The following is a 93,016-nucleotide window of genomic DNA, read 5'->3' on the forward strand; positions in this document are numbered from 1 at the left end:
GGAGCCGTGTGAGGTGAAAGTCTCACGCACGGTTCTGAAGGAGAGGTAGGGGTGGCAACGCCCCTATCGACTCTAACTTCTGGCTGTTGGTTTTCACTCACAATGCTTCTAACTCTCGATCGCTAACCCGAACTAGCAAATCACCAACTTCGCAATTTAGAACCTCACACAGCCGATCTAAAGTGTCCAAGGGAATAGATTTTGCCTTGTTTCTCTCGATTTTTTGAATGTTAGCCAGCGACATCTCCAGTATTCTAGCTAACTCGTTTTGGGAAATCGATCTTGATGTCCTGACATCTTTAAGCCTGATTTTCACAACCATTAATTAATAACTACTCAATTAAATACTTTAGCTTACTCACAGTAGTCTAACCATTAGTATCTATTATGTAAAGAGTATCAATGAATATGTAATTATCATGAGCCTAATCAGTGATAGTGTTACTAATGGTTGGCATACTAGCTGTAGTGCCAAGCTGGAAACGGGACTGCCTTGCACTGCCTGCTGCTAAAGATTACCGAAAATCCTTGCTATCAAGGACTTTGAATATTTTGGGGCACATCCAGACCCCACGTAGAGCGCAGATACAGCCACAGTGCAGCAACCATACTCCCGCAGCAGGTGAGAGAGGAAGTGAGAATTAGTGGCGATCGCTTCTCTACAATTGTTTTTAGGACAGGCGCGATCGCCCATAAAGATAAAATAGTGAATTCTGAATCTCCATATTTGATAATTATTGCCTGTTCTCGGCGCAAACTTTGTGACACAAACTTGCTGCCTGCCATAGAAAGATACGACGGCCCCACATTTCGTCTGTTACGGCGTTTTCTGCGGGATCAACCGTCAGCGCCCTTGGATATTTATATTTTGTCAGCGAAGTTTGGACTGATACCCAGTGACTATCCGATTCCAGATTATGACCAAAAAATGACAAGAGATCGATCACGCCAACTGCAACCAGAGGTGATTGCTAAACTCAAAAATATCCTCAACGCCAAGCCCTATCAACAACTTTGCATTTGTCTAGGTCGAGATTATTTCCTTGCACTGGATAAGTACGATATGCTAATTAAATCAGGATTAGTTGTGCGAATTGCCACAGGCTCATTAGGCAAAAAGCTGTCAAGTTTACATGATTGGTTATACGGGAAGCCCCCGGAACTATCCCCCAGTTGGCAGGCTGCTGCTCCGGCAGGGAAAGCCAGTATTAAAGGGATTGAGGTTGTGTTGACACCAGCACAAGTGCTTGATGTAGCAAGTCAGGCGTTAGCAGAAGGCAAGGGCAAGCCTGGTTGTTACCAGGCTTGGTATGTGTTAGTTGGCGATCGACGAGTATCGCCGAAGTGGGTGGTGAGTCTGTTGACAGGATTGCCTGTTAGTGCTTTCCATTCAATTGCGGCCAGGCGAATGCTCCAACAACTGGGGATAACAATCTATGCAGAATAGTTGCGTCATAGAATTAAATCTATAATTTGGAGTTGAACAATGAGTAGAAAACCTTCATCAATTGGCACAGTTATTTCTGATAATGAAACTCCAAGCTTTGAAACTGTACGCATTAAATTAAAAGCTAAACAAGATGTAAAACCAGGAACACTTGTGCGGATTCCAGTGTCTAGGACTGAAAAAACTATTCTTATTGGTCGAATTCACAGTGGTTACGAAAGCAATCCATATCAAAGTGCAGTTAATATTAATATTAGCGATCATGTAGGTGGGCGGCAAGTTCACCCACAAGAAGAATATAGCACAGATATCTTTCGGGTTGTTGAAGCGGAATTAATAGAGGAAATTAGTGATACAGAAATCCGAGCGCCACAAAATCTGCCTAACGCAGGCGCGGATGTATTTATCGCTGATAGTAATGAAACCGTCCGTGTTTTGGGTATGGAGGCAGATCGATCTAAAGGTTTGTATATTGGTGAAACAGTAAGTGGCACAAAAACAGAAATTATTCTCAAACGTGAGGCGATTCAACGGCATTTTTTTATAGGTGGAACTACAGGCAGTGGTAAGAGTTATGCAATGGGTGTAATTGCAGAAGAAATCATCAAGATGAATTTACCCATTGTTTTTATAGATACGCAGGATGAATATTCGTCGTTAGCTGAAAAAATGGGTGGCAAAGTTGTTGAGCCAGGAAAAGATTTTAGTATTCGCATCTCATCACTTACTGAATCAGAATTGATAAATTTACTTCCTGAAGCGATGAAACAGAGTTCACTTCAGTGTGACGTAGTGACAAAGGCTTTTGGTGAATTACAAACTCGTCTAGTCAATGAAGATATTGCAAAATTTACGTTGGATGATGTTTTAGCAAGAATACCAGATTCAGCAGCAGCACTATCAGCTAAACCTACTGATGTGCCACGATTGGTGGATACCGTCACACGCAGGTTAGAAACTCTCAATAATTACAGAATATTTGGCAAGGGGGTAGCTGACTGGCGAAAACTTATGTATCCTTGTCTGGCAATAAATTGTAAAAAATTAACATCTATACAGCTTCAATCTATAGCAACAGCAGTCTTGAGGGAACTTCAGAACTTACGCATCCGAGGTAATATTCCACCTTATGTGGCGGTTGTGGATGAAGCTCATTTGTTTGTACCACAAGGTGAGGGTAGCCCTTGCAAACAAATAATACGGGAAGGTGTACGAATTGGAAGACATCACGGCATTTGTATGGTATTAATGACACAAAGCCCTATTGATATTGATAGAAGTATTATCCGTCAGTGTAATACAAGACTTGTGTTTGCGTTAGAACCAGATCAACTTGATGCCATTCGGGGCGTAAAGTCAGATGCCTCTGAAGAAATGTTACGCGCCCTACCTAAGATGCCACGCGGTACTTGTTTGCTTTCAGGTACTTATGAAAGTGTTAAGCATACGATTCCAGTAAGGATTAGGGAGCGCGAAACGAAAGATTCAGAAGGAGGAAAAACACCTAATGTTTTTAAAGAGATGAAAGAAAAATGGATGCCAGTAATTGAAAAATTAAAATCATAAGGAATAGAATAAATGCCTAGAAAACGTCAATCCAAATCCAATAATACCGAAGCTAGCCAATATCAACAGTTGGAACTAAATCTTGAGTGGGATTCAATCCTTAATTCTGATTCACATAAAATTCTAACTCGTGAGCAGGTTATCAATAAGAGCTATGATCCTGTAGAAATAACGGCTGAATATGTTAGAAAAATAGTTTCTTCGCAGAAAGCATGGAAAAGTACACTTAAAAAAGCACGGGAAAAACTACTGACAACAAACGCTAAGCAACTCTACTTAGATTTCTTACTGGATATTAAACGTCAAATAGAGGAAAACTCATCCAAATCACCTAGATTAGCTCGTTTATTAAAACAGGTAGCTATTCGGGGATTGGGAATGACAAAGGAACAAGTAAAAATATATGATCCACCTAAAGGAAGTGGTCAATGGAGAGTTGATATCAATACTGAATTAGTAGAGCAACATTTAGAAAGCCATATAGTAGGAGAAAATTTTCTCAATCTGATTACTGCTGACAATACAGACTGGAAACGTAACCTAATTATCGCCTCTTCTGATGTCAGTCAACATCGTAGTTCAGTTCCTACTCGTGCCCGTTTTTTCACGCGAACTGTTCCTTTTGTGCTGAATAATGCTGTTGGTGCTATTTTGAGGGTAAAAAATGGAAAAGCAGAATTTGATCTGCCAAGATTTAATCCTCAACCCGACCAAGAATTAATTAGGTGGATGCTAATTGATCCATCTTATGAAGATGAATTAGAACCGGAAGACTATCAACGATGTACTGCTTCTGCGATGGATGTTGGTCAATATAAATTTGATCATCAATACTTGTTAAATGCGGATAAAGATCGCCCTGACATAATTCTTAGAGATGGTAGTTTGTTTCCACAAGATGCCTACTTAGATAACTTCTTAATAGACAACAGACGAGGTGAGTTTACTCGTGAAGCTATCCGAGAACTTCTCAACTGTCTTCTCTGTGCTAGAGCTTACAAAACCATTTACTGTGGTGTGTCAAAAAATGTCCAATTAAAAGTATATAGTGCTATTTTAGACTGGTATATTACCAAGGAAATAGATCCAGATTGGGAAACAGGTAATTATACTCTTAATGATGGTCAGATGATGACATTATTATTGGGGGGTTATAGGTTTAAAAATAATTTAACAGAAACCATTGCTACTTGTTTAATTCGTCGTTCTTTTACGACAAGAGCAGCTTTGAATGAAAAAGCTAATCTTCAGGCTCTGGATTCCTATTTTAATCGCTATGAAAAAACACATGATTTTAACATTAGTCCCTATCGTGAGTTGTGTAATATTTTTCATGTGTATATGTTTTTTATGGGGCATTCCAAAAGTCCCAGTCAACTTTTACCTCGCTATGAATTTTTCCACGATGCTTCTCTAGGTTCACCAACAAGCGTAGCACAAAAAATTCTTACTGCTATACAGTATTCAGGTGTATTTGCTGACAATGAACATTCATTTTCTATGTCTCCAGACGAAGAAGCCATTATTTATCTGATCCCAAGAGTTACTATGCAAGCTCACCGCGAATCAAAAAATATTGGTGAATATTTAACTCAACACACTAAACAATTACTTATGTCTCGATATAAAACTTTCCTGTCAGAAATTGTATAAGGAATATCAACTGTGAAAATCGTCGCTGGTATCAGTTTAAAAGGAATCAAACCGCGTGTATGGGATAGAACCTCAGAGTATTACCTTCCCCAACTACACGCGGTAATGATTTCCTACGCGGATTTTCACAAAATGCCTAAACGCAGGCGTGAGGCAATGGAAAAGGGACTGCACGAATCTCTGGGTATTCCTACTCAAGTTCAAATTTATCTTGATAACGGTGCTTTTTACTTTATAAAACGTGATGGTGAAACGCCAAGAAAAGAGTATGAAGAGTTTGTAGAAAAAGCTAAACCAGACTGGTATCCAATTCCTCAAGACTTTATTCCTACTCCCAAAATGACATTTAAGGAGCAGAAACAATGTTTTAAGCGCACAATGGAAATGAATCTGGCTTATAAAGACCATCCATCATACATTCCTGTTATTCACATTAGCGAATTGCTTGAAGACTATGTAAATGCAATCAAAGCACATAAGGAATTCTTAGCAAAACCATATATTGCTTTGGGTGGCATTGTACCAAATTTACTACGCGCTCCTAAAGCAATACCTTATCATAAAATTCTATCTAGCATTCAACATATACGCGAAGAATTTAAAAATACAAAACTTCATGTTTTTGGCATTGGTGGCACAGCAACTATACATTTAGCCGCTTTATTGAGCATTAACTCAGTAGACTCAAGCGGTTGGCGCAGTCGGGCGGCGCGGGGGATGATACAATTGCCTGGAACCGGAGAGCGAATTGTGGCTCCTTTAGGTAACTGGAGAGGCCGTCAAGTCAGTCAAGAAGAAGAAAAAAAACTAGAGGAATGTCTCTGTCCAGCTTGTCGTCAGTATAAATTAAATGGACTGAAAATAAGTGGTATGGAAGGTTTTTGTAATCGAGCTACTCATAACTTGTGGATACTACTGGAAGAGGCTCGACTAATTGAAGAGCATCTATATAATAGTGGGAATTATAAGGAGTGGTACAAGGAACACTTAGATAACACCATTTATCGTCCACTGATTGCTCAAATAGTGGAAAATTTGGAATCATCAAAAGAAGTTGGTAAAGGCTAAAGCTATGAAAGTAAGGGTTTGGCGACAATAGCGATCGCACCCTACCCCCTCAAAAAAGCGTGTAAAGCGCAGCTATCGGGCTCTTAATCGATCGCTCAAGAGTCAAAAACGCCACCTCTAAAGCTGAGTTTGCTCTCATTTACTTTGCATATTGTAATTATCACCAAAAGCTATAATTTTTTCTCACTAGCTTTCCGCTGCTCCCTTCGGGTTTTACAGCAAAAGTTAAATACGCCTGAGCTTATCTGCACTGAGCGAAAAGTTTTGTTACAATAGGTAAGCTGTTACAAATCGTAACTTATGCTGGTTTCTATTTTAATAATTGACGTTGCCCTCGTTGCCTGGTCTTTGCACTTAATGCAGGAGGCGATCACGCAACGGGAATTTTCACTAATGCTAGCCGGCACCCTAGTTGCGGTCTCAGCCGCCGCCCTGCTAGTCGTGTACTTCCTCATGGGGTCTTGTTTGAGCCATTTGACCGAAATATCGCAACACACTTACTAAATCATAGTAGGGGATTGACCATTGTCCAGAAGCGAGGAGACTTTTTTGAAAAAAAAGCCGAAAGCCTTGCCAATCCAGGGCTCAAAACTAATTTCCCCAAAAAGCTTGACAAATATTGGTCAGTTAAGGCATGATTGAGAGCGCGAAAAGAAAGGGGAATTAGCTCAGTTGGTAGAGCACTACAATGGCATTGTAGGGGTCAGCGGTTCGAGCCCGCTATTCTCCATAAACATTAGAGTAGGCAAACGGCACTGCCGTATCCTAATTGCTACCGAAACAGTACCACTGCGTGCTTAAATTTGATCGCGACTTGTACCTAAACAGCTTTGCCGTGTCGTTAAATTCGATCGCCCTACACACCGCGAAAACCAATTTTCCCGTAAAATCAAAACAGTCTACCCGCAACCAAAGCGCTACCTGTGGCAAAGTCAACTGAACCCAACAATCCAGAGAGTCCGAGCCAACTTGCCCGATCGCCTCTGTACGACCTATCATTACAACTCAAAGCCCGAATGGTGCCCTTTTCCGGGTGGGAGATGGCAGTACAGTACGCAGGCATCAGCAGCGAACACCAAGCAGTACGCCAGCAAGCAGGAATGTTCGACATTTCCCACATGGGAAAATTTGGTTTGAGAGGGAAACAAGTAATAGAAAAATTTCAACCCTTAGTACCCTCAGACTTGAGCCGCTTGCAACCCGGTCAAGCTCAATATACAGTCTTGCTAAATGCCAAAGGCTGCATATTAGACGACATTATTTTCTACTGCCAAGAACCAGACCCTATCACTAGCGAAGAACGTGCAGTAATCATTGTCAACGCCGCCACTCGCATCGCAGACAAAGCATGGATCACCACTCACTTAGAATTGAACGGACTCTGTTTTACAGACATCTCCGAAGATAAAGTTTTAATTGCCATTCAAGGGCCGGAAGCCGTTAACTATCTCCAGCCTTTTGTGGAAGACAACCTCGCACCAATTAAGGCATTCGGCCACTTAGAAACAAATCTGTTGGGACAGCCGAGTTTTATCGCCAGAACTGGTTACACCGGCGAAGATGGGTTTGAAATCATGGTGGAGGCCGAAGTAGGAAAAGAACTGTGGAAAAAATTGTTAACTGCTGGCGTTGTTCCCTGCGGTTTGGGTGCGAGAGATACCTTGCGTTTAGAAGCAGCAATGGCTCTTTACGGTCAAGATATCGACGACAATATCACGCCTTTAGAGGCTGGATTGGGTTGGGTTGTTCACCTCGACACCAAAGGCGATTTTATTGGGCGGGAGGTTTTGGAACAGCAGAAAGCGAGTGGAGTATCGAAACGGTTGGTAGGGCTAGAAATGCAGGGGCGGCACATTGCACGCCACGGCTATCCGGTAATATTTGAAGGTGAAAAAGTAGGGGAAGTTACTAGCGGTACATTATCGCCTACTTTGAATCGGGCAGTTGCCCTTGCGGTTGTTCCGGCAAAATTAGCTAAAATCGGTCAGCAATTAGAAATCGAGATTCGCGGGAAAAACTATCCGGCTGGTGTGGTGAAAAAACCATTTTATCGATCGCAAAACCGCCCGAGTTAAATTAACTAGGTAAGCCTTAATTCAGGGGCGTTGCTCATAGCAACGGTTCACAATAAAGTGTAAGTGTATATGTTGTTGTGGAACGGGCTTCTAGCCCGTTGCTCATATTGGTCGAGAAGATTCATCTACTAGCTTAGCAAATTGCCGCAAAGTTGCAGCATAGCGATCGCCCGCCACATCCATCAAATCATTATGACCGGCCCCATCAACCCAAAAATTTAATTTCGGCTGCTTCGCCGCTGCAAATAACTGCTCTCCATGCCAAAAATGCACCACCTCATCAGCCTTACCATGAATCACCAAAACAGGCGATCGAACTTTGCCAATCTTATCAATATTCACAAACTTGTCAAAGGGTAAAAGCGGAATCCGCGTCAACACCCGAAAAGCCGAAACAAAGGAACTTTCAACCACCAAACCGCCGACTTTTTTCCGCGAAGCCAAATCAATTGCCGGCCCACCGCCCACAGAACGCCCGTAAAGAATAATTTGCTTTGCAGGTATTCCCAACTGTTGGGTTAAATAATTGTAAGCAGCCTCAATATCACGATAAGTATTATATTCAGAAGGCTTTCCCTGGCTCGTGCCGTAACCTTGATAATTATAGGCAAACACAGCAAAACCGCTATCTCGAATCTCTCTCAGTAGCCACAAAATGCCGTCCAAGTCTTCCGCATTCCCGTGACTGTAAAGTATGGTATATTTAGCTTGCGGGTTAGGAAAATGAACAGCAGAAATTTTCACGCCATTAGCTGAGCTAACTTTGATAACTTCCATGCTATCACTCTGACTAGATGGGGGATGTTGGAAAATTAGCCGTTCTGAAAAAAAGAAACCGTAAAAACACATAAATGCGTAAATAAAAATTAGAGATTTCATAAGTCGTTTGACAGAAAATTCTCCGAAAAGCAAGCGTTTAATATTTTTTCTGTTCCAGTTAGTCATTACTAAAGGCTCATAGTTGAATAAGATTTAACTAATACTTTTTTATTGCGAGAAAAGACATGGCACTAACATACCCCGATGACTTGAAATACCTAGACACCCACGAATACATTCGACTCGAAGGCGAAATTGCCACCATCGGCATTAGTGCCTTTGCAGTTGACCAACTCGGCGATATCGTGTTTCTAGATTTGCCAGAAGTCGGTGCAGGGTTGGAAAAGGGCGAAGCTTTCGGTACAGTCGAGTCCGTGAAAGCCGTTGAAGACTTGAAAGCACCAGTTACCGGTACAGTCGTAGAACGCAATGGTGACATTATAGAGTCTCCCGAAAATTTGGCGGAAGACCCCTATGGCGCTGGGTGGCTGCTGAAAGTGCGCGTTGACAATCCCAGCGAAGCAGAGGACGCTTTCTCGGCCCCGGAGTATCGCAAAATGGTGGAAGGCGAGTAGTTAGGAGTTTTGGGTTTGGAGTGGGAATTTGGGGGTAGGGCTCGTTGATTCTTCCACAATCTGCCAGGGGTTTCAACCCCTGGCTAATAGCACAAGTCGTCTAAAGACGACTGAAATACCAAGCAGTTGGGCGAGGAGTTGCCATAAGTGCGGCTTAATCTACAGTCGTCTTCAGACGACTTTAGCTGTGAGACAGGGGTTTCCACCCCTGTCGGACTTTGATAGACGCAGAAAATCTTCCTTGTTTTCTTAGCAAAATGTTACAAACAAAGAAGAAAAGTCAATTCAGGAGAATCCGCCTTGGTACTCTACAGCCCTCAACTTGAAGCCAACCAGCAGCAAAACCTTTCCTCCATCAATGGTTTTGCGGGGCGCCACATTGGCCCGACACCCAGCGAAATCCAGCAAATGCTCAATGTTTTGGGCATTTCCAGCCTCGATGAGTTGATTGACAAAACGGTTCCAGGGGCGATTCGCATTTCTGCACCCCTACAACTTCCCGCAGCGCAAAGCGAGTACAGCGCTTTGGCAGAATTGAAAGAAATTGCGGCAAAAAATCAGGTATTTCGATCGTACATCGGCACAGGATATCACGACTGCATAACTCCCCCGGTCATCCAGCGGAATATCCTAGAAAATCCCGGCTGGTATACAGCTTACACTCCCTACCAAGCCGAAATTGCTCAAGGGCGATTGGAAGCTTTACTGAACTTCCAAACCATGATAATTGACCTCACGGGTTTGGAAATTGCCAACGCTTCCTTGCTGGATGAAGGGACAGCGGCGGCGGAAGCGATGGCGGTTAGTTACGGCGCCAGCAAAAATAAGGCAAAAGCGTTTTTTGTTTCCCAAGATTGCCACCCTCAAACTGTGGAAGTGGTGCAAACTCGCGCTAAGCCACTGGGAATTGAGGTAATTGTCGGCGACCATCAAAGCTTTGAGTTCGATCGTACAATCTTCGGTGCACTCCTGCAATACCCCGCCACAGACGGCGCAATTTACGACTATACCGATTTTATTCGATCGGCACACGAAGTCGGCGCATTAGTCACAGTAGCCGCCGACATTTTGAGCCTGTGCTTGCTCACACCCCCCGGCGAATTCGGCGCGGATATAGCCGTAGGAAGCACTCAGCGCTTCGGAGTGCCGATGGGATTCGGAGGGCCGCACGCAGCCTATTTCGCCACGCGAGAAGAGTTTAAACGGCAAGTTCCGGGGAGAATAGTTGGCGTTTCTAAAGATGCCAACGGCAAATCTGCTTTACGTTTGGCCTTGCAAACTCGCGAACAGCACATCCGCCGCGAAAAAGCCACCAGCAATATTTGTACTGCTCAAGTTTTGCTGGCAGTGATGGCGAGTATGTATGCTGTTTATCACGGCCCGTCTGGACTGAAAGACATTGCTGAGAAAGTATGGAGTTTAACGGCACTTTTGGCATCCGGTTTAAGAAGTTTCGGATACACAATTGGTTCTCAACATTTCTTCGATACTTTGCGGGTAGAATTGGGAGATAAACCGCTGTCAGAAATTCTAGAAGCTGCTAAAGTTCGCAAAATTAATCTCCGAATTTTCGATAATTCGACAGTGGGAATTACTTTAGATGAAACTGTCACCGTTGAAGATGTGCAAGAGTTGTGGAAAATATTTTCACAGGATAAGGATTATATCAGGCCGGACGGGCAGAAGGCTCTCAACATTCCCCTGGATGCCGACGCATTGAGTGGTTATTTGACATTACCAGATTTTTGCGATCGCACTAGCAGCTATCTCGCTCATCCAGTTTTCAACAGCTACCATTCAGAAACTGAACTTTTGCGCTATTTGCACCGTTTAGAAGCCAAGGATTTATCGCTAAATACATCGATGATTCCCTTGGGTTCTTGCACAATGAAATTGAATGCAACAGCAGAGATGATGCCGGTGACTTGGGCGGAATTTGGTAAGATACATCCCTTTGCACCCCGCGATCAAACTCGCGGCTATCAAATGATGTTCGTGCAACTAGAACAGTGGCTGGCAGAAATCACCGGTTTTGCGGGAATTTCTTTGCAACCAAACGCCGGTTCCCAAGGCGAATACGCGGGTTTGTTAGTTATTCGCCAATACCACGAACACCGAGGCGAATCTCACCGAAATATCTGTTTGATTCCCCAGTCAGCCCACGGTACAAATCCGGCTAGCGCGGTGATGGCGGGGATGAAAGTAGTTGCTGTCGAGTGCGATTATCAGGGCAATATTGATGTTGCTGACTTACATAAAAAAGCCGAAAAACACAAAAATGACCTGGCGGCTTTGATGGTGACATATCCATCTACGCACGGCGTTTTTGAGGAAGAGATTAAAGAGATTTGCGATATTGTCCACAACTGCGGTGGACAAGTTTATATGGACGGCGCAAATATGAATGCTCAAGTTGGTTTGTGCCGCCCTGGTGATTTTGGTGCTGATGTTTGTCACTTGAATTTGCACAAAACTTTTTGTATTCCCCACGGCGGCGGCGGGCCGGGAATGGGGCCAATTGGGGTAATGTCTCATTTGGTGCCTTTCTTACCTTCTACTGATGAAGAATTAAAATCTTACCCCCCCCAACGGAGGCGCGAAATATCTCAATCAGTTGGTGCTGTTTCCGCAGCACCTTGGGGAAGTGCTAGCATTTTGCCTATTTCTTGGATGTATATTCGGATGATGGGAGGAGTGGGTTTAACTGAGGCAACAAAAGTAGCAATTCTTAATGCTAATTACATGGCGCAGCGGTTAGCATCTTATTATCCGGTTTTGTACAAAGGGAAAGCTGGTTTGGTGGCGCACGAGTGTATTCTAGATTTGCGATCGCTCAAAAAATCTGCGGCTATTGAAGTCGAAGATATCGCTAAACGTTTGATGGATTACGGCTATCACGCGCCGACGGTTTCTTGGCCGGTCGCTGGTACGGTAATGGTGGAACCGACGGAAAGCGAATCGAAGCAGGAATTAGACCGTTTTTGCGAGGCGATGATTGCGATTCGAGGCGAAATTGCGGAGATTGAAAACGGTAATGTTGACGCGCAAAATAACGTCTTGAAAAATGCGCCGCACACCGCAGAATCTCTGATGGTTGATGAGTGGAATCGTCCTTATACTCGCGCGCAAGCGGCTTATCCGACCTCTTGGACTCGCGAACATAAGTTTTGGCCGGCGGTGGGCCGGATAGATAATGCGTTTGGCGATCGCAATTTTGTCTGTTCTTGTTTGCCAATGGAGGCTTACAGCCAAGGTTAAATAACTCTCTACGGGTGCGAATTAGGCTTTCCATCCCCTCTAGCCCCCCTTCTTAAGGGGGGACAAGAGTTTTCTGTCAAATCGATATAATCCCCGACCCAAAATCGATATGAGTTCTAAAATTACTTTAATTCCCAATGTAAGATTGGCTGATAGTAGTTTTGCAAAAGGACGGGGTTTGATTCACCGGGATTTGAAGCCTGAGAATATTTTTCTGGCGGATGTGGGAGGGAAACAAGTTGCAAAAATAGGGGATTATGGGTTAGCCAAAGCTTTTGACCAAGCGGGTTTAAGCGCTTAAACTCGGACGGTAATGCTGCCGGTACGCCCTGTTTTATGCCACGATAAAAAGTGCTTGATTATAAGTATGCGAAACCAGAGGTTGATGTTTGGGTGGCGGCGGCTTGTTTGTATGTGATGATAACGGGTGAGTTTGCGCGCAATTTGCAGGGTCAAAACCCGTTTGTGGCGGTTTTGCAAAATGATGCGGTGCCGGTGGGCGATCGCACTTCTGCGATTCCTCAACCGCTAGCCACAGTTATCGATCGCGCTTTAATGGACAATCGTGAAATTTATTATAAAAGTGCGGCGGAATTTAAACAAGCCCTATTCCATAGTATATCGTAAATTATGGTTTGACTACCAATAGGTTTTCAGAAACCCGGTTTGTTCAAGAAACCGGGTTTCTTGGTATTCTCAATCTGCCATCACAGACAACACATACTCTCCTTGATTTACTGACTGATTTGTCGAAACATCAAAAATGAAAACATCCGACTCCGCACAAACATCAACCAAACTCGGAAATTCCCCATTCTTATTAAAGCTGAGAATTTGATAAAGCCGATCGCCCTTTTTGACATAACTCCCCAATTGCACTCGATTTTGAATCATCCCGCCCGCCGGCGCGTAGTATTTTATCACCGAATTTTTGGGGGTAAAAATAACTTGATGATTCGCAGTTTCCGGGAGGGAAAATCCATCTATTTTCAATAAACCCTTACTGGCTAAGTAATTTTTGATGCCCCGGAAGCCATTCGCCACCGACTCGGGATTCATTTCCATCCCCGAACCTAATTCTAAAGTCCAAGCTTCCACGTCAAATTTGAGCGCACTTCCCAACTCTGCCAAAATCTTCTCCAAAGCCAGCCAAGGCTTGAGAAACGCCTCGTCAAAAGCATCGCCATCGTACTCGTCAAACAAGATTGCCCGATCGAGCAAAAAAGCTTTTGCACTCTCCTCGCGGGAATTAAAACAGTAAAGGTAATCTAAACTTTGATTCGTAGAACTGTGCAAGTCCAGCACATAGTCAGCATCCAAACACAAAGATTGTAGCTGATATCGGTAAAGTTCGCTGTAGGGGCGGCAACTAGGAGCGTTAATTTTTGCCAACTCTTTCGCAAAACTCAAAGCCATCGCTTTTCTGTAATTAACTTTGACAGTATCGGCATCGAGATGGATGTGAGACTTCGCAAAACCCAGAATATCTTCCCCTTGTTTTTCAAAATCCCAGAAAATCCGGTTCCAATTTACCCCATCATAAAGATTGTACCGACCAGGGGAAAAATGGTGCGATCGCTGACTGACACCTACAGGATTACAAACAGGAACTAGCCAAATTTCCCCGCTTAACTGACTGCTGTCCAAAGACATTAAAAACTCAATTAATTGGTAAATCACAGCATTACCACTAATCTCAGCGCCGTGCAGGTTAGATTGGAGATAAGCTTTTTTGCCGGGAAGCGCACCTTGAAACTGATAGACTTGCAGTGAAAGCCGATCGCCCGAAGCAAGCTGCACCACAGGAATAGTCGAAATAACAGGAATCATAGACAAGACTCCGAGAGAGGGAACACGTTTAGAAAGGCAGGTGAGACTTGGCAAAACTAATCTTCCCCATTGAAGCATTGATCGGCTTCTAGCTTTTTGGACCGATTAACCAGTAAGTAATCATTTCTCCCCGACCCTTAATAGAAATAGTACCTCTTCGTTCCAGCACATACAGGTCTTTCAAATGAGAATATGTGGTCTCTGTTACCTGAATATAGCCCGGTTTACCGTGAGACTCCATGCGAGAAGCCACATTAACGGCATCTCCCCACAAGTCATAAATAAACTTCTTGATGCCAATCACTCCCGCAATGACGGGACCAGTGTTAATGCCAATCCGTATTTGTAGTGAATTTCCTAAATTGTTAGGTATTGTTTTCATGTAAGCCTGCATTTCTAAAGCCATATCCGCGATCGCCCTGGCATGATCCTCACTGGCGATTGGCAATCCACCCACCACCATATAAGCATCACCAATGGTTTTAATTTTTTCTAGACCGTACTTTTCCGTCAACTCATCAAAAGCCGAAAAAATTTGGTTCAATCCGGCAACTAATTGCATAGGTTCCATTTGGGCTGAGAGACTGGTGAAACCAACAATATCAGCAAAGAGAATCGTCACTTCTTCAAAATGTTCTGTGGGAGATTCTGCCCGTTTCAAGCGCTCGGCAATTGTGGCAGGCAGAATATTAAGTAAAAGCTGTTCCGATCGCTCCTTTTCTTTGCGTAGTTCTGCCGTGCGGATTTCCACTCGATTTTCTAACTCCTCATTAGCTAAGCGTAGGGCTTTTACAGATTCCTTGAGTTTGTCGGTCATGCTGTTGAAAGAATCCGCCACAATAGCAACTTCCTTAATCGAGCCAGCGTCAACTTTTTGGTCGAGATTACCTCTGGCAACTTCTTGAGATGCCTCAGCAAGTTTTAATAATGGGTGAGTAATCCAACGGGCAGTGAGAATACCGATCGCGATCGCGACGAGTAAGGCTATTAAAACTAGCACGATCGTATTTTGGGTGTTTTCATAGATTTGTGCCATAAAATCTGCTTCTGGAATCACCACCGCAATCAGCCAATCAATACCTTTGCCATCCTTGAGGGGGGATACCTGCACGAACTGTCGCTTACCGTTGAGTAGGTAATCGCCTTGTTGCGATCTTTCAATGCGATCGAAGCTGCCAAAATACTGCTGCAAATATTGGGCAGTTTCTCTGACTACGGGTTCTTCGCTTTGAATCGCCATCACCAGCTTGGCATTTTCCCCTTTGCCCACAGTCAGAGGTTCATTGGTGGAGCTAGAAAGCATGGAACCTTTGCGATCCATAATGAAAGCATGACCTGTTTTGCCAATTGCCAGACTAGCTAAAAATTTCCTTAAATCTTCTAAAAGCACCACATCCGTGGCACAAACCCCTAAGATGTTTCCCGTACTATCGTACACTGGCTCGCTAGCTGTAATCGTGGGCAATCCGCCGGAAAAATCCAGGTAAACCTCACTCCAAATCTGTCGTTTTGCTTCTATGGCGGCAATGTACCAAGGACGTTTGCGCGGATCGTAGGGGCGGCGTTTTTCTAGCAACTGCTGCCGATTGCCCCGACTATCCATAGCATAATAGTAAAAATTGTAGTCGCTCTCTTGATTGCTAACAGACATGACGAGCGTTGCAGAACCTTGATAAAACAGGCGAGATGCCCCCAGATATTGCCCTTGGGAGTCACCGCAGTAGGATGAATCAATAAAGGTAGAAATTTGTATCTGGGTCATAAATTGCTTGGCATTGCTGGCATTAACCATGTCAAAACTATTCTCAGAAAAAGCTGCTCCATTCAACTGATTAAAGTCGTGGGATCTACCTAGATATTTTCTTAATTCTCCATCAATCCGGGCAGTGAGTTCATTGCGTAATTGGGCTGCTAGATCGTTAACCGCTTTTTGACCGCTGCGAAAAGACAAATAACTGACTAAGCCCACAGTTCCAGCGATCTGCAATACAAAGGGCAAAACAAGGGCGATGCGGAGCCGGAACCTGCGATTTTTGATTTTCATCTAAAAAAAAACGTGAAGTTTCTGAGATTTACAGGATTTACGCATAAACCCTATTTATAGGGTGTGCACTGCACACCTTACGCCATAAATAGCGTGTCAAAATACTTGGGGCGTAATTCCTGATTTATATTCTTTGTTAATATCATGCTAGATATAACCCTTTGTTTCACGAACGGCACCTTGGAACTGATAGACTTGCAGTGAAAGCCGATCGCCCGAAGCAAGCTGCACCACAGGAATAGTCGAAATAACAGGAATCATAGAGAAGGAAGTTCGGCAACGGATTCTGTAACGGATGTAACGGATGTCAGGAAGAGGGAAAAGGAAGTGGGAAGAGGGAAGAAGTCAAGCGTGAAGAAGGCAAAATTTTTTTCTTTCTTCTGCCAACTGCCAATTGCCAACTGCCAACTGCCAACTGCCAACTGCCAACAGACTTATTCCTTCATAGCCGATTTGCGGGCGTTGGTCTAAAATCAATACAGTCCTCTGCTGACTTGCTTTGAGCAAGATTTAAGCATACTTATCCTGAAACCTTATAATAATCCTTGTGCAAGACACTGCCCAGAACCGCCCAGAGCTGGATCTGAAGACCATATTTCCCTTCGAGCTAGATAACTTTCAGAGAGAGGCGATCGCCGCCCTCGATGCAGGTAAATCCGTTGTCGTGTGCGCTCCCACAGGCTCTGGGAAAACGTTAATCGGGGAATACGCCATCCATCAAGCACTCGACCGGGGGCGGCGCGTCTTCTATACCACTCCCCTCAAAGCACTCTCTAACCAAAAGCTGCGCGACTTCCGCAGTCAATTTGGAGACGACAACGTAGGTTTGCTGACGGGCGACATCTCCGTCAATCGAGATGCGCCGATTTTGGTGATGACTACCGAAATATTTCGGAATATGCTCTACGGTACGCCGATCGGAGAAGTCGGTACTTCCCTCACCGGAGTCGAAACCGTGGTGCTCGACGAGTGTCACTACATGAACGATCGCCAGCGTGGTACTGTCTGGGAAGAATCCATCATCTACTGTTCGAGCGAAATTCAACTTCTCGCCCTCTCAGCAACCGTTGCCAATAGCGAGCAACTCACAGACTGGATTAACAAAGTCCACGGGCCCACAGAGCTCATCTACTCAGACTTTCGGCCAGTGCCGCTGCAATTCCACTTCGCCAACCAAAAAGGGATATTTCCCCTGCTAGACGACACCGGCAAAAGAGCCAATGTCCGGTTAGTCCCCAAAAAGAAGGGGCAAAAAGTAGAAAGAGGCAGCATTCCCACTCCGAGTTTGACCGATGTTTTATCCCGGTTGGACGATCGAGATATGCTACCAGCAATTTACTTCATCTTCAGCCGTCGCGGGTGCGACCAAGCAGTCGCAGAAGTCGGCAATTTCTCCCTGGTTAACGAAGCCGAAACAGCCGAACTCAAACGCATCATTGACGATTTTTTACAGCGAAACCCAGAAGCAGAACGCTTCGGTCAAAAAGAAGCACTTTTAAAAGGCATTGCCGCCCACCACGCAGGCATTTTGCCCGCTTGGAAAGGCTTGGTAGAAGAACTCTTTGGCAGAGGTTTGATTAAAGTCGTATTTGCCACCGAAACCCTAGCAGCCGGGATTAATATGCCCGCCCGCACCACAGTCATTTCCACCCTGTCCAAGCGCACCGACAAGGGACACCGACTGCTAAACGCTTCAGAATTCCTGCAAATGGCCGGCCGGGCGGGTCGGAGGGGCATGGACAAGCTGGGGCACGTGGTCGCAGTTCAGACGCGCTTTGAAGGCGCAAAAGAAGCCTCTTATTTGGCAACAGCCAAAGCCGACCCCCTCGCCAGTCAGTTTACCCCCAGCTATGGCATGGTGCTGAATTTACTGCAAACTCACACTCTCGACGAAGCTCAAGAGTTGGTAGAGCGAAGTTTTGGTCAATACCTGTCTACCTTGTACTTGCAGCCGCAGCAAGAAGAATTAGACCGATTGCAAACAGAATTGGCGGTGCTAGAACAGTCCCTGGCGGCCGGAGGAAATGTCTCCACCCTGGAAAAAGAGCTCGCCCATTACGAAAAATTGCAGGCAAGACTCAAAGAAGACAAACGTTTGCTCAAAATTCTATTGCAGCAAGCTGAAGAAGCCAGATTTAAGGAGATGTCCGTAGCTGTGGCTTTTGCAGTGCTCGGCACGGTTCTGAGTCTCAAAGGCAAGCACGTTCCGACAGCCAAACGATCGCACACAAATCCTGTACCCGCCGTATTGGTTGCCAAAACCCCAGGTTCAGGCCAAGCACCAAATTTGGTGTGCTTGGGCAAAGATAACCGCTGGTATGTCGTCGCCATTAGCGATGTCGCTACCCTGCACGCCGAATTACCTCGCTTGAGCGTAGCAGATACCTTGAACCCGCCCCCGGAAATGCCCCTGAGACTTGGCCAGTGCCGCTTGGGAACTGAAGAAACTGCTTCAATTGCTGCATCGATCCCACAATTGCCGACACCAGAACCGAGCCCAGAGGCGATCGAGCAACAGCAGAAAATCGCAGCCCTAGAAGCTAAGCTAGAAATTCACCCGGTTCTAGAATGGGGCAATCCCGGTACTTTGCTCAAACGCCAGCGCCGCCGGGAAGAATTGAAAAAAGAAATACGCAAAAGCGAACAAGAGTTAGAAAAGCAACGAGCTCGCTACTGGGAGCAATTTCTCAATTTAATTGACATCTTGCTGAATTTCGGCTGCTTGGAAAGAGTAGTTTCGGCAACTGGAAACCGAGATGACTCCTCCGACAGGTTAGTGCCCACAATCTTGGGCCAAGCTTGCGCCGCCATTCGTGGCGATAACGAACTGTGGCTGGGTTTGTCCCTAATGTCTGCGGAGTTTGACGAACTCGACCCCCACCACCTCGCTGCTGCTTGCGCGGCCTTAGTTACAGAAGTTTCCAGGCCCGACAGTTGGACTCACTACTCGCTGTCGCCGGAAGTTTTGGCACCTTTGGACAATCTGCAAAAAGGCTTGCGTCGCCGATTGTTTCAAGTGCAGTACCGTCATGAAGCTGCAATCCCGATTTGGCTGGAACGGGATTTAGTGACTTTGGTCGAACAGTGGGCTCTGGGTGTTGAATGGCTGGAACTGATTAGCCATACGAGTTTGGATGAAGGGGATGTGGTGCGGATTTTGCGCCGGACTTTGGATTTCTTGTCTCAGATTCCTCATGTTCCTCATGTTTCGGATGCTTTGCGGAGGAATGCTTGTCGGGCGATGCAGTTAATCGATCGATTCCCCGTGAATGAAGCTGCAACTTAGAAAATTGTTGACAGTTGACTGTTGGCTGTTGGCTGTTGACAGTTGACTGTTGACTGTTGGCTGTAAGCTGTGCGGCATCTAAATTGTATTTTTGGTTCTTCAACCCAAATGCACCCAGGTTTTAATCTAAAATCGTTTCCGGTGGCATCGCTATTGTTCAAATGTCCAAACAGTCAACTGTCAACAGTCAACTGTCATGAGGAATAGATCCAGATTTAAATCCAAAATCTAAAATCCAAAATCTAAAATCCAAAATCTAAAATCTAAAATCTAAAATCGCTCGATCGCACTTTTTCCTGATTCAGGTTGCAGGGCAGGATAGAAAATTGTATGGTGCGGATCGATCGCTCTTAATTGTTATTGAATTTTTGTCTAGCGGTGCGCTGGGTAATTCTCATACTTATGATGCAACAAATCAAAAAGCCTCATCAAATGCCTGATGCCTGCTCCCAGGCTAAAAAAATTCGCTTTTTCACTTTCTTGCAAAGAGTCTTAATTGGAATTCTAGCGAGTACATTACTCAATCTCTTCATCCTATTTCCCTCTCCGAGTTTCGCAGAAGTAGTTCTGGGCGTTGTTCGCAGTTCCGAGAATTCTCCCGATTGGGTAAAGATTACCACCCGCCTCTGGGAAAGCGGCATTGCTTACAAACCAATCAATCTGGAAGAAATCAAAAGTACGGCAGATTTAACAGGCGTTAACGTGCTGTTTTTGCCCAACATTGAAACTTTGACTCCGGCGCAAATTAAAGTTTTAGAAGCTTGGGCATCCCAGGGCGGCCGCTTGATTGCTTCGGGCCCAGTCGGTCGCAGTTCCCCGGCCTTGGTGCGCCAATCTTTGCGATCGCTCCTTGGGGCCTATTGGGCTTTTCCGTTAACCCAGCCCGCTACCCCGCAACCGCGCAGCCGCTGTCGGGATCTTGCTTGCACTACTTCTAACAATTGGGTGCCGACTGCACAACAAAATGCTTCTGTCCAAGGCGGTGTCTTGATTCCGGCTGATGCGAACAGTCAAACTATTGCTACTTGGAAAGATAGTTCCGGTTCCTCCGCAGCCATTGCCACGGATCGCGCTACCTATCTCGGCTGGCGCTGGGGTAGCGACGGTTCGGGAAATGTAGATAAGGCTTGGCTGCAAGCCTCGATCGCCCGCTGGGGAGGCACAATCGCTGCCCAGCCATCTGCGCCGCCCACTGCTGCCGCGACCCCACTGCCAACTCCCCCCTCAAGAGTGACTAGAAACAGCCCTAGTTCGCCGCGTAATAGCCCGCTGAGCCGACTTTCTCCATCGGGTGCGCTTCCCGATCCAGTACCTGCAACTTTTACAGACCCTTCGGATCAGTCGGCGCCGGTGGGTTTGGACGTGCAGGTAAATTCCAATAAGCCGATCGTCAGCATTGAAGCGTACTTGATGCGCCAAGAACTCACCAACCTCCTCGGCCGGTTTGAAAGCGCCCTGACAGCATCTAATTCAGCCAATACCGCCATCAATCTCAATGCTGCTACCTCCCCTCAACTGGTGGCTGCAGAACAGGGCGGAGGTGGCCCGGCAGCCAGTCGCCCCCCTGTTCTGCAAGCGATCAGGGGGCGGGCGATCGCCCAAGCGCGGCAGGTTTTGCAAACTTTTGACCAACTCCTGCAAGAGCAAAACTACGCGGAGGCTAGAAAGCAGTGGGTGGAAGCGCGGCAGTTGCTGTGGGAAAATTACCCGAAGGAAGGACAGCGGGTTGGGGCGGAAATTCGGGCGGTTTGGCTCGATCGCGGGACGATCGTCGCAGCGCGATCAGAACAGGGTTTGGCGGCAGTGTTCGATCGACTCGCGGCCGCCGGTATCAATACTGTTTTCTTTGAAACATTGAATGCGGGATATACAATTTATCCCAGTCAAGTTGCACCGCAACAAAATCCCCTGACTGTTGGCTGGGACCCGCTGGCATCTGCGGTTAAATTAGCTCACGAGCGAGGCATGGAACTGCACGCTTGGGTTTGGGTTTTTGCCACAGGAAATAAGCGCCACAATACTTTAATTGGCAAGCCTAGTTCTTATCCGGGTCCCGTGCTTTCCGCTCATCCACAGTGGGCAAATATTGACAATAAAGGACGCACACAAAATCCTAACGATGGCAAATTTTATCTCGATCCGGCGAACCCGGAAGCGCGTAATTATTTGCTACAAATTGTCAGCGAAATTGCCAACAACTACAAAGTAGATGGGGTACAATTAGACTATATTCGCTATCCTTTTCAAGATGACAATGCGAATTTTACTTACGGTTACGGTATTGCTGCGAGGCAGCAATTTAGGCAGTTAACTGGTGCAGATCCGGTGAACATTTCGCCGAGTTCCGGCAGTTTGTGGCGGCAGTGGGTTGAGTTTAAAACTAATCAAATTAATAGTTTTGTAACTGACGTTTCTCAGCTTTTGCGGCAGAATTATCCGCGCACAATTCTGTCGGTGGCGGTGTTTCCCCACCCGGAAAGTCAGCGGATTTACAAAATTCAGCAAAATTGGGAAGTTTGGGCTCGTCAGGGCATTGTAGATTTGATTGTGCCGATGACTTATGCTTTGGATACGAACCGACTTCAGCGCATCACCGAACCGCTGGTAAATGAACAAATTCTGGGTTCGGCTTTGATTTCTCCGTCGGTTAAGTTGTTGACTCTCCCGGAAGTTGTGGCGATCGACCAAATTCAAGCTTTGCGCGATTTGCCGACAGGGGGCTATGCTATTTTTGCGGTGGAAAGTATCAGCAGCGGGATGCAGGGGTTTTTTAACCGCACTCAAGGCCCGCCAGTGCGCTCCACTTCTGCTGCGGAGCCGATTCCTTACCGACAGCCGTTTGCGGCGGCGGCTTCGCGGTATACTGCTCTCAAGCAGGAATGGAGTTTTTTGTTGGCTAACAATCAGTTGCGGGTGTCGGAATCTGAACTGAAAGTTTTGCAAAGTCGAGCGGATGAATTGGCGCAAGCTTTGAGCAAATTGGCGGCAAATCCTTCTAGGGAAAGTTTAGCAACTGCTAAAAGATTGTTGGGGAGTTTTCAATCTCAATTTCAATCTTCGATGCGCTTGCATTCTGCCGAAAATAGCTATCAGGTGCAAACTTGGCAAAATCGTTTGGAGAGTTTGGATATGCTGTTACGTTACGGCGAAAGGATGGAGTTGAATCGCAGGTAAATGCAGGTTTTTGGGCGGAGTTATTGTGTAGCTACTCTTGGTTCAAACTGAGATGTTGCACTATTCTTAATATCCCTTCTCTGGGCGGGCTCTCCTGCCCAACCCCTACTCCCCACAAGAAAGAAAATGTAGTTGTTGTGGCACAGGCATCTTGCCTGTTAAGCGAGAATGGTGCAAGATGTGAGTTCAAACTGAAATGTTTTACCATTTCGCTTAACAGGCTATTCGGGCCTGTGAAGCCAAGAGTGAGTTTGATATTGTGGGCCGTTGCTCTTCTGGCCCGCCCCTCCCAGACTTATGGAGAATGGTGCAATAAATCAGATGATTTCGACTTAGGTCGATCGCGCCCAATGATCTGTATCAGTAGTTACGAAAAAACTCTGAGTAGAAATACACTATTTTGATATAAATTGATCGACGGTGCTGTTGTCAGTAAACTACAGCAGAAGGAGAAAAGGAAGGGCAAAGGGAAGATGATTTCCAATCAAAACTCAAAACAATTTCCAATTCCCAATTCCTCTTAAGATGGCTATGTTTTCTAAACCGCTCAATCGCTTTGCTACCAAAATTATCGGCAAAGTTCCATTACAAACTGTGTTCGTGGTTCCTTTTTTAGTGCAAATTGTCGGCACCGTAGGAGTTGTAGGTTGGCTGTCGTTCCAAAACGGTCAACGGGCGGTCAACGATGTTGCCGCTCAGTTGCGGGGAGAAATTAGCGATCGCATCAAAGACCGCATGGAAAATTATATGTCAATTCCCCACATAGTCAATCACCTGAACCTTCAAGGCATAAAATTGGGGCAGTTGAACCTAGAAGACAACCAAAAACTAGAACATCATTTCCTCGAACAAATTCAATATTTTGATTCGATCAGCATCATTTACACAGGCAAAGAAAATGGAGAACATTCGGGAGCAATCCGCACTAAAGAGCTGACTTTGATATCTGCTGCCGACAGCTCTACTGGCAATAAATTAGCTCGATATACTGGTGACTATCGGGGAAATCGCCTTCAATTAGTGGAAATTTCACCAGATATTTACGACCCGCGAACTCGCCCGTGGTACATAGCTGCCGCTGCCGCCAAAAAACCTATTTGGACTCCAATTTATACAGATTTTTTGACGAGGGAACTGGCAATTACTGCTGCTTTGCCTATCTACGACGACGCTGGCAAGTTGTTAGGCGTAGCGGGCAGCGATTTGCTGTTTTCCCGCATCAAAGAATTTCTGGTTAGCCTCAAAATTGGCAAATCGGGACAAACTTTTGTCATGGAGCGATCGGGGATGTTAATTGCCACTTCAACGGCGAGTCAAGAATTCGTCGTGGAAGGTAAAGAAACTAGACGCATTAAAGCTTCAGAAAGCGAGAATCCGGTAATTCGCCAAACTGCACAACATTTAGATAAATCCTACGATAGCTTAGCTAAAATCAATAATTCTCAACAGCTTACTTTTGATGTTGATGGCAAGCGAAATTTTATTCAGGTAGCTCCTTTTGCAGACAATCGAGGCTTGGATTGGCTGATTGTAGTAGTTGTGCCAGAATCGGACTTTATGGAACAAATTAACACCAATACGCGCACGACTTTTTTGCTGTCGGTTGCAGCTTTGATCGGGGCGACAATTCTGGGGATTCTTACTGCTAAATGGGTGGTGCAGCCGATTTTAAAATTGAATGCGGCGGCGAAAGCTTTGGCGCGGAATGAATGGGATACAAAGCTCACTCTAAATCGCCAAGATGAACTCGGAGAACTTGCCACTTCTTTTAACAGCATGGCAGAGCAATTGCAGCATTCCTTTACTTCGCTCTCGGAAAGCGAAAACCGAGTAAAACAATTTCTCAATGCAGTACCGCTAGGGATTTTTATTGCCGATGGAAACGGTCAACCTCACTACATTAATCCTATAGGAGAGCAGCTTTTAGGTCAAGGACTTGTGGCAGCCGATGCCGAAAATTTGCGCCAATCCTACGGAGCTTATTTAGCTGGAACTCAGGAAATTTATCCGGCGGAACGCGACCCAATGTTAAATGCTTTGCAGGGTAAAAATGTCACTGTTGATGACATTGAAATCTGCTCTAAAGACAAAACTGTTCCCATGCAAATTTCGGGGACTCCTATTTACGACGCCCAAGGAAATATTATCTATGGAATGTGTGCTTTTCAAGATATTACAGAACGCAAACTAGCCGAAAAATTATTAAGGGAATACAACGACAATTTAGCAGTGCAAGTTGCAGAACGTACCGCCGATCTTGCCAAGGCAAAAGAAAAGTTTTCTAAAGCTTTTCGTTTAAGTCCTAATGCGATTACCCTGACTAGAATCAGCGATGGTCGCCACATAGAAGTCAATGAAAGCTTTTGTCGAATGATGGGCTACAGTCACGAAGAAATTATTGGAAAAACAGCGGTAGAACTCAATTTTTGGGCGAGTTTGGGAGAGCGGGATCGCATGATTTCAATGTTAAAAAACAAGACTGCCCTTCACAATTATGAGCTGAGGTTTCGCAATAAAAATGGTACAGAAAGAACGGCACTGCTGTCGATTGAAACCATCGATATTGAGGGAGAAGCTTGTTTTTTGTCTATTTCTAGTGATATTACCGATCGCCAAAAAGCAGAAACTGCTCTCCGGGAAGCAGAAGAAAAGTACCGCAACATTTATGAAAATGCTTTGAATGGAATTTTTCAAACTGCTATTGACGGAAAATACATCAGCGCTAACCCCGCTTTAGCTAACATCTACGGTTACGACTCGCCTGCAGATTTAATAGCAGCACAGCCGAATTTCAATAACCAGCTTTACGTGAAACCCAACCGCCGCGACGAATTTGCAGCGCTGATGAACGAGTACGGGATACTATCAAACTTTGAATCGGAAATTTACCGCAAAGATGGCAGCATAATCTGGATTTCGGAAAATTGTCGCGCTGTCTGCGATGAAGCAAGAAATCTACTTTACTATGAAGGTTTTATTAAAGATATTACTGATAACAAACAAGCGGAAATCAAAATGCAGCAGGCGAAAGAAGCCGCCGAAGCAGCCAACAAAGCGAAGAGTACCTTTCTCGCCAATATGAGTCACGAATTGCGATCGCCCCTGAACGCGGTTATCGGCTTTGCTCAAGTCATGATCCGCAGTAAAACGTTGTCTCAGGAAAATCAAGAAGATGTCGGAATTATCCTGCGGAGTGGCGAACATTTACTGGCTTTAATTAACCAAGTTTTAGACTTGTCAAAAATCGAAGCGGGACGCACGACTATTAATGAAAAAAGCTTCGATCTTTACCAACTAATCGACGATTTAGAAGATATGTTTGCTCTCAAAGCTGAGCAAAAAGGTTTGCAATTAATCTTCGACAGAGACGCAGAAGTTCCCCATTATATTTGTACTGATGAAGTTAAATTGCGGCAAGTATTAATTAATTTGCTCAATAATGCAATTAAATTTACTTCAGAAGGGGGAGTGTCGGTGCAAGTCAAAGCAGGAAGGCGGAATATACATAAAAACAGCACTGACCAATTGCCCGGCCGCTACTGGCTGCATTTTGAAGTTCAAGATACTGGTGCAGGCATTGCTGCTGAGGAAATTAATCAGTTGTTTGAAGCATTCGTGCAGACGAAAACAGGTAAAGATTCTCAGGAAGGAACGGGTTTAGGTTTAGCTATTAGCCGCCAGTTCGTGCAATTAATGGGGGGTGAAATTACTGTTAGCAGCGAGCTCGGAAAGGGTGCAGTATTTCAGTTTGATATCCAAGTTCATCTGGTTGAAGCTAGTGATATTGAAAGCAAAAAAACTCAACGTCGAGTTGTTGCCCTCGAACCGAATCAGCCGAGTTATCGTTTGCTAATTGTGGACGACAAACCTTTGAACCGCCAACTGTTGGTAAAACTTCTCAGTCCACTCGGATTTGAGTTGAGAGAAGCGAATAACGGTAAAGAAGCGGTTGATATTTTTATGGAGTGGGAACCGCATCTGATTTGGATGGACATGAGAATGCCTGTCATGGACGGCTACGAGGCAACGAAACAGATTAAAACTACAACTGGCGGGCAAGCAACGGCGATTGTGGCCCTAACTGCTAGCGTTTTGGAGGAAGAACGGGCGGTGATTCTTTCGGCGGGTTGCGATGATTTTATGCGGAAACCATTCCGAGAGGAGGACATTTTTGTGGCAATGGGAAAACATTTAGGAGTACGCTATATTTATGAAGATCCAACCGCAGTAAGTGCCGCAGGTGTAGGGGAGTCTAGTCAGGAGGTGCTGACACCGGAGGCTTTCGCCTCTCTTTCTCCAGACTGGATGGCCCAATTCAAGCAAAATATTTTGAGTGTGGACATGGAGGCGATCGCAACTTCGATCGCACAAATCGGCACTGTCAATCCCTCTCTTGCGGGCAAGCTTCAAGATTGCATTAATAATTTTGAATATGACAAAATTTTGAACATAATCGAACTCAGCGATAAACAGTAAATACCCGATGACTTCAACTTCACCTAAAACCAATCGAGCTAATATTTTAGTAGTGGACGATACGCCCGAAAATCTGCGGCTGCTAACCGGAATTTTGAGCGAAAAAGGCTATCAAGTTCGCCCTGTCCCCAACGGCAAGCTAGCATTATCGGCCGCTCAAAAAATGCCCCCCGATCTAGTGCTGCTGGATATTATGATGCCAGAGATGGACGGCTATCAAGTTTGCCAGGAACTCAAAGCTTCGGAAATTACCAAAGACATTCCTGTTATTTTTATTAGTGCGATTAATGACGTGCTGGATAAAGTTAAAGCCTTTGCAGTTGGAGGAGTAGACTTTATTACTAAACCGTTTCAGGTTGAAGAAGTTTTAGCCCGGATAGAAACTCATTTAAAAATTTGTTCTCTGCAACAAACTTTGCAAGAAAAAAATCAAGATTTAGCAACTGCCCTGCACCAACTCCAAGCCACCCAAGAGCATTTGATTCAATCGGAAAAAATGGCCGCTCTCGGACAACTAATTGCCGGCATTGCCCACGAAATTAATACCCCCCTAGGCATTATAGGTTCCTCTATCAATAATATAGCTAATTTTTCGGATGAGTTTTTACAAAACTTTCCTAAAATTTTTCAAGAACTTTCTCACGAAAACCAAGGTTATTTTTTTAATTTACTCTACAGAACTACACATCAAGAAACTTTATTTACGAGCAGAGAGAAGCGGAAATTTAAGCAGCAGTTGACGGGGGAGTTGATGGCAGAATTTGTGGAAAACTCCGAGGAAATTGCGGATACTTTAGTTGATATGGAAATTTACGAAAAAATAGAAGAGTTCTTGCCACTTTTTAAATCGCCGGATTGGGAAGTGGTTTTAAATAGTGCTTACCAGTTTGCGAGCTTTAAAAAAAGTATTAGCCTGATCCAAAGAGCAACCGCGAAGTCGGGGAAAGTAGTATTTGCCCTAAAAACCTACGCTCATTTTGATAGCAAACCAGAAAAAATCCAGGCGAACTTGCACGACGGCATTGAAACGGTGTTAACCCTTTATCAAAATCAACTTAAACACGGTATAGAAGTAGTTAAAAATTATGGAGATTTACCCGAAATTATGTGCTATCCCGATGATTTAAATCAAGTTTGGACGAATATCCTTTATAATGCCCTGCAAGCAATGGATTATAAAGGTATTTTGACCATTGAAACTCGGCAGCAAGAGGCAAATATTTTCCTCACATTTACTGATAACGGCAAAGGCATTCCCCCAGAAGTTATTCCCAAAATTTTTCAGCCCTTTTTTACCACTAAATCTGCGGGCGAAGGTAGCGGTTTGGGATTGGATATCGTGAGAAAAATTGTCGAAAAACACGAAGGCACAATTACTGTATATTCTGTACCGGGGCAGACAACTTTTACAGTCTCGCTGCCAATTTATTAAACAAAACTTACCTGCCGGGGCTGATTCCCGGTGATACTCGTCGCTGTCTCGCTGACAAATACAAGATTTATTGCGAGCAACCGGGTTTATCTTCGGAAGTCATATTAAAATAATACCACTTTAAAAAAAAATGTAACTGTAGGCAAGTTCCCAACCCTTAGGAAATTAGTCATTCCCATCTAAAATCTAAAATCTAAAATCTAAAATGGTATAAGATAGGGGACAGATATCCTACATCCTTGCCCGAAATCAATAACGTAAAAGCAAGTTATGTCGGTAAACCTACTAAAATTCAAGCAGAGAGGAAAAGATGAATAAGCCTATAATTCTTTGCGTTGATGATGAACCCGATATCTTGAATACTCTCAAGATGCAGCTAAAGAAGGAATTTAAAAATGATTACTTTTATGAATTAGCTGAAAGTGGTGATGAAGCTTTGGATTTACTTGAGGAGTTTCAAGAAGAATCTCAGGTGATTGTGGTTGTTTCTGATTGGCTGATGCCGGGAATTAAAGGTGACGAACTTTTAATTAAAGTTCACCAAAAATATCCTAAAATTATTAAGGTGATGTTGACGGGACAAGCGGAGGCAGCGGCAGTTCAGCGGGCAGTAAAAGAAGCAGATTTATACTGTTGTTTGTACAAACCCTGGCAAAGCAAAGAGTTAATAGAGACTATCAAATCTGGGCTGGCTAAGTTATGAAAAAACCTGTGATTGTTTGTATTGATGATGAACCGGACGTTTTGAACAGTTTAAAGATTGAACTGAAAAAGGCGATCGGCGATCGGTGTATTATTGAAACGGCGGAAGGGGGGGCTGATGCTTTAGATTTGCTGGCAGATTTGCAGGCAGATGAATACGAGATTGCTTTGGTGCTTTCCGATTATATCATGCCGGATATTAAAGGGGATGAACTGCTCAGAAGAATTCACGAAAGCTCGCCGGAGACGCTGACCATTATGCTAACGGGGCAAGCAGATTTGGAAGCGCTGAGTAATGCTATTAAGTATGCTAAATTGTACCGTTACATCCCTAAACCTTGGCAAAATGAAGACTTAAAATTAACGGTAGTAGAAGCAGTTCACAGTTATTTGCAAGACCAAAAGCTAACAGATGAAATTCATAAGCGGCAAGAAGTAAACGAGGAGTTAAAGCTAGCAAATGAGGCGCTGTCTGCGAGTGAAAGCCGCCTGAGTCAATTTTTAGAAGCTTTGCCAGTGGGGGTATCTGTTTATCATCCCGATGGCTCGATCGCCTATTTCAACCAGACAGCGCGGGATTTGCTGGGTGCAGACACTATCCCGGAAAGCACTGCGGAACAATTAGCTGCCACTTATCAACTTTATATTGCCAATACTGATGAGCTGTACCCGCCGGATAATCTGCCAATTTTGCGCGCACTGAAAGGAGAATCTGTCAAGGTTGACGATGTAGAAATCCGTCAAGATGGCAAAAGAATTGCGATCGAGATCAAGACCACGCCGATTTTTGACGCTAGCGGAAATATTGTTTATGCGATCGCAGCTTTTCAAGATATTAGCGATCGCAAACAAGCCGAAAAAATACTAGCAGAATACCACCACACCTTAGAAGCCCAAATTGACGAACGCACAGAACAACTGCAACAAGCCGCATTAGCTGCTGAAGCAGCAAACAAAGCTAAAAGCACGTTTATTGCCAATATGAGCCACGAGTTACGCACCCCTCTCAATTCTATACTCGGCTTTGCACAAATCATGGAACCCAGCCCCGATCTTACTGTCGAAAACCGAGAAAATATGAGAATTATTCGGCGTAGTGGCGAACACTTGCTAACCTTGATCAATGAAGTCTTAGACTTGTCAAAAATCGAAGCAGGGCGAATGACGCTCAACCCAAAAGACTTAGACCTTTACCGCTTGCTTGACGATTTGCAAGATATGTTTCAACTGCGGGTAAACAATCAAGAATTGCAGTTGCGTTTCCAGCGCGATGCTGACGTTCCTCAGTATGTGCGAACAGATGATATTAAACTGCGGCAAGTGCTGATTAATCTTTTGAGTAATGCGATTAAGTTTACGCAAAGAGGAGAAATCATCTTAAGAGTTATAAAGTTAGACAAATCGGGATTTATGGATTTATTGGACAGTCCCACATCTTGCTTTGATACCACAAGAAGTATTCGGGAATTTTCGACAAGTAGCAGTAACTTTGCCCGCCTAGAAGTGAAAGAAGAGGCTGAGAATTTAACTGTTAGGGGGTTTTTCCTTCTGTTTGAAATTGAAGATACAGGAGTTGGCATTTCTCCGGAAGAATTGGAGAATATTTTTAAGGCTTTTGTGCAAACAGCATCCGGTCAAAAAATTCAGAAAGGCACGGGTTTAGGATTGAATATTAGCCGTCAATTTGTCCGCCTGATGGGAGGAGAAATTGTCGTAGAAAGTCAACTGGAACTCGGCACCACTTTTAAATTTGAAATTCCAGTCGGTGCGGTTTATGCTGCTGATATTCCAGATCCGCAAATTCACCGCGAAGTTACTGGGTTGGAACCCAATCAACCGTGCTACCGGATTTTAATTGTGGACGATCGCGAAGACAACCGCCAACTTTTAGTCAAAATGCTTTCTCCTTTGGGTTTCGGGGTGGAACAAGCCACCAACGGCCAGGAAGCAATAGAAATGTGGGAAAATTGGCATCCGCACTTAATTTTGATGGATGTGCGAATGCCAGTGATGGACGGCTACGAAGCTACTAAACAAATTAAGGCTAGAATCAAGCAGAGAGAGCTAGAGCAGCAAGGAAACGGGGAAATGAATATTTCCGATCCTGACTCCCCGATTCCGAAGATTATTGCTTTGACAGCTAGTACAATTGAAGGGAGGCAAACGTTTGCTTTATTGGTCGGCTGCGACGATTTTATTAGCAAACCTTTCCGTAAAACAGATATATTTGATACCCTCACCAAACATTTGGGGGTGAAGTATCTCTACTCTAACTCAACGGACTTTATCTCAATAGGCGATCGAAATAATTTATCTGGCTCCCTCCCTAATGCTGGGCTTGCTTATTTGCCTAAACTTCCCGCAGAATGGATAGACAATATGAAGCAAGTAATCCGCAGTGCTGATTTTGACTTAATTGTCAGGACAATCGACGAAATAAGGGAGCCTCATCCTGAATTGGCGGAAATCCTCCAGGGTCATCTCGATAATTTTGATTACCAGAAAATACTCAATTTAATTGCCGAGGCGGAGGAATTAGATAATGCAGATCAAGGCGGAACAAACTGAAAACTATCAAGCAGATATTTTAGTAGTTGACGATACGCCAGATAATCTGCGTTTGTTGATTAGGATTTTGCAAAAAAATGGCTATAAAGTTAGACCTGTTACTAATGGTTTTTCGGCGTTAGATGCTATTCAATCTAGCGCACCCGATTTGATTTTACTCGATATTATGATGCCGGACATTGACGGCTACGAACTATGTAAAAAATTAAAATCACAACAGGAATTTAGGGAAATTCCCATCATTTTTCTCAGCGCGCTAGAAGAAGGAATAAATAAAGCAAAAGCGTTTGAAGTTGGCGGAGCAGATTATATCACCAAACCTTTTCAGGTAAAAGAAGTATTGGCGCGAGTAAGCAATCAACTTACTGTGCGTTCATTACAAATGCAATTGCAAGAAAAAAATCAAAAATTGACCGCTCAAAATATCCAGTTGCACCAGGAAATCGCTGAACGCCACCAGGTGGAAATGGAAACGAGATTGCTGCTGGAAGCCACTCAAGCTATTAGCAAATCTGAGGATTTTGAGTCGGCTATAGATGTGATTTTAGGTTTAATTTGCAAAACTATTGAATGGAATCTGGGCGAAGCTTGGATTCCTTGCAGTGAGGGCTTTTTAAAATGCGCTACAGGCAGGTACGTCAGTGACTCCAGTTTTGCCCAATTCCGACAAACAAGTTGGCAGTTGATTTTTGCTCCCGGTGTGGGACTCCCAGGTAGGATTTGGCAGTCGCAGCAGTCTGAATGGATAGATGATGTTTCTACTGCACCGGAACAAGTTTTTTTACGAGCGGAAATTGCGGTTAGTGTGGGATTGAAAGCTGCTTTTGGGGTGCCTATTTTGGCGGACAACCAAGTGTTAGCTATTTTAATTTTTTATCGCGAAAAAGTTCTGAAATGTCAGCCACGCTTGTTGGAATTAGTGAGCGCGGTTGCTACGCAGCTAGGTTCGTTGATTCAGCGGAAACAAGCTGAAGCAGCGCTGAAAGTGCAGCAAGGACAAACCGAGAAATTGCTGCTGAATATTTTACCGAAACCTATTGCGGATCGCTTGCAAAAAGAGCAAAAGTTGATAGCGGATCATTTTGATGAGGTGAGCGTCTTGTTTGCTGATTTGGTGGGTTTTACAGAGTTTTCGGCTCACAAAAGTCCGACGCAGTTGGTAGAAATTTTGAACGGGATTTTCTCGGAGTTCGATAGGTTGTCTGAATTGCACGGGTTGGAAAAGATTAAGACGATTGGGGATGCTTACATGGTGGTTGGGGGTTTGCCGACGCCGCGGGAGGATCATTCTGAGGCGATCGCACTTTTAGCTTTGGAGATGCAGGCAGCTTTGAGGAGGTTTAATGCCAAAATGGGAGAAAATTTTCAATTGCGGCTCGGAATTCACAGCGGTTCGGTGGTGGCTGGAATTATTGGGATTAGTAAATTTAGCTATGATTTGTGGGGGGATACTGTTAATGTTGCTTCACGCATGGAGTCGAACGGATTGCCTGGGAAAATTCAAGTGACTGCGGCGGCTTACGAGCGTTTGAAAGAGCAGTTTGTTTTGGAAGAACGGGGTCATATCCCGGTTAAAGGTAAAGGAAGAATGCTGACTTACTGGTTAATTGAAGAACAAAAGAAATCTTTTTAATTTTTTTTTGATGTAAATTTCAATTAATATGAAAAGTAGACCGCATTTATACTTTCAGGAGGGCTCATCCTTTGCAAAAAGTTGAAACAAAATCGCCGACAGCATGGAAAAAAGTCCTGGTTATTTTAATATCACTCGTAGCAGTAGCGGTACTGTCGATCGCTACTTTTATCGCTATACCCGGAGAAAAGACAATGTTTGCTGGAACAAGACCTGCCAATATCGGGATTCAGTCAGGAAAACTCGCAGCGTGCCCGAGTTCCCCCAACTGCGTCAGCAGCTTCAGTCAAGATGCCGAACACAAAATTGAGCCTTTGGCATACACTTCGTCGGCTGGTGAAGCGCTGGCAAAGCTCACAGGGGCGATCGACTCCTATGGAAAAACTAAAATTATCACGGCAACTGATAATTACCTGTATGCGGAGTTCACCAGCGCTTTGATGGGGTTTGTTGATGACGTTGAATTTTTGGTAGATGATGCAGCAAAAGTCATTCATGTGCGATCGGCTTCGCGTCTGGGAGAGTCGGATTTAGGAGTTAACCGCACAAGGATAGAAGCTATCAGAACTCAATTCAATCAACTCTGAACTTAAAATTTCTAGCTTCCCCGAAGCCCCTCTCCTGCAAGATGAGGGGCTTTGATATTTGTGTATTACTATATAAGGTTGATTTTTCACCACCTAGTTAACAATTATTAACAGTAGGCACAGCGCAAAGGAGTGTCCTGCAGGGGGAGTAGGACACAGCAATGCCGTGTCCCTACGGTTGGCTTTGAGTTTTAATAGTTGTTATAAGATTGACGATTGTAGAGTTTTAGAATCTTTAAAATAGCTGAGCGCGGTAGCACAGAAGCAGAGATGCCGTAGTATTCCTATAGTATTAAACAACCTAAATTATACACTTCTGACTTTAGGGAGAGGGAAGTGAACGAATTAATTTCTACTATTAATTTAAGTAGAGCAAAGAGGAAAAAACACATGGCACTTCAAAAATTAGCAGAATTTTATCCTAATTATCAGGAAGAAATCTTTGCTGGAGACGACATCAAGGGATTTGATGTTTATGCTGGCGACTCTGATGAAAAAGTAGGCACGGTTTATGATGCTTTGGTTGATGACAGTGGTCGTTTCCGCTATCTGGTAATTGATACCGGTATTTGGATTTTTGGCAAAAAAGTATTGTTGCCCATCGGCTCGGCCCGCTTCGACTACGGAGCCCGTCGCGTTCACGCCACAGGCCTTCGCAGCAAAGCTCAAGCAGAACAATTGCCGGCTTACAATGAATTAGAACCATTAGATTACGATCGCGAAGAACAGGTAAGAGGCGTCTACCGCAATCAAGAAACTGCCGCTGCAAGCACTGCAACTCCTGCTAGCTACGATCGCAGCAACTACAGCTACGATATCGACCGCCCCCTCTACGAAACCAACGAACAGCAGCACCAAAATCTCAAGCTTTATGAAGAACGCTTGATTGCCAACAAACACCGCGCAAAAACAGGCGAAGTAGCAGTTGGCAAGCGCGTAGAAACTGAAACAGCGCGAGCTTCAGTACCCATTGAAAAAGAACGAGTTGTAATCGATCGAGTAACCCCGGTAGAAGCGGGTCGAGTAGTCTCAGTCGGTGAGGCTGACTTCCAATCAGGGGAAGTTGCACGCATGGAAGTCTACGAAGAAACGGCCGACATTCACAAGGAAGCTTTCGTGCGCGAAGAAGTCAACGTCAGAAAAGAAGTTGTTCGCAGCACGGTTGAGGGCGAAGAAACCTTGCGTCGTGAAGAATTAGACATTAAGACCGATGGAACTGCGGTTGTAGATAATAAAAACATCTAAACCAACCGCAACAGCTATTGCATAGGAATTGCGCCTTAATGACATAATTCTGTCACCGCGCAGGTTTGATTGGAATGGTGGCGATCGCGCAATTCATATGTGAGCGGCGGGGGGGGTACAAAACTTGTCTGGTTTTGGCAACGTTTATGCACTTTCCCCGCCTTTACCAATTTCCCCTTACCAATTCATAATAAAAATCCCTAAGCAGGAAAGTTTAAAAAATGAACGGTCAAGCATCAGCCGAAAAGATAGCAAGTGCCAAATCAATAACCCGTCTCAACCGGGTGCCTGAAAAAGTCAGAACTAAGCTAAAAAGTTTTACCGTCAAAGACAACCAAGGTCTCTTAGTAGGCAAGGTTAAAGATGTCTATTTTGATGCTAACGGTCAGTTAAACTTTGTGGTGGCAGGGCTAGGCAGCGAAACTCCCCGCACTTTTTTATTAAGTATTAAGCTGCTAAAAAAAGTCGATTATCACCAAAAAGCCCTGTTTGTAAGTATCAATTCAGCTCAAGTCGAACTGCTGCCGGGAGTTTCGGCCAATCCGGGGAGTCAGTATTTAGAAAATGCCTCAGAAGCGCATAGTGAATTCAGCAACAGTGAGTTAACAAATCCCTCAACAGCTATGTCAAATCTAACAGATGCCGATCGCACCGATGAAACTTTGGAGACAGATCAGGATGAGGAAAACTTGGATATTGTCGATCAAGAAGTAATTCGCCTGCTAGAAGAACGATTGGTGATCAATCGCAGCAAGCGCAAAGTCGGCGAAGTCATAGTGCGTAAAGAAATTGAAACTCGGATGGTACAAGTGCCTATCCAGTGGGAAAAGCTGATTGTCGAACAAGTCGGCGACGATCCCAAGGTGTTGGCAGAAATAGATTTAGGCGAGGGAAGCATCACCGGTATAGATTTGACCGAGATTAAGAGCGATCGCCAGGAACCGACAGTTAAGGCGGAATTTACCTCTGTGCAGAAAGCTAGCAAAATCTTAAACTCGATCGCCTCTCAACCCCGTCACGGTTGCGTCAAAGTCCGCCTAGAACTCGTTCTCGAAGACAAGCAACTTGAGGAGACTTACCAAAAATGGATGACGGAACACCACTCAGAGAGTTAAAATATTCGTGCTTTTCCCTGTAGATTTTAGCTATTAGCGAGAAACTTAAATCTAAGAGCGGACTGTGGCGAGTCGTGCTGGGGAGAAAGTTCACCGCTATCTACTTAGATCATGTTGGGTAAATTAACCGTAATTTTGGTAGGGGCGGGTTCACCAATATCTATAATATAAGCCTGAGATCCGTAAACCCGTCCCGACCGGGATATTTAAATTTTTAGCGATCGGCCTCTAGACAAAATTTTACCGACTTGCGGTAAAATTGTGGTGGTCAAATTTAAAAGTATTTGAAAATGCCCAACACCATCTCCGACATTAAAGTAACAACGATCGCAGGCGAAGACAAGCAGCTAGGAGAGTACGCTGGCCAGGTACTCTTGATAGTTAATGTAGCTTCCAAATGTGGCTATACACCTCAATACAAAGGACTCGAAGAATTGAGCCAGAAATACAGCGCGGCTGGACTCCGTGTTTTAGGATTTCCATGCAACGACTTCGGCGGTCAAGAACCCGGAAGTAATCCAGAAATCGTCAATTTCTGTACTACCAAATACGGCGTCACCTTTGAATTATTTGACAAAGTACGCGCTAAAGGCACTCAGCAGCACCCGCTGTACGCTAAGCTTACGAGTGCAGTCGATCCCAAGGGTGAGGTTTCGTGGAATTTTGAGAAGTTCTTAGTTAGCAAACAGGGTGAAGTGGTTGCCAGATTTCGCAGCAGTGTTGGCCCCGATTCACCAGAACTAATCGCTGCTATCGATCGAGAATTGGCGAAATAAGAAGTTCGGCAACTAAGCAGAGTACAGGATTTAACTGATTTAACGGATGGATGTTTAGGGAAGAGAGAAGAAATTAATAGGCTTTTTTTCCAATAAGTTGAAAGCTATTTTTTTTCTTCTGCTCTTCCCCCTTGTGTGCAAGCACTCAACCATGAACAAATAGCGATGATTGTATTTAATTGGAGAACGGTTTAATTTAATGGAAAATACATCGGGATTAGATTTAGTTGTAGGTGTACTTGCCTTCGCAATTCTGGCAGGTGGTCTGGTCATGCTATTTGTAGGCATGGCATCCTTTCCTAAAGAAAAATAATACTAATCGATATGATGTGCGATCGCACGACCCGAATAAAAGTGTTGGTAGTGAGGACTTCAGTCCTCATAGAAATCGGAGGGTTCCAGTCCTGACTACCCACTGAAAATGCTTATTTTACATCAGACCATCTGAATAAATCAAACTCCTTTCAATTTGAACATTCGCAATTAATGACAATCATGCAAACTACCGAAAACAACGTCAAAATTGTCCTCGCGCCGGGCAATTTGCGCCGCGTTCACCATATCGCTTTAAACGTGCGCGACATGACAGCTTCCCGCCACTTCTACGGTACCATTCTTGGCCTGCACGAACTAACAGGTGCAGAAATTCCCGCAACTTTAACAGAAATGGTAGCGGCTGGTAAAGTCGCTAATTTCGTCACCCCAGACGGCACTGTTATTGACTTATTTTGGCAGCCCGACTTGGAACCGCCAAACCCAGACCCGGAGAAAGCTTTTACCCGCGCCAACCACTTAGCCTTCGATATTGATCCGGATTTGTTCGATCGCGCTCTGGAAGTGCTAAAGTCAAATCAAATTGCGATCGACAGCGGCCCCGTCACTCGCGCTACAGGACGCGGCATTTACTTTTACGATCCTGATGGATTTATCATCGAAATCCGTTGTGATGCAGTTTAAACAGTCGCTATCGGGTTCTCGGTAGTCCGTGTGCACCCTACTAAATTTACTCTTTTGATCGCGGTGCTCCGTACACATCCTACCTTTAGAGTTGTTTTATTTTCCGTCTTTGCTAATAGATTGCTTCGGCCAAGTAAACCGAAAAGTTGCTCCCTCACCTTCAGCAGATTCTAGGGAAATACTGCCCCCTTGACCTTCGACAATTTTTTTCACCAGCGACAAACCAATCCCAGTATTTTCAACTTTATCGCGAGCTTCCAAGGTCTGAAAAATTACAAAAACTTTATCGTGATATTGAGGAGCAATCCCCGGCCCGTCATCCTCTACAGAAAATTCGTAAAAATCATCTAAGTCTTTAACCGATATTTTTACGTGACCGGATTCAGCTCGGTTGTGCTTAATTGCGTTGCTAATTAAATTAGAAAAAACCTGCTGCAACAGCAATCTTTCTGTCACAAAATTTGGCATTCCCGGTTCAACTTTCACCTCAAATCCCGATGGTGGCGCCAACGAATCAATAATTTCTGCTAATAACTTCTCAACCTTTACCATTTCTGAAGGCACTTGAATCCGTCCGACGCGGGAATATTGCAGCAGCCCCTCAATCAAACCTTCCATCCTGTGAACTCTGCCGCGCAGCAGGTTCATTTGGTGTAGAGTATCCTCTGTCATCGACTCGCTGAGGTCCTCTTCTATCCAAGTGCTGAGATTGGCGATCGCCCTGAGCGGCGCTTTCAAATCGTGAGAAACTACATAAGCAAACTGGTCTAATTCTTGATTCCGCTTTTTTAAACTATTCGTCGTTTGAGCCAGATTTTGGGCTGTCAACCTCAATTCTTGAGCGCGCAACCGCAGCGATTCCTCCGCTTGTTTGCGATCCCTAATATCTTCTACCACACCCATCAGAAATTGAGTGCCATTTTGTTCTCGCAGCAGCGAAACCGTCAAGTTTGCCCACAGCAACTCTCCGTCTTTGCGGATGTAACGCTTTTCCAGAGAGAAATTTTCAATTTCTCCTGCTAACAATTGGCGCAAAAGTTCCAGTTCGCTTGCCAAATCTCCAGGCCAAGTAATATCCTGAAATTTTTTCTCCTCCAATTCTTGGCGGCTGTAGCCCAAAATTTCGCAAAGTTTTTGATTGACTAACAGAAATTTGCCTTCCACACTCGCTTGAACCATGCCGACTGCCGCCTGTTCAAAAGTAGCGCGAAACCGCTGCGCGCTTTGGGCTAAAGCAATTTCTGAGCGTTTGCGATCGCTAATATCGTTGCTAATTTCCAAAATAGCCACGGGTTGATCTTGATCGTCGTACTGCAAAGTCCAGCGGCTTGCCACCGTTATTTTTGTGCCGTCTTTCTTGGTTCGCACCAGTTCTCCTTGCCAAGAACCCTGCTCGAAAAACACTTTTTGAATTACCTCAAAAGGTTGAGTCCATTCTGTTTGTAAAAGCTTGTGAATATTTTTTCCTATTGCTTGCGACTTCCGCCAGCCGTAGAGCCACTTTGCCCCCGAATTCCAATAAGAAATCGCCCCCTTCAAGTCTAGTACGGCGATCGTATCGTTTGCCAAATCCAGCATTTGCGCTTGCTTTCGCAGAGTTTCCTCGGCTTGTTTTCGTCCTCTGGCATCGCGGCAAATAGCAATAAACAAGTGTTGATCTGCCAGACGCATTTCACTGACAGCCAACTCCATCGGAAACTTCGTTCCGTCGTGGCGAAGTCCAACTGTTTCTTGCTGATAAGTCTTCAGGGTAGTATCGGGATGTAACACAAAATATTCGATTGAATAATCCCCCACGGTGCTGTACGGCTGCGGTTGAGATATCAGCCGCCGCAAGTTTGAGCCAATTATTTGATCGGCTTTCTCGCCAAAAATCTTTTCTGCTGCCCTATTAAAAGACTCAATATTTCCCCGTTCGTCCAAAGTAATAATACCGTCAGCCGCATTGTCAACCACAGCTTGAATGCGACTTTTACTTTCTTCCAAGCCAGCTTCCCGCTTCCTCAATTCCTTCTCTAAACTCTCAAATAAATACCAGGAAGCCCCTGCACCCAAACAGTTGAAAAGCAAACCAGCAAATTGCAGAAAATTAGTGAACTCTCTCAACTCCCGTATTTGCTTATCTACAACTTTTTGGTAGGCTTCGCTGGCATCAGCAAACGCATTAATTTTTGCGCGCAGGTTATCCAGGTTCGATTTGCCTTGAACGAACACCTGAATTATTTCCGGCGACTGCACCCTTGTTGCCGAATTGTCTAGCTTATTCAAAGTGTTTTGTAAGAAATTTAGATGTTGTTCGCTACTTTTTTTTATATCTTCAAATCGCTGAGCTTGCAGTTGATTTCCTTGAACCATAACCTTGAGTTTAGCCAGCAGCGGAGGCAAACTCTTCTTTGCTTCTAAGTAGGGTGATATAAATTCGCGACGTTTCGTCAACCCGTAACCCCGAATGCCCGTCTCTGCATCCACCATCGTCGCTAACAAGCGGTTAGTTTCCTGAAGTATTATTTTATTAGTATCTGCTCGCTTTCTTAGGTATAGGGCACTATCGCGGAGACCTGCAATTCCTATCAGCGAGGCAAACAGACAAATCACGGGGATAGCAACAATGACTGTTCCCCGCTGGCGAATTGGTCGGTCTGTCCATACAAATTGGACGGCGCGATCGAGCAAATACTTCACGGATATTGAAGGAGAAAGTTTGCTGCCAGTATATCGCTTTTTGGCAGTTTAGGCTATGGATAAGTTTGTTTTGTTTGGTTTGACGGGCGCCGGGGACTAACCGTGGAAACTAGATTAGACCCCTGCGATAGCTACCTGCTGACACTAACAGCAGATTTTTTGGCACGGTGTTTAAACTGAGGCACGGAGAAAGAAAGGACTTTTTTCGACACCGAGACAGCAGGCGAAGCAGAAAGGATCGTTTCTGCTTTACCTTCGTTTTCGCCTTCGGCTTCTGCTTTTAAACTAGAGTCTGTTTCGCCAGTGTTTGGAACACTTGTAACTACAGTAGTCCACCTGCCTGTAGCCGGATCGCGATAACAAGTAAAAGGGTTTATTTTTAGCGGTTGACTGCAAGGTTTAATCATGTAGATGCACTCCTTTGATTCTGAGAAATTGTGCATTGCTTTCAGCAGCAGTGCTATCTCGCCAGTAGAAGCAGCATGAAGGCAAAAAGCAGAATTGTGTTTCTGCGTCCAGAGACTTTTGAAACTTCCTGATTTCCTGTTAACTTTTGCCTTCTACTGGTTCGCGACCATAGCATTACTTTTACCAAATTGCCTTTCTGGAAGCAACCCCCCACCCCCTTAATTAGGTTGAGGTGGGACTTGTGAATGCAGCGAGGCGCCCGATCGTGCCTGCAGGACAATCTTGGAATAATATAGGTATTCTAGGCTGAAAAAAAATGCTACTGTGTGATCGATAACAGAGGTTGATCGCGATCGGTGTCACAATTAAAAAGGGAATTGGTAATTGGTAATGGGTAATTGGTAATGGGAAAATTAGTAATGGGGAAATTCTTCCATCTTTTGCTATCCGTTAAATCCGTTAAATCCGTTAAATACGGTACACAATTTCTGGAAAAACCCCCACCCCTTAAATCCCTTAAATCCCCTACATTGCTAGTTGCCGAACTTGCTTTTAACTAATATCAACCTTTGTTTTTAAATGAACAGTAAAAGTAGAGCCAATTTCCAACTCACTCTCAACAGTGATATCGCCGCCCATCATCTGGCAAAACAAGCGGCTAATGGCCAATCCTAAACCGGTGCCACCGTACTTGCGAGTAGTCGAAGCGTCCCCTTGAATAAAAGGTTGAAACAAACCCTGCTGCTGTTCTGCCGACATTCCAATCCCCGTATCAGATACCTGCAAATAAACCCAATCGCTGCTGCCTGCTGGTTCGCGAGTCGCGCTCAACAGCACCGTTCCACCTTCGGTAAACTTCAGGGCATTCGAGAGCAAATTGAAGAGAATTTGCCGGACTTTAGTCAAATCTGCATACATCACTCCCAAATTTTCCGAGCAAGAAACTTGCAATTGATTGTGATTTTTTTCTACCAAAGGGTGCAAAGTTGCAACGACTTCTTCTATTAAATTACTGAGGTCAAATTTTTCTAAATAAAGCTCCATCCGTCCGGCTTCTATCTTAGAAAGGTCTAGAATATCGTTAATTAAAGTCAGCAAGTGTTTGCCGGCGTTATAAATTTTTTGGGTATCGGGAATGATGTCTTCGAGTCCCGATTCTCGTGCTTCTTCTTGTAGCATTTCGCTGTAACCGATAATCGCGTTGAGCGGCGTCCGCAGCTCGTGGCTCATATTGGCTAAAAAAGTGCTTTTAGCTCTCGAAGCTGCTTCAGCTTTGTGTAAGGCTTCTTGCAAGGCTATTTCGGCTCTTTTGCGCTCGGCAATTTCGATGCGGAGCAGTTTATTGGCGGTGGTGAGTTGAGTGGTGCGCTGATCGACGGTCATTTCTAGCTGCGCTTTGGCTTTGGAGAGTGCTTCCTGAGCCCGCTGGCGCTCAAATCCTTCGATCGCCAGCGCTACCAAATTTGCCAAAGAATCGGCGAAGGTGCGCTCCTCCAGAGCCCACTGGCGGGGCGCGCCGATATGTTCCAGAGAGAGGATGCCCACGATCTGACCGCCCAGCCTAATTGCTACATTTAATATGGATGAATTGGGCTTGCTGGCATTTGGCAGCACAGCGGAATGTTCGGCTAGCGAAGATGAGTGAGACAAATTTGTCTGTAGAGAGTTTTGAGTCTTTGTCGTAGGTTCTAAACCATTGTCCGATCGCAAATTTTCGCCCGGTGTGTCGCCTTCCACATCTAAAATTGATAAATTTAAATCGCTTGCCGATATGGACTCCCGGCTCAAATGATTCTCCTGGGTGCGATCGTACAAGTCGAGACAAACTAATTTGAGGTTGGGGACTTTAAACTTAGAATGATTAACCCCCTCGTTTTGCTCTCGGGGGGTGCCGTCTGTATCGAGTGGCTCTGTTTGGTTGTGGGCGATCACTCTCTCCGTAAAATTTAGCTGCTGATCGCTGGGGTAGCGAGTTCCAAATCTTCCATGGTTGTAAAGCCAGACGCTGACTTTTTCCACATCCAAAGTCCGGGCTGCAGCCTCGGTAATTTCGCGAATTCCCACATTCAGCGCACCGCTGTTGAGAGTCCTCTGCCTACCTAGCTGCAACAAAGCCAAACTCTGGCGGCGGAGCCGCTTTTCGCTTTCTTGGAGGGTTTGTTCTGCTTCCTTGCGCTGGGTGAGGTCGTACAAGGCGCACAATGCCGTCTGCTGCCCGTTAAACACCAGCGACTGAACCGAGATCATCGCCCAGAAAGCGGTGCCGTCTGATTTTTTGCAGTGAATTTCGTAGTTTTGGAGGTATCCGTCTTTAGCAAGTGCCTCAAGTACCTTTGGGCGATCGGCAGGGTTGAAGTAAAAGTCTGGAGTGCAGCAGCCGATCAATTTTTCTAGCGGTATGTTCAGGAGAGAAGCCAATTGAGCGTTCGCATACAGAATTAAGCCGTCACCGAGGCGAGAAACTAATATCGGCACAGGAGTTGCCGAGGCAATCGCCCGAAACTGCTCTTCGCTGGAACGCAGGGCCAACTCAGCTTTGCTCAGCAAGTGAGCTTCCATCGTATCTGAATGTTCGGTGGTAGTCTCCAGCAAAAGTTCTAGGTCAACCTTTTCGCGCTTCAAGTTTTCAAGTTCCGCACTCAGCCGTTGAACGTCGAAAAGTAGCTGTTCTGTCGATGGTTCTTCCTGCATAGCAATTGAAAATTGGTAATTTTTAGTCGGTTCTGAAGTTTTTTAGGGTTTTGTGCTAGTTTAACTATGACTTATTCCGATTAACTTCAGCCACCCTCATCCTGGTTCCCCCACTTAGCCGGGGATTCATCTTTACCTTTTTCGCTACTATTCCAATTCTAAGTGCAAGGAAGGCATCAGCCGCTGCAAGTTCTTCAGGGATTTTATCTGCCAGGGGATCTGTTTAGAACCTTTGATGGCGATTTGAATATTTTTTTGCTGGCGCACTTTGATCACAAATTTTGAGACAATATTAATTCCAGAACTATTTAAAAATTCTAGCTTTCGCAAGTCTAGAGTAACGGTGTTTGGGCAGGAGTCAGCCACTTCGTTGAGCAGATCGACGATCGGTTCGTATTCTTCCGCCTGGCTGAGTCGGAACGAGCCGCTACAGGTGACTGTTTGCGTAGCGCGATCGTACTGGATCGTGTAATCTTTGGTCTGAATCTCCATACTTTTGTCAGTTGTCGGTTTTGAGTGGTAAAGGGGCTGTGGCTGCGTGATCGAGGATTGAGCTTCAGGCTAGCACGCTCAAAATTCCGCCGTTTGCCCAATGCCGAATGCCTTGGCCTGTGTAACTTTTATTACATATACTGCCAACTGTACCATTGCCACAGGGCAGTTATGAGTTATTTTAGGATTTATCAGTTGTATCAATAGTGATACCAGTTGGAAAAAAGAATGCAACTGTTGACTAGCTCCAAACCCTGATAGTCATCAGTCATTGCCAACCTAACATCTCAAATCTCAAATCTCAAATTGTATGAGTTGTGGGTTGACGAGAGCAGCTTTTGCTGATAATCCGAGCTATCAATTCGATTTTTTTCTCCACTTGGTATTGACAAAATCCCCAAAACATGAGAGATATTTCACATCTGACACTGGAGTGAAGGGGAGAATATTTAATGGCAATTTCAGGAATTACAGAAAAGCTTTTGGCGGCTAAAAAAGCTAAGGGAATTAGTTTTGCAGATTTGGAAAAAGTTTTGGGGCGCGACGAAGTTTGGATTGCGGCGGTTATTTACCGTCAAGCTACCGCATCAGCAGATGAAGCCGAGAAAATTATCTCGGCTTTGGGACTAGATAGCGAGACGGCTGCGGTTCTCTGTGAACCTCCCTTAAAAGGCTCTTTGGAATCCTCGGTTCCGGTTGACCCCCTGATTTATCGTTTCTATGAAATTATGCAGGTTTACGGGATGCCACTCAAAGCAGTGATTAACGAAAAATTTGGTGACGGGATTATGAGCGCGATCGACTTTACTTTGGATGTCGAGAAAGAAGCAGACCCAAAAGGCGATCGAGTGAAAATAATTATGTCGGGAAAATTTTTGGGATACAAAAAATGGTAAGCCCGTGCCACTTTATTTTTAAGTGAAAATGAAAAATTCAAATTTGCTCGAATGACTCATGACTAATGACTAAAGCCTCAAAAGTGTTAACTTAGAAGCAGAGAGCGCGAAGCTTGACAGGCTTGGGTGTCCGATCGGGAAACCCTTCTAGGGCAAAGCTAAGGTCGCTCCCGCGGCAACTTCCCCAGTCAAAACAAGCAACCGCAACCGTAAATTAAGAGGCAAATATGTCAAAATATGACTCCCATCTCAGATGCTCCTTTTGCGGCAAGTCCCAGGAGTACGTCCGCAAGTTAATAGCTGGGCCCGGCGTCTACATTTGCGATGAATGCGTGGAACTGTGCAATGAAATTTTAGAGGAGGAGTTCTTTGACTCCAGTAAAACAATTGGTCAACAGATTCCCCAATCAGAGGTGCGAGAGTCTCAGGGACAAGGAACGCGGCGTCCGGGTCGATCGAACAAATCGAAAATCGTTTTAGCTCAAATTCCCAAACCGACAGACATTAAGCAGCATTTAGACAACCACGTCATCGGCCAGCATTCAGCAAAAAAAGTTCTTTCTGTAGCAGTTTACAACCACTACAAGCGCTTGAGCGTTGACCAAGCTAAAGATAACGACAAGTCTTCCCCTGACAGCGATGTAGAATTGCAAAAATCCAACATCCTGCTAGTTGGGCCGACAGGTTGTGGCAAAACTTTGTTAGCGCAAAGTTTGGCGCAAATGCTCGAAGTTCCGTTTGCGGTAGCCGATGCGACGACACTGACAGAAGCTGGATATGTCGGCGACGATGTAGAAAATATCTTGCTGCGGCTGTTGCAAATGTCCGATTTTGATGTTGAATCGGCGCAGCGGGGCATTATTTATATTGATGAAATTGACAAGATTGCTCGCAAAAGCGAAAACACTTCGATCACCAGGGATGTATCGGGAGAAGGAGTGCAGCAAGCGCTGCTAAAAATGTTGGAAGGAACAGTGGTTAATGTTCCCCCGCAAGGCGGTCGCAAACATCCTTACCAAGATTTTATTCAAGTTGACACTAGCAAAATTCTATTTATTTGTGGCGGTGCTTTTGTCGGTTTGGAAAAAATAGTTGAACAGCGTTTGGGTAAAAAATCCTTGGGCTTTATTCAGCCAACAGAAAGCGACAGCAACTCAACTTTGCCGGCGAAGGATAAGCGGGCCGCTGATATTTTGCAGCAGGTACAGCCCGACGATTTAGTCAAGTTTGGTTTGATTCCTGAGTTTGTGGGGCGGATACCGGTGGTGACGGTGATTTCGCCGCTGGATGAAGCAGCTTTGATGCAGATATTGACCGAGCCCCGAAATGCGCTGGTGAAGCAGTATCAAAAGCTGTTGAAGATGGACAGCGTGGAATTGGAATTCCAGCCGGAAGCGCTACGGGCGATAGCCCAGGAAGCCTATCGTCGCAAAACTGGCGCCAGAGCTCTCCGCAGCATTTTAGAAGAGTTAATGCTCGATGTCATGTACGAGTTGCCTTCTCGCAAGGATGTGGCTAACTGTATGATTACTCCTGAAATGGTCGAGAAGCGATCGACTGCGGAATTGCTGTGGCATCCCGCTTGGCACAAACAGCACGAAACTGCATAATTTGTAATCTGTAGGGTGCTTGTGGCGCACCCTACAAACTACTAGACAAGCCCCCAGATTTATCCCTGGGGTGGCTTTCTCCAATCTAAAATCTAAAATCTAAAATCGATTGGCGGCAAGTGCGGTATGATGTGATTTCGCGATCGGTTCTAGCGGGGAGCAGCCGTTAGAGGAAACGGGGAAAGTTCGGTGCAAGTCCGGCGCTGTCCCGCAACTGTAATGAAACCCTTGTGGTTTCTCAAGTCAGAATGCCCGCCGATATCTAACTCACTTTTGAACGCATCTGCGAGGTACGGATGATGGATGGAATTAATGCGGCTGTACGCACAAAGCACAGTCTATTTGTTTGCACTGCTTGCGCTAGTGTTTGGAAAAACGGCAAGCGCGAAGGTAAAAGCGGCGGTCAACAATTCATGGAAAATTTGTCGCAACTCGCTAAAGATTGGGAGTTTTCTGATAAGTTTGAGATTCAAGAGGTTGAGTGCATGAGTGCTTGCAGTCACTCTTGTGCGGTGTCTTTTGCTGCTGTTGGAAAGTACACTTATCTGTTTGGCGATTTACCTGCAAATGAGTCGGAAAGTATCGAGGCTGTACTCGAATGCGCGGGTCAATACTATGCTAAATCGGACGGTTTGTTGCCTTGGTCTGAGCGTCCTCAAGCTCTGAAAAAAGGCGTTTTAGCAAAGATTCCACCACTACCAAATTAGATAGGTTTGTAGTAAGGATTTTATTTTTTTCCTTTCCTTCTAGTTCCCAGGCTCTGCCAGGTGACGCATACCCAGAGGCTCTGCCTCGTATTAAAAGCGCTCCTTTATTCCAGCGAGGCAGAGCCTCTAGATTAGCATTCCCAGGCAGAGCCTGGGAACGAGATATCCCATCACCCAATAAGCACAAAATTATCAATGCACAAAATTCCTGTTACTGTCATCACTGGTTTTCTCGGTAGTGGCAAAACTACCTTAATTCGCCACTTATTGCAAAATAATGAAGGTCGCCGCATTGCTGTTCTGGTGAACGAATTTGGCGAAATTGGAATTGACGGAGAACTGCTGCGCGATTGCCAAGTTTGCGACGAAGAAGAAAATGTCAGCAGCAATATTGTTGAATTAACAAATGGTTGTCTTTGCTGCACTGTTCAAGAGGAATTCTTGCCGACTATGCAGGAATTGTTGAAGCGCAGAGAACAAATTGATTGTATTTTAATTGAGACTTCGGGCCTCGCACTTCCTAAACCTTTGATTCAAGCTTTTCGCTGGCCGGAAATTCGCACTGGTGCTACAGTGGATGGTGTTGTTGCTGTTGTCGATTGCGAAGCTATTGCTAGCGGTACTTTTGTCGGTGATATGGATGCTTTGATGGCACAGCGACAGGCTGATGATAGTTTAGATCACGAAACTCCGATCGAGGAATTGTTTGAAGATCAGTTAGCCTGTGCCGATATGGTACTTTTAACGAAGGTCGATCGCGTAGATGCGGAAACTCACCAGAAAGTCCAAAGCTGGTTGCAGCAAGAGTTGCGTCCGAGTGTGAAAATTGTGCCCTGCAAAGGGGGCGAAATTAACCCCGATGTGCTAATGGGATTTAATGCGGCCGTTGAGGATGATTTGGAGTCACGTCCGAGTCACCATGACACTGAGGAGGAACACGAACATGATGATGATATTAACTCGACTTTCTTTATTGCCGATCGCGAATTTGAACCTGAAGCATTGGTAAAAAAACTGCAATCCTTGATGCAGCAGGAGGAAATTTATCGGATTAAAGGGTTTGTGGCGGTTCCGAAGAAACCGATGAGGATGGTGTTGCAAGGTGTGGGCTCGCGCCTAGAATATTTTTACGATCGCCCTTGGCAACCTTCCGAACTCCGCCAAACCAAATTAGTGCTGATCGGTCGAGAGTTAGAGCGCGATCGAATTGCAGCTATGATTAACAATTAATAGTCATCTGAGAGGGACGGGTTGATCGATATTTTGAATTGCAGCAAATATTATTGGTAAAACTCGCCCCTACAAGCTCTCACGAACAATTTATTAACATTATTTAATATTGTGACCAGTGCCACCAAGTCTGGTGTAGAATAACGATAATGGTTATCATTGTACACTAATCGAGGTCAAGTATGGTGAGTGCTGGGGCGATCGAATCAGTTCCTGTTACCGTTCTCACGGGCTATCTAGGTGCAGGCAAAACTACGCTGCTGAACCGTATTTTAACAGAGGAACACGGCAAAAAAGTTGCAGTCATCGTCAACGAATTTGGCGAAGTAGGCATCGACAACCAACTGATAATTGATGCCGACGAAGAAATTTTCGAGATGAACAACGGCTGCATTTGCTGTACAGTCCGAGGCGATTTAATTCGGATTATCGGCAACTTAATGAAGCGGCGAGACAAATTTGACCACATAGTCATCGAAACCACAGGTTTAGCCGACCCTGCACCCGTAATTCAGACATTTTTTGTAGACGAAGATATGCGGGACACATTACTGCTAGATGCAGTTGTCACGGTAGTTGATGCCAAGCACATCTGGCAGCACTGGGACGCAGACGAAGCTCAAGAACAAATTGCATTCGCTGATGTAGTTTTGCTCAACAAAACTGATTTAGTGAGTGAGGAAGAATTGGCAGAATTAGAAAAGCGAATTCGCGCCATGAATGCAATGGCCAAAATTCACCGCACCCGCAACGCTGAATTACAAATGGATGCTTTGTTGGGCGTCAAAGCATTTGATTTGAACCGGGCATTAGAAATAGAACCAGACTTTTTGGGCGAACACACTCACGAACACGACGACACAGTAACTTCCGTAGCCATAGTAGAATCCGGTGCGATTGACGGCAACAAATTTAGCGATTGGATCGGCGAATTGTTGCGAACTCAAGGCACGAATATCTTTCGGAGCAAAGGCATTTTGAATATGGCCGGAGAAAACAACAGATTTGTTTTTCAAGGAGTGCATATGCTGTTCGATGGCAGACCGGATCGACCTTGGAAAGCTACAGAAACTCCAAAAAACGAGCTTGTATTCATCGGTCGCGACTTAAACGAAAATCAATTGAAAGAGGGTTTCCGTCGGTGTCTAGTTTAAAAGAAACGGGAAAAAAAAAGAGCGGCAGCCGCGAACTAACCCTGCAATTTCACGCTAAAGAAATGCTGTCTGACTACGTAACTGCTGTTACTTGGTCGCCGGATGGCACAACTTTAGCAGTCTGTTCCGCTGCGGGCGAAGTGATGCTGGCGAAAGTAGGGGCAGTTAATGAATTGTCCTTGCAACCGCTACAAACTGCCACGGGTAAATCAGCCGATTGCTTGTCTTTTTCCTCCGACAGTCAATTCCTAGCTGCTGGCGGACAAGATGGAAAAGTGCGAATTTGGCGCGTTAATTCTGGGGAATTGATTGCTGATTTGGATAACCAGCGCGTCTGGGTTGATAAGTTAGCTTGGAGTCCCAACTGCAATCAGTTAGCTTTCAGTATGGGTCGCTACGTTCAAGTATGGAATGTTGAGGATAATGTTGTTGAAGTAACGCTGAATTTCGACTCATCATCTATCTTAGATTTAGCATGGCATCCTATGGTTCAATATCTGGCAGTTAGCGGCTATAAAGGTGTCAAAGTTTGGCATGGCGAAGACTGGGACGAAGACCCGGAAATTTTATCAGTACCCTCTGCAACCGGTGCAATTGCTTGGTCGCCACAAGGGGAATATTTAGCTTGTGGCAATATGGACAATACTCTCATTGTTAATGAATGGGGCAATTTTGAACCCTGGGTAATGCAGGGTTTTCCGGGGAAAGTTCGGCAGTTAGCTTGGTCGGGTAAAACTAATTCTTTGGGTGCACCTTTGTTAGCTGCTTCGAGTTCTCAAGGCATTTCTGTCTGGGAAAGAGACGCTGATGAAAGTGTCGGTTGGGAAGGTTGGGCGTTGGAAGTGCATGAAAAAGTGGTAAATGCGATCGCCTTTCAACCTAGCACATTTTTATTAGCTTCCGCATCCGCAGACGGTCAAGTTTGTTTGTGGTACGAAGCAGAACAATTGCTGCAAATTCTAGAAGGTGCAGAGGGCGGTGTTTCCTGTCTCGCATGGCATCCCGATGGCCAGTTTCTCGTGGCCGGCGGTAGTGGTGGCGAATTGCTGGTTTGGTCAAAGTCTATGCGCGGCAAAGGGTTCGGGCGGCGCTAAGTTCGCATAACGGGCGATCGCACCAGTTTGACTAAAACATAAAAATTGAAAACTTGGTCTTGACAAAATGCTAGATTACAATACCATTTTAGTGGCTGAACTATCCTCAAAGGCGATCGACAATTATGACCCAACAGCAATTTCTCGAACAACTCAACAATATTCTAGACCAAAACCACCTGCTGAAACACCCGTTCTACCAAATGTGGAACGAAGGTAAACTCGACCTCGCAATGCTGCAAGAGTACGCACAAGAATACTACCTGCAAGTCCACAACTTCCCCACCTACGTCAGCGCTACGCACGCCGCCTGTGACGACATCAAAATTCGTCAAATGCTCCTCGAAAACCTGATAGAAGAAGAGAGAGGCGCTGCTAATCACCCCGAACTGTGGCTGCGCTTTGCCGAAGGTTTGGGTTTAGACAGAAACGCAGTTCTCGATCGCGAACACTTAGAAAAAACCACCGAATCCGTCCGCCTTCTCAAAGACTTGGCCCGCAGCGAATCCCCCGTCAAAGGTTTAGCAGCCCTTTACGCTTACGAAGCGCAAATCCCCGAAGTTTCTACAACCAAAATCGCTGGTTTGAAGGAATTTTACGGCATCGATTCCGAGGCTGCTTTGTCTTTCTTTAAAGTCCACGAAAAAGCCGACGAGTTCCACTCGGAAGCTACCCGCGAAGCGCTGTTAGAACTTTGCCAAACTGAAGAAGCAAAACAGGAAGCGCTGTTAGCCACCGAGAAAGCAACTTTTGCTATCAACTTACTGCTTGACGGCGTTTACGAAGCTTATTGTCAAGCTAAGTAAGCTGTACTGCATTTAAATTGCCTATATGGGGCGGGCTAGAAGCCCACCCCACAAGAGTCTAATTATTTTTTTAGATGCAATTTAAATGCTGATTAGCTTAACTCTAAAAAACGCATAATTTGTAGGGCGCGTTAGCCTAGTGATTGGGGCGATCGCCAACAATCTCACAACAAAACCCGCCCCTTCCTCACTAACCATTTCGGTACTCATTCTCCTCTCTTTCTTGTCAAAATGCCTTGACTGGGACTGAACAATAAAGCTAGTAAAAATAACCCAAAAACAACTAATACAATTGCCGCACCCGATGGCATATTCAAATAATAGCTGAGATACATACCAGTCACGCTAGCTATAATCCCAATAATTGCTCCTAATCCCATCATTAAATGTAGCTCTTTTACCAATAAATACGCCGTTATACCCGGCCCGATTAATAGCGAAATTACTAACAGCGCCCCCACAGTTTGCAAACTCGCAACAATCGTCAGCGTAATCGCCGAAATCATCCCCAAATAAATCCAGTTTACAGGCAAACCGCACGCTTGCGCTCCCTGCGGGTCAAAAGTATAAAATAGCAGTTCTTTATAAAACATTTTAACGGTCGCCAAAATAATCAAAGTTATGACAAAAGTCTGCTGCACGTCAGCAGGTGCAACTGACAAGATATTCCCGAATAAAAAACCGTCTAAGTCTAATTTTGTGGTTCGCAACAAGCTAATCAACGTCACGCTAATTGCTAAAAATGTAGATAAAATTAATGCCATAACTGCATCAATCTTTAGGCGTGATTGTGATTGAATCCACGCCATAATTACGGCGCTGATAATTCCCGATATAAACGCGCCGATAGAAATATTGAAACCTAAAGAAAAAGCCACCGGCAATCCTGCTAATACTGAATGGGCAATCATGTCAACCATCATTCCCATTTGCTGTACAATTAAGTAGGAGCCAACAACGGCGCAGAGAATTCCTAGCAAAACGCCCACAGCGATCGCATTTCGCATGAACTCGAATTGTAGTGGCTCAATTAGTAGGTTTAACATTGAATTACGTCAATAATAGGATTTTTTCAACTACAATAGATCTCTGCAAAAATCCTTTTCATCAATTGATGGGACGGGCCAGATGTCTATCCCACAAGAGTTATTTTTTCTTTTGGGATGGGCCGGAGAGCCCGTCCTAATTATTTTTGCAAGAGGTCTAATCAATTGCACAGGTGGGATGCCCGTGCCACTATCAATTGCACAGGCGGGATGCCCGTGCCACTATCAATTGCACAGGCGGGAGGCCCGTGCCACTATCAATTTTAAAGATAAATCTTTTTTTGCTTACGCCGAAACTAAACTTAAATCGTATCCATAGGCTTTTTGAATATTGGCTGCTGTGAGCACTTCCCGGCAGGTACCAGTTGCAATTAACTGCTTATTTAGCAATAATAAATTGTCGTACTGTTTTAAAGTTTCGCCTAAATCGTGGCTGATTACTAGCAATGTTTTATTTTCTGCTTTTAGTTCGGCAAAAATATCGAAAATAATTTCTTCGGTTGCTTTGTCGATCGCGTTAAAAGGCTCGTCGAAGAAGAATAAATCGGCTTGTTGGGCGATCGACCTTGCTAAAAAAATCCGCTGCTGCTGTCCGCCAGACAGTTCGCCAATTTGCCGATCGCGCAAATCCCACATTCCTACCCGCAGCAAAGCAGCTTTGACCAATTCTTGGGACTGCTTCGAGGGACTGCGAAACCAGCCTGTCTGAACGGTTCGCGCCATCATCACCGCATTCCACACCGTAATCGGATAATCCCAGTCAATTTGCGATCGCTGCGGCACATAAGCCACCCGCGACAACTGTTCCTTCAGCAGTCGCCCCTGATATTTCACCAAACCCCGACAGGTGGGTATCAATCCCAGCATCGCTTTCACCATCGTGCTTTTCCCCGCGCCGTTGGGGCCGAACACGCCAGTTAATTGCCCCGATTCTAAATGGAAATTCACGCTGTTGAGGGCCGAAATTCCGCGATAATTGACAGCCAAGTCTTGCACTTCTAGCATAATTAGAGATTTTGAGAACGATTCTTGTTCGTAGCTACTAGAATAGGATAACTCGAAAAAGCAATAACGATTATCGTTCCAAAGGTGAAAATGTTAAAGAACTTGGCGGGAAAAACCCGCAGATTGTGGGGTACGGCTGTTTTGGCAATAGGCTGCGGAGTGGTTGCGTGCAGTGGAGGACAGAACGCCAGCAATCGGGCGCCAGAGAGTCCCGCCGCCACTCAAACTCCAGCCAGCCCCGCCGCCAACTTGCCAAAAGTCGTGGCCACGACTGGCGTTATCTGCGACATAACTAAAGAAATTGCTCAAAGTTCGATCGACACCACCTGTCTGATCAAGCCGGGAGACGACCCCCACGCCTATCAAACCAAGCCGGAAGACCGCAAAGCGATTGAAACGGGCAATTTGATTTTATACGGCGGCTACAACCACGAACCCAGCATCATTAAGTTAATTCAATCCAGCAGTAATTCCGCGCCCAAAATCGCCGTACACGAACTCGCAGTTCCCAAACCGCTGATAGGCGAACACGAGCACGAACATGGTGAAGAGAAAGCGGAAAACCAACCCCATGCAGAAGGCGAAAAAGTCCCTGACCCTCACGTTTGGCATAACCCTCAAAATGGCATCCGTATGGTAGAAACAATTCGGGATGAATTGATCAAAGTTTCTCCGGCCAATGCTCAACTTTTTACAAAAAATGCAGCAAGCTTAACAGATGAGTTGCAAAAAATAGATACTTGGATAAAAGCTCAAATTGCGACTATTCCACCAGAAAAACGCAAGTTAGTAACAACTCACGATGCTCTGAGTTACTATGCGGATGCTTACGGTTTGGAGAATGCTGGAGCTTTGCAGGGTGTGACAACAGAGGAACAGCCCACTGCAGCAAGAATTGCCGAATTGTCCTCACAAATTAAGACCGCAGGAGTGCCGACAATTTTTGCCGAAACTACAACTAATCCGAAGTTGATGGAGACTGTGGCGAGGGAGGCAAATGTCAAAATTTCCGACAAGGAACTTTACAGCGACGAGTTGGGTGGCCCCGGCACTGGTGCTGATACATATCAGGGAATGCTGAAAACTAATACTTGCGCGATTATTTCTGGCCTCGGCGGCAATTGTACTGCCTTTGCAGGAGAAACTGCACCAACTCCTAAACCATAGACTGTCTAAAGTTCGCCTACTACCAAGCACCTTACATTTGCTGGGTACGAAGCAAAATGCAGCACTCGCAATCGCAGGGGTTTTCGATTGCAAACGCTGCATTTGCTGCGAGGACTTTAAGGTGAATTTTGCTCCTCGGTACTGGGGGGTTTTTGGCCAATTCCCAATTGCTTCTTAGAGGATTTTAAGTCTTTCCAAAGCGCTTTAATATCTTTATAGGCTTTCTCAGCGCTAATTTTTCCCCCAGTTTCCAGCGAGCAAATATAAGTGATTTTTTGAGCAAACTCCTGCAAGTTGGCATTAAACGCCAAGTTTTCTGGCGTGAAATCACCGTAGTAGCGATTGCGAGGATGTAAAAAATCTTCCCGCTCTTTCATTGCCCCCTCCTAATTAAACTTTTGGTATTCAACTTTTGGTTCGGTCTCTGCTGTTAATAGCACTATTTGTACTCAGTATCGCGCCCCTAACTTGCTTCTATTGTATTGCGTAAGTAGCAGTTGTGCTTTTTCGCTCTGTATTTAGTCTATTAATGCAGTCTTAACCTTACATTAGCTTTATCTTAACTTTTCTTTAACCTAACAACACAAAAATAGGGAGATGCGAACAGCGCATCTCCCTTTAGATAGATTGTAGAGTGGTTGATTAACCTTTTCTGAAGGCGAATATTTATTTGTGGCACTCGCAGCCGGTGTGGCCGCAGCCGCTGCCGTTGGGGTGGCCGTCAGCGCAAGCACTGGAACAGTATTGTTTGCCGTCTTTTTCTATGGGGGAACTGAGGCTGACAACACACGAGCATGAAGGACAGGCACATTTTGTTTGGGTGGCAGTAGTCATTTTACATTCTCCTGGTGGGGTTGTTTGTCTATACTTATATCTGAACACATATTCAGATATAAGTCAAGGGAATGTAAAAGTTTTGTAACAAAAGGTTGGCCGATCGCACTAAAATGAAAATGAGAATTAAAACTAGCCGGGAAAAGATGTCACCAAACTCTGCTGTTAACGGAGCGATAAGTCAGACTCACCAAGAAAACGATACACCAACGTGCGATCGCCCGCACCGAGTTGACAGTTTGCGGGCCGGCGACATCCAAACACAAGTTCTCAACACCGCAAAAGCCCAGCGGATGGCAGAGTTTTTCAGTCTTTTGGGAGATGCAAACCGGCTGCGGCTGGTGTCAGTTTTGGCAAAACAAGAACTGTGCGTGTGTGACTTGGCGGCGGCTTTGAGCATGAGCGAATCAGCAGTATCGCACCAGTTGCGGGCATTGCGGGCGATGCGGTTGGTAAGTTACCGCAAGGTTGGGAGACAAGTTTTTTATAGTTTACTCGATCGCCACGTTTTGGAACTTTACCAAGCAGTCGCCGAACACTTAGACGAAGCAGATTAAGCTTTTGGGCGTGGGGCGGGTTGACTAATATCGTTCGCCTCGAAGATATTGGTGAAACCGCCCTCTCTTGGTCTAAACCTTCATAACCGGGTTTTTTGCCGTATCTACAGGCTGTAACCAAGTATTCTCGCCTATCAAACCCGGTTTCTGGCGGAGGGCTGTAAACTCAATATCAATCTTCGACGGTGTGACCCGTAGCAACAACCGCCTGTGAAATTGACTCTTCAGAAGCTTGAGCTTCAACTGTAACAGTCTTAGCTGCGACATCCACATTGACAGTAGCACCGGAGTCAACAGTTTTGATGGCTTTGGTAATTGTATCAGCGCAGCCGGAGCAGACGATCGAGGGAACGTTAAGTAGTATTGCCATAATTAAGCAAGATTTCGTAGATGACAGTATTATTTTTTATTTTAATCTAAATTCGTGAAACACGCGCTTTCGCCGATTTCGGCAGGGGTTTAAACCCCTGCCTCAAAGCTCAAGTCGCTTAAAAATTACTGTAGAGTTTGACGTTAAAAGTTATACATTTAGAACTAATGGCAACTGGCAGATTAAACACAGGTATGTAGTTGCGCTTCAGCGCTCTTAGCTTAGGAAAGAGCGCTGAAGCGCAACTACGTACCTAACAGTTAACGCCTAGTTGTGACAGTTGGCATTAGTCCTAACAATATCACTTCAAACTTAATACCTCTGAAGGCACATTAATATATGGTATGCACCGCCCAACTGCGGTGGCTACAGGGCGCAAACTCGCAACTAAATCTACCATATCTGCCAAAGAAAGAGCTTGCCGCGCGTCAGAAACCGATTTTTCCGGTTGCGGGTGACACTCAATAATTAATCCGTCTGCACCGCAAGCAACCGCTGCTTTGGCTAGTGGTGCGACTAATTCTCGCTTGCCGACGGCGTGAGAAGGGTCTACAATTACTGGCAAATGAGTTAACTGTTTTAGCGCTACGACTGCACCTAAATCTAATACGTTTCGGGTGTAATTGTCGAAGCTGCGGATGCCTCTTTCGCAGAGAACTACATGAGGATTTCCGTGGCTGAGAATGTATTCGGCGGCCATGACAAATTCTTCGATTGTGGCTGACAACCCGCGTTTTAGCAGGACTGGTTTTCCGGCTTGACCGATCGCCTTTAGTAACTCGAAGTTTTGCATATTGCGACTACCTATTTGCAGCATATCAGCATAGGTGACAACTGGCTCGATTTGGGCGATCGACATTACCTCTGTCACCACGGGTAAACCGTAACGGCGGCTGACATCTGCTAAAATTTCGAGTCCCTCAATTCCCATCCCTTGGAAAGCATAGGGAGAAGTGCGAGGTTTGTAGACTCCGCCTCGCAAAGCTTGCACGGAGGCGGCGGATAGTTGGTGGGCGACTGTTTCCATTTGTTGGGAACTTTCGACGGTACAGGGGCCGCCGATGATTAATAATTCTTGGCCGCCGACTGAGACTGTTTCTGAGAGTTTGACAATTGTTTGGTGTTCGGGATGAGATTTGGTTACGAGTTTGGCTTCTAACATGAGGGTATTTTCCTGGAAATTTAAGTGGGTGGTTGACAACAAAAAACCCGGCACTTTTAGGAGTTCCGGGTTGGTGCGAAAAGACAGCGCGACAATTTACCCAGAACTTTGGTTGGGCCAAAAATAAAAGCTGTTGTACCAGTTACTGAATAATGTCATTGCTGTTTTCGCTTGTACTCGATTGGTTGTTGGGAAAAGAAGTAGAAAAAACAAAACCGCAGGTGTTAATCTGCGGTTCGCCCGGATGTTCACAGTGAATTGCAAATTCACTCCGGGCGAACTTGGCTGTACCAAAAATAAAAATAGCTGTTGGCTGTGAACATAGGTGAAGTGCTGCGATTTGTGGGTTAAACACAATACTATTCGATAAGCTAGCACAGACTGGTAGGAATGTCAAGCATTTTTTTGCAAAATGTATGGAAAGGGCAATGGCGTTTAAGTCGGCGCGGTTGTCGTTTTTTGGCTATGTCTGTTATTATATCGATATAGGGACAAGCCGACAAGTCCTTATATCGACAAGCGACTCTATCCGATCGCACGCCTGTGTGTCAGGCTAGACACATAGACAAATCGATATAGCGATATGGAAACTGTGACTACAACTAAAACTGTGTCCGTAAAAATCTATCTACCTGAAGAGACAAGAGCCAAGTTCAAAGCATCTTGCGCCATGCGTAGCCTCAGCATGAATGAGGTTCTGTTGGAGTACATCGAAACTTGGTTACAGGAAAACGAACCCGTTTTAGAGCCAAAACCCCAGCGCGTCAAGACGATCGCCAAAACTGAGGAAACAGACTGATGACCGATCGACTATATCGAATAAACGGCATCCTCGAACAAACCGCGAGGGACAAATGCTGAGAGATTCAGACAACCCAGAGAAATCTTGGGAGGATTTAGAAGCCGAACTGCTTCCTCAACGTCCTTTTTATGCCCCCGGCGAGACTGAAATTGAAAAAGACCTTTATGCTAAGCGACGATGTGCTCAGCAAAAAATGAAGGCTGAAAAACGCCCCGATATTGCAGGCCGCTCTTATTACTACTGCACGGAGACAAATAATGATGACTAACTCGAATTACCGACTGCTACCTGCCAGAGATGAGTATGTCCAAGTGTCTATCTATCTCAATCGGGTGCATTTGGACGGATATACGCCCGATCGCGCGATCGCACAATTGATCGAAATGGGTTATGCTCCTACTTTGCAATATCAGTGGAATCCCAAACGAAATGAGTTTGATTTATTTGCTCTGATTCACGATCGCCCCATCGCCGATTCACTGATGGATAAAGAGGCTTGTGATGCTCTCTGGGCTGCTTTTAATCAATCTTCGCTTTACGTGATTGGTTGCGAGGCGGCGCAAAATTCTAACTGGCTAGCGGCACGCAGCTTTAATGATCCGCGCCGTCACGCTACACCGGAGGAAATCGAGCCTCTGGAAGCAAATGCTACTGCCGTTGCTTAATATTTTAGTCCTGAGCCCAACTGGCACAAAAAAGGTTTTTATACCAATTTAATGTGAAGTTGCACATATCTCGATCCCCCTAAATCCCCCTGATTGTTGGGGGACTTTGATCGGAATCTTGTCCCCCCTTAGTAGGGGCGGTGCCCCCGTGCCCGCCCTTGGCTAGGGGCGATCGGATTCTATGCAACCTCATAAAAAATTGGTATTAGGCGATTGTTGACACGAATGACATTATTAGTCCCAGGCGAAGTCTCGATCGCACAATTCGGCTAATCTCTGATTGTGCGATCGAAAATATGCTCTCAATTGGTCGTATACTGTCTCGCTGATGGGGGGATATTCGCTGGCGTTGAGCTTGCCGTAGCTTTTTAGTTGGTGAGGCGGTAAGCCTAAAAATTCGAGGACTGTGTTGCAGATTTTTGCTGGGTTGCTATACAAGTCTTCGCTTTTGATGATTGAAATTTGTGATTTGGGAAAAAGTTTCATCCAGGCTGGGAGTTGATCTGCGTAAATACCGCGGGCTAGATAGCTGTGGTGTTGGTGTTCGTAACTATAGTATTTGGGGTTGGCTAGGAGTTTTTCCATTTCGCCTTTGAGTCTTTCGGGCTCGGCGGCGATCGCCTCTTCTAATGAGAGAGATTCGTATTTTATTCTGATATAATGATAGTAGTGGGAAATTGCGCGATCGACGGGGTTTCTCAGCAGGGCGATGATTTTAACTTTGGGACATAAATCATAAATTCGCTGGGGAACGTGGGGGTGAAATATGTAGTAAGGACTGGCTTCTCCGGTGATTTTTTTGGGGCCGTTTTTGGGCAGGGGAAATTGAGCATAGTACCAGTCTGGGCTTTTGTCGAAGTTTAAGTCAAAATAATGTACTTCTTTTTCGGTGGCATGGGCGATTTGGGGATGTTGGGTGAGATAGGCATAAAGCGATGTTGTTCCGCCTTTTTGGGCGCCGATGATGATGAAGTCTGGGGGTTTGGGAGTTTGTTTCATGGGTTGTAGGTTTTATATTTTGCAGTTGTACTGACAGTGCCCCGAAGGGTAAAACGGAAATTCGATCGCACTTAGGGGCATTACGGAAATTCGATCACACTTGGGGGCATTACGGCAATTCGATCGCCCAATTTAGATTTGATCGCACCGATAGGCCTAACCATAATTCCATTGCCCGATCTTGATTGTAGATTCCGGTGGTTGAAACTGCTAGCGACGCGAGCACACAAACAAAGGCCGCAAGGGCTGGGCAATACGTCGAATACGATCGCAATCACTGTTTTTGGGTGATCGAATTCACTCTCGCTCTTGGTACTGACATTTCTATTTAACTCGATTAGAGTGGAGTTAGGGAACTCTCATCCTTGCAGGGCAAATTTTTCGCTGAAAAATATATGATCGGCGGCGATTTTGGTTGCGGGTTTGTGGGTTTTATTTTTCAGCCAAAGTACAGATTTAAATTTGTGCAAGAGGCTGATATGCAAGTTGCAAAAAATGGGAACTATAAAGATGGGATTGTACTGTCGAGCAGTAACTACCTGCAATACCATCACTGAAATTATTCAGGAAGGCGTCAATGTTTAAGAGCAAATTATCCAAAGTTATCGTATCCCTGCTGCGGCGGATTGCTGGTGTTACCAGATCCGGGGCGAAGCGGCTGATGAGAGCAATGCTGCAAACCCTGATGGCTATGGGCCGGAGGGCAAGACTACCGATGGCGGGGTTTGTGCTGCCGACGGTGACGATGGTGTTGCTGGTAGTGATTTTGTTGACTGTGGCGATTACGCTGCGATCGTTTGATCGGGCGAATACGGCGCGTAACGTGCGCGTGAACCAGCAGGTGCTGGCGGCCGCGACTCCGGCGCTCGATCGGGCAAAAGCAAAAATTCAGTATGCCTTATCCCCTCAAGGAAGCGGAACACTTGAGACACCATCAGAATTGAGCGTTTACCAAGCGCTGGATTCAGCTCGCTTTAAATTTGGAGATGAGGATGTTTTACAGGTTAAGGTTGATCTTAATAATGTAAATGGAATTATTGATCCAGCCCCTACAGATCTAACTAAGATCAATGAAAGTGAGAGAATAAATACCGCTTGGAGGTTCCCTGTAGATACTGACAACAATGGTAAATTTGATACCTACACTCTATACGGAATATATTTTCGCAGTCCACCTCGCGATCCGGACACAGGAGAGTTTAATAGAGCTAGAAAGGGTTTAGAAGCCAGAACCCCTCCTATGTCGGTATCCGGTACTACCAGCGCGATCTGCAAGGCAGCCGCAGGTACTAGCGCTAGTTTGGTAGGCAGTTCGGACTGGTACAAAGCAGAGGGCGTACTCAAAAAAAGCTTCTTTGTCTACACGGTGAACGTGCCGATTAGTGATCTTACGGGAGTGGCTACACCAGCCAACTACGAAAAATTTAAAGGATCTCCAAGTTTCTCAGCTTTGGAGTATCAACAAGACCAAAAACGCATTCCACTACAAAATAATGCGGTGGTTTATGAAGATGACTTAGAAGTATCTCCCGGCCCGGCGCTACGTCTGAACGGACGAATATTTACTAATAGTAACTTTGTTGTCACTCACACGAACACGGGGCCAGTAACATTTTATCTCGTTAGCAGCAAAGAATCTTGTTTTTACAACCTAGAAAATAGCAAAATAATCGTTAGCGGTAATGTGGTAAACGGCACTTCGGGAGGTCCGGGCAACATTTCCACTGAAGTAGGAGCTCATCTATTTGGGACAACTGCTACCGATCCAGAACTAGGAAAATCAATCAAAGGCCCAGATCAGCAATCTGTAGCCTACAACGCAGGTGCTTTAGGGGTTATTTACAATAACAAGGCTTATTCCGATCGCATCGGCCTGTTAGTTTCCGAACAGGAAAAGAATGCCGCTAATTCCGATCCCCTGGAAGTTAAAAATGCCTTGGCCAAACAAGTTGATGAGGAAACCGACCCCACTCCTCCCAGCGCGGCTCGTCAAGAGGAGATTCGCAGAGAAAAGCTGGAATCTTACTTTAGATTGCGGACGCGGAAGGTGCCTTTTGCAGAAGTGTCGGCCACAGGAGACGCATTGATTGGCTTTGTTGACCCTACAACAAAAGTGGTGACTACATCTCCATTAGTCGGTACAGGGGATGAACTGCGACCGGTGGATGCCTGGGTTATACCTTCGGATGCCAACACAGGACTCAATACAACAGTCAGGCTGGCAGCCAACAGCCCGGAAAAGGTAGAGGAAGATAATAAAGAATCCGAGTTAGGCGATCGCATAATCGTAGGGAACAATCTACCAGCACTGAGGTGGAGAAGCGATTTAAACCCTCCCAAATTTGTGGGTGAAGGTGAGGAAGGAAGAGACATATTAGGAGTTGATTGGCTGGATGGGGGCCAACGCTACCGGGAACCCCAAGTGAAGCAGTTCGCTGATGTAGGGGGAGCAGATAGGGACGGCTTTTGGGAACTAAGTGCAGCCCAAGCACCTGAAACAGCCGTTGATGGCATTGGCGGATTGCGGGTAATCACGGGTGCGGGTGTTTACGAGCGCACAAACTCTTTTCTGCCACCTCCTAAAGTCTTCAACCCTGCTGCTAATGCAGTATCGGAGTTCTACGACGATCCGGCAACTACTGCTGTAGTAGAAAAGTTCCCTGTTGTTTGGCCCGACTCCATGCCGATGTCACCCGGCCCGAATTCTAAAGTTTATAACAATAATCCTGCTGGTACTATTGGCTGGACTGATTTGACGGCGACGGATTGGAACGCTTTGCCCACAACTCCGGGGTCAAACTTAACCGGAACTATCGACCCCAAGACTCCCCAGTATGCTAAGGGCGACTTGCGGATGCGCGCCACTGCGATCTATCACTACGCAAACAACCCAAGCCCAGGCGCTCAAACGGATAAATTAGCTGATACCCCGCTGGCTTGTGTCAGCAGCTATTACGATCCCAGCTACCGATACAGCAAGGGTGGAACTCTATTTGATTCCAGTCTCAATCGTCCAGGTTTGCCATCGGGACAAAACGCAAATGGTAAATCCAACAACGGCATTGTCTACGGCTACAACCCTCCAACAGCGAGAGCGGGTATAGGTGCAATTTTGACAGCCGCTCTCCAGACAGACGCATCGAGTCTGCCACCGCTGACTGCCGGAACAATAGAGGAACGCTTGAATTATCAAGCCAGTATCGTTTTCCCCGATGGTCGGTTTGTCAATGAGAACTTAAGGAAGGCTTTGCAGAAGGTTGACGGCGAACGCAGCTTGTCGGAAAAAGCTGCGATCGACTCCACTCTTTGCTCTTTGCAAATTTTGGCAGATCCGACTACAGGCTTTTCTACCACCTATCTGGATCACGGGACAATTCGGGAAGTTGCTTTTCTCAATCCTAGGGAAGTTAAGGCGATCGACAAGGACGACCCAGCTACTGCGGTGGACGAGACTTACAGCCTCAGCAGTCCTTTGGGTGGTGGCGCTCAGAGCGCGAAGCTAACAGGAAATTACGACCTTCCCCTAGCAGAAAGACAACCCCTAGAAATCCGGGTCACGCAATTAGATATCAATAAGCTCAGGGGAAACACAAAAACCATCCCCTACCAGCGACAGCCCGTCATCAACACCCTTAACCCAGAGTATATGCTGCCTTACAGCGGCCTAATTTACGCCAGCCGTGACGATGCAGCACCCGATCGCAGCGATCGCCCTGCGAATAGTCTTGGCACCATTGATGAAACCCGCAGCAAACTAAGCAGTTCAACTGATTCTCGGCTAGACCCCAGCCGCAGACCCCACGGAATTATGCTGATTAACGGATCTAGCTTGGGTCGGCCGACAACTGTCGCCACGGTGACAGACGTACTCAAAGAGAAGGGTTTACTGTTGACTTCTAACCTGCCGGTGTACATCCAAGGCGCATTTAACACACACACCCAGAGAGAATTTGGTACAGGTGTTGCAAATCCTTTTGATTGGACTCCTAGCACTTTCTACGGTCGCCTAGGTACAGACCTGAATCCCAATTTTGCTTGTCGCCTCGGCGATCCCCGATACCCTGGCAAATGCGCTGGCAGCGATAATTGGCGAGGGGCAACAGTGCTCTCGGATGCGATCACGCTGCTTTCTGAGCCAGAGTCAGCTAATTTACAGGAAGGATTCCGGTACGGTATCCGCAATCACGGAGATTTTGACCTGAGAAATAATGCAGGTAGCGCAATTGTCGGCTATGACTTCGATGGCAATGGTATTCTAGGTACTAATACAGTTAGTGAAGTTACCTTCGACTTTGACCTCAATGGCAATGGGAATAAGATCGATACGACTGTTAAAGAGACGGATGTAACGGCTAAAGCCGTTCGCAGGATTAACGGTTTTGGTGCTAACAACTACGTCACTAACGGTTTGAGTAGCGGTGCTGCTTTTGACATTATCAACCAAGAAAAGGTCGGGCTAAGCGCGGGAACTACCGTTTCACCAAAAGACGAAAACTACCGCACTAACATAGGTGCTGCTCCCAACAGTTCATACTTCAACAATTTCATTACGCCAGTTCAGCGACGGGCTAATAATGCAATTAAATTTCCAGAGTATGTCATGGAAATTTGCCGGAAGTTGCCTGTTTCAGCTTGCGCCCCCAGTGACTGGGTAGTGGGTATTGATGGTGGTACTGCTGGGGAATTTGAACCTACTGAAATACAAAAAGCAAGGCTTGTCCCTGCAGCTACCCCAGTCGGTCTACTTTTGTCGGGTACAACAGCTAAACCAGCTATCGATCCAGCAGATAGACGATATCCCCGTCGCGTAGCTTTTGTGCGAGACAGCTCAGGTAAGCTGGTTTTGGATAATCCCAACAGCCTCCCTATCGCGCTGGGAATTACTAGCAATGCAGTAGCTTTCTATGCTACTTCCACAACTGCGGTCACTGTGGACGGTACTGCCATAACTCCTGTCACTGGTCAGCCTCAGCTAGCAGATAACGCTCTTTGGTATGCGACCACCAAAACTCCCCTTGCTCCCAACACTCCGACCCAAATTGACTATGGCAATGCTAACCCTCTGTTTTACGCCAAACTACCAACAGCTAATGTTGAGCAGCCACAGCTAAGACCTACTTTGCAGATTCAGGCCACAAATTCTAATCCTGTGGCTGGTTTGGTTCCTATACAAGGCCCCAACGCCAACGACGGAACGCGATGGATGCAAAGAGCGCGAAATACAGAGTTTAACCTCATAGTCGCCTCAAATGACGTTCCTTCACGGGCTCTCTCTCCCAGCCTTGGAGAAACCAATGGAGGTATGCAAAACTTACCGCGCTTTATGGAAAATTGGAGAGAACTAACTACCTCGATCGCGGGCTCGTTTATCCAATTCAAGCGCAGTGCTTACGCAACTGCTCCTTACCAATCAGTTCTCGATATCGCTAATACTTCTCCTTTTAACGCCAAAATATTCGACAGTCGCCTCGACATTCCGGCGGATACCCGCAGCATTTACAGAGTTCAAAACGCATTAGGTGCGATCGGCTATTTCGTTGCACCCGATCGGCTATGGGGATTTGATGTAGGTTTGCTTTCACAGCCCCCTGACTTGTTCGCCCAAAAGTTCACTCTCCCTGCTACTCAACAAAAACCTGACGAATATTTCAGAGAAATCAGCCGAGATGATGATTGGGTAAAAGCTTTGTTGTGCGCTGAAAAATTGAACAACGACACCGCTCGCACTTTCTCTGGTAACTATGCTGCCAATGACAGCGCTACAAAACCAAGAACAGACTGTCCTAACCTTTCCTAACCTTTAAACCCTCACATTCCTGAGTTCCAAATGCGGAGTGCTTACTATGATCAAACGCCAACAGCCACAAAGTAGTTTACATAAGTCTCAAGAAGCCGGCTACACGATTATCGAGTCATTGGTAGCGATGATTGTAGTTTCGGTGCTGATGATTGCGATCGCCCCTGTGATGGCTTTCTCAGTAGCAACTCGCGTACAAGCCAAACGGATAGAAATGGCCACTCAAGCCGCCAAAACCTATATTGAGGCGCTCAGGTCTGAGGCGCTCAAACAAGGTACTAACGGGTTTCCTGATCCGTCCACAACAGGCAATAAATTAGAGGACACCCCCGCTCCAGGCAACAACATCAACGCTCTTTACTGCATAGACAAAGATGGAGATCAACTCTGTACCGCTGGCAGCAATGAAGACCTTGTAGTTCAGGGCTACTACTATAACAACTTACCCGCTGCTACAAATCCGGCAAAAACAGGCTACAGCTTAATTGTTCGGGTTTACAGGGCAAGTTCTTTTGCTAGTGGCGTGGGTGCACTAACAACTCAGAAAATTCAAGCCGATCAAAACCGACAAGTACAGCAAGGAGTTACTAGCGCAGGGCTGGGAAATCTCCGAGCGCCTTTGGTAGAAATGAGAACAGAAATAGGTGCTAGCGATCGACAAGGTGCTTACAACAGTTTGTGTACTCGCATTAATGGCGCCGCCGGCTGTCAGTAATCATCAAAGTCCCCGTTATTAAATTTAAAATCGCTCCCCCCATTTGGCAAAGGAAACAGTCAAAATGAAAACTTTACTCAGGTTGCTTCTCAAAACTCAGCACCAGCGAAACCGCTCCGGGCCAGCTCCAACAGAAAAGGGCATGACCCTGGTTGAGCTATTGGTCGGAGCAATTATGGCGTTTTTAATCATTACGCCGATGCTCGGTTTTGTAGTCGATATGCTGAATACCGACAGGAGGGAACAAGTCAAGTCAAATACCGAGCAAGACCTTCAGGCCGCCGTTGATTTCATCGCCCAAGATTTGAGTCAAGCTATTTATATTTACGATCAGGCAGGAATCACTGCTATTAACCCCGCGACTAAACTTCCTCCTGCTCCTGCAAATACCACAGGTACTCCAATTCTAGTTTTCTGGAAGCGACAGCTAATTAAAAATGCTGTTCCTATTAATTCGGCTGTTACTGCAAAAACACCAAGCGCTTGCCCTGCTAGCGGTAGTGAGTGCAACGACACTTATGTACTATCCTTAGTTGCCTACTACCAGATTAGAGATACTGCTCCTAACTCTATTTGGTGTCAGCCTTCAGGAGGCAATTGTCCTACCCGTATTGCTCGCTATGAAATTAGGGAGCCAGTTAGAAATCCCTACACAATAGATGCCACAAAACCTTATTACGATGCGGCAGATTTAAGTGATGCTCAAAAAGGCAGTCAAGCCTTTAATAAAGACTTTGACTTTAATAAGCCCACAGTAAATGTGACGATGGGAGCCAATTTTCCCCCTCCTGAAGTATTGGTTAATTACATCCACTACAGTAGCACTAATGTTCCAACACCAACCGGAAATCAGTGTCAAACTCTTCTTTCCGTAACACCACCACCACCACCAGCAACATTCAATCCAAACGATTTACTCATAACAGACAGCTCAAACCACAGCTTTTACGCTTGTGTTGATACATCTAAAAACATAGCCAGAGTGACGCTCAGAGGAAACAGCCTACGCCGCATTCAAACTGATGCTGATTATGAGACCACGAAATCGGCATATTTCCCAACAGCAACCGTGCAAGTACAAGGTTTAGGTGGGTTAGGAAAATAACGAATTTCTGAAACACATTTCCGAACCGTCGGCCACTGATAAACAATAGGAGAGTACCATGAAAACCCCACCCATATTATTAAAACTTTTGCATAAGTGTGCTGCCAAGCCCAGCCCTAATTTCCACAAAACTGCCTCCAGAAAAGATGATGGAGGATTCACGCTTCTAGAAGTGCTGGTGATAGCGTTAATCATAGGTATATTCAGCTCGATCGCGGCTCCAAGCTGGCTGGGATTCATCAACAGACAAAGAGTTCGCACAGTGAACGATCGCGTTTTCCAATCATTACGACTAGCACAAAGCGAAGCAAAGCGAACTAAGCGCGATATCACAGTTACATTTTCTGCTCCACCTGTTGATCCGCCAACAATTACGTTTAACCCGCCACTAGCTACGGGTGGTAGTGAGCAAAAGTTAGATGGTGGAGGCGAAATTCCACCCGGCACCATTGCACTTAGTCATAATGCACCCTCAATCACTTTTGATTACCTGGGAAACGTAAATGGACTTCCGTTAGATACATCAGTAAATCCAAATGTTAGTCGATTTGTTGCCACAGTTTCTACTGTTAACGGTGGTGCTAAGCAGTGTGCGATCGTGGAAACTATCATAGGAGGCATGAGAACTGCTGAAGGAAATGATCCCGTAACTGGGTGCCCCTAATAGCTTTCAATAAATTTAATCTTAATCTCTAACAGCAATTCCGCATAAGTTCTGAATTGCTAAAGTATATTAACTTAAATTATTTGATATTTCAAATCCTATTAAAAATGTCAAAATATGCAGCTAGAACTAAAACAAATAATCATCCAGCCAGAAAATCAACTATTACTCAAAGACATAACCTGGCCGATGTTTGAAACCCTACTAATATCATTTCCGGTAACACCGGAATGATGTTGACAGTTGACAGTTGACAGTGAACAGTCAACAGTGAACAGTGAACTCGAATTTACTATTCCGATGCTAACGAATTGGATATCATAACTGCTTAACTAACCAAGCGATCGCCCCTTCAACATCAGCAACCTGCTCAACATCGGGAATCGGCGGCCGCTGCACCATCACCACCGGAATTCCCAGTTCCCTAGCCGCAACAATTTTCGCATAAGTAGCACCGCCCCCGCTGTTTTTACTAACAATTGTATCAATCTGATATTCTAATAGTAATTGGCGCTCGTCTTCCAAAGAAAAAGGCCCCCTTGCTAATAACAATTTACCATTAGGAATAGGAGTATTTAGTGCCGGAGGATCGATCGCCCGCATCAAAAACCAAATAGCATCCAAACCAGCAAAAGCAGCCAATTCCTGCCTACCAATGGTGAGAAACACCCGCTGAGACTGCCCTAATAAAGCCCTTGCAGCCTCCGAGTGGCCCGCAACATCAATCCAGCGATCGCCCTCCACCCTCTCCCAAGCAGGACGCACCAGCATCAAAAAGGGCACATTACATTCAGCAGCAGCAACAGCAGCATTAGCAGAAATCTGAGCCGCAAACGGATGAGTAGCATCAATCAAAAAGTCGATCGGGCGATCCTCTCCGTTGGCGTAGCCCCCGTAGGGGCGGGCTGCGCTAACGAGCAAAAACGCCGCCAGCCCAGCCGCCCCACCAAACCCCCCAATTCGCACCGTACCCGTTTTTGGGGTAAAAGGCTGTTGAGTGCGTCCTGCTAGCGAAGATATCACCTCTATATCAGCGATTTGAGACGCTCTTGCCGCCAGTTCAGCAGCATCCCCCGTCCCGCCCAAAATTAGCAACCGTTTTTTCACCAAATTATCCCTAATACCAATTTAATGTGAAGTTGCACATATCTCGATCCCCCTAAATCCCCCTTAAGAAGGGGAGTAGGGGTTGACTTTGAGAAGAATCTTGTCCCACCCTTTGTAGGGGCGGTGCGACCCCTACTCCCCGTGCCCGCCCTCTTGGCTAGGGGGGATCGGATTCTATGCAACCTCATAAAAAATTGGTATAACTTATCCAACCAACGCCCGCAAATTCGGTTATTGACACTCCCCAGCCTAAAGGCGTGGGGATTCTTAATTCAGCGACTGACCTTAAAATTGACTATCCTTACGGCATTACTTAAACCAAATACCCGTTCAATTGAACCAAGTATCGAGCCTAACTTAGACAATCCCAGCGGGTCTATCTCCAAAAGCGTACTAGAATATTTATCTAGAGTTTGGGTATGCCCTACCCTACTTAACAATCCTAAAAATAGTTTGTTTTTGCTGGTTTAAGGCTTACTGAATTCAGCCTCTAGCTGTTTAAAGAGTTTTCGCTGCTCTCGGTCCAACAATTTATGCCTAAAAGTGTGTCTCATGTCCTGTTTCACGATGGCAAAGGAGTTTAACCTTGACTACTCTAGTATACTAGAAAAATCCTGACTTTTAGGAAGGGATTTAAGAAATTAAAGCCGTCCTAGAAGGAAAGGGTTTTAAACCCAGATTTTTGATAATATGTTTAGTAAAGTTTAAACTACCAACAACGATGATTCGCTCACTTCTCACATTTTTTACAGTATTAATTGTAACCGGGTTAGTATGGTTGGGAAATATCGCACCCGCTACCGCACAAGTACAACCAACAGATATCACCGCTCCCCAACAGGAATTGGGAGAACTCGTTCAAAAAGCTTTTGAAGCTACAAATGAAGGCAAATTTCCCGCCGCAGAAACTTTTTGGACTCAAATCATTGACAAATTCCCCTCACAAGCCGCCGCTTGGAGCAACCGAGGCAACTCTAGAGTCAGCCAAAACAAACTACAAGCCGCTATTACCGACTACGAAAGAGCGATCGAACTAGCACCCAACGCCCCCGATCCCTACCTAAACCGCGGCACCGCCTTAGAAGGTTTAGGACGCTGGCAAGAAGCGATCGCCGACTACAATCATGTACTAGAATTAGACTCCCAAGATCCAGCCGCCTACAACAACCGAGGCAACGCCGAAGCAGGTTTAGGACAATGGGAACAAGCAATTGCCGACTACAGCAAAGCCTTTGAACTAGCCCCCGAATACGCCTTTGCCCGCGCCAACCACGCCCTCGCACTTTATCAAAACGGGCAAACCAAAGAAGCAATTCGCAACATGAAAAACATCGTCCGCAGATACCCCCAATTTGCCGACATGAGAGCCGCCCTCAGCGCCTGTCTTTGGGAAGCAGGAAAGCGCGGCGAAGCTGAGAGCAATTGGGTAGCCGCAGTCGGCCTCGATGCCCGCTACAAAGACCTCGATTGGGTTGCCAATAACCGTCGCTGGCCACCAGTTGTAGTCAGCGCCTTAGACAAATTCTTGCACTTGAAATAATCTCAAAGGGAAAGTTGACTGTTGACTGTTGACTGTTGACTGTTGACTGTTGACTGTTGACTGTTGACTGTTGACTCGATTTTATTATTCCGATACAACCGGAAACGATATCATTGGTTATTTGTTATTTCGATAACTAACAACTGACAACTGACAACTAACAACTGACAACTAACAATTGACTAATTCCCAAATCCGCGCAGCCGTCAACTCCTCGACATTCCTGAAAACCGCTGCTGCACCAGCAGTTTTCAGCGCCGCAGCATAAGCCTCGCAGCGCACAGCATCATCCAAAACATGAGGCGGCAAAATTCCAGTCCCCAGCCAAACCCGATTTGGTTGCACTTCCCGCGCCTTCACAACCGTGTAAATATCCGCAACAGTATCTCCCGCGTAAATCACCGGCAAATTTTTTTCTAAACCGTGCAGATTTTCCAACTGTTCAATTGCCGCGAAAAGTCCAGCCGGATCGGGTTTTCCCGGTGCATCTTCCATCGCCACCAACACGGGGGAATTTAAACTCAGTTTCCCTGACAAAACATAAGCAGCTTCATCCCGCATCGCCCCGCTAAAAAAGCCCCAAACAATGCCCCCAACCGTTAAATTTTCCAGGTAAGCCGGACTTAACAACAGCGGTTCGTCACAAATGTAACCAGTCCAATTTTTCTCATCGGGCCCGCGATAGCGACTTTGGAAAAAAGCCACTAATTCGTCATAGTTGAGAGCGAGTTCGTTTCTCGATCGCCCAATCCCCTCAAAATAACGGCAAACTAACTCGAAAGATGCCTGCCAGTCATTATTCCACACTCCCTCAGACTTCAGAGAGTCGATATCTAGAGAATTCGGACGAAAAGCACCCGCCGTGAAATGCTTCACCGCATCGGCGATCGCCCGCCGGTAGGAACCGGACACATCCCGCACCACACCGTCAATATCGAAGACTACAATAACTCTGTTCACAAATTAACCATCCTTGTACCTAGGGCGGGTGAGAACCCAAATTTTATCTGTTGCCAGCCCCTGAGTGGCGCTAAAACCAGCCGCACCACAAAACTTTTCATGGCCGATGACCAATTATCGAACAGAGTGTGCTACGCTTAGCGATTGTAGAAATTTTTAACAAGTTCGATCGGAACCCTGGAGGTTTGCTTGTCCAAGTTCATCTTAAAAGTTCTCTGGCTAGAAGAGAATGTTGCCCTCGCCGTTGACCAAGTGGTCGGCAAAGGAACTAGCCCGCTGACATCCTACTTTTTCTGGCCCCGCAAAGATGCCTGGGAAGACCTCAAAAACGAACTCGAAGCCAAACACTGGATTGCTGATAACGATCGCGTCGAAATCCTCAACCAAGCCACAGAAGTCATCAACTACTGGCAAGAGGAAGGCAGACGGCGCCCGATGACTGAAGCTCAGTCAAGGTTCCCCCTAGTGACTTTTACCGGCAGCAACTAAGCCCAGCTTTAAGTTGCTACCCATATAAATTGCCTGTTATGGCTGACAAGGGGAAGGAGAGAGGGGAGAAGGCGAGAGGATTTGACGCTTTTTCCACCTCGCCGTGAAAGATAAAATTTGAATGCGCTAGAGCTTATCTTGATACTAACTCCGATTTTCAGACCTAATCGGGTTTTGGGCTTGGTCGATCGATTTGAGAATAGAGATTGGGAATTTATGCAAAATAAAGCTCTAAAATCGCCTTTTCAACAATCTTAAAAATACTAAGCAACGAAACCAAAGAAATCTAAAATCGGCTTTTTTATACTTTTAAATTGTACAGTCAGCTCTCAACGGACTTCCCTATGACTAATGACTGCTGACTAATGACTAATAACTAATGACTTCTTCGCGGAATCTATGGGCGCCGAAAGTACAATAAACCAGACCGAACAGCTACCGCTGGTAGTAAATCCCGACATTCTCCAGCAAGCTATCCTCTACAAAATTAATACTCGCATAAACGCTCGCGGAGAATTAATTTTCCCCTGCGTACCGGGAATGCTAAGCCACTATCTCAAGTCGATAGAAAAGCTATTTAGCACTCTCGACAGACCCCTGCCCGAAGACCGCAGAGACGAACTCAGCAAGCTTTTAGCCACCAAGTTAGAACAAGGCTACCGCACCTCCACAGCATCGATGCTGATCCTGCAATACGAATCAGTGCAGCCGCCGCAAACCGGTTTAGCTTGCAAAGTGATTGTTACTACCTCAACAGTTGGAGAACAGTACAAAAGCTGGGTAGACACCAGAGAACCTCCGCTTTTCGGCTCTCATCCAGACGCAAAATTGATGACAACGGCTGCTAAATTGGGCACACCCGATCGAGTGCGGATTTTGGACGTGGGGGCTGGTACCGGTCGCAATACCTTGCCGCTGGCGAGATTAGGCTATTCTGTAGATGCGATCGAGCTAACTCCCGCTTTTGCAGAACAATTGAAAGCGGCAGTAACAGCCGAAAACCTTCCCGTGACAGTGACTGAAGGCGATGTGCTCGACCCCTTAATGCGGATGAAACCTGCCCGCTATCAGTTGGCAGTTGCCGCCGAAGTCATCTCACATTTTCGAGACAGCGATCAAGTACGGCTTTTCCTCGCTAAAATGTGCGATTCCCTGTGTCCCGGAGGTTTGTTGCTGTTCAGCACGTTTTTAACCGTCGGCGACTACCAGCCAGATGCCCTCGTGCGACAAGTTGCCCAACTCTCCTGGTCTACTTTATTTACCCCCCAAGAACTCGCCACCGCAATGGAAGGGTTGCCCTTAGTCCAAATATCCGATGAATTGGTGTTTGAATATGAACGCCACCACCTGCCGGAAGGAGCCTGGCCACCAACCCCCTGGTTTCCCAGTTGGGCCACCGGTCGAGATGTCTTCCCGATGGCAAACGCACGCCCGCCCATGGAATTGCGCTGGATTTTGTGTCGCCGAAGTTAAAAATTTTGTCATTTCTAGGCGGACACAGCAATCACAACTGTTAATCGGCGGTAACAGTTTCCTCAGATATTTTTATTTCAACAGCTTAAATCCGGCTTGCTGTTAATATGACGCTGCCCATACACAAAAATTTACAAAAATATATATTAAGATATAAAGAGAGCGAAGTTCGATCGCCCCTGGGTGACAAACCCAGTGTCTGATTAGATTCAACGCTTGCCAACCTTTGATTTCTTGCGAAAAATTGGGTTGCTAATGGCAATCGGGTTTGCATAAAATTCGATCGTCATCTCGATGGGTGCAACTAGAGTTAAGATGAATTCAACCAACCTATTCCTCCCGATAGATGACTTTTTAGGGAATAGGATTAGCCAATAGATTAGCTCGCTAGTAAGCGATGCTGCTGAGAAACAAATATGCTTTTAACACGTCCACTACAAGCGTTTGGAGCAATCTTCGGGCACAAACCTTCTACAAATAGATCATCCCTCGACCAAAAAACCAGTAAAAATTATTGGGAGGGGAATATTGAGCCCGCTGTAAACGAACAAATTGACTGGTACCTCCAAGTGGAAATGCTAATGAGTAACGCTAAATCTTCCTGCACCAATGAAGAGATTACTGCTTGGCTGCGGGGATTGCTGACAATTGCTTGGGCAGACGGCAACTTTGACGAAGACGAGCAAAAAATGATTGCAAATCTAACTCAGGATGAACTACACCTGGTATCTTTTGAGACGGGTTTTGAACCTATTGCCCCAGAGGAATTAGCCGCTGTGTTAGGAAAAGACACCGCCAAAGGCGAGGATTTTTTGAGGACAGCAGTCATGGTAGCTTTGGCAGACGGTACCTACTCGCTCAGCGAAGACGAGGTAATCTATAAGTTTTGCACAGCTTTGGGTCACAATGTAGAGGCGATCGAAGCTCTGCGACACACCATCGAAGACAGCAAGTGCGATGAGCCGCAGGGGCCCAGCAGCCAAATCGTCTTTGATGCGAATGTCGCCCCCCCCGCCGGAACACCCCTTTCATCTCCGCTACCTAAACCTCACCAAAAAAATGTCCTGCAACCCGTCAAAGACTGGCTTGACGCCTGGGAAATTCACGACCCCAAAGTGGCACACTTTGTCTGTAAAATTATTCCGTCGCAGTGTCCGTTTGAGCGAGATGTCGTGTTATTTGGTCGCAAAATCGTCCACATTCCGGCGATGTGCCAGATTAACCCGCTTTACGAACAGTTAGTGGGGATGCGCTTTCGAGCTCTCTGCTATTTGGCAGATGAATGTAAGGAAGATGTATCCTCATATTGTTAGTAGTCAGTAGTCATTAGTGATTAGCCATTCTTGTGAAATCTTGGATTAATGACTGTAACTATTAACTAAGGACTACTAATTCCTCCAAGACGCAAAAACCGGGTTTTTCTAGGAAAAAACATCGTTACAGCTATCGGCCCCAGTAGAAAAACCCGGTTTATTGAGTTTTTCTGGGTAAGCCCTGCTCATATCAAATCTGCTTTGATAATACTAATTCAACAAAAGTTTTGGTACCATCCTCAATCTTATACAAATTATTAAAACTCGCAGATTGAGGAGCCGGACACGGCAGTGCCGTTTCTCTACAAATGGTCGCGTACAATCTTTCGCTCTCCACTACTTTAAAAAATTGGTATAATATTTTTCTGGCCCGTGTAAATCGCGACTCAACTTGGCTGTAGTCCGCCGACGCGGACTAAAGGAAAAGAGAAATATGGTACTTGGATCGGGTATCATAATAACTAATGACTAATGACTATTGACTACTGACTAAATTATGCAATTTATCGATCGAGCAGATATTCAAGTCGCAGCCGGCAAAGGCGGCGACGGTATGGTAGCTTTTCGCAGAGAAAAGTATGTACCGGCGGGCGGGCCGAGCGGCGGCACCGGCGGGCGGGGCGGTTCTGTGTTTATGGTGGCAGTGGAAAGCCTGCAAACGCTGCTGGATTTTCAGTACAACCGGATTTTTAAAGCCGAAGACGGGCAGCGGGGCGCACCCAAGAATATGACTGGGGCTTCTGGGGACGATCGCACGATCGAAGTTCCCTGCGGTACAGTTGTTTACGACGCAGAAACTCAGGCAATCTTAGCAGATTTAGTGACGCCCGGACAGACTTTTTGCGTTGCCAAAGGTGGCAAAGGCGGTTTGGGGAATAAGTGTTTTTTGACCAATTCTAACCGCGCTCCAGATTATGCGATGCCGGGAAAAGAAGGAGAACACAAATTTTTGCGTTTGGAATTGAAGCTATTAGCTGAAGTGGGAATTCTCGGGATGCCAAATGCTGGCAAATCTACCTTAATTTCAGCTTTGTCGGCAGCTCGCCCCAAAATAGCAGATTATCCTTTTACAACTTTAGTCCCGAATTTGGGCGTAGTCAGAAAACCGACTGGAGACGGTACGGTGTTTGCAGACATTCCGGGATTGATTGAAGGAGCGCACGAAGGTGCTGGTTTGGGTTACGAGTTTTTGCGGCACATTGAGCGGACTCGGTTGTTGCTGCATTTGATCGATGTTACGGATGAAGATCCGATCGCCAATTACGTCACAATTCAGGAAGAATTAAAGGCTTACAGGCGTGGTTTAGCCGATAAACCGCAGATTTTGGCTTTTAATAAGGTAGATGCGATCGATCTCGAAAGCGAAGAAATCCGTAATTTAATCAGCCGACTTAAAGAAATGAGTGGCGCTCCTGTTTTGTTGATTTCCGCTGTGAGTCGAGTTGGGTTGGATGAATTGATGCAGCAAGTTTGGCAGAAACTCGACGAGATGAACGAAAAAGAGGCGGCGGAACTCGAAGCCGTCGCGAGTGTTTAATCGCTTTCTGGTTCCTGAAATTTCCGTGAAGGGGTAGGTGTTTTTTTGAGGGGGTCAAATCTTTAGGCTGTATGGCTGGTGCGGCAAGGGTTTGAGCCTCTATGCTGAAAAATGAGGTTCACGGAAATGCTGCAATCATTGCTGTGTATAGCTTTAATATTTTAGGACTTACGCATTGACAAAATAACCAAACAGTGAATTGATAAATAATTGTCGTCTACTTTCTAGGTATCGGACAAGGAGAAAAATAACTAAACCCTCTACGGCACAATAAAATATAGACCTTTACACCTGACTTTTGTTGTCCGAACCACCGCCTTGGGAGGATGTAGCAGATTATCAGAGATATTGGGAGATGTTGATCACGATTCTATCAATAGCTTTTTGTTAAGAGAAAGGTAGGAGCCGAAAGACTTATTCAGCGAGATTGAGAAAATAATCAACTTGACAGGAGGGATACTAAGTGTAGAGGATAAAGTCAGAGAAAAAATTGACAGCGACCCTAAAAATGCCGAATTGATTAGTTATTTTGGGTCAGGCAAAGCTCATAAAAATATTATTGGTTTAAATTTAATCCCCCTATATTACAGCGATATTAATGGTAACGAGCGTCCCAATAAATTACAGAATTTATGATAAAAAGGAGGAAAAACCCAAAAGGATTACTTGAGAGAAATGGTGAGTGAAATAAGAAATTGGGGAGTCAAGCCAAAAATAGTAACAGGAGATAGTTGGTATTCAGGAGTGGAAAACTTGAAATTTCTAAAAAACCAGAAATTGGGTTTTATCTTCGGAATTGAAAAAAAAAGGACTGTATCAAATGAGCCACATAATTATTGCCAGGTAAGCACTCTGGCAATTCCTGAGTCAGGATTAATAACTCATTTAAAAGAATTGGGATTTATAAAGTTGTTTAGAAAAAACTTTAAAAAAGAGGCGTCTAGACACTATATTTTCTCTTGACCAGAGTGAGAAAAAATCCCTGAGATTACAAGAGATGAATTTATCACAATTCATTATACTGATTGGCGAATTGAAACCTTTCATAGAGCCATCAAGCAAGTATATGGAATTTGTCGGTTCATGGTAAGAGATACCTGTGCAATCAAGACTCATGTATTTTGTTCACTTCCAGATGAGTGTTAAATTAGAGTTGATGCGGTCTGAAAAAATAATTAGTAACTGGTATGAAGTCCAAAGGAATCTATTCACTTCAGTTATACGTGAGCCGATTTTAGCAAACTTTAGTAGTGGTGGCCTGGTCTAGAATACATAGATGATGTTTTTTGTCAATGCGTAAGTCCTATATACATGGGAAACGCTTATTGACTGACGCACCCTACTATCCTCCTTTAAATGCCGAACAGCTTAGCGACGAATTTAGCTTTGAGGCTCTTGTTTCAACCGCTGCCGGACTGAGGTTTAACGTTAAGTTGACATCAATGCCCGCTACCCTAAAACTCACAGTCAACAGTCAACAATCATCTCGCTCCTGCACCCTACAACTGATAAGAACACCAGTCACTCCAGCTACCGACATAAAGTTTAGCATCGGGAATTCCGGCGATTTCTAAAGACAGTAAATTAACGCAAGCCGTCACCCCGGAACCGCAATAAACAATAATTTCTTCGGCTTTTTCTAATTCCGTCCACCGCTGTTTTTGTTCGGATGCCGATCGCACTTTTCCAGTTTCATCCGTCACCCCTTGCCAAGGATAGTTAACCGCACCCGGAATGTGACCTGCAATGGGGTCGATCGGCTCCCGCAAACCTTCATATCTCTCGCTTTCTCGCGAATCAACCAAAACCTTTCCCGGCAAGTCTTTACGCGCTTTTACCGCCTCAATATCTACCGCCAAATCCTGCTGCAAGTGAGGAACAAATTTACCCTCGCGGGGTTCTGGCAAAATATTTGTTACCGGATATCCGGCCGCTTTCCAGCCGCTGAAACCGCCGTCTAACAAAGCTACTTTGCTGTGTCCCATATATCGCAGCAGCCACCACAAACGAGCGGCAAAAGCCAGCCGCGAATCGTCATAAGCTACGACTAAAGTTTCTGCTGAATTAATGCCGCTCGCCCTCAATTTTTCAGCTAATTCTTCAATATTTGGCAGCGGATGTCTACCGCCATGTTTGCCAACTGAACTCGCCAGGTCGCGGTTTAAATCTAAATAGAAAGCTCCGGGGATGTGACTTTCTTGATATTGTTTTTGTCCCAATTCAGGGTCGGCAAGGGAAAACCGACAGTCAATGATTACAACTTGCGGATTGTCGGTATTGGTGGCTAACCATTCAGGAGAAACGATTAAAGTGTTGTCAGTCATAATTTGTCAAATCTATATTTTAACGTCTATCTGGAAGGAGATTTTTTCTCTGGTTCTGCTTTTTCGGAAGGAGATTTTTTAGGAGTTGCTTTCTCCGAATTTTCTTTGGGCGAATTGGATTTTTTAGGAGTTGCTTTCTCCAAAGTTTCTTTGGGCGAATTGGATTTTTTAGAAGTTGCTTTTTCCGAAGGTGATTTTTCGGCTGGTGCGGGAGTTGGACTTGGCAGAGGGGGAGTTACTGCTGCTTCTTGAGCGTAAAGTAGATATTTCTGATACTCAATTACTTTTGCTTGAGCTAGTTGATGGTTGGGGCTAGAGACTGGTACTCTTCTCATTAATGAGACCGCTTCTTGCCAACGATCGGTAACTGTAGTCCAATCTTCCTTGGTTTTTGCCGCTCGCCCTAATTCTGCGGCTTTGAGTGCGCTGTTAACGGCTTCTCGAAAAGTATCTGGTGCAGTTGCTAAATCTGCTGTTTCATCGGGATTATTCCCCGCAGTTGCTGTCGGCTGGTTCAAAATTTTACCCACAAACGCCACCACCGCGAGCGCCAACATACCCGTCACCAGCCCAACTACAATGAAAGTCGATCGCAGCCGGTTCTCAAATGCAGCAAGTTCCGGCGGTTTCTCCTCCTCAATAATATTATTCTCCATCTCTGTGCGATCCTGTATATTAGCAACCCCAGTATTTGGTACAGCTTCTCCTGCAAAGCTCTGTGGTTCAAAAGTGCTGTTCTCCAGACTAAAGTCTTGACTCCAAGCAGCAGCAATCTGACCGCTTTCTCGGCCCTCAACCTTCACTTGGCGAATCGAATCCGGCTGCAAATTTGTCAGCTCGGTGCGGACAAAATCAACTAATGTATCTTCTATCGGTACCTGCTCGGCCTCAAGAATTACATCCAAACAGTCGCCGTCGAGATTCGCCGAGGCTGTGATGCCTTCAGATTGCAACTGGCTGTTGAGCCAAGATGCGATCGCAGTGGCGAGATTTCCCTGCTTGGCAAGTTCCTGAAAATTAAGCTCTGTCATAGCTGGACACCTGATAACGCAGAAGATAGAAGGTAGAAGGAAGAAAAAATGAAAAAGTCAGAAAGAGTTTTTTGGAGTTGAAAACACAATAACTGAAATTCAACAAATAGTATAATGTATCGTGGCAAATCCCAGCCCAAAGATGCAAATTATCACTCTCGCTAGCCCTGGCATCCCTTGGGAAAAGACTTCAGTCCTTTCTGCGAACCGAACTCAGGTTTGCAGTACAGCCACACATCCTCTCGCTAAGTCGCCAAATACCATTGCTTCAAGCTGGTAATTGATACCGGGGGCGCAACATCAGATACCGTAACGGCGTTAAGTTGAACCGCAAGCATCGCCCCTAAAACCGACATCCGGCTGCAAAAAGCCTCGATCGCGCGGATGCGAGATGGGAAATTTTAGATGAAAAATTTGTGCGATCGCAGTGCCATCGACGGACAGCGAGTGATATCATCAGTTAGTCAATATTCAAGTTTTTATAGCAAATAAGTCGATCGTACAATGGTAGCAATAGCAATTTTAGCTGCTGGACGCGGCACGCGCATGAAATCTGACTTGCCCAAAGTTCTACACGAATTGGGCGGTCGATCGTTAGTTGAGCGAGTCCTCCAAAGTTGTCAAGAAATCCAAATTACCAGGCGACTTGTCATCGTCGGTTATCGAGGCGAACTCGTTAAAGAATCTCTGATTAGAGGTCAAGAAATATCGGAGAAAAATCTTCAATCTCCTCCCCTAGAATTTGTAGAACAAACCGAACAATTGGGAACTGGTCACGCCATCCAACAATTGCTGCCTCACTTAGAGGGATTTCAAGGAGATTTGCTGGTCTTAAATGGGGATGTACCTTTGCTGAGGGCAGAAACTATCAAACAATTGATGGCTGTTCACAAACAGCACCAAAACTCTGCTACTTTATTGACAGCTAATTTGCCGAATCCTCAAGGATACGGGCGAGTATTTACCGACAGTCAAAACTTTGTCCAGCAAATTGTCGAAGACCGCGACTGCACACAAGCTCAAAAGCAAAATCACCGAATTAATGCAGGTGTTTACTGTTTTCACTGGCCGGATTTAGAGAAAATTTTGCCAGAATTGAAGGCAGACAATGACCAAAAAGAATATTACCTAACTGATACGGTAAATTTCCTCAGTCCGGTGATGGCGGTGGATGTGGAAGATTATCAAGAAATATTGGGAATTAACGATCGCAAACATTTAGCCACAGCTTGCGATATTTTGCAAACGCGGGTAAAGGACAAGTGGATGACGGCGGGAGTCACGCTGCTAGACCCCAACAGCATTACGATCGACGATACCGTAGAGTTGCAGCCGGATGTGGTAATTGAACCGCAAACTCATTTGCGGGGAAATACTTCGATCGCCTCTGGGAGTCGCATCGGCCCCGGCAGTTTGATCGAAAACAGTCAAATTGCAGAAAATGTGACTGTGCTTTATTCGGTAGTTTCTGACAGTATGGTTGCTGAAAATTCGCGAATTGGCCCTTACGCACACTTGCGGGGACACGCAGAAATTGGGGCGAACTGCCGCGTCGGCAATTTTGTAGAATTGAAAAATACTCAAATCGGCGATCGAACTAATGTTGCTCACTTGTCTTATCTAGGCGACGCGACTTTGGGAGAAAAAGTCAACATCGGTGCGGGGACAATTACGGCGAATTATGACGGAAAAAACAAGCACAAAACTCAAATAGGCGATCGGAGTAAAACGGGTTCTAACAGCGTGCTGGTTGCACCCATAACTTTGGGGGAAGATGTTACTGTAGCGGCGGGTTCTGTGGTGACAGAAGATGTACCGAATGACTGTTTAGTAGTTGCCCGTTCCCGGCAAGTTGTCAAGCCAGGCTGGAAGTTGAAAGAACCAAAAAAGTGAACGATTGTTTACTTTTTTGATAATGAGTTTCCACCCCTCGCGCAACTCGCGAGCGATACCAAAGAAACCGGGTTTTTATAACGGGAGCGATGGTACTCTACGAGAGTTTTTGGTGACAAACCCGGTTTCTCCGTAAGTCCGCAAGCTTGAGAAATCGGGTTTCTTGCGATCGGCTATTTTGTGTTATTTTTGCTCGTGCAGATAGTTGTTAATCGCTTTGGCGATTTTTTCTTGCTCGTAAGGACTCATCGTGTTGGGCAGGGATATGCGAGATCCTCCACAAACTAATAGTCTGACTTCGTACCAAGTGTCATTCTGCCGATCTTTTGTTCGATCGACTTCCACGCCATAAATCTCGCACAGAGAGTATTGAATTACTTTACGTGCCAACAAACCCCGCTGTTTAACAGTCAAGGTGTTTAAAGTTCCATCGAAGCTGTAGGTTTCATTATTTCTCAAGACTATCGCTCCGACTGCTGCGAGCAAAAATATGCCTCCTGTCCATCCCAACCAGTGATCTTCTTGACTTAAGCGCAGCAATCGATCTTTTGCATTTTTAACAAAAAAATTGATGTCAGAAGCAACAGCGTCTTGGGTTCCCCAATTAGTGGAGTTAGCAGTGAAAGGAACATGGCCAACAGAAGTCAAAAGTACAACTCGTGTTTTATAGCCGCATCTTTGAACTTTAGCTCCCCGCAAAGAAGCAAGCTCAATTTCTTGGAGTTTTGAACCCAGTAAATTCGATCGCACCAACTGGCAACTGCCTTGTTTTGCCTGCAATCGCTGGCAGCTCAGGGTTGCTTTATGATAATCAAAAGCCAGCCCGAACAGTCCAAAGGCCATGAATAAACAACTAGGCAACCAAAAATCAAATATGCTTTGAGTCTGAATTATTAATTCACTTGCTGTTTGCTTGATTATTTTCATTTATCTCGCCCTTAACTTCCCAAAATGATGTTACATATCGCCTTGCTAACCCCGATCAGCCCAATTGTTAACTTATATATTATTTGAAGTCGTCCTGTGCCATGACCTCTTTTGTTTTGGTAAAAGGTTAGCACTAAAATGTCTGATCGACAACAAATGTCGCGAGTTTTCCTGCGGCTGGGTTTAAGATAGCTTTTCGTGATTTAAAGTAGATGAATCTTAAAAGTATATTAATTATGTTATAGCGAGTGAAACGTTAGCTTTCGCGAGCCCCAGGAAAGTAATCGCAAATGTGAAGACACGTTTACATTTTGTTACATTGTAAAGTTTATTTGCGCCTACTTAATTATCGTTAGGTATTGATTTGGGCGATTCCCTAGGGGATAGCTATGGTTCACGGACTTGGAGGGCAAATATATTGTTAAGCGTGCGATTATCCCTAATCGAGATATAGTGGCGAATCAACTCAGCCATTTTGTATTGTTCTGTTAGTGAATCGCTTCTCAAGCAGATGCGATCCCCGCCCAACATCCACAAATTAACATAATAGCTACGATTTCCCTCGCTATCTGCTATTTCCTCTAATTCCACCGTAGAAATCTCGCGACTTGAGCATTCGGTAACATCATTAAGCCAAACACCCCGTCGTTTAATGGTCATTTTGCTAAAAGTTTTATCAAAAATATATGTTTCATCTATCGCGCCGTCCAACAAAGACAGCGAAAATAACAGAAATATGCCTCCACCTATCCAATTTGATGCCAAAATAATCTGCAATAGTCCAATGACGATGAAGGGAGAAATTAATAGCAAACCATCCCAGGCGCTCGAAGATTGAATTGTTAGTTGGGTCGGTGTTGGTGTGAGAATTTTAATCATTTTATTGGAAAAATTTACACATAATGTGAATTACTTATCTATCCACTGTACGCAATTTTTAATGCACGGCTTATTTGACACTGCTTTGGACGATCGCACTTTGGGTGTTGTCAACAGCCTTGACAGCATAAGCATCGCCCGGACGTATCTGTAAAGCTCTGTTAAAATTGATTAAAGCCGTTTGATAGTCTCCCTGCCCGTAGTAGATATAGCCTACTTTCATCGATTGTTTGAAGTCAGAATTTTGAGCAGCCACACGAGCATAATTAGGCTCAGTCACAGTTGCAGCAGAAGTAGGAGATGGCTCGGCAGCAGGAGATGACTCTTGATAGAGGTAGGGATAAGTGTTGAAAGCCGAAGAAAAAGAAGATGGCGATTGCTCGTTAGACCCCAGATCTACATTAGGCACAGAACCATCGGTTTTGAGAAGACCTATTACAGGCAATAATGCAATAATAATGCCTAACAAGAAATACATGAGGAATCCAGCAAGTTGAAGTAAAAATGGTTTTCTAAATTTTTTATTACTCCAATTTTTAATATGAAATACCCAGGAAGCAAAGGGAACAAAAAAGTAAACCAATCCCCACAGAGTTTCTTGTTCAATAGCTTGAGATAATCCCCAGATATAACCAACCAAAATTAAAATAAAGCCAAGACAGCCAAAAAAGAAGACGATCGCAATAATAGACATTTGGTGTTTCTCCCGTTGGTGTAAAGTTCTTTTGCAAACTGTAAAGGTAAGGATTTCGGCACATTTTTCACCGGAAACTCTTTCCCCTGTTTGCTGTGTTAAAAATAGATTAGCGGTGAAAACAGTTCGATCGCGCACAGCCAATGTTAGGATTTTGGTTAGGAATTTGACTAGGAACTCGATCGCGACTGCCGCAAATGATACCCTCTACCCTCGATCGACCAGAAGAACCATTTGCACGGGCAAGCAACGGCTGGGACATCCAAAAGCTTTATACCGACTTGGCAACTGCCAAACAAGAATTCGCCCCCCACACCAGAAGAGGGCTGACACCCGTAGAAAAGCGGCATCTCTGTGGCTTACTGTGTGGCTACAGCCCAGCGGAAATTGCGGTTTTTCTCAACAAACAAATCAAAGGTGTCGAAGTTGATTTGTCAAAAACTTTGTACCGATACATAGAATTATTGACAAATCGGCCCCGAAATGCTCTCAAAAATTGGAGAGATGCGATCGACTGGCTGGAAATAGCCGGATATAAAACGCAGCCAAAAACCTCAACCGGTGCCATCTTAAAAGCCACTCTTCACCATTCAGACAGGATTTTGTCTGCAGCTATCAGTCCCGACGGACAATTACTGGCAACGGGCTCTGACGACAGTACAGTGAAAATTTGGAGTTTGCACAGCGGTGAACTGCAGCAGACGATTTTCGGACATTCAACAGCAGTATTGCTAGTTGCTTTCAGCCCTGCCAGCAAAACACTGCTGACACGATCGCGCGCGGGAACAGTCAAACTCTGGAACTTGCAAAACGGCGAACTGCTGAAGCGTTTGGCAGACGTGCATCGCCACGAATCCGTCGCTGTCAGCCCCGACTGGCAAATGTTGGCGATCGGCACCACCCGAGGCACAATCAAGCTTCAGCACCTCAACAGCGGCCAACTGCTGCAAGTTTTGGAAGGCTATCCAGGGGATGACATTAGTGCGATCGCCCTGAGTCCCAACGGCAAAATGTTAGTAGCTAGCGGCCTAAATGCAGCCAGCGGTTTCTGTCGCGCCACAGTCACTTTGTGGGAATTGCCGGGAGGCGAAGTGAGGCGAACATTTGGCAGCGAAAATTATGTTGCAATTACTCCAGATAGCAAAATTATCGTCAGTCACGGCAACAAAATGATCGCACTGTGGAATTTGCAAACAGGGGAATTATTGCATTCTCTCCAAACAGGAATTCGTATCACTTCCGCCGCCGCAGTTAGCCCTGATGGGAGATACTTTGCAGTGGGGTGTTTTGACGGTACTGTTAGACTTTGGAATCTTCGCGGCGAATTGCTGCACACTTTAGATGGACATTCTAGCCCTGTGTCTGCGGTGGCGATCGGGCTTTTGGGCGAAACTCTGGTCAGCGGCGGGGAGAATGGTACTGTTAAACTTTGGCAACTGCGGATTTAAGATTAGAGAGGTTAGGGGCGATCGCTTAAATTGTTGCAGTATAATTGATTTAAGGTTTTTTCTACCAAATCCATGTTAGTTATCTTCTGTGTCACTCGGCCATTGAAATCGCTTTTTACCTCAAACTACACAAACTTTCGTCCCTTTCTAAGACACTAAAAAATAAAGCGGGTATTATAGCAACCCCTAGGCAATAAGGACGTTATTAATTATGACGTAATGCCACATTTACTCTGGCCGCGCTAAGATGAAAGGCGAACGATTGATTTTGATAACTATCCTGTCTTCATTTAACTCAATTTGAGCCGGGATTTCTGGAGCTTCAAAGAAATAAATGGGGCGCTCAAGGGCTTTTCGTTCTTGCCAGTCGCCTCCCGCTGCCACTAAGATTTGTTGCTTTGACATTCCCAACGCGAGCTTATCCACAAGCGGCTCGTTCTCAAGAGTCCGCAATGCCTTCTCAACCCAGCGGCGATACCATCTGCCAAAAGACAATTCCGTTGGATAGAAATCCTCCCTGCCGTTCCAAATCGTGCCGTGTGCGGGGCCGTTTACAACCAGATCAGAGTAAATGGCGCACCCCTGATGGCATAACTCCAACGCGCCGGGGTATTCGTCTGTATCGTCCCACTTCTCCAACTCCTCATCTGAATAAGAGTCTGTTGCTTTGGTGAAGGGGAACGGTTTGCTCAAATCGCGATACTGTGCTGCCTTTTCAAGAGGCTCTAAACCGTAGAACGGCCCTGCTCCACCGTTGCCAATTTCTTTCAAGAATAAACGGTAATCTTCGGGCAGCTTGATTTTATGTTTCTGCTCGAAATTCTGCAACTCTGCTTCCGTAAGCGTTTGTCCCAGTTTGTATGTGTGAGAATTTGTGCCGAACACGCGAAGATTTTTATCTTTTTGCTGCAAGCGTCGAAGCAGTTCTGCTAATTCTTTAATATCCTTTGAACTCATGTTATGTATAGCTACCCCCAAGACGGTTAAGACGTAAACAGGAGGTAGTCCCAATCATGCGATCGCGTATTCGCCACGCGATCGCATCCAACAAAAGCAACAAATCTAATCTTTGCTAAGCAATAAAAATCAGCGTTCCCTTGCTCATTTCCAAAGTATCGCCCATTTCTCTACCGTTGTGAAAAGCACCCAAAATCACCTCGCTAGTTTTGCCGAAAGCGATCGCCCCGCTAGCATCAATTCCAATTGCGCCAAAATCCCGTTGACGTTCGTCAGCCTCAGTAAAAGAACGCTCAAAAGCAGCTTTCAAACTTAAACCATCTGTAACCCGAACCACAATTCGCGCGGCCAAACACTCGTCCATAATGTGCTCGCCAATCCCCGTACAGCTTATCGCCGCACTTTGGGCCGCGTAATTTCCTGCCGGCATCGCCGAGTCGCTAACCCGCCCAATCCGCTCAAAACCCTTGCCACCAGTCGAAGTCCCAGCAGCCAAGCGTCCATGCACATCCAAAGCTACGACTCCGATCGTACCCATACCGGCCGGTTCGGCAACCACGTCAGCCATTGCTTTGCTAAAATTGCCTTGGCGTTCCTGCATCCACTCGTGCAAACGCAAATCCGTCATCGGATCGTAAATCGGCAATTGAAGTTCTCGCAACAATTCCGCCGAACCAAAATCAGAGAGAACTCGATCGTCCGAATGCTGCAAAAATTGAGCAAGTTCGATCGGATGTTGAACGCGAGAAACATTAATCGCCCCGCTGAAACGCTGCATCAAACCGTCCATCAGCGAAGCACTCATCCGAATTTGACCGTCCGACTGCACCACAGAACCCGTACCGGCATTAAATCGCGGGTCATCTTCCAACAATTGGCAGCCCCGCACCACTGCATCTACGGCACTGACACCGTTTTTCAGCAGCGGATAAACTTCCTCCAAAACATCGTAAAGCGATTTCCGCACCGCCTCAATTCCGCCTTTACTGTGTAGAGAACTGCCGGCACCGCCGTGAATAACTAGCTTTGGTTGCACTTGTTGCGATGCCATAATTTATAACCTAATAACCTAAAATTTTTCCTTTGCAATCTTAGCTTTGATCGAGCAACTTGCTTTAAATTCTTAATCTTGAGCCGCCAAACGGCGGCGACGACAACGTTCGGAGCAGTATTTGACCTCATCCCAGCAGTCCGCCCATTTTTTGCGCCAAGTAAAAGGTCGATCGCACACCGGGCAAATTTTTGTCGGTAAATCAGATTTTGATCGCTGCTTTGCCATGCTAATTTGGAAAGTACATTACTAACTCACATCTTGTACCATTTTCAGGAACAGGCAAGATGCCTGTTCTACAAGAGTTGAATTTGATTGTGGAACAGGCATCTTGCGATTATGAACAGGCTTTCCGGCCTGTTCCACAAGAGTTAAATTTGATTGTGGAACAGGCCGGAAAGCCTGTTGCTAAGGAAACAACCCAATTTCTGCAAAACACCTCCCCAAATAAAAATGCTCGAAACGGCCGACGCCAACCTCCGAATAGTCTTAGTCGAACCTGCTGGCCCATTGAATGTCGGTTCTGTTGCCCGCGTCATGAAAAATATGGGTTTGCACCAATTAGTTTTGGTAAATCCCCAATGCGATTATTTAGGGGAAGAGGCCCGACTGATGGCAGTTCGCGCCGCCGACATATTGGAAACGGCCAAAGTAGTCGAGAGTTTGCCGGCTGCTTTGGTTGGGTGTGTCAGAGCGATCGCAACTACAGGGGATGATTGTCGATCGTTGCCAACACAACTAGAAGAACCCGCAGATGCCTTGCCTTGGCTCCTTGAAGCCCCCAGCGCCCTCATTTTCGGCCGAGAAGACTGCGGCTTGACCAATGCCGAATTAAACCGCGCTCAACGCCTGATCCGCATTCCCAGCAGCGATGCCTACACTTCCCTAAATCTCGCCCAAGCCGTCGCTATCTGCTGTTACGAACTATACAAGTCAGTTGTCAGTTGTCAGTTGTCAGTTGTCAGTTGCCCGGAGGAATCGGCTCCCTTGGAAAATTTAGAGGGATATTACCAGCAACTAGAAACTTTGCTGTTAAAAATAGGATATTTGCAGCAGCACACAGCAGCAAGCCGGATGGAAAAATTTCGGCGTTTGTACAACAGAGCCTATCCGACAGTGGATGAAGTCGCCATGCTGCGGGGCGTCCTCCGCCAAACAGAATGGGCAATCAAAACTTACCCACGAGAGGCAAATTCTGATACTCTGGATAGGGCGTTACCGGAAAATCCAACGGATAGCTAGGAGAAATGCTGATAATTGGGGATGTGAGTTGGACATAGCGTGCCAAATAGTTTACTAAACTTGTCCACAATTAATTACCGAGAGGAGGTTTAACCATGTTTGCCGTCAAGCGAGCGCTCAAATTGAATAACAATGAAGCGACCTGGATGGCAAAACACGCAGGATTTCGGCGTGTAATATTTAACATGGGTTTGAGCTTGCGAGTCCAAATGTATGGTGAGAGGAATCTCTCGGACTCACAGGTCATCAACGAAGTCAAGAAAGTTCTTACCAACCACGTCAAGAAACAACCTGAATGCGCTTGGATGAATCAGTTGTCCAGCCGAGTTTACCAAAACGCTTTGATTGACTTGAAAGAAGCGTTTAGTCGGTATCGCTTGGGGAAATTCGGTCATCCGAAATTTGCCAGTCGCCGAGACGGTCAATCATTCACGGTTGATTCGTCTAATGGAAAAGTTTTACTAACCGCAGGCAACACTATTAAGATTCCGACTTTGGGAACTTTTCGGCTTTATGAACCCTTAGAATGTGGCTTGGTCTCTCAAACTTTTACGATTTCAAAAGAGGGGAGCCACTGGTTTGTTTCCTTCTGCGTTGATGCAGAACGTTTGCCAGTTCAACAGCCTGAGAACTCTGTAGGAATCGATGTAGGCATTAATTCTTTTGCCACGCTGTCAAACCATCAAGTCTTTGATGCACCAAAACCGTTAAAGGAAGCGAAAACCAAGCTTGCTAGTTTACAGCGTAAAGCATCAAAGCCAATAAAAAGTTCTCGCAACCAGCGCAAAACTTACAACAATATCGGCAGACTCCACGCACGAATAGCTCGGATTCGTAAAGACTTCCTCCACAAGTTGACGACTTACTTAGCGAACACTTTAAAGCTAATTAAGATTGAAGACTTGAACGTTAAAGGCTTGCTGGCAAATCACAAGCTGGCTGGGGCAATATCCGACTTAGGGTTTTACGAATTTAGGCGGCAGTTAGATTATAAGTGCAAAATGTATGGGGCGAGCTTAGTGCTGGTAGATCGATGGTTCCCCAGTTCTAAGATTTGTGCCAATTGCGGGCATAAAAAAGATATACCACTAAGCCTTCGGACTTACGATTGTCCTGCTTGCGGCCTATCGGTAGAGCGCGATTTGAATGCCTGTTTAAAGTGCGATTCGTTCAGTCGAAACCGAGCAATTGGGAGATGACTGGCTTCTACAGGGTAATCCATTAGGATTGAGTTCGCACTTTAATCCCTTGTAGATGACAACTTCATAACCTTGCAGGTGAACATCAGTACCCTAGAAAGTGTTAAGTCCTGTCCCTCAGACGTAGAGGTGAAAGCATATCTCCCACTGTAGCGACTAGCCATCAATCGGTGAAGCGGAGGTAAAAGCGGAAAGAGCTACTAGCCTAAAGTGGTATCCCGTAACCAAGTTCCTACGGATAGCGAAAGCAAAGTCACTGTGTGAATCATCGTTATGGCGATCCAGCGAAATAAGGCTTTATACGCTGGTAGTCCCAAAAGGGCATTAGTACAGGGTGGTATGAGGATTTTACTCGACATACGTACGTTACCCAAAAACTCGGTGAAAAGGTGACATCCTAACGGAACAAACCAATGGTTATGAGGAACGAAGTAACCCACCTGATTACTCTCGGAGAGGTCGAATACTTCGAGCAGTCAGCTAAGACGAAACATCTGGATTTCCAGGTAACGGGTGGGAGAGATTGAGTCAAAAGCCAACGCCTCACTGTAATGGTGAGGATATGCTAACGGACTTACGGTAATACGGATGGTATAGCTACAAGTAGCAATGAATATGTTATGAACACGGCAGAAAAACCGATGTATGAATGGAACGATATCAACTGGCGAAAGCTAGAGCGTAACGTTTTTAAATTGCAAAAGCGGATATATCAAGCGTCTAATCGTGGTGATGTCAAGCTAGTACGCAGACTCCAGAAACTGTTGATAAGTTCTTGGGCAGCAAAAGCCGCTTCGGTTCGTCGGGTAACTCAGGATAATCGCGGTAAGAAGACGGCAGGTGTGGACGGCGTTAAATCGCTGACCCCAAAGCAACGTCTCGCGTTGATAAATAAAATATCACTGGGTTCTAAGGTTAAACCAACACGCCGAGTTTGGATACCCAAACCAGGAACAGATGAGGAAAGACCTTTAGGTATACCGACAATGGAAGACCGAGCCTTGCAAGCGTTAGTCAAACTGGTGTTAGAACCAGAATGGGAAGCGCGATTTGAACCTAACTCATATGGGTTCAGACCCGGACGCTCATGCCACGATGCGATAGGAGCAATATACTGTGCGATACACAATAAATCCAAGTATGTGTTGGATGCCGATATCAGTAAATGCTTCGACCGTATTAATCACGATGCACTTCTCAAAAAATTGAATACTTATCCTACCCTACGGAGACAAATCCGAGCTTGGTTAAAAGCTGGTGTTATGGATGGAAACAAGCTGTTCCCAACTGATGAAGGGACACCACAGGGTGGGGTTATTTCACCCCTACTCGCAAATGTTGCCCTACATGGAATTGAGGAATTGATTAGGGGTTTAGCCCCAGGGTAAGCTCATCTAATTTGGTATAAATTGTACTTGACAAAAAGGGCAAGATATAAAGGAGCATCCTGTCAATAGCGGTTCTTTTGAACCCATTTGAGATATTTATGACGCTCGACAGGCAACCGACGCTCGACAGATAAGGGGCGCTCGACAGACAACGGGCGCTCGACTCGCAGCCTCAAAGATGTCAAATGGGTTCTATAATACTGCTTCATCTGTGTCACGAATGGTGAGGAAAAATTAATGGAGAAAGGATTCAATCGTGTTGTGAATGAGGCAAAATCATCACCGAAACCCGACAGGTCTCAACCACTCTCCATGCAACACTTACGAGCTTGCTTATCAACTTATTTTGATGACATACCAGATCCGAGAGTAGAGCGAACTAAACAACATTTACTTAAAGACATTCTGGTCATTACCATATTAGCTACGATTGCAGGAGCTCAGGGGTGGGAAGACATCGAAAATTATGGACTCAGCAAGCAGCAATGGTTAGAAGAATTTTTAGAGTTACCAAATGGCATCCCCAGCGATGATACATTTCGTCGGGTGTTTGAAAAACTAGACCCGAAAGTTTTAGAGCAGAAGTTATCGCAATGGTTGCAACAAATTATGGGTTCAGT

75 protein-coding genes, 1 tRNA gene, 2 pseudogenes and 1 riboswitch are annotated in these 93,016 nt (G+C 45.4%); of the genes and pseudogenes, 51 read left to right on the top strand and 27 right to left on the bottom strand.

Going from position 1 to position 93,016, the window contains the following annotated elements; all coding sequences use genetic code 11:
• Positions 1-97 precede the first annotated feature (97 nt).
• A complete protein-coding gene (locus QUA70_RS09715) occupies positions 98-316 on the bottom strand; it encodes a helix-turn-helix domain-containing protein (protein ID WP_333331927.1) in 219 nt (72 codons plus the stop codon).
• Between the two features lie 218 nt (positions 317-534).
• A complete protein-coding gene (locus QUA70_RS09720; RefSeq protein WP_333346684.1) occupies positions 535-768 on the bottom strand; it encodes a hypothetical protein in 234 nt (77 codons plus the stop codon).
• Here QUA70_RS09720 and QUA70_RS09725 point away from each other — a divergent pair.
• From QUA70_RS09725 to gcvT, 7 genes are all read left to right on the top strand, one after another.
• Entirely contained in the window at positions 707-1,447 is a 741-nt protein-coding gene (locus QUA70_RS09725; protein ID WP_333346679.1) for a DUF6884 domain-containing protein, read from the top strand. The genes QUA70_RS09720 and QUA70_RS09725 overlap by 62 nt on opposite strands.
• Positions 1,448-1,486: 39 nt before the next feature.
• Positions 1,487-3,013, top strand: a complete 1,527-nt coding sequence (locus QUA70_RS09730; RefSeq protein ID WP_333346572.1) for an ATP-binding protein — start codon at positions 1,487-1,489, stop codon at positions 3,011-3,013.
• Positions 3,014-3,025: 12 nt separating this feature from the next.
• Positions 3,026-4,666 carry a hypothetical protein gene (locus tag QUA70_RS09735; RefSeq protein WP_333346575.1) on the top strand — a complete coding sequence of 547 codons (1,641 nt, stop codon included), beginning with the start codon at positions 3,026-3,028 and terminating at the stop codon, positions 4,664-4,666.
• Positions 4,667-4,678: 12 nt separating this feature from the next.
• On the top strand, positions 4,679-5,734 hold the full coding sequence (locus tag QUA70_RS09740; RefSeq protein ID WP_333346578.1) for a hypothetical protein: 1,056 nt from the start codon (positions 4,679-4,681) through the stop codon (positions 5,732-5,734).
• Positions 5,735-6,034: 300 nt separating this feature from the next.
• Positions 6,035-6,238 carry a hypothetical protein gene (locus tag QUA70_RS09745; protein ID WP_333331943.1) on the top strand — a complete coding sequence of 68 codons (204 nt, stop codon included), beginning with the start codon at positions 6,035-6,037 and terminating at the stop codon, positions 6,236-6,238.
• 153 nt (positions 6,239-6,391) lie between these two features.
• A tRNA-Ala gene (locus QUA70_RS09750) sits at positions 6,392-6,464 on the top strand.
• A 193-nt stretch (positions 6,465-6,657) separates the two neighbouring features.
• Positions 6,658-7,809 (top strand): glycine cleavage system aminomethyltransferase GcvT, encoded by a 1,152-nt coding sequence (gcvT, locus tag QUA70_RS09755; protein WP_333331946.1) that lies wholly within the window; start codon positions 6,658-6,660, stop codon positions 7,807-7,809.
• Positions 7,810-7,911: 102 nt separating this feature from the next.
• Here the strand turns inward: gcvT and QUA70_RS09760 are convergent, their stop codons facing one another.
• Entirely contained in the window at positions 7,912-8,754 is an 843-nt protein-coding gene (locus tag QUA70_RS09760; protein WP_333346581.1) for an alpha/beta hydrolase, read from the bottom strand.
• A 59-nt stretch (positions 8,755-8,813) separates the two neighbouring features.
• Here QUA70_RS09760 and gcvH point away from each other — a divergent pair, with 59 nt between their 5' ends.
• The 4 genes from gcvH (at position 8,814) to QUA70_RS09780 (ending at position 13,088) form a co-directional block, all read left to right on the top strand.
• The gene (gene gcvH / locus QUA70_RS09765; RefSeq protein WP_333346584.1) at positions 8,814-9,203 is read left to right on the top strand and encodes a glycine cleavage system protein GcvH; all 390 of its coding nucleotides are present in this window, start codon (positions 8,814-8,816) and stop codon (positions 9,201-9,203) included.
• A 300-nt stretch (positions 9,204-9,503) separates the two neighbouring features.
• Positions 9,504-12,461 (top strand): aminomethyl-transferring glycine dehydrogenase, encoded by a 2,958-nt coding sequence (gene gcvP / locus QUA70_RS09770; protein WP_333346586.1) that lies wholly within the window; start codon positions 9,504-9,506, stop codon positions 12,459-12,461.
• A 109-nt stretch (positions 12,462-12,570) separates the two neighbouring features.
• On the top strand, positions 12,571-12,762 hold the full coding sequence (locus tag QUA70_RS09775) for a protein kinase domain-containing protein (RefSeq protein WP_333334375.1): 192 nt from the start codon (positions 12,571-12,573) through the stop codon (positions 12,760-12,762).
• 50 nt (positions 12,763-12,812) lie between these two features.
• Positions 12,813-13,088 carry a hypothetical protein gene (locus QUA70_RS09780; RefSeq protein WP_333346589.1) on the top strand — a complete coding sequence of 92 codons (276 nt, stop codon included), beginning with the start codon at positions 12,813-12,815 and terminating at the stop codon, positions 13,086-13,088.
• Positions 13,089-13,157: 69 nt separating this feature from the next.
• Here the strand turns inward: QUA70_RS09780 and QUA70_RS09785 are convergent, their stop codons facing one another.
• The 3 genes from QUA70_RS09785 to QUA70_RS09795 all read right to left on the bottom strand — a co-directional run bounded on the left by QUA70_RS09785 (position 13,158) and on the right by QUA70_RS09795 (position 16,842).
• A complete protein-coding gene (locus QUA70_RS09785) occupies positions 13,158-14,291 on the bottom strand; it encodes a succinylglutamate desuccinylase/aspartoacylase family protein (protein WP_333346591.1) in 1,134 nt (377 codons plus the stop codon).
• An 88-nt stretch (positions 14,292-14,379) separates the two neighbouring features.
• Entirely contained in the window at positions 14,380-16,335 is a 1,956-nt protein-coding gene (locus QUA70_RS09790; protein ID WP_333334381.1) for an adenylate/guanylate cyclase domain-containing protein, read from the bottom strand.
• Positions 16,336-16,680: 345 nt separating this feature from the next.
• Positions 16,681-16,842, bottom strand: coding sequence for a hypothetical protein (locus QUA70_RS09795; RefSeq protein WP_333334383.1), 162 nt, complete (start codon positions 16,840-16,842; stop codon positions 16,681-16,683).
• A 40-nt stretch (positions 16,843-16,882) separates the two neighbouring features.
• Between QUA70_RS09795 and QUA70_RS09800 the strand changes: the two genes are divergently transcribed.
• The 12 genes from QUA70_RS09800 to QUA70_RS09855 all read left to right on the top strand — a co-directional run bounded on the left by QUA70_RS09800 (position 16,883) and on the right by QUA70_RS09855 (position 38,286).
• The gene (locus QUA70_RS09800) at positions 16,883-19,621 is read left to right on the top strand and encodes a DEAD/DEAH box helicase (protein ID WP_333346597.1); all 2,739 of its coding nucleotides are present in this window, start codon (positions 16,883-16,885) and stop codon (positions 19,619-19,621) included.
• A gap of 432 nt (positions 19,622-20,053) precedes the next feature.
• Positions 20,054-22,795 (top strand): family 10 glycosylhydrolase, encoded by a 2,742-nt coding sequence (locus tag QUA70_RS09805; protein WP_445251624.1) that lies wholly within the window; start codon positions 20,054-20,056, stop codon positions 22,793-22,795.
• A gap of 531 nt (positions 22,796-23,326) precedes the next feature.
• Entirely contained in the window at positions 23,327-27,271 is a 3,945-nt protein-coding gene (locus tag QUA70_RS09810) for a PAS domain S-box protein (protein ID WP_333346603.1), read from the top strand.
• Positions 27,272-27,278: 7 nt separating this feature from the next.
• A complete protein-coding gene (locus QUA70_RS09815) occupies positions 27,279-28,703 on the top strand; it encodes a response regulator (protein WP_333346608.1) in 1,425 nt (474 codons plus the stop codon).
• A gap of 310 nt (positions 28,704-29,013) precedes the next feature.
• A complete protein-coding gene (locus tag QUA70_RS09820) occupies positions 29,014-29,406 on the top strand; it encodes a response regulator (RefSeq protein ID WP_333334392.1) in 393 nt (130 codons plus the stop codon).
• Positions 29,403-31,973, top strand: coding sequence for a response regulator (locus QUA70_RS09825; protein ID WP_333346611.1), 2,571 nt, complete (start codon positions 29,403-29,405; stop codon positions 31,971-31,973). Before QUA70_RS09820 ends, QUA70_RS09825 begins: the two co-directional genes overlap by 4 nt.
• The gene (locus QUA70_RS09830) at positions 31,948-33,606 is read left to right on the top strand and encodes an adenylate/guanylate cyclase domain-containing protein (RefSeq protein ID WP_333346613.1); all 1,659 of its coding nucleotides are present in this window, start codon (positions 31,948-31,950) and stop codon (positions 33,604-33,606) included. The genes QUA70_RS09825 and QUA70_RS09830 overlap by 26 nt, the downstream gene beginning before the upstream one ends.
• Before the next feature lie 71 nt (positions 33,607-33,677).
• Positions 33,678-34,193 carry a DUF1499 domain-containing protein gene (locus QUA70_RS09835; protein ID WP_333346616.1) on the top strand — a complete coding sequence of 172 codons (516 nt, stop codon included), beginning with the start codon at positions 33,678-33,680 and terminating at the stop codon, positions 34,191-34,193.
• A gap of 390 nt (positions 34,194-34,583) precedes the next feature.
• Entirely contained in the window at positions 34,584-35,438 is an 855-nt protein-coding gene (locus QUA70_RS09840; RefSeq protein ID WP_333346618.1) for a DUF2382 domain-containing protein, read from the top strand.
• A gap of 221 nt (positions 35,439-35,659) precedes the next feature.
• Positions 35,660-36,553 (top strand): DUF2382 domain-containing protein, encoded by an 894-nt coding sequence (locus QUA70_RS09845; RefSeq protein WP_333346621.1) that lies wholly within the window; start codon positions 35,660-35,662, stop codon positions 36,551-36,553.
• Between the two features lie 290 nt (positions 36,554-36,843).
• Complete coding sequence (locus tag QUA70_RS09850) at positions 36,844-37,329, top strand: glutathione peroxidase (RefSeq protein ID WP_333334403.1); 486 nt, start codon at positions 36,844-36,846, stop codon at positions 37,327-37,329.
• A gap of 495 nt (positions 37,330-37,824) precedes the next feature.
• Positions 37,825-38,286, top strand: coding sequence for a VOC family protein (locus tag QUA70_RS09855; RefSeq protein ID WP_333334405.1), 462 nt, complete (start codon positions 37,825-37,827; stop codon positions 38,284-38,286).
• 96 nt (positions 38,287-38,382) lie between these two features.
• Here QUA70_RS09855 and QUA70_RS09860 read toward each other — a convergent pair whose 3' ends face one another.
• The 4 genes from QUA70_RS09860 to QUA70_RS09875 form a co-directional block, all read right to left on the bottom strand.
• Positions 38,383-40,968 carry a PAS domain S-box protein gene (locus QUA70_RS09860; protein WP_333346623.1) on the bottom strand — a complete coding sequence of 862 codons (2,586 nt, stop codon included), beginning with the start codon at positions 40,966-40,968 and terminating at the stop codon, positions 38,383-38,385.
• Positions 40,969-41,099: 131 nt separating this feature from the next.
• The gene (locus QUA70_RS09865) at positions 41,100-41,375 is read right to left on the bottom strand and encodes a hypothetical protein (protein WP_333410390.1); all 276 of its coding nucleotides are present in this window, start codon (positions 41,373-41,375) and stop codon (positions 41,100-41,102) included.
• A 553-nt stretch (positions 41,376-41,928) separates the two neighbouring features.
• Positions 41,929-44,067, bottom strand: coding sequence for an ATP-binding protein (locus tag QUA70_RS09870; protein WP_333333570.1), 2,139 nt, complete (start codon positions 44,065-44,067; stop codon positions 41,929-41,931).
• Positions 44,068-44,214: 147 nt separating this feature from the next.
• Positions 44,215-44,559, bottom strand: a complete 345-nt coding sequence (locus QUA70_RS09875; RefSeq protein ID WP_333081406.1) for a slr1659 superfamily regulator — start codon at positions 44,557-44,559, stop codon at positions 44,215-44,217.
• Positions 44,560-45,011: 452 nt separating this feature from the next.
• Here QUA70_RS09875 and cynS point away from each other — a divergent pair, with 452 nt between their 5' ends.
• The 7 genes from cynS to QUA70_RS09910 all read left to right on the top strand — a co-directional run bounded on the left by cynS (position 45,012) and on the right by QUA70_RS09910 (position 52,056).
• Entirely contained in the window at positions 45,012-45,455 is a 444-nt protein-coding gene (cynS, locus tag QUA70_RS09880; RefSeq protein ID WP_333333568.1) for a cyanase, read from the top strand.
• Between the two features lie 227 nt (positions 45,456-45,682).
• Positions 45,683-47,065: an ATP-dependent protease ATP-binding subunit ClpX gene (gene clpX / locus QUA70_RS09885; protein WP_333333566.1), complete on the top strand. Its 1,383-nt coding sequence runs from the start codon at positions 45,683-45,685 to the stop codon at positions 47,063-47,065.
• Positions 47,066-47,192: 127 nt separating this feature from the next.
• Positions 47,193-47,339: riboswitch (cobalamin riboswitch) on the top strand.
• 22 nt (positions 47,340-47,361) lie between these two features.
• Positions 47,362-47,772 carry a DUF1636 domain-containing protein gene (locus QUA70_RS09890; protein ID WP_333333565.1) on the top strand — a complete coding sequence of 137 codons (411 nt, stop codon included), beginning with the start codon at positions 47,362-47,364 and terminating at the stop codon, positions 47,770-47,772.
• Positions 47,773-47,967: 195 nt separating this feature from the next.
• Positions 47,968-49,002: a cobalamin biosynthesis protein CobW gene (gene cobW, locus QUA70_RS09895; protein ID WP_333346629.1), complete on the top strand. Its 1,035-nt coding sequence runs from the start codon at positions 47,968-47,970 to the stop codon at positions 49,000-49,002.
• Between the two features lie 182 nt (positions 49,003-49,184).
• Positions 49,185-50,156 carry a GTP-binding protein gene (locus QUA70_RS09900; protein WP_333346632.1) on the top strand — a complete coding sequence of 324 codons (972 nt, stop codon included), beginning with the start codon at positions 49,185-49,187 and terminating at the stop codon, positions 50,154-50,156.
• The gene (locus QUA70_RS09905; protein ID WP_333346635.1) at positions 50,144-51,250 is read left to right on the top strand and encodes a WD40 repeat domain-containing protein; all 1,107 of its coding nucleotides are present in this window, start codon (positions 50,144-50,146) and stop codon (positions 51,248-51,250) included. The genes QUA70_RS09900 and QUA70_RS09905 overlap by 13 nt, the downstream gene beginning before the upstream one ends.
• A gap of 125 nt (positions 51,251-51,375) precedes the next feature.
• Complete coding sequence (locus QUA70_RS09910; RefSeq protein ID WP_333333556.1) at positions 51,376-52,056, top strand: CADD family putative folate metabolism protein; 681 nt, start codon at positions 51,376-51,378, stop codon at positions 52,054-52,056.
• Positions 52,057-52,262: 206 nt separating this feature from the next.
• Here the strand turns inward: QUA70_RS09910 and QUA70_RS09915 are convergent, their stop codons facing one another.
• Together QUA70_RS09915 and QUA70_RS09920 are read right to left on the bottom strand one after the other, a co-directional pair.
• Positions 52,263-53,102: a metal ABC transporter permease gene (locus tag QUA70_RS09915; RefSeq protein ID WP_333346638.1), complete on the bottom strand. Its 840-nt coding sequence runs from the start codon at positions 53,100-53,102 to the stop codon at positions 52,263-52,265.
• Positions 53,103-53,387: 285 nt separating this feature from the next.
• Positions 53,388-54,107: a metal ABC transporter ATP-binding protein gene (locus QUA70_RS09920; protein WP_333333552.1), complete on the bottom strand. Its 720-nt coding sequence runs from the start codon at positions 54,105-54,107 to the stop codon at positions 53,388-53,390.
• A gap of 90 nt (positions 54,108-54,197) precedes the next feature.
• Here QUA70_RS09920 and QUA70_RS09925 point away from each other — a divergent pair, with 90 nt between their 5' ends.
• A complete protein-coding gene (locus QUA70_RS09925) occupies positions 54,198-55,274 on the top strand; it encodes a metal ABC transporter solute-binding protein, Zn/Mn family (protein WP_333346641.1) in 1,077 nt (358 codons plus the stop codon).
• A gap of 116 nt (positions 55,275-55,390) precedes the next feature.
• Here QUA70_RS09925 and QUA70_RS09930 read toward each other — a convergent pair whose 3' ends face one another.
• Together QUA70_RS09930 and QUA70_RS09935 are read right to left on the bottom strand one after the other, a co-directional pair.
• On the bottom strand, positions 55,391-55,651 hold the full coding sequence (locus QUA70_RS09930) for a DUF7219 family protein (RefSeq protein WP_333285303.1): 261 nt from the start codon (positions 55,649-55,651) through the stop codon (positions 55,391-55,393).
• 289 nt (positions 55,652-55,940) lie between these two features.
• Positions 55,941-56,108: a metallothionein gene (locus tag QUA70_RS09935; RefSeq protein WP_333346644.1), complete on the bottom strand. Its 168-nt coding sequence runs from the start codon at positions 56,106-56,108 to the stop codon at positions 55,941-55,943.
• A gap of 146 nt (positions 56,109-56,254) precedes the next feature.
• Between QUA70_RS09935 and QUA70_RS09940 the strand changes: the two genes are divergently transcribed.
• On the top strand, positions 56,255-56,665 hold the full coding sequence (locus QUA70_RS09940) for a metalloregulator ArsR/SmtB family transcription factor (protein ID WP_333346647.1): 411 nt from the start codon (positions 56,255-56,257) through the stop codon (positions 56,663-56,665).
• Between the two features lie 172 nt (positions 56,666-56,837).
• Here the strand turns inward: QUA70_RS09940 and QUA70_RS09945 are convergent, their stop codons facing one another.
• Complete coding sequence (locus tag QUA70_RS09945; RefSeq protein ID WP_333174861.1) at positions 56,838-57,035, bottom strand: heavy-metal-associated domain-containing protein; 198 nt, start codon at positions 57,033-57,035, stop codon at positions 56,838-56,840.
• Between the two features lie 301 nt (positions 57,036-57,336).
• Positions 57,337-58,197 (bottom strand): 3-deoxy-7-phosphoheptulonate synthase, encoded by an 861-nt coding sequence (aroF, locus tag QUA70_RS09950; RefSeq protein ID WP_333346650.1) that lies wholly within the window; start codon positions 58,195-58,197, stop codon positions 57,337-57,339.
• 583 nt (positions 58,198-58,780) lie between these two features.
• Here aroF and QUA70_RS09955 point away from each other — a divergent pair.
• From QUA70_RS09955 to QUA70_RS09965, 3 genes are read left to right on the top strand one after another with little or no spacing between them, the layout of a single operon-like run.
• Positions 58,781-58,996 (top strand): plasmid partition protein ParG, encoded by a 216-nt coding sequence (locus QUA70_RS09955; RefSeq protein ID WP_333346653.1) that lies wholly within the window; start codon positions 58,781-58,783, stop codon positions 58,994-58,996.
• Between the two features lie 55 nt (positions 58,997-59,051).
• The gene (locus QUA70_RS09960; RefSeq protein ID WP_190693640.1) at positions 59,052-59,267 is read left to right on the top strand and encodes a hypothetical protein; all 216 of its coding nucleotides are present in this window, start codon (positions 59,052-59,054) and stop codon (positions 59,265-59,267) included.
• Positions 59,257-59,664, top strand: a complete 408-nt coding sequence (locus QUA70_RS09965; protein WP_333333540.1) for a hypothetical protein — start codon at positions 59,257-59,259, stop codon at positions 59,662-59,664. The genes QUA70_RS09960 and QUA70_RS09965 overlap by 11 nt, the downstream gene beginning before the upstream one ends.
• 234 nt (positions 59,665-59,898) lie before the next feature.
• Here QUA70_RS09965 and QUA70_RS09970 read toward each other — a convergent pair whose 3' ends face one another.
• Positions 59,899-60,663, bottom strand: coding sequence for a sulfotransferase domain-containing protein (locus tag QUA70_RS09970; RefSeq protein ID WP_333333538.1), 765 nt, complete (start codon positions 60,661-60,663; stop codon positions 59,899-59,901).
• A gap of 577 nt (positions 60,664-61,240) precedes the next feature.
• Here QUA70_RS09970 and hpsA point away from each other — a divergent pair.
• The 4 genes from hpsA (at position 61,241) to QUA70_RS09990 (ending at position 68,944) form a co-directional block, all read left to right on the top strand.
• The gene (gene hpsA, locus QUA70_RS09975) at positions 61,241-66,460 is read left to right on the top strand and encodes a hormogonium polysaccharide biosynthesis protein HpsA (RefSeq protein WP_333333536.1); all 5,220 of its coding nucleotides are present in this window, start codon (positions 61,241-61,243) and stop codon (positions 66,458-66,460) included.
• A 46-nt stretch (positions 66,461-66,506) separates the two neighbouring features.
• Positions 66,507-67,175 (top strand): hormogonium polysaccharide secretion pseudopilin HpsB, encoded by a 669-nt coding sequence (gene hpsB / locus QUA70_RS09980; protein ID WP_333333534.1) that lies wholly within the window; start codon positions 66,507-66,509, stop codon positions 67,173-67,175.
• Between the two features lie 64 nt (positions 67,176-67,239).
• Positions 67,240-68,280, top strand: coding sequence for a hormogonium polysaccharide secretion pseudopilin HpsC (gene hpsC, locus QUA70_RS09985; protein ID WP_333333532.1), 1,041 nt, complete (start codon positions 67,240-67,242; stop codon positions 68,278-68,280).
• Positions 68,281-68,338: 58 nt separating this feature from the next.
• Positions 68,339-68,944, top strand: a complete 606-nt coding sequence (locus tag QUA70_RS09990; RefSeq protein WP_333333530.1) for a prepilin-type N-terminal cleavage/methylation domain-containing protein — start codon at positions 68,339-68,341, stop codon at positions 68,942-68,944.
• 318 nt (positions 68,945-69,262) lie between these two features.
• Here QUA70_RS09990 and QUA70_RS09995 read toward each other — a convergent pair whose 3' ends face one another.
• Positions 69,263-70,051, bottom strand: a complete 789-nt coding sequence (locus QUA70_RS09995; RefSeq protein WP_333346656.1) for a cobalt-precorrin-6A reductase — start codon at positions 70,049-70,051, stop codon at positions 69,263-69,265.
• A 721-nt stretch (positions 70,052-70,772) separates the two neighbouring features.
• Between QUA70_RS09995 and QUA70_RS10000 the strand changes: the two genes are divergently transcribed.
• On the top strand, positions 70,773-71,591 hold the full coding sequence (locus tag QUA70_RS10000) for a tetratricopeptide repeat protein (protein ID WP_333346658.1): 819 nt from the start codon (positions 70,773-70,775) through the stop codon (positions 71,589-71,591).
• Between the two features lie 171 nt (positions 71,592-71,762).
• On the opposite strand, the gene QUA70_RS10005 is transcribed toward QUA70_RS10000, so the two are convergent.
• Entirely contained in the window at positions 71,763-72,551 is a 789-nt protein-coding gene (locus QUA70_RS10005) for a TIGR01548 family HAD-type hydrolase (RefSeq protein ID WP_333346660.1), read from the bottom strand.
• A 177-nt stretch (positions 72,552-72,728) separates the two neighbouring features.
• Here QUA70_RS10005 and QUA70_RS10010 point away from each other — a divergent pair, with 177 nt between their 5' ends.
• From QUA70_RS10010 to QUA70_RS10030, 5 genes and pseudogenes are all read left to right on the top strand, one after another.
• On the top strand, positions 72,729-73,040 hold the full coding sequence (locus tag QUA70_RS10010) for a 30S ribosomal protein PSRP-3 (protein ID WP_333037125.1): 312 nt from the start codon (positions 72,729-72,731) through the stop codon (positions 73,038-73,040).
• Positions 73,041-73,871: 831 nt separating this feature from the next.
• Positions 73,872-74,513 (top strand): class I SAM-dependent methyltransferase, encoded by a 642-nt coding sequence (locus tag QUA70_RS28580; protein WP_445251625.1) that lies wholly within the window; start codon positions 73,872-73,874, stop codon positions 74,511-74,513.
• Between the two features lie 575 nt (positions 74,514-75,088).
• A complete protein-coding gene (locus QUA70_RS10020; RefSeq protein ID WP_333410392.1) occupies positions 75,089-75,826 on the top strand; it encodes a Mo-dependent nitrogenase C-terminal domain-containing protein in 738 nt (245 codons plus the stop codon).
• 496 nt (positions 75,827-76,322) lie between these two features.
• A complete protein-coding gene (gene obgE, locus QUA70_RS10025) occupies positions 76,323-77,363 on the top strand; it encodes a GTPase ObgE (RefSeq protein WP_333346665.1) in 1,041 nt (346 codons plus the stop codon).
• A 277-nt stretch (positions 77,364-77,640) separates the two neighbouring features.
• Positions 77,641-78,630: pseudogene (locus QUA70_RS10030) on the top strand (IS701 family transposase).
• A 232-nt stretch (positions 78,631-78,862) separates the two neighbouring features.
• On the opposite strand, the gene QUA70_RS10035 reads toward QUA70_RS10030, so the two are convergent.
• Both QUA70_RS10035 and QUA70_RS10040 read right to left on the bottom strand, forming a co-directional pair.
• Entirely contained in the window at positions 78,863-79,687 is an 825-nt protein-coding gene (locus QUA70_RS10035; protein ID WP_333346668.1) for a sulfurtransferase, read from the bottom strand.
• A gap of 26 nt (positions 79,688-79,713) precedes the next feature.
• Positions 79,714-80,718, bottom strand: a complete 1,005-nt coding sequence (locus tag QUA70_RS10040; RefSeq protein ID WP_333346671.1) for a hypothetical protein — start codon at positions 80,716-80,718, stop codon at positions 79,714-79,716.
• A 504-nt stretch (positions 80,719-81,222) separates the two neighbouring features.
• On the opposite strand from QUA70_RS10040, the gene glmU reads away from it, so the two are divergent.
• On the top strand, positions 81,223-82,611 hold the full coding sequence (gene glmU / locus QUA70_RS10045) for a bifunctional UDP-N-acetylglucosamine diphosphorylase/glucosamine-1-phosphate N-acetyltransferase GlmU (protein ID WP_333346673.1): 1,389 nt from the start codon (positions 81,223-81,225) through the stop codon (positions 82,609-82,611).
• Between the two features lie 183 nt (positions 82,612-82,794).
• Here glmU and QUA70_RS10050 read toward each other — a convergent pair whose 3' ends face one another.
• The 3 genes from QUA70_RS10050 to QUA70_RS10060 all read right to left on the bottom strand — a co-directional run bounded on the left by QUA70_RS10050 (position 82,795) and on the right by QUA70_RS10060 (position 85,111).
• Positions 82,795-83,538 carry a hypothetical protein gene (locus QUA70_RS10050; RefSeq protein WP_333333511.1) on the bottom strand — a complete coding sequence of 248 codons (744 nt, stop codon included), beginning with the start codon at positions 83,536-83,538 and terminating at the stop codon, positions 82,795-82,797.
• Positions 83,539-83,925: 387 nt separating this feature from the next.
• Positions 83,926-84,417 (bottom strand): hypothetical protein, encoded by a 492-nt coding sequence (locus tag QUA70_RS10055; RefSeq protein ID WP_333333509.1) that lies wholly within the window; start codon positions 84,415-84,417, stop codon positions 83,926-83,928.
• Positions 84,418-84,487: 70 nt separating this feature from the next.
• Positions 84,488-85,111: a hypothetical protein gene (locus QUA70_RS10060; protein WP_333346676.1), complete on the bottom strand. Its 624-nt coding sequence runs from the start codon at positions 85,109-85,111 to the stop codon at positions 84,488-84,490.
• Between the two features lie 197 nt (positions 85,112-85,308).
• Between QUA70_RS10060 and QUA70_RS10065 the strand changes: the two genes are divergently transcribed.
• Positions 85,309-86,559, top strand: a complete 1,251-nt coding sequence (locus QUA70_RS10065) for a WD40 repeat domain-containing protein (protein ID WP_333333505.1) — start codon at positions 85,309-85,311, stop codon at positions 86,557-86,559.
• 228 nt (positions 86,560-86,787) lie between these two features.
• Here QUA70_RS10065 and QUA70_RS10070 read toward each other — a convergent pair whose 3' ends face one another.
• From QUA70_RS10070 to QUA70_RS10080, 3 genes are all read right to left on the bottom strand, one after another.
• Positions 86,788-87,516 (bottom strand): SMI1/KNR4 family protein, encoded by a 729-nt coding sequence (locus tag QUA70_RS10070; protein WP_333333503.1) that lies wholly within the window; start codon positions 87,514-87,516, stop codon positions 86,788-86,790.
• Positions 87,517-87,631: 115 nt separating this feature from the next.
• Entirely contained in the window at positions 87,632-88,567 is a 936-nt protein-coding gene (locus QUA70_RS10075) for an isoaspartyl peptidase/L-asparaginase (RefSeq protein ID WP_333333501.1), read from the bottom strand.
• Between the two features lie 72 nt (positions 88,568-88,639).
• The gene (locus tag QUA70_RS10080) at positions 88,640-88,795 is read right to left on the bottom strand and encodes a DUF2256 domain-containing protein (protein ID WP_333165179.1); all 156 of its coding nucleotides are present in this window, start codon (positions 88,793-88,795) and stop codon (positions 88,640-88,642) included.
• 225 nt (positions 88,796-89,020) lie between these two features.
• Between QUA70_RS10080 and QUA70_RS10085 the strand changes: the two genes are divergently transcribed.
• From QUA70_RS10085 to QUA70_RS10100, 4 genes and pseudogenes are all read left to right on the top strand, one after another.
• Positions 89,021-89,809, top strand: coding sequence for an RNA methyltransferase (locus QUA70_RS10085; RefSeq protein ID WP_333333499.1), 789 nt, complete (start codon positions 89,021-89,023; stop codon positions 89,807-89,809).
• Between the two features lie 95 nt (positions 89,810-89,904).
• Complete coding sequence (locus QUA70_RS10090; RefSeq protein WP_333333497.1) at positions 89,905-91,008, top strand: RNA-guided endonuclease TnpB family protein; 1,104 nt, start codon at positions 89,905-89,907, stop codon at positions 91,006-91,008.
• 620 nt (positions 91,009-91,628) lie between these two features.
• A pseudogene (locus QUA70_RS10095) lies at positions 91,629-92,387 on the top strand (reverse transcriptase N-terminal domain-containing protein); the annotation flags it as partial.
• A 321-nt stretch (positions 92,388-92,708) separates the two neighbouring features.
• On the top strand, positions 92,709-93,016 hold a 308-nt coding region (locus QUA70_RS10100), incomplete at its 3' end, for an ISAs1 family transposase (RefSeq protein WP_333346682.1).

The sequence above is a fragment of the Microcoleus sp. LAD1_D5 genome, assembly GCF_036702115.1.
Lineage (GTDB): Bacteria > Cyanobacteriota > Cyanobacteriia > Cyanobacteriales > Microcoleaceae > Microcoleus.

Coding starts and splice junctions, on each gene's coding strand:
- QUA70_RS09730 (WP_333346572.1), top strand. CDS start 1,487: ATGAGTAGAAAACCTTCATCAATTGGCACAGTTATTTCTGATAATGAA.
- QUA70_RS09735 (WP_333346575.1), top strand. CDS start 3,026: ATGCCTAGAAAACGTCAATCCAAATCCAATAATACCGAAGCTAGCCAA.
- QUA70_RS09745 (WP_333331943.1), top strand. CDS start 6,035: ATGCTGGTTTCTATTTTAATAATTGACGTTGCCCTCGTTGCCTGGTCT.
- QUA70_RS09760 (WP_333346581.1), bottom strand. CDS start 8,754: ATGACTAACTGGAACAGAAAAAATATTAAACGCTTGCTTTTCGGAGAA.
- gcvH (WP_333346584.1), top strand. CDS start 8,814: ATGGCACTAACATACCCCGATGACTTGAAATACCTAGACACCCACGAA.
- QUA70_RS09775 (WP_333334375.1), top strand. CDS start 12,571: ATGAGTTCTAAAATTACTTTAATTCCCAATGTAAGATTGGCTGATAGT.
- QUA70_RS09785 (WP_333346591.1), bottom strand. CDS start 14,291: ATGATTCCTGTTATTTCGACTATTCCTGTGGTGCAGCTTGCTTCGGGC.
- QUA70_RS09790 (WP_333334381.1), bottom strand. CDS start 16,335: ATGAAAATCAAAAATCGCAGGTTCCGGCTCCGCATCGCCCTTGTTTTG.
- QUA70_RS09805 (WP_445251624.1), top strand. CDS start 20,054: ATGCCTGATGCCTGCTCCCAGGCTAAAAAAATTCGCTTTTTCACTTTC.
- QUA70_RS09810 (WP_333346603.1), top strand. CDS start 23,327: ATGTTTTCTAAACCGCTCAATCGCTTTGCTACCAAAATTATCGGCAAA.
- QUA70_RS09815 (WP_333346608.1), top strand. CDS start 27,279: ATGACTTCAACTTCACCTAAAACCAATCGAGCTAATATTTTAGTAGTG.
- QUA70_RS09820 (WP_333334392.1), top strand. CDS start 29,014: ATGAATAAGCCTATAATTCTTTGCGTTGATGATGAACCCGATATCTTG.
- QUA70_RS09825 (WP_333346611.1), top strand. CDS start 29,403: ATGAAAAAACCTGTGATTGTTTGTATTGATGATGAACCGGACGTTTTG.
- QUA70_RS09830 (WP_333346613.1), top strand. CDS start 31,948: ATGCAGATCAAGGCGGAACAAACTGAAAACTATCAAGCAGATATTTTA.
- QUA70_RS09840 (WP_333346618.1), top strand. CDS start 34,584: ATGGCACTTCAAAAATTAGCAGAATTTTATCCTAATTATCAGGAAGAA.
- QUA70_RS09845 (WP_333346621.1), top strand. CDS start 35,660: ATGAACGGTCAAGCATCAGCCGAAAAGATAGCAAGTGCCAAATCAATA.
- QUA70_RS09850 (WP_333334403.1), top strand. CDS start 36,844: ATGCCCAACACCATCTCCGACATTAAAGTAACAACGATCGCAGGCGAA.
- QUA70_RS09855 (WP_333334405.1), top strand. CDS start 37,825: ATGCAAACTACCGAAAACAACGTCAAAATTGTCCTCGCGCCGGGCAAT.
- QUA70_RS09865 (WP_333410390.1), bottom strand. CDS start 41,375: ATGATTAAACCTTGCAGTCAACCGCTAAAAATAAACCCTTTTACTTGT.
- QUA70_RS09870 (WP_333333570.1), bottom strand. CDS start 44,067: ATGCAGGAAGAACCATCGACAGAACAGCTACTTTTCGACGTTCAACGG.
- QUA70_RS09875 (WP_333081406.1), bottom strand. CDS start 44,559: ATGGAGATTCAGACCAAAGATTACACGATCCAGTACGATCGCGCTACG.
- cynS (WP_333333568.1), top strand. CDS start 45,012: ATGGCAATTTCAGGAATTACAGAAAAGCTTTTGGCGGCTAAAAAAGCT.
- clpX (WP_333333566.1), top strand. CDS start 45,683: ATGTCAAAATATGACTCCCATCTCAGATGCTCCTTTTGCGGCAAGTCC.
- QUA70_RS09890 (WP_333333565.1), top strand. CDS start 47,362: ATGATGGATGGAATTAATGCGGCTGTACGCACAAAGCACAGTCTATTT.
- cobW (WP_333346629.1), top strand. CDS start 47,968: ATGCACAAAATTCCTGTTACTGTCATCACTGGTTTTCTCGGTAGTGGC.
- QUA70_RS09900 (WP_333346632.1), top strand. CDS start 49,185: ATGGTGAGTGCTGGGGCGATCGAATCAGTTCCTGTTACCGTTCTCACG.
- QUA70_RS09910 (WP_333333556.1), top strand. CDS start 51,376: ATGACCCAACAGCAATTTCTCGAACAACTCAACAATATTCTAGACCAA.
- QUA70_RS09915 (WP_333346638.1), bottom strand. CDS start 53,102: ATGTTAAACCTACTAATTGAGCCACTACAATTCGAGTTCATGCGAAAT.
- QUA70_RS09920 (WP_333333552.1), bottom strand. CDS start 54,107: ATGCTAGAAGTGCAAGACTTGGCTGTCAATTATCGCGGAATTTCGGCC.
- QUA70_RS09925 (WP_333346641.1), top strand. CDS start 54,198: ATGTTAAAGAACTTGGCGGGAAAAACCCGCAGATTGTGGGGTACGGCT.
- QUA70_RS09930 (WP_333285303.1), bottom strand. CDS start 55,651: ATGAAAGAGCGGGAAGATTTTTTACATCCTCGCAATCGCTACTACGGT.
- QUA70_RS09935 (WP_333346644.1), bottom strand. CDS start 56,108: ATGACTACTGCCACCCAAACAAAATGTGCCTGTCCTTCATGCTCGTGT.
- QUA70_RS09940 (WP_333346647.1), top strand. CDS start 56,255: ATGTCACCAAACTCTGCTGTTAACGGAGCGATAAGTCAGACTCACCAA.
- QUA70_RS09945 (WP_333174861.1), bottom strand. CDS start 57,035: ATGGCAATACTACTTAACGTTCCCTCGATCGTCTGCTCCGGCTGCGCT.
- aroF (WP_333346650.1), bottom strand. CDS start 58,197: ATGTTAGAAGCCAAACTCGTAACCAAATCTCATCCCGAACACCAAACA.
- QUA70_RS09955 (WP_333346653.1), top strand. CDS start 58,781: ATGGAAACTGTGACTACAACTAAAACTGTGTCCGTAAAAATCTATCTA.
- QUA70_RS09960 (WP_190693640.1), top strand. CDS start 59,052: ATGCTGAGAGATTCAGACAACCCAGAGAAATCTTGGGAGGATTTAGAA.
- QUA70_RS09965 (WP_333333540.1), top strand. CDS start 59,257: ATGATGACTAACTCGAATTACCGACTGCTACCTGCCAGAGATGAGTAT.
- QUA70_RS09970 (WP_333333538.1), bottom strand. CDS start 60,663: ATGAAACAAACTCCCAAACCCCCAGACTTCATCATCATCGGCGCCCAA.
- hpsA (WP_333333536.1), top strand. CDS start 61,241: ATGTTTAAGAGCAAATTATCCAAAGTTATCGTATCCCTGCTGCGGCGG.
- hpsB (WP_333333534.1), top strand. CDS start 66,507: ATGATCAAACGCCAACAGCCACAAAGTAGTTTACATAAGTCTCAAGAA.
- hpsC (WP_333333532.1), top strand. CDS start 67,240: ATGAAAACTTTACTCAGGTTGCTTCTCAAAACTCAGCACCAGCGAAAC.
- QUA70_RS09990 (WP_333333530.1), top strand. CDS start 68,339: ATGAAAACCCCACCCATATTATTAAAACTTTTGCATAAGTGTGCTGCC.
- QUA70_RS10000 (WP_333346658.1), top strand. CDS start 70,773: ATGATTCGCTCACTTCTCACATTTTTTACAGTATTAATTGTAACCGGG.
- QUA70_RS28580 (WP_445251625.1), top strand. CDS start 73,872: ATGACAACGGCTGCTAAATTGGGCACACCCGATCGAGTGCGGATTTTG.
- QUA70_RS10020 (WP_333410392.1), top strand. CDS start 75,089: ATGCTAATGAGTAACGCTAAATCTTCCTGCACCAATGAAGAGATTACT.
- obgE (WP_333346665.1), top strand. CDS start 76,323: ATGCAATTTATCGATCGAGCAGATATTCAAGTCGCAGCCGGCAAAGGC.
- QUA70_RS10035 (WP_333346668.1), bottom strand. CDS start 79,687: ATGACTGACAACACTTTAATCGTTTCTCCTGAATGGTTAGCCACCAAT.
- QUA70_RS10040 (WP_333346671.1), bottom strand. CDS start 80,718: ATGACAGAGCTTAATTTTCAGGAACTTGCCAAGCAGGGAAATCTCGCC.
- glmU (WP_333346673.1), top strand. CDS start 81,223: ATGGTAGCAATAGCAATTTTAGCTGCTGGACGCGGCACGCGCATGAAA.
- QUA70_RS10050 (WP_333333511.1), bottom strand. CDS start 83,538: ATGAAAATAATCAAGCAAACAGCAAGTGAATTAATAATTCAGACTCAA.
- QUA70_RS10055 (WP_333333509.1), bottom strand. CDS start 84,417: ATGATTAAAATTCTCACACCAACACCGACCCAACTAACAATTCAATCT.
- QUA70_RS10060 (WP_333346676.1), bottom strand. CDS start 85,111: ATGTCTATTATTGCGATCGTCTTCTTTTTTGGCTGTCTTGGCTTTATT.
- QUA70_RS10065 (WP_333333505.1), top strand. CDS start 85,309: ATGATACCCTCTACCCTCGATCGACCAGAAGAACCATTTGCACGGGCA.
- QUA70_RS10070 (WP_333333503.1), bottom strand. CDS start 87,516: ATGAGTTCAAAGGATATTAAAGAATTAGCAGAACTGCTTCGACGCTTG.
- QUA70_RS10075 (WP_333333501.1), bottom strand. CDS start 88,567: ATGGCATCGCAACAAGTGCAACCAAAGCTAGTTATTCACGGCGGTGCC.
- QUA70_RS10080 (WP_333165179.1), bottom strand. CDS start 88,795: ATGGCAAAGCAGCGATCAAAATCTGATTTACCGACAAAAATTTGCCCG.
- QUA70_RS10085 (WP_333333499.1), top strand. CDS start 89,021: ATGCTCGAAACGGCCGACGCCAACCTCCGAATAGTCTTAGTCGAACCT.
- QUA70_RS10090 (WP_333333497.1), top strand. CDS start 89,905: ATGTTTGCCGTCAAGCGAGCGCTCAAATTGAATAACAATGAAGCGACC.